Origin of the sequence: Roseibium limicola (assembly GCF_017313085.1) — a bacterium.
Classification (GTDB): Bacteria; Pseudomonadota; Alphaproteobacteria; order Rhizobiales; family Stappiaceae; genus Roseibium; species Roseibium limicola.
The window spans coordinates 1-112,760 of the sequence record NZ_JAFLNF010000005.1 but is presented as its reverse complement, the minus strand read 5'-3'; the positions used below and the strand labels follow the sequence as shown (position 1 = coordinate 112,760).

Here is a 112,760-nt window from a genome sequence, read left to right as displayed (position 1 = left end):
CTTTTGCCGAAAAACTGGCGAAAGCCGTGACCGAGCAGCTGAAGCCGGGCAACGGCCTGGACGACGGGGTTACCCAAGGTCCGCTGATCAACGAAGCTGCGGTAAAGAAGGTGCATGAGCATCTGGAAGACGCCAAGTCCAAGGGCGGCAAGGTGATTGTCGGCGGTACCGAGGTCGATGGCCCTGGCACCTTCTTCCAGCCGACCGTCGTAACCGGTGCGCATGCCGAAATGCGTGTGGCCCGCGAAGAGACCTTTGGTCCGCTCGCTGTACTCTTCAAATTCGAGACGGAAGCCGAGGCCATTGAGCGTGCAAATGACACCGAGTACGGCCTTGCCTGCTACTTCTACACCAACGATCTGGGCCGAAGCTTCCGGGTGATGGAAGCGCTTGAATACGGTCTGGTCGGCGTCAACGAAGGCGTTATCACGACCGAGGTCGCCCCGTTCGGCGGGGTCAAGGACAGTGGCATGGGCAACGAAGGCTCCAAGTACGGCCTCGATGACTATCTCAACATCAAATATGCCTGCTTTGGCGGTCTTGGCGCCTAAGCGCTGCGACACTCCTGAAAACGACAAAAGGCCCGCACATCGCGGGCCTTTTTTCTTGAGAGTAAGCTTTATACCTAGGCAGCAGAGCGGAGAAGCTCTTCGATATCATCGCCCAGCATAGGACGGCCATAGAGATATCCCTGACCAATATCACAGCCTAGTTTTCTCAAGACCTCTCCCTGAACTGCCTCTTCAATGCCCTCTGCAACCACCTTCATTCCAAAGCCCCTCGCGAGACCGACAACAGTTTCCACAATCGCCCGATGTGCAGCATCCGTATGAATGTCATCGACAAAGCATTTGTCGATCTTGATCTTTGAGAATGGAATACGAGGGATATAGCCCAGACTGGAATATCCGGTTCCGAAGTCATCGAGAGAAAGGCAGCAACCAAGTTTTCGCAGCTCGCGGATATTTTCTTCGACCTCTGAATGATCCTCTACGAACAGAGATTCCGTCAGTTCAAGATCCAGATATTCCGGTTTGAACCCGGTATCATTCAAAGCGCGCTTTACCACGTTGATAAAATCAGAGTCGCTGAACTGAACTGGAGAAACATTCACTGCAACCCGCAATGGTTTTGTCCATTGCACCGCTTGCTGCATGGCCTCGCGAAGGATGAATTCCCCAAGTGTCTTGATGCGGCCGTTCTGCTCGGAAATGGCAATGAATTCGACAGGCGAGATCGAGCCGAGGTCCTTGTGCGTCCACCGCATTAGGGTTTCAACACCGATCAACTCACCATCTTTCAAAGAAACAAGTGGTTGATAGACAGCTTGAATCTCATTGTGTTCAAGAGCTGTAGCCATCTCCATATCGAGTTGTCGGCGACGACGGAGCGTATTGGACATTTTCTCCCGGTACTTGACCGGGCCACGCTCTGAATGACCATGCGCCAAGGCAAGGGCATTGCCGGCCTCCCGCAACAACTCCTGGATCGAGCCGGCTTCGTACTGCCGGATAGAGTACCCCATATCGAAGCGCACAATTACCCGATTTCCGGCAAGATCGTACTCTCCGGAAATCGCCGATTTCATCTGCTCCAGAAAACTGCGTGCCTCGACATCTGAACTCACAGGGAACAGAAGCGCCAAGCGATCTCCTCCAATAGCCGACAAGGTGGTGCCTTGTATCGCCATTCCCCGCATTCGATCCGCCGTAGCCTGGGCCAAAAGATCCCCGTACTGAAACCCAAGAGATGCCACGAGCTGATCAAGTTGATCGACAGCCGTAAGCGCCAAGCACAGTTTCATCCCATTGGGAAGCCCATGACCGGTTGCCAGAGGACAGTTTTCAAGACCTGAGCGGTTCAGCAGGCCCGTTATTGCATCATGGCGCGCCATGTGCTGCAGTTTGTTTGTTGCTTCTCTCTGCGCTGTCACATCCCGACATGTCACGCTTGCCAGACAGACTTCCTGAGAAGCTTTTTTCGATCGTCCCAGGTCCAAATGGGTAGAAGCTGCGACCACGAACTCCACAACCCGTTGGTCTCCTTCCTCGAGGGGAATTATGACCTCGCGGATATCTGCGGCATTACGAGACCAGTTGAACTGACTGTCGAAGACTTCCCGAACAGCACCCATGAGCTCATCAGGCAGGACATTATCCGCACGAACACCAACGGACACCGAGGATGGAAGAATGCGGTAGGCAGCGCGGCTCATAGCCTGAATGCGCAGCTTTTGGTCAATGACCATGATTCCATCGAAACTGTCGTCGAAGACCCGGCCGAGGATATTGTTGGCATTATGTGTCTGAACCCGGGAAATGCGCAGAAGTATCTTGCCCAGGCCGATTTGACGAAACAGCAGGTGCAGGAACACCAGTGTCAGCGCGATCTGCGCCCCTGACGTCTCCAGCATGACCGGATACTTTGACTGGACGACAAGCCCAAGGGCCTCGAACAGTGCCATGCCTCCCAGAATCCCGGACGCACGCCACCACCAATCAAACCTTTTCCAGATTACCAATGGCAAGGCAAAGAGCAGGGCGGCGATCAAACATTCCAGCCAACCCTGAATAGTAAGTGCGCGCTGCTGAAGTATGCTTTCGGCTGCAAGGATCTGGACCACGGCGCCTGGTAGCACACCATGAACAGGTACAGAGAAGAGATCGCGAAGCTCCTGTGCACTTGCGCCGATGACAACCTTTCGCCCCTGAATTGCCGCAGGCGCAACATGGCCGTTGATCAAGTCAATGAAGGAGAAAATCGGCAACGACGTCGGATCTATACTGTAGTCGATATAAAACGCTTGACCCATAGCGGCTTCCCCTCCTCCGAGGAAGGCGGCTAGGGAGAGGGTCGGTTCTTCCGAAATTTCGTCGCCCCATATGGCCTGCCAAACGCGGCCATCCTCCGCTATCGGGACACTGACGACGACAGGCCAGCTGACACGTCTCAATGTCTCTATCGGACGGTTTACAAGGGCCTGTTTCCCACGCGCATTTCCCGATGAGGCGGGCTGCTGAAAAGTCGCAAGTCCGACGCTGCCGCCTGCCCGCTCCAAAGCTTGGGAGAAAATCAAATCGTTGGCTGAACTGGATTTAGAAGAGAAATCGATATCAAAAACGATATCAGAGGCGCCCATCTCGCGGAGCTTATCAAGCGCTTCTGCATACAGACGCCGAGGCCACGGCCAAATTCCCGCCTCTTGCAAGCTGCGCGCATCAATCTCCACAAAAACAATATCACCAGTCGGAGCTGAGTGCAGAAAACTGAATCGTGCCTCGGCCAGCGGGCGCGTCAGATAGGCAAGCCCACCAGAAACCTTTAGGCCGACCACGACCGCGCTAATGACAAGCGCCACAGCTGCAATCTTGATTGCCCTTCTAAGGATCCTTGCGAGCTGCAAGCTATACCTGTTTGATATCAAACGCCAAAATGACATAAGAACGTCCAACAGCTATGGCCTTGTCGAGACACATCAAGCTTCATTTGTTTTTTCCACCAGCGTTGGAGTTCCCGGAGTTTCCCGCGCCATTGGAGTTGCCACCGGCGTTCGAGTTGCCGGAGTTGCCATTGCCGTTGCCGCCGGCGTTCGAGTTGCCCGAGTTGCCATTGCCGTTGCCGCCGGCATTCGAGTTGCCCGAGTTGCCGTTGCCGTTTCCACCGGCGTTCGAGTTGCCCGAGTTGCCATTGCCGTTGCCACCGGCGTTCGAGTTGCCCGAGTTGCCATTGCCGTTGCCACCGGCGTTCGAGTTGCCCGAGTTGCCATTGCCGTTGCCGCCGGCATTCGAGTTGCCCGAGTTGCCATTGCCGTTGCCACCGGCGTTCGAGTTGCCCGAGTTGCCATTGCCGTTGCCACCGGCGTTCGAGTTACCGGAGTTACCATTGCCGTTGCCACCGGCGCTATTGTTTCCGGCACCAGAATTGCTGTTTCCGCTGCCATAGACATTGGTGGAATTAAAGATAGAGTTACCACCAAACGGCGAGTTCGAACTGCGTGAGGACGCCGCGTCGTTGGACGCATCAGAGACGGGATCTGAGGTCGGCACGTTCTCAACAGCAGGCGTTTCGAACACAGGAGCCCGCGGCCGACCGCGAGAAACAGTTGGCACGGTTGTCCCACCGACACTCAGCCCAACCGTTGACGCTGGAGATGTAGAAGCGAACTGACCGGCAGTCAGGTCAGTTCGGTCGCCGGACGCAAAGTCGCTGACGTTGACGACACCGCGGTCGACCGAAACTCTGGCATCTTTCGATCGTACAGAAACCGTAAACTTGGTGCCTTTTACGACAGCAGCAAAGAAAGGCGTCTCCACGGTAAAGTGCGGCCGACGCTGTTTCTCGACTTCAACCGTAAGAGCACCACTCTTCTGCAAAAGCGTCGTTTGCTGGTGGTCACTACGATAGGCAGACAGAGCGAAGGTGGTGTTCGGTGACACCATGACTGTTTCGCGCCCACGCGCCAGAAGCGCTCGGCCGTTCGAGCGGGTGGCAAGGGTGTAGCCACGCTTCAAAGGCATGCCTGTTTTGGCACGCAGTGCCTTGATACCAGGCGCCACCAGATAAACGGTTCCTGTCACGCGTTTCAGCACCCAGTCAGCGGCAAAAGAGCTGCCGGGACTTGATAGTGCGCAAAAGACACAAGCGACAACAACAAGCAGCACTCTCCGGAGAGCCGGAAAACACTGTACATTTTCGCCCCACACACTGTTTGTTACCAAACCGCGGTTCAAATCAAACGCGCCCTGCAATTTGCCACCTCGATAAATTTCCTGAGATGACCCTAGGTCCGAAGATTTAAATTTTCGAAAAACTGACCACGAACTTTTTCGCCAAATGCCTGTTTCTTGTCATTTGAGTTATCCGGAAACAGAGTTAATCTGCTGCTCCACCTGTCGGAAGAGATCCACTTCGTCGATATTCATCTGCTCGATCCCCGATCTGACTGCAGCTTCAAAAACGACAGGGTCGTTTCCGGCATAGAATATCTGGGTGACAAGGCCGACAGCACGCGCTTCGGCCGCAACTGCTTCCGTCAGATTTTCCGGATGAAACTCCAGAATTGCGGCCTCCAATTCCACGGCGCGCGCAACCGATCCAACATGCTTGTATAAAACCGAGCGACGGAAATCGGGGACACGGGCACGAGTTTCCGCCCGAATGGCCGGGTCGAAGGAGAAGGTCCAGGCATCTCTCAACAAACCGCGCCGGGCCAGCATGTCACGCACGTCGCCAGGGTCTGCTGCCTTGATTTCGGCATAAGGCACAATCCGCCCCACGCAGGCATCGAGAAACGCATCAAGGCGCGGGATTCGCTGGCCGGCGAATTCAGGCGCAAACCAGCTTCCGGCATCCAGTGCGTCCAACTCAGATGAGGTCATTTCGGCAACGAGCCCGGTGCCGTTGGTCGTGCGGTCCACAGCTTCATCGTGAATGACATACAATACGCCATCCCGGCTGGTGTGAATATCAAACTCCACGACTTCCGCGCCCAATGCCACGGCCCCTTCAAGGGACGCAAATGTGTTTTCCGGGGCACGTATACTATCGCCACGATGGCAAATAATGCGGGCTTTTTTCACGAGTTTTCTCCTTTTGGCGACACCGGTGCCGCAATGAGCGAAACGCAAAAAAGCTTCGTCCACGGCATCCAGCCCGCAGCTTGAAGTGGAGACTGATCGATTCGAATGATGCTGGCATGACAGCGCGCCAAGCCATGGTGCTAGCGTTCGCAAGCACCTGCTTGCGCCCTAGAGACGGTTTCACAATCGCGTCATTCAGTGCCTTTCCCATGGAGTAAGAGCCTTGAGGAAGCGCGGACCAGCGGGAAAACGGCTCAAAACAAGAGTATTTCAGCCCCCCTCGCAAACAGAGGCACTGTTCACCCCATATGGACAGTTCGTTAAATTGTTTAACTTGAGAACATTGCTATCTGTGTCGCAGTCGCGCTCCTCCCGAGCCGCCCCACACCGACTTCTGAGGTTTAGACATGATCCGCTTCGCATCGACCGCTTTTGCGCTGTCCCTTATGAGTGCATCGGCATTTGCCGAGCCCGTTGCCTACGACTTTGACGCTTCGCATTCCAACCTGGCGTTCTCCTACAATCACCTGGGTTACTCCACCACCGAAGGCCGCTTCGGGGCGTGGGACGGCACACTGATGATCGACGAAGCCGATCCGGCAGCCTCCTCGATTGAATTCACCATCGACATCTCGTCCCTCGACACATTCTGGGAAGAGCGAAACACGCATTTCCTCTCCCCTGACTTCTTCGATGTTGCCAACTTCCCGGAGGCAACTTTCAAGAGCACGTCTGTAGAGAAAACCGGCGATAGCACGCTTAAAGTCACCGGCGACCTGACCATCAAGGGCATCACCAAGCCGGCTGTTCTGGACGTGACGGTAACAACCATTGGTGACCACCCGATGGCCAAGGTTCCGGCTGCCGGCTTTGCCGTTTCTTCCGTCATCAAGCGCTCCGACTACGGTATGGACATGTTCGTGCCCTACGTCAGCGATGAGATCACCGTGACCTTCAACGCCGAGTCGATGAAAGCTGGTGCAGCAGCACAATAAGCCGAGTTCAGCTCGACCCTGTCACCTTGCCGACAGGGTTGAGCTGCTCTGACCACGCCAGGCTTTTCAGATGCAGGCCTTGCGATTTTCAGGAGCCATTCATGCTTCGCAATACGCCAAGGGGCTACGGTCTTGTTGCCATCAGCTTCCACTGGATCATGGCAACGCTGATTGTCGCCATGCTCGGGCTGGGTCTCTACATGACCAGCCTGCCGCAGAGCGCCCCCAACCTTTACCCATTGTATCAGCTGCACAAGTCGATCGGCTTTGTGGTTCTTACATTGACCACCCTGCGAATCGTGTGGCGCCTGGTGAACCCGAGCCCAGCACTTCCTGCTGCAATGCCGGCACTGGAAAAGCTCGCCGCCCATCTGGGGCATGCGGGGCTCTATGCCTTGATGTTCCTGCTGCCCATCTCCGGTTGGTTGATGGTGTCCGCCTCGCCCTGGGGGATTCCGACGATCGTGTTTGACGTGCTGCCCGTGCCACACCTGCCGATCCCGCCGGTGCTCGGAGACAAGGCGCAGGCCGAAAGCCTTTTGAAGGTTGTCCACGAGTATGCCGCCTGGGTGTTGGTCGCTTTGCTGGTCGCTCATATTGCTGCCGCGTTGAAGCACCACTTTATCGCACGGGATGACACCTTGCGCCGAATGGTCTCCGCCAAGCCGGCCAAATCCGCGTCCTGACACTGCTTTACAAGGACTTGAGACTGATGATGAAATCCCTGATTTGCGCTGTTGCCGCCCTGCCCCTCCTGGCTGGTGCCGCAGCCGCAGATACCTGGACTGTTGACCCGGCCACGAGCACGCTCGGGTTTCAGGTCAAGCAGGCCGACGGACAGGTGGATGGCAAGTTCGAGAGCTGGCAGGCCAGCATCGACTTCGACCCAGAAGCCCCGCAGGATGCTGTGATCTCGGCCAAGATCGAAACCGGCTCGGCCATCACTGGTAATGCCCAATATGACGATATGCTCGCACAGCCGGACTATTTCAACTCCGCCACCCTCGGCTCGGCAGAGTTCAAAACCACATCGGTGTCACCCGTTGACGACGAAACCTTCCAGGCTGAGGGCATTCTGACGATCAAAGGTGTCAGTCAGCCCGTGACACTGGACTTCACCCTCAAGATTGAAGGTGACACTGCGCACGCCGTTGGGGAAGCCAGCCTGAGTCGCACCACCTATGACATCGGCTCCAGCGTTGCCACCGCAACCCTCGCCGATGTGGTGACGGTCACGCTGGACCTGACTGCCAGCCGATAAGCTCCGGCGTGAAGCCCGGCTGAGCCAGCTTGGCGCTTCGAAAGCCGCACCTTATCGATACTTAACCGATTAAAGACAGCCGGGGGTGCATAGCGCTTCCGGCTGTTTTGGCTTAAATATCCGCTATCAGTCTGCCAGAGCGCAAAAATGCGCCGTTTGCGGACACCAACGCCAGAAACAGACGAGCCCTTCCCATGAATGCTCCCGTGACTCCACCCGATTACCATCACAGTTCCCTCTTTCCGCTCTCCGAAGACAAGACGCCCTACCGCAAGCTGTCGTCGGATCACGTCAAGACCGCTGAATTCAACGGCGAAGAACTGCTCATGGTGGAGCCTGAGGGCCTACGGCTTCTGGCCGATCAAGCCTTCAAGGACATCAACCACTTTTTGCGCCCGGGGCATCTGGAGCAGCTGAAGCGGATCATGGAAGATCCGGAAGCCACGCCGAACGACAAGTTCGTCGCCTTCGACCTTCTGAAGAACGCCAACATTGCCGCACACGGCGTCTTGCCCATGTGTCAGGACACCGGCACAGCCATCATCATGGGCAAGAAAGGCCGACGCGTCTGGACCAACGGATCAGATGAAGCAGCTCTGGGTGAAGGCGCCCGCGATGCCTATTTCAAGAAGAACTTGCGTTATTCCCAGCTGGCGCCGCTCTCGATGTTCGAGGAAAAGAACACCTCCAACAACATGCCGGCGCAAATCGAGCTCTATTCAGAAGGCGAGGACGCCTACAAGTTCTTGTTCATGGCCAAGGGGGGCGGGTCTGCCAACAAGACCTTCCTGTTCCAGGGCACGCCCTCCCTGCTGACCCATGACCGGATGATCGACTTCCTGAAGGAAAAGATACTGACGCTGGGCACTGCGGCCTGCCCGCCATATCACCTGGCGATTGTCATCGGTGGCACCTCGGCGGAAATGACCCTCAAGACTGCCAAATATGCCTCTGCGCGCTATCTCGACGGCCTGCCGACGCAAGGGTCGGAAGCCGGACACGCTTTCCGTGACCTGGAAATGGAAGCAGAAATTCACAAACTGACCCAGGCGACGGGCGTCGGGGCTCAGTTCGGCGGCAAGTATTTCTGCCACGACGTGCGCGTCATCCGTCTGCCACGCCATGGCGCCTCCCTGCCTATCGGTCTGGCCGTTTCCTGTTCAGCTGACCGTCAGGCTGTCGGCAAGATCACCAAGGACGGCATTTTTCTCGAGCAGCTGGAAATGCAGCCGGAAAAATACATGCCGGAGATCACCGACGATCACCTCTCCGATGATGTGGTCAAGGTCGACCTGACCCGGCCGATGTCGGAAATTCTAGGCGAGCTGACGCGGCATCCGATCAAGACGCGCCTGTCGTTGACCGGCACCTTGATCGTTGCTCGCGACGCGGCCCATTCCAAGCTGCGTGACCGCCTGGACGCCGGTGAGCCCCTGCCCGACTACATGAAGAACCACCCGGTCTATTACGCCGGTCCGGCCAAGACACCGGACGGCATGCCCTCCGGCTCTTTCGGTCCGACAACTGCCGGCCGCATGGATTCCTTCGTCGACCAGTTCCAGGCCGCCGGAGGCTCGATGGTGATGCTGGCCAAGGGCAACCGTTCTGCCCAGGTGCGCCGCGCTTGCCAGGCCCATGGAGGCTTCTACCTCGGATCTATCGGCGGCCCCGCCGCACGCCTTGCCCAGGACTGCATCAAATCAGTGGAAGTCGTTGAATACGAAGAACTCGGCATGGAAGCCGTGTGGAAGATCGAAGTCGAAGATTTTCCCGCCTTCATCGTCGTCGACGACAAGGGCAACGACTTTTTCAAGGAACTGAACCTAGGCTGATTTCTCAGATTGCGTTCGCAGTGTGAAGTGAAGAAATCCGCCGGTGGAAACACTGGCGGTTTTTTTGTTTAGAGAGCCATAAAACGCGTCCCTCACTCTTCACCTGAACAGACTGTTCAATCCGTTGCACTCTGCGCCTGACTGACCATCTGATAGGTAATATTCGAACATCAGGCCATTCCGGGCCAAAACCTGGAAATGGACACAGAGGTTACTTATGACCAAAAATATCGGATTTCTCTCTTTTGGGCACTGGTCGCCTTCACCGCATTCCGGCACGCGGTCGGCGCAGGAGACGTTGCTGCAATCGATTGATCTGGCAGTCGCCGCAGAAGAGCTGGGAGTGGACGGCGCCTATTTCCGGGTTCATCACTTCGCCAATCAGCTTGCATCTCCCTTTCCACTGCTGGCAGCTGTCGGTGCGAAGACCTCGAAAATCGAGATCGGTACCGGCGTCATCGACATGCGCTATGAAAACCCGTTCTACATGGTGGAGAATGCCGGCGCTGCCGATCTGATTTCTGGGGGGCGGCTGCAGCTTGGGCTGTCACGCGGCTCACCGGAACAGGTTATCGATGGTTGGAGGTATTTTGGCTATCAACCTCAGGACGGGCAGACCGACGCTGACATGGGACGACACCATGGTGAGGTCTTCCTGCAACTGCTGAATGGCAAGGGCTTTGCCGAGCCGAACCCGCGCCCGATGTTCCCCAATCCTCCCGGCCAGTTGCGGCTGGAACCCCATTCGGAAAGTCTGCGGGAGCGCATCTGGTGGGGCTCGGGCTCTGATGCGACAGCACGTTGGGCGGCAAAACTTGGCATGAACCTGCAGAGCTCGACCTTGAAGGACGATGAGACCGGCGAAGCGTTTCATGTTCAGCAGGGCAAGCAAATCCGCGCTTACCGGGAGGCATGGAAAGAGGCCGGTCACACGCGGACACCGCGGGTCTCGGTCAGTCGGTCGATCTTTGCGCTCGTCAACGAGACAGACCGCCAATACTTCGGACGGGGTGATGATCGGGATAGCGTTGGATTCATCCATGAAACGCGCTCGATCTTCGGTCGCTCCTATGCCGCGAAGCCAAAGCAGCTGATCAAACAGCTGCAACAGGACGAGGCAATCGCCGAAGCCGACACGCTGTTGCTGACCGTGCCGAACCAGTTAGGCGTCGATTACAACGTACATGTGCTGGAGACGATCCTGAAAGAGATCGCTCCGGAGCTTGGCTGGCGTTAACCCCCGCCCTGACATGCACTGACGCCCGCGCCTGTGGCCGCGGGCGTTTTTATTTGAGTCGCGTGCTGGACACCAACGCCAGACCAGCTTGGTCAAAGGGACCATTTGAATTAATAGACCGATCTGTCTAGAAAATAGATATGACAGATCTCGCCCAATCCATGTCGGCCACCTCCGCTGCAAAGCGGGGGCGACCCAAAAAAGACCCGGCCACTGCGCAAGCCCGCCAAAAGCTTATCCGCTCCGGCCTAATACACCTGACCGAACGGGGTTATTCCTCGGTCGGTGTGGACGAGGTCCTCACCCATGCCGGTGTGCCGAAGGGCAGCTTCTATCATTACTTCCGCAACAAGGAAGAATTCGGCGGCCAGCTGATCAGCGCCTATCACGCCTATTTCTCCGCCAAACTTCACATCTCGTTCTCCAACCCGAAGTTGCCGGCGCTGAAACGGCTGGCGGCTTTCGTCGAAGACGCAGAGGCAGGAATGGCGCGACATGGTTTTCGGCGTGGCTGCCTTGTCGGAAATCTTGGTCAGGAAATGGCAGCACTGCCCGAGAGCTTCCGGTCTCAGCTCATTTGCGTGCTTGAAGACTGGCAGGCCAGAACAGCCAAGTGCCTGCGGCTCGCACAGGACGAAGGCACGCTCTCTTCGACCCAGGATGCCAAGGCCCTGGCTGCCTTCTTCTGGATTGGTTGGGAAGGTGCCGTGCTGCGCTCCAAGCTTGAGCGTGACGCTGCTCCGCTTCGCATATTTTCCAACTCGTTCTTCACTCTCCTCACGGCATAGAAGGTTATCTTCCCATGTTTGACGCCATCTTGATCGAAAAACCCGAAGCCAACCAAACCGTCAGCCTCACTCAGGTCAACCCGGACCAGCTGCCAGAGGGTGATGTACGGGTCGATGTGGTCTATTCCACCCTCAACTACAAGGACGCGCTGGCGATCACCGGCATCTCGCCAGTCGTGCGCAGCTTTCCAATGGTACCGGGCATCGACTTTTCCGGCATCGTGCGTGAAAGCGCCCATCCCGAGTACAAACCAGGCGACCGGGTTATTCTGAATGGCTGGGGCGTGGGGGAAAAGCACTGGGGTGGACTGGCAAAGCAGGCCAGGGTGAAAGGCGATTGGCTGGTACCATTGCCCGATGGTCTTTCGTTGCGTCAGTCCATGGCAATAGGCACCGCCGGCTACACGGCGATGCTGTGTGTGCAGGCACTGGAGCGCCATGGATTACGCCCCGAGGACGGCGAGATCGTCGTGTCGGGTGCCGCAGGGGGCGTCGGCAGCGTCGCAACAGCTTTGCTGGCAGCACGCGGCTTTGAAGTCGCAGCCGTGACTGGGCGCATGAGTGAGGCGGCGTACCTGAAAAGCCTCGGCGCCGCGACCATCATTGAGCGTGAAGAGCTTTCGGGCAAGGGCAGGCCTCTGGCAAAGGAACGTTGGGCAGGTGGGATCGACGTGGCGGGAAGTCAGGTACTGGCGAATATGCTGTCTGCAATCAAGTACCAGGGTGCCGTGGCAGCCTGCGGTCTTGCTGCTGGCATGGATCTGCCTGCGACCGTCGCTCCGTTCATCTTGCGCGGTGTGTCGCTGATCGGTGTCGACAGCGTCATGTGCCCCCTGCCCGACCGGCAAGCGGCCTGGGCCGGGCTGGCCCGCGATCTGGACAAGTCCAAGCTGGATGCGATGACGGTGGAAGTGCCCTTCAGCAACGTGATCGAAACAGCGCCGAAATTTCTCAAAGGAAATGTCCGCGGGCGCATCGTTGTTCCGGTCGCAGCCGAACTCGCTTGAAGCCAGCTTCAGCAACCTCTTGTGTTGTATAATAACTGGGAGCTCAGCACTGAAGGGCTCCCAGACGGTGGCGGAATCAATCTCGTCCGGAAGCAGTCCGTCTCAAAGGACTAAACAAACAAAAAGGCCGGGCGTTGCCGCCCGGCCTTCTTAATCATCTCAACATCTCGTGCCAGTACATCCGTGGTCACAAGACGGAAATGCGGTATTAGGCAGCCTGCAGGTTGTCTGCAGCGGACTTGCCGGAACGACGGTCTTTAACAACGTCAAAAGAGACCTTGTCGCCTTCGTTCAGGCCGAACATGCCAGCGCGTTCAACAGCGGAGATGTGGACGAAAACGTCCGGTGCGCCGTCGTCAGGCTGAATGAAGCCGAAGCCTTTAGTGGAATTGAAGAACTTAACTGTACCAGTAGCCATAACGATTTCCTTTCAATCGAAGATGAGCGAATGCCCGCGTGACTGTGTGCCCAGCGATGCAAGAGTGTCGAAGTTGATAGGGAAGATCGTTCGGTGCGCGAATGAACGCGCGGTAACAAAGTTCGGCAAAGCAAAATCGATGAGCGCTTTATAGGCCGACTAATTCAGCAGCACAAGAAAAATCTAACGATCGAGCCGAAGATTTTTCAATCTCCAGACCAGCACATCGAAAAACCTCAAGAATTTCAAACTCTCCACGTTCGCAAGGCTCATACAAAAAAGCCGCCGGTCTAGCGACCGACGGCTGTCTTAAATTGCAAGGGAAGTTCGCTTACTTGGAGAAATCCAGTTGACGCTCGCCATTCTCATCGCGAATGCACGTCGGCAGGCCGATTTGGCCAAGGATATGCAGAAATGGCTTGGGTGGCAGCTCTTCGACATTTGCCATGGTTTTCACATCCCACTCGCCTGATGCCACGAGGATCGCCGCAGCAACCGGCGGAACACCGGCTGTGTAGGAGATGCCCTGAGACCCGACTTCCTCGTAGGCTTCCTTATGGTCGGCAACGTTATAGATGAAAACCTCGGCCGGATTGCCGTTCTTCGTTCCCTTGACGAAATCACCGATGCAGGTCTTGCCGGTGTAGTTCGGCGCCAAGGACGACGGATCCGGCAGACACGCCTTGACCACCTTCAGCGGCACCACTTCGTCGCCATTCGCCAGCTTCACCGGTTGCTCGGACAGAAGGCCGATATTCTTCAGCACGGTGAAGACGTTGATGTAGTGCTCACCGAAGCCCATCCAAAAGCGAACATTGGGCGAGCCCATGTTCTTGGCAAGCGAATGCACTTCGTCGTGGCCGGACATATAGGCCATCTGTTTGCCTACGACCGGCAGGTCGTACTCCTTGCCGACCTCGAACATCTCGTTTTCTTTCCACTGGCTGTCCTGCCAGGAATAGACGGTCCCGGTGAACTCGCGGAAATTGATCTCCGGATCGAAGTTGGTGGCGAAATACTTGCCGTGGCTGCCAGCGTTGATATCGACAATATCGATGTCAGTGATGTCATCGACATAATCGTCTTTGGCCAGACGGGCGAAGGCGTTGACCACGCCGGGATCAAAACCGGCCCCGAGAATGGCAGTCACACCGGCCTTTTCGCACTCGGCCTTGCGCGGCCACTCGTAGTTTGCGTACCACGGCGGCGTTTCGCAGATCTTGTCCTGCTCTTCATGAATAGCGGTATCGATATAGGCTGTGCCTGTTTCAATACAGGCACTCATCACCGACATGTTGAGGAAGGCTGTGCCGACATTGATGACGATCTGCGTATCGGTATGCTTGATCAGCGCGACCGTGGCCGCCACGTCCATCGCATCGAGCGCATGTGATTCCAAAAGGCCCTCAGCCTTCATGTTTCCCATTTCATGCACGCTGGCGACAATGGCCTCGCACTTGGACTTGGTGCGCGATGCAATGTGAATGTCGCCAAGAACGTCGTTGTTCTGGGCGCATTTATGAGCCACCACGCGGGCGACGCCGCCGGCGCCGATGATGAGCACGTTCTTCTTCATGGGAAGACAAACCTCCGGTTAGCGCGGGCAGAGGGCCAATTCCGGCCATCAGCTCCCCGCAGGAAACAGGAGCAATTCCCTTGTCGTGGCCTCAACTGGTCACACGCAGGCCCGGAATTGCGATGAATTTAGATCATCGAAGGCGGCTAACCGCCTTGATGCGATGGACAGGTGCTACTCTGCAATCAAGACAAGCTTGAGACATAGTCCTCATAGCCGAACGCGCGGACCAGTCGAATGGTGCCATCCTCTTCCTTGATGGCAATGCCCGGCATCTTCACGCCGTTGAACCAGTTCTTCTTGACCATTGTGTAACCCGCTGCATCCCGGATGGACAAGCGGTCGCCCGGCCGGACCGGCTTTTCGAAACTGAACTCGCCAAAAATATCGCCCGCCAAACAGCTTTTCCCACACACCATGACTTTGTGTGGACCGGTGTTTGGGGAAATCTTCGCAGGTTCACGGTAGATCAGCAGATCCAGCATATGGGCTTCAATAGAGCTGTCGACGATGGCCAGATCCTTGCCGTTGTTCAGCGTATCAAGCACAGTGACTTCCAGGGTCGCTGTTCCGGTGATCGCCGCTTCACCCGGTTCCAGATAGACCTGAACGCCAAACGTTTCGGAAAAGCGCTTCAGACGCGCGGCCAGCTGCGCCAGCGGGTAGCCCTCGCCAGTAAAGTGAATGCCGCCGCCAAGAGAGATCCAGTCCATCTTTTCAATAAGATGGCCAAATTTACTCTCAATCAGATTCAGCATCTCGTCGAAGCGACCAAAGTCGGAGTTCTCACAATTGTTGTGGAACATGAAGCCGGAGATCTTGTCTGCAACGGCCTCAATCAGAGCCGGATCGTGCTCGCCCAGTCGCGAGAACGGGCGCGCAGGATCTGCCAGATCAAACTCTGAGGTCGAGACGCCCGGATTGACCCGCAGTCCACGGACCTTGCCCGCTGACTGGGTGTCAAAGCGGCTCAGCTGGCCGATTGAGTTGAAGAGGATCTTGTCGCAGTTCTGCAAAACCTCGTCGATCTCATTGTCAGCATAGGCGACCGAATAGGCATGGGTCTCGCCACCGAACTTCTGATAGCCCAGTTTGACCTCATAGAGCGAAGACGATGTCGTACCGTCCATATACTCTCCCATCAGATCGAAGACCGACCAAGTGGCAAAGCACTTCAGCGCCAACAGGGATTTCGCGCCGGAATGCTCACGCAGCCAGGCAATCTTTTCCATGTTGGCCTTCAGCTTGGCCTTGTCGAGAAGGTAGTAGGGCGTTTCCATCCGTGCGGAGCCTTTCCAGGGTTGATTTCCTGATCCGAGGCGCTGCCATGAAGACGGCAGTTTGATCCCGGCGAGTATGGTGAGCGACTTCTATAGGGCAGATGTGCCGCGTCAAGAGGATAAGAAGATCTGCCTTCCACCTAAGCCACAATTCAGCGCGTTCAAGGGCCGACAGGTCGGCACTTCGGTGTTGATAGAATGCAGCCACTTGTCGCCCCTGCGCTGACACGTCAAGCTTCGACCTGCAGCTTCTCCGAGCCAGAAGGAATTTTCGATGAACTTTGCTAACTCCAGAATTCTTCTGTTTGCCCTCACCGCCAGCTTTACACCGCTATGCTTTGCCCACATGCCTGCATACGCTTACTCGAACGCGACGATTTATTTAATGGATCAGGAAATTTCGGCTGCCTGCGGAGATCGCGGCGGCAATTGGGATGCCACCAGCATCTTTGAGGCCGACTTGAACGGCGACGGACGGACCGATTTAATCCTCGATCACTCCGGCATCAGCTGCAATGGCGCCCCGGTTCTCAGTCCGGAATGTGGAATGCAGGTGTGCAGCATCAAAACCTATATCCGGCGGGACGGCCTGCTCAAGCCTGTCGGTGAGCGGCTTGGAAGCATCCTCAGAATGATCTCTGCCTCACCACCCACGTTCGAAGTAATGAACCATGGCGGCTCGACGACCACCTGGATACCTGGCCCGTAGAACGAAAAAAGCCCTTACGTCCCATGACTTCGGTCATAAGCGTTGACGGGCGGGGAGGACCACCCGTCAAGCGCATTGTTTGTCGGCTTGAAGACCTCCATCAGCAGCGGATAGCAAGCGGCAGCATCGGAGGTGTGCTCTGCACTGCAATCTCCGCCCGGACACGCACTCAACACGGCGAGCAGGTCTATCTCGGCGAACATTTCCAGATAGTCGCCCGGTCGCACCGGGCTGGCTTTCATGAAATATTGGCCGGTGTCGCGGGTAAATCCGGTGCACATGAAGACATTCAGCACGTCATGGACCTGAGCCTCAGCTTCCCACAGCGGCAGATTTCGTGCTTCAGCGACGGCTCGCGTCAGGTTGGAATGACAGCAATGGTGATAATCCTTGCCTGCCAGAACCTGCCCTGTGTAGGGGTCGCACCGGGTGCCGATCACATCGTGGACAGACCCGCCGAACTCATCAATCCCGTACCAGTTGAGCGTGTCGTCAACAACCGTTGCCATGGGGCGCAGTGTTGGGAAGTTCGACCAGAGCTGATCCCCGGTGGAGACGTGCGTTCCGTGCAGCGCGCGTGTTTTTCCAGAGTAGAATCGCTCCGTCAAATCTGCTGCGTTAAAGAGGTTCAAATCTCCGACCTGCGCTCCCTCGACGCTGCTGACGCGCAGAAAATGGCCGGCTGGCACCTCAATGCTGGCAGCATCCCTAGGAGCAACAACGACCTCCCCCACCTTTGCTGCGCCCGCACGAGCCGCCAGATATAGCGGCAAATCAGCATTGGGCAGTGTATCGGTCGGATAGCAGATGACGGGCTCAACGGAGCGGCGTGCATCGGCATCGTCAGGAAGCAAATGGGGAGATGGCATGCAGGACCTTAACTGTTTCGGGACGACAAGTACCCTCACACCCGTAAGGAATAAGGACCTTTCAGGGCAGCAAGATAATCGACCGCCGCTCCCAACACGATGACGGCAAATGCCTGATGCCACAAGGCGAGATGCAGTGGCACATGCATGACCAGCGTGCCGATGCCGAAAACGACCTGCAGAAACACAAAGCCAACAAGATGGCGTGCCGGCATCATCACCAGCTTGCGCCCAGATACTTTTTTCGACTGAATCATCAGGAGCACAGCGACCGCCACAAGCAGATAGGCTGTCACGCGATGCTGGAACTGTACGGTCAGAACATTTTCAAAGAAGTTCTTCCAGGCAGGATCCATGATGAGCAGACCTGCGGGAATGATCTGCCCATCCATCAGTGGCCAGGTGTTGTAGGTAAATCCGGCGTTCAACCCGGCCACCAGACCCCCAAGGAAGATCTGCAAAAACACGAGGGCGAGAAACGCAGTGCCGATGCCGCGCAGGCCGTGCATTTCAGCCTCAGTCGCCGCTTGGCGCGGGGCAAGCCGGCGGGCAATCCAGAAAAGATAAGCAAAGATCACGCAGGCAAGTGTCAGGTGGGCAGCCAGCCTGTACTGGCTGACATCAATCCGGTCGACCAGCCCGGAGGCGACCATATACCAGCCGAGCCCGCCTTGCAGGCCGCCCAGAACCAGCCCGATGACCAGACGCGGCTTCAGCCAGGGCTCAATCATGCCTTTGGCCCAGAACCCGACCAGCGGAATGAAGAAGGCAACGCCAATGAACCGGCCGAGCAGACGGTGTCCCCACTCCCACCAGAAGATGAACTTGAATTCGTCCAGGGACATCCCCTTGTTGACGACTTCATACTGGGGGATCTGCTGGTACTTGGCGAATTCTTCTTCCCACTCGCCAACGCTCAACGGCGGAATGGCGCCGTGGATCGGCTTCCATTCGGTGATCGACAGGCCGGATTCCGTCAGGCGGGTCGCCCCCCCAACGACAACCATCGCCAGCACCAGCAGGCAAATGCCGTAGAGCCACCAACGGATGAATTTTCGGTTTCGTTCGATAGCTGGACCGGGTGCGGCTGATGCCGATATGGGAGCGGAGGAAACTGTCATGGATTATCCCGAATTTGACCTTCACCGCAGGGAGATATAGGTGCATAGACAAGGCGGCAAGCTGCCACTTGCCAATTGCGACACTTCGGCGCTGAAGGCCTCGTCGGGCGGTAACGTCAACGGGCAGCACGAAACCGGCGCTTATCTGCGCGGGCAAGACGTTTCAGGATTTTTTGATGGTACCTTCGTTCCGCAAATTCATCGGCATGGTCGTTCTGGTGACATTCGTCATCACCTATGCGCTCGTGGCCATGGTGATTGGCGACATGAGCCTGCAGACCGCGGGAACCGGCATGCGTCTGGCCTATTATGCGGTGGCCGGCCTGGTGTGGGTCATCCCCGCAGGCGCTATTATTTGGTGGATGGAAAAAGGCGGGAAAGCCCGTCCTTGATTCCAAATCCCGACTTGGCCCATTTTGCCGTGTCGTAAAGCGCAAAGGGCGCCCCGCTCAGGTATTGGTCGATCATGTAATCGTCCTGAAATTCACCATTGAGCGACACGCGCGGCAGCTGCATCAACTCTGAGGCGTGATTGGCGCGCAACACGCCCGGCGTCGTGGTAACGCAGGCGCGGAACCCCAGTTTGGCAGCAATCTCGCCGTCTCGCGGGCTGACCGCACTCGGATATCCGTAGGGATAAGCAAAGAGTTTCGGACGGCGACCCAGCTCCTTTTCCATCCTCTGAACGCCCAGAGCCATATCAGCTTCCGCCGCATCAGCCTCCAGACGCGCGACTGCGAAGTGACTGTGGGTATGACCGCCAAGTGTCACCAGAGGGTCCTGCGCCAGCTCACGCGCATCATCCCAGGTCATCATCAGCTCGTCCGCCAGAGCCGGAAGGTCGAGATCGTATCGCGCAGCCAACGCGCGGATGATCTCGCGCTGCTCTGTCTCACTGACAACCTGTGTCAGCCATTGAACGATCGTGCTGAAGGCGGCGACTTTGTCCTCCAGGGTGGCACAGGCAATTGTGTCGGACGGAGCCTGCGGCTGCCCTGATAGATCGAGGCAAGACTGGTTTGCAACCAACTGCTCCAGAGCCACCCACCACAACTCAGTGGTGCGATCGAGAAGCCCGGAGCCCAGGAAAATCGTGAACGGCGCCTGCAAGCGTTTCAGAATCGGATAGGCAATCTCGAAGTTGTCGCGAAAGCCGTCGTCGAACGTCAGCACCGCATAGCGCGCCCTGCCATGATCAATGCCATGTCCCAACTTCAACAAATCGATGGCTTCTCCCAGAGAAATGATCTGATAGCCGTTCTCGCGAATGCGCTCGACGGTGTGTTCCAGAAACTCAGGCGTGATCTCCAGGTGTTTGTTCGGCTGAAACGCAGCATCTGAAACGGGCAAGACGCGATGCAGCATGAAGATAGCCCCCACCCCTTGCGTCACAGGGGCTACAGCCTTGCTCACTCCCGTTTTATGGAGGACCGCCAGTGCCTGCTTGAATACTTCCCGCCGTGCTGTCATGAAATCCCCACACCTCGGCAACCCACGCGTTACCAAACACCCATTTCTTTAAGAATTATTGGCAATAATCCGGATCAAATCCTGCCGGACGGACTTATGTTTCACTTTCATCCAGACGGCCCAAACGCCCAGATAATTGTTCAACAATCTCAATTTCCGCCCTGATCAGCCCCACCGCAAAACAGCGAGTAGTAGCTACCGGCAATGGCCTCCAATTTCCCAAATGATTTCAGAGCCGAAGTTCTTTCCGACCTGAACGCCTACCGCGCGCTCTACCAGAGCATGCGGGGTGAAAACCACGCCATGCCCAGCACACTTGATTTTGTGTATCAGTCTCCCGGCTGGATTTCGAGTTGGCTTGATACATTTGGTTACAAACTCGATGCTCGTCCACTTTTTATTGCTATTTTTACGGGTAATAAGCCCGTCCTGCTGCTTCCGCTAAGTCTCACGACGCAGATGGGTATGCAGATCGCCGAATTCTATAGCCAGAGCAATGCCAACCAAAACACCGGCGTGTGGGACAAAGAGCTGCTTGAAAAGTTCTCTTCGGAAGACATTCGCCGGGCCATCCAGCCGTTGATCCTGAATGTTCTCAAGGCGGCAAATGTCGACCTGATGTACCTGCGCAATGTTCCGCCAGTCAGTGAAGGCACAGCGCTTCCCCTGCCCTACACATCACGGCAAAAGAGTATGAATCCGACGTTCCGAGGGGAACTGTCTCAAGGGTTTGAGGTGATGTATGAAAACTCTATGGGCAAGACTTCCCGCCGCTCGCTGCGGCGCAAGGAAAAGGCCCTGAACGAGAGTGGAGATTTCCGTGTTTACTGTGCCGAGACACCGGAAGAAATCAACGAAGGTCTCGCAGTCTTTTTCGAGCAACGACAAACACGCGCTGAACTGACTGGCATCCCGAATGCCTTCGAGAGTGAGACAGCCCAGGCCTTTGTACGCAATTTGACACGACAAAGCGCTCTGGGAACGGCCGCAGAAAGCACAAGCCCCTTGCTCACGGTTTGGTGCCTCCATGCCGCAGACAAGATTCGCGCAACCTATCTGTGCCTGCGCCATGACGCCTGCGTCGTCGGCTACACCAATTCGATCGCCCATGACGACCTGACGAACAAGAGCCCCGGTGTCGTGCTTCTCAAGGACCTAATTCGCAATATCTGCGAAGAAGGCCACGCCACAGTATTTGATCTGGGTCTTGGCGAGGAACGCTACAAACATGGGTGGACCGACCCCTTGCTGCTGAGCGACCTCTTTCTTCCAGTGAGCTTCAAGGGACGGCTGGGTTTTGCAGTGCAATCGGCTGTCACCGCGGCAAAGACGATGATCAGATCCAACCCGAAGCTTTGGAGCATGGTTCGCAAAGCACGCAGCTGGCGGGCAAAGGCGAGCTGATCCCCCACGCCCTTTTTCGCTCGACATCAAACAGCCAGGAACAAAAAAACACCGCGATTGCTTGCGGTGTTTTTTTTCAAGATAGCCAGAGCCTAGCTCAAGCAGCGTGATGAGCGCCCCGACCGACTGCCTCAGGCAGATCGCCTTCAACAAAGACTTCGACGTGCGCACGGCTGTTGCGGCGAAGCAGCTTGGCCGCACCTTCCAACTCAGGCCCCAGGTCCTCGTCCTCGGTCATCAGCAGCACCCGCTGCGCCTGCCGCAGCACCTGCACGCTGGCCAGAGATCCGTCAATGGCTCCAAGGTCGATCACCACCGTCTTGTACATTCCCGAGATTACCTCAAGGGTCTGCGCAAACCGCGGCGCACGGGCAAGCTCGTCGGTCACGCCCTGGGAACCCGCTTCGATGATATGCGCCGAAGAATTCGCATCGCCATAGATCACCTTGGCGAAGGAGGTTTCTCCGGCAACGAGATCGGCAAAGCCTTTGGCCGCCTGCGGTACATTCTGCTCGGGAAAAACTTCCAGCATCAAGGAAGTCTGCCCCTGGTCCGCAGCACATCGGGCCAGATGGAAGGCGCAGCGATGGGACAAGCCCGGACTATCGACGGAAAGTACGACAATGAGCCCCTGCAGATCTCCAATCAAAGCCTCTTGGCGAGAGCCCTCATCGGCCTCCCAGTCTGCAATGTCAGCAGCTCCCGCTCCTGCCGCAACCCCGGCCAGTTCGGCAACCGATACAAGCGTCTGCTCAGGCGAAGCCTCGTCTGCCTCCGCAGCCTCTTCTATCTCAGCGACAAAGTCGGACAGAGCATCGTGGCTTTCGTCAAGACCGGCACGCAGGCCATAGCCGAGATCAGAAAGCTCGGCTTCCACATCGTCGTAAACCGCGAGCGTCTCGGCTGGAACGTCAGTGCCATTGTCATCTTCAACAGTGTCTTCGCTCAAAAGAACAAGCGGATCAGTGTCTGCATCGGGCACAGTCTCATCAACGCTCTCACCCAAGGTCCAATGCGTCTCTTCCCTGATGGCAAGATCCAAATCTTCCTTGGCGCTATCGCCGAGCTCTGCCTCGATCACCCCGACTTCCGCCTCATCAAGATCGTCCTCAAGACGCTCGTCCTGCGGAATGACGACCGTCGGTTGCGGAGTAAGACCGGAATAGGCATAGCCTGCAGCCGAGGGAGCGAATGCCTCAGCATACCCTTCTGGCGCCTGTGTCGATTGCGTTTGCGTCGGCACTGTTTGGGTATGCCGCGTCTCAACAACATACAGCGCATTGCCGGACAGAAATGCACCTGCAATCACAATGGCACAGCCGAAGACGAATGTGGCGACAGCAGCAAGGATGGTGGAGGCGACAATCTTGGGCGCATAAGGCTCGAGCGGTACGGTCGCGCGCGATATAATCCGCGCATCAGCCGGCAAAACCTGAGATTTCAGCCGGGAATCGGCTTCTCTGTAGCTTGAAACCAAAATGTCGAGCTGACGCTCCTTGGCTGCAGCTTCCCGTGAAAGTTCATCCAGACGTACCTGATCGGCGTTAGATCGGGTGACTTTCTGCTTCAGCTCATCCAGGCGCGCGCCCAATGTTTCGGCCTGTTGTTCGGCAACACGCGCGTCACTCTCAAGGCCGGCAAGGATCTTCCGTGCTTCACCGCGAATAAGCCGGTCGTAGTCTGCCAGCTGGGATTTCAAGGCCTTGAGCTGCGGATGGTTCGGCAGCAAGGTGATCGATTGCTCAGACACATTGGCCTGAAGTTCGGCCTGCCGCTCGCGCAGGCGCTGGATCAATTGTGAATTGAGCACATCTGTGGCGGTTTCCAATGCGCCACCGGAGGTCAGAAGTCCGCGCACCTGACTGGCTTTCGCCTGAGCTTCATCTCGCGCAGCAAGTGCAGAATTATAAGATGTGCCAAGCTCTACCAGCCGTTGCTGGCTGAGGGTCTGATCACCGGCGCCCAGAAGAAGATCGGCATTGGACCGGAAGTCAGCCACAGCCTGTCGTGCCATCTGCACGTCCTTGCGCAATTCAACGATCTGCGGCTGAAGAGATAATGTCGCGACTTCCGTACTCTGGCGCTTGGCTGCGGACTGAAGAGCGAGATACTCATCAAGGATGGTGTTTGCCACCTTGGCCGACAGCTTGGCATTCTCGGCGCTGAACTCCACCGTGATGACCCGTGAACCCTCGACCCGGTAGACGTTGAGCTTCTTGAAGTAGGACTTCAGAACCCGTTCTTCCTGCGTATCCACCTGCGCTTCGCTGCCCAGACCAACCATCGACAGGATGCCGTTGAAGACCCCCCCGGAGCCAGCGGCCTTGAACTCGGGAATGGCCGCAAGTTCCAGACGCTCGGAAACCCGCTGCGCCAGATCCGCGGACATCAGCAGCTGCACCTGACTGGCGACGCCCTGCATATCCAGCATGGCGCGTTCTTCCTCTGCGCCACGCGCCCGACCAGGCAGCCCATAGTCTGTGCTCTCGATCAGCACACGGGCCGTGCCACGATATTTCTTCGGACTGAGCAGAAGCATGACGCAGACGGAGACCGCCACGACGACGACGAGCGGCAAAAGCCAACTCATCGATCGTCCAATGCTCTTAAGAAGCCCCTTTAAATCCAGGGCCATATCTGTGGCAGAAGCTGCCCCGCGATCACTCGACATTTAATCACTCCACGATCTTCACCGTGAACTATGTCAAACTAGGGTAAGCGATGCGTTAAGCTCCGTAACGTTCCCGCAGATGCCTCGTTAATTTTTCCAAGCAGATTTTTTCCGATGTCTCTTTTCTCTTTCTACCGACTTTCACCAGCCATTAACCATGTCCTGAGATCTTGCCATAACTTGCAAGTGGAGTAGATGATGCCCTTTCGCTGGATCCTGATCGGCCTTCTCGCAGCAGCACTGTCTGGCTGTAGCGGTTATCGTCGGCCTCCCGCCGCGTTTCATGAGACCTTGACCCAGGCCTACCGGCTGGAATCAAGCGACCAACTGCGTGTGATTGTTTTCGGGCAGGACACACTTTCGAACAACTACATCGTTGATCAGTCGGGGATAATTTCATTCCCATTGATCGGCAACGTGGAGGCCCGCGGCAAGACCCAAGCCGAACTGGCAGCGGAAATCGGACGCAAGCTGCGGCAGGGTTATCTGCGTGACCCGGACGTCTCCGTAGAAGTGACTACCTACCGGCCATTCTTCATCATGGGCGAAGTGCAAAACCCGGGCCAGTATTCCTACGTAGCCGGCATGACCGCACAGAATGCCATCGCCACAGCTGGGGGCTTCTCCACTCGCGCACGTCAAAAAGACGTCGACATCACCCGTCAGACGAATGGTGAAATCCTAAACGGACGTGTTCCTATTTCGGACCCTATCCGCCCAGGAGACACCATTTATGTGCGCGAACGGTACTTCTGAAAATTGATGCGAGTTAACCGCAGACTCACCCACCGCAAGTAATGTGGCTCTCATCGGGTTCACGGACCACAAAAAGAAGTCCGGGACGCGCAACAGGGAGCCTGCACAATGACCAAAGATCCTTTGCGGATCGTCCACTGCGTGCGCTCGCCAATTGGCGGGATCTTCAGGCACATCAAGGACCTCGCACTCAGCCAGGCAGCGGCTGGACACGCAGTAGGCCTGATTTGCGACAGCGCCAGTGGCAGCGACTTTGACAACGCGAATGTCGATAGCCTGCGCGACAAGTTAAGCCTTGGCGTTGAGCGCTTTCCAATGCGTCGTCAATTGTCGCTGCAGGATATGGCCGCCACCCGTGACCTGTACCGCCATATCAAGGGGCTGAAGCCCGACGTTCTCCATGGTCATGGAGCCAAAGGCGGCGCTTACACCCGCTTCATTGGATCGCTTCTGCGTTCCCAGGGGCAAAAGATCGAGCGGATCTACTGCCCGCACGGCGGCAGCCTCCACTACAATCCGCATAGCCTCGAAGGTCGATTCTATCATGCCCTGGAGCGTGTGCTCCTGAGGATGACCGACGGCATCGTGTTTGTCTCCGACTATGAATATGCGGCGTTTGAAACCAAGGTGATTGAACCGACCTGCGCCACGCGAGTGGTCTACAACGGTTTGCAGCCGAGTGAATTTGCGCCGATTGAGGCGAACCCCGATGCTGCAGACTTCCTTTACATTGGCATGCTGCGCGATTTGAAGGGGCCGGACCTCTTCATCGATGCCTTGCACAATCTTCATCTTCACACTGGTACCGTTCCCACCGCCAGCATTGTCGGCGAAGGTCCAGACGAGCCGAAGTATCGCAAGATGGTCGAAGACTACGGCCTGAGCGACAAAATTTCTTTCCTCGGCGCCCTGCCCGCCCGCGAGGCTTTCAAGTTGGGGAAATGCGTTGTCGTTCCTTCACGCGCAGAGGCAATGCCCTACATCATTCTGGAAACAGTGGCCGCCGAGCGTCCTTTGATCGCAACGCGTGTCGGCGGTGTACCGGAGGTCTTTGGCCGATATGCCAAGCGGCTGATTGAACCGGGCAACGTCGACCATCTGACCCACGCCATGAAAACCGCCCTTGCAGACCCCGACGCCCTGAAGGATGCCGCCAAGTTGCTACGTACCTGCCTGGCCGATACGTTCAGCGTCGATCTGATGGCTGACCGCATCACCACTCTCTACCGTCATTCACGCGGCGAGGTTCTGCAGGGAGACACAGCCAACGGGCAGGTTCAAAGCTCAGCCCAGGACCCGGCTTCCGAAACGGTTTACGCACGGACGAGCAACCTTTCATGATCAATCCTGTGAACAAGACAAGCGCTACGAGCGAGGTCGGCACCACGCCAGGGACGCAGGATGGACTGCGTCAACGTCTGACGCGGGGATTGCACCGTGCGAATGAAATATCAGGCGTCTCAAACGTTTACGGCCCGATCGGCCCCGTCGGCATGGCCGGGCCTCATGCCAGCCAAAGCGCACAAACGCAGTCCGGTCTGTCTTCTGAAGCGCTGGAGATTGCCGAGCGGCTGCACGACAATGGTATTTCCGTACCGGTTCTCAGCGGGTCAGTCCGACTGACTGACTTGATGCTGATTTGCGGAACGGGAATTCTGTCCGCCTGGACAGACGCAGGCGCCACCGACTTCACGCTGACTCATATTATCGCTCTTGCCGGGGCAATGCTGTTCTCACTTGCATTCTTCCAGGCTGCGGACGCCTATCAGGTTTCCGTCATGCGACGCGGAATGTCACAGTTCGGCCGGATCGCCGCTGGCTGGACCCTGGTTTTCGGTATGTTTTTCCTGATCAAAACCATGACAGGATTCGGCCAAAGCCTGCCGCAACCCTGGCTTGGCGCCTGGTTTGTCATGGCCTTGGGCAGTCTGGTCTGTTTTCGGATGCTGATCTATCGGCGGGTCCGCCACTGGATGAAGATCGGGCGGCTGGAACGTCGTGCCATCATTGTAGGCGGCGGTACTGCAGCTGCCGAGTTGATCCACGAAATCGAAGGTCAGTCAGAGAACGACATCCGGATTTGCGGGATTTTCGATGACCGGGCCAGCGACCGCTCACCTTCCGTGGTGGCTGGATACCCGAAATTGGGCAACATCGCCGCTCTGGTCGAATTTGCCCGCCTCGCCCGGATCGACATGCTGATCGTCTGTATTCCGCTGCGAGCTGAAAAGCGGGTGCTGGAGCTGCTTCAGCGGCTCTGGATCCTGCCCGTCGACATTCGCCTGTCGGCCCATACGGACAAGGTGCGCTTCCGTGATCGCGGCACATCCTTTATCGGCACAGTGCCCTTTGTCGACGTATTGGAAAAGCCGATCACCGACTGGGACATGGTCGCCAAGCGGGTGTTTGACGTGGTTTTCGCGTCGCTGGCGCTGGTGCTTCTTTTGCCTGTAATCATTGGTGCAGCCATCGCAGTCAAGACGACCAGCAAGGGTCCTATTCTGTTTCGGCAGAAGCGCTACGGTTTTAACAACGAGATTGTTGAAGTACTCAAGTTCCGCTCGATGTTTACAGAAATGGCCGACCCTGACGCCAAGAAGGTCGTGACCAAGAACGATGCCCGCGTCACCCCGGTTGGCCGCTTCATCCGCAAGACCTCCATTGATGAGTTGCCTCAGCTGGTCAACGTTCTGGCCGGGAACCTGTCGCTGGTCGGCCCACGCCCCCACGCGGTGAACGCCCACACCGACAACACCACCTGGGACAATGTGGTCGATGGCTATTTCGCGCGTCACAAGGTGAAGCCGGGTGTCACCGGCTGGGCCCAGATCAATGGCTGGCGCGGTGAGGTCGACACCTCGGAAAAGATCCGCAAGCGGGTGGAATTCGACGTCTATTACATCGAAAACTGGTCGATCCTGTTCGATCTGAAGATCCTCTTCCTGACGCCCTTCCGGCTGATGAATACGGAGAACGCATATTGAGCGATGCGGCCATCAGATCCGCGCCAGTCGCCACACGGTCGATGCAGCCGGTCCTCACGACCAGCCGCATCGGCGATGGCGCATTGTGGCTGGCGGCGTTTCTCTCCGGCTTCGTCATCCGGGAACCGGCGCCCTATGAGCTGTATCTGGCGCTGATCACGGTCATCTGGCTTCTGTTCGGCCTCAAACTCCGCTCTGAGTTTGGACCGCTGGTAGTCTGTTTCCTTCTTTATTGCGCCGGCGGCATAGCCTCAGTGCCCCTAGCGACCAAGTTCGAAACCGCCTTCACCTATACGGCTGTGACCGTGTTTCTGACAGTCACCTCGATCTTCTACGCGGCTGTTTTGGCCGAAAAGCCCGGGCGCTTCAGGTTCATTGAACATGGCTATCTGGCCTGCTCCGTCATCGTCGCGATCACCGGCATTCTGGGATATTTTCACGCCTTCCCCGGAGCCGAGTTCTTTACCCGCTACGACCGGGCACGCGGCACGTTCGAGGACCCCAACGTCTACGGCCCCTTTCTCGCACTGCCGACGGTAATCCTGGTGCAGCGGCTGATGGTGCGGCCGCTGCGTGAGTGCCTGTTACTGCTGCCGATCCTCGGCATTCTGGTGCTAGGCATCTTCCTCAGTTTCTCGCGTGGTGCCTGGGGCGTTCTGCTTGCGGCCTCCCTTGTGGTTTATACGCTCGGCCTGATCACCGAGCAGAACAGCGCCAAGCGTTTGCGCCTGGTTCTTCTGGGTCTGGGTGGTGTTCTGGCCCTGGCCGCAATGCTGGCGGTGGCGCTGTCCTTCGACAGTGTCTGGGACATGTTTCAGCAGCGCGCCAAGCTGGAACAGCCTTATGACGTCGCCCGCCTTGGTCGCTTTGCCCGCTATTCCCTCGGTTTTGAAATGGTACTGGAACGGCCGCTCGGCCTCGGGGCCTTGGAGTTCAACCAGTATTTCCCCGAAGATGAGCACAACGTCTATTTGAAGGGCTTCACCACCTACGGTTGGCTGGGCGGCACGACTTACATCGTCTTCCTGGTGTGGACCTTTGCCCGCCTTGTGCCGCTTCTCTTCAAGCACCGTCCCTGGACGCCCTTCATCCACTGCATCTTCGGCGTGATGCTGGCGCATATGTTCCTGCAGATCATCATCGACACCGATCATTGGCGCCATGTCTACATGCTCTACGGGCTGGCTTGGGGGTTGATTGCGGCCGAGCGGATCCTGCAGAAGCAGAGCCTCAGCGCAATCCCGCTTCAGCGGCAAAGGCCCGCCTCCCCACGCTGTCACAGTCCTGTGGATCAAGGGGCATGAACCGGCTTGCCAACAATGCGCGAACCAGATAGGTAAGCCTGAAGTTCGGGCAGTAGCGCAGCCTGGTAGCGCACTTCACTGGGGGTGAAGGGGTCGTCGGTTCAAATCCGGCCTGCCCGACCAAACTTTTCAAGGGCTTATGCCCTATCGTTTCGAGACTCGCTGAGAAACGCGGCCTTATGCGCCTGCACCATGCAGAGCCAACTGTAGCGCGCAAGTTCGGATGGCATTTCGCGCAAGAACGAATGGCAACCGATTTGGATTGCGTTTCGCCTTCTTTATCTAGCCTCCCCCTTCCCTTACTAGATACCCAGCCCTGAGAGTTCGGTACGCATAAGCTGCTGCCAACGGGACCACCCCGTTACCGGCTGCCCTGGATCGCTCCACCCGATTGGCCAGCCCATCAGCCAGTCCGAAAAATTCGGGTTGAAGGTCCAGTCTCCGGGACAGGTGCGTGTCCCAGGCTTCAAGGTCACATGGAGCGGGCGCGAAGACGGGTAAATCGGGTCTTGAAGGGGCTTCAAACCCATCCCCTTCATCGTTAGCCAGAACGTCGTCCAGACCCGGGCCGCATTGCCGATCGCGTGCTGGTTGCCGTTCTGGTCGGTGGCGGTCCTGAACCGAAGGGCGCCCTCCTCGATCAGGATGTCGGTCCGGGAGCAGTAGAGGCTTGTTGTTGGCGTGGGCCAGTATGAAGAGCCTCTTCCGGATGTGGGCCGCGCCGACTTCAGCCGCCGAGAACAATCCCGCTTTGAGGCTGTAACCCATTGCCTGAAAGTCTCCGGCGACTTCCTCAAATCCACGGTCCAGATGTCCCTCGACGTTTTCGCAGAAGACCCATTCGGGTTCACTCTCTCCGATAATCCGGGCAACGTCCGGCCAGAGGTGACGCGGGTCCTCCCTGCCCCGCCGCTTACCGGAAGACGAGAACGGCTGACAGGGATAGCCGGCAGAGAGGATATGAACCTTTCCACGCCACGGGCGGCCGTCGAAGGACTTAACATCGTCCCACACAGGCGCGTGATCCAGGGCCTGGTCTTCCATCCGCGCCACGAGGGTGGCCGCTGCGCAGGCTTCTCGCTCAACATAACAAACAGTTCGATATCCGGGTTCTGCGACATGGAGTCCGAGCTCCAGTCCTCCAACGCCGGCGCAGAGGGAAAGTCCGTTAAGCCGCTGAGGCATTCTTTCGGGATGTAGAGCCACAAGAGCATTCTCCGGTTTCTGTTCGCTCGTGGCGATCGGAGAAGGGCTCTGTTGGTTCTATGACCAATGGCCTCAGGGAATTCATCGTGCCGCAACGCGGACACTTGATATCAACCGGACCGACTATCGCTCGGTCAGCGGACTTCAGCAAGAGCCTGCGGCAACCTGCACATCTGATTTCGTTCATTTCAACCTTGAAGAGAATCGCCGACACTGAACCTGCTCGCGCGAGCAGCGGGTGCGGCGGTTATCTTATAGCTACTGCTGGGCGGGCTGAATTTTGACCAAGGAGGCCCGCTGTCCGGATCATTTTCGGGTCCGGACCGCCCGTGTCTTTTATTCCTGCGGCACGACCGGCAAGAAGTAATGCAGCACTACCTTCACCGCCCCGCCGGTAAAGCTCCCACCATTGGCTGTCAGCCGGACTGCCGTGTCCGAGTAAAACGCCTGCGGCCCGATCACCCCTGCATTCGTTGACCCAGCAGCAATGCCAAGCGATCCGCCGAACTTGGATGTCTCACCGGATATCCCGCAATCGTAGGAGGTTGCCCCGGTGATGGCGGTAGTTGTCCGGGTTGAGACGCCAAAGACAATGGCCCGGTTTGGAATGACGATCGAGGTGTCTACGCTGGCTCCCGACAGGCCGGTCAATTCTTCCTCGACAGTACCGATCCGGCTTTCCGCGCCAGATGGGGATCTCGACACAGTCGCCACCTCAGACAACAACGCGCCATATTCTTTCCAGCCGCTGGCCGTGTAGACCGCCAGCGTTCCTTCGTCGGCGACATAGGCGAGCATTCCGAGCACCGGCGGATAGAACGCCCAGGCCCCGTCCGTATAGCTTGCGATCTGGCCATCTCGTCCGGCCCAGTCTCCACTGCCACCTGTCGCCACGAGATAACTGTCGCCCTCGCTGGCCGCCGGTGGGGCTGACAGGTCCCGATCAAGGATCACCAAGTGAGCAAGCGCATCGAGCCTCGCCAGTGCTTCATTATGCGTGACTTCCTTCTGCGCCTGACTGGCCGCAATAAAGGGTAAGTTCAGGCGTGCCGTACTGCTCATAGGATTGCCTCCGCTGGAATGCCGCGTCCGATGGCGTCTGAGATCTGGAAGACACGGACATGGATGGATGTTTGAACCGATCCGTAGTCGGCGACCTGATTGGCTGCTGTGTAAGTGCATGCAGGCGATGACAGGCCAGAGACCGTCCGGATCACCGATCCGCTACCCAGGATCTCCAGCTCATAGCGCTCGCTTGCCTCGACCAGCGGCACATCAGTGCCATCCAGCCAGCCGCCATTGCGCCGCGCCCTCCGGACCCAGCTGATCGCGAGATCCCCGGCAAGGTTCCTGCTTCCTGCCAGATGCGCCGGCGCAAGGGGCTTCAGAGCCACCGCTTCAAAGGTGTTTGAACGGGTTTTGAAACTGCTGTCCGTCGATGGAGCCGGCGCCGGCCCATAGCGCCAGATGCGCTCAATGCCCCGATCAGACAGAGGCACATCGGCCTGGGTCAGGGAACCATCCAGCAAAACCACCCGCGCGCCAGCTGCCACCGGATCCCGCATGGCGTGTTCCGTCCCGCGCCGCCCGCGCAACAGGCCGGACAGCTGCCATGTCTGCGCTGCGACCAGATCCGCCGTCGCGAACTGCAGGATCTCCCAGTCATCGTCGGCGTTCCGGATCGCCAGGGCGTTGTCGGTGCCTTCCAGAAGCCCATCCTCGGAAACAGAGGCCAACGTGCCATAGGCGAGCTTCACGGTCAGAGAGTTCGCCCGGTCGAAGCGGAAGCTGGTCCCGGAATGGAAGTCCGTGGTCGTTACCCCGAGCGTCGCCGGTGCAATCACGCTCCCAACGCTTCTCGACCCTTCCAGCACCTGAACACCCGCCCATGGACTGGAGGTCGCCGCCAGCCAGGGCCGGTGCTCGACCTGGGTCTCCTCGATCACCGGCAGATCCAGAACCTCCAGTACCGCCGGTCCGTAGCTCGGCACGGTGCCGGGGGAGACCGGCCGCGATGTGCCGCGCTGGATGGAATAGATCGACCGCTCGACGGCCACCGCCTCGCATTGTCGGGCTCCTGCATCGATGATGCGCGAGAGGCGCAAATCCCGGCTGCGGCCGCCCGCCTCGAGCGCCACCGTATCGGTCGGGTCCAGCCGGATCATCGAGGGCGGTAGAGCAAAGCTTGCCTGTTCGCGCCCGACCCAGCGTTCCAGCAGCCAGGCCTCGACCATGCCTTCGGCCTCGGCCGTCTCGATTATCGCAGGCGCGGAGACGCTTTCGATCCGCTCCGATGACCCGGTCAACCGTCCGGCATTGGAGCTGGTCTGGCGGTAATCATTCTCCGCGTCGAAATAGGCGAGTGACGCCCGGACCGGCAGGTCGGTCTCTTGCGCCCGGGTCATCGACCAGTCGGCGCTCTTGCGATCTGGGGCCGCCAGATCCTGTTCGAGGATGGTCGCCCTGGTCGCGCCGCCGCGCGGGACAAAGCGGATCAGGCCTTCGCTCTCGACCGCGTCGAACAGATAAAGCTGTGCCAGCGTTTGCAGCTGCGCCCGCGGTGTGGTGATCGACGCCCGCTGCCAGCCGGTGACGACGCCCTGAAGCTGCGAGACATCGATATCTGAAAAGCCGACGGACCCGCAGATGTAAGCCACCAGCTCAGCCAGATCGACTGCACCGAACTTGCCCTGGACCCAATGGCCCAGCGGCCAGTTGTCGCCGTCGCTCCAGACCTCCGATTGATAGGGCCACGCCGGATAGGGCCGCGCGTCCCAGGTCCAGAGGAACGAGCGTGAGAGATCCAGCATGCGCTCGCCATAGATGCCAGAGACCGGGTTGTTGCCTTCCTCCGGATCCCAGTAGCGCAGGACGGTCTCGATCCCCCGCCGCTGGATTGCGTCCGAGCGCTGGCGGTTGGAGAAATACGGCCAGGCGCTTTCCGACGACTTGGGATCGACAAAGACATTCGGCTGGTTGGTGGCCTTGTCGACCGAGGGGAAGCCGTATTCGGTGAACCAGATCGGCTTGGATTGCGGCACCCAGGATGTTGGTGAGCCGCTTTCGACACCGCCCGGCCGGTCATAGTGCTGGTTCAGCCACCAGTTACGGAAATCCTTGGCCCGGTAGACCCACGGCTTACCGCCGCCGTCCGTTATGTCTGTTCTAACCTGGTTGGTCCGGTCGGCCTCGCTGGCATAATACCAGTCATAGTCCTCGCCGCCTTCGACGTTGCTCTTGAGGTAGTCCGGATCATGGATCGAGGCCCAGCCGGCCAATGCGTCCAGATGTGTGGTGCCATCGCGCCAGTCGGAGAGCTTCATGTAGTTGTCGATCGCCACCGCATCGATGTCGGAGCTGGCCCAGAGCGGATCCAGATGAAAGTAGAAATCCCCGGAGCTATCGCCAGAAACATGACTGGCATCAAAGCCGCGATACTCCGACCAGTCGGCGGCATAGGTCAGCGCTACGTTCGACCCAAGAACCGACCTGCAGTCGCCTGCCAGGGCCACCAGTTGCGCAACTGCCGGGAAACCTGAGGCAGAACTGCGGACGCTCGTCAGACCGAGCAACTCCGAGGCCATGACGAAGCCGCTGACGGTGCCTGCCTCTTCCGCATTCAGTGCCGCGCAGAGCTTGGCGTAATGCAACACCATACGCCGGAGCGACCATTCGGATGGTCCGCTGTAGGAGGTGCTGACCGCGCCGCTGTCCGCATTGATCGAGACGCTGATCTGGGTCGCGCCAACAGTTCCGAAGAGCGTGTCGACCTGGGTACCCGCTGCAGCTGTCCTGTCGACGGTGCCTGGCTGTCCCGGCGCCGGATGACAGGTGATGCGCCCACGCCAGGGCCGCACGGCCTGCTCAGTTCCGCCATAGGGATCCGGCAGTCCATTGACTTCCGCAATGTCCATCAGGATGAAGGGATAAAGCACCACATCGATGCCGCGTGCCTTGAGGTCCCGGATGGCCTGAACCACCGACTGGTCCGAGGGCGTGCCGCCATAGGACGGCCGTTCTGCATCAGCTGCCTCACGCGAGACCACATAGGCGGTGTCTCTGGTCTCGCCATGGACGGACCAGCTCAGCGGCTCGTTGGTCTTCTCGCCGCCGAACTCGACACCCGGGCGGATCTGGCAAGAGCCACACCTCAGGTCCGTGCCGAACCAGGCCACCACCAGCAGAACCGATCTGGCATTCGGGCAGGTCCGTTCCAGATCATCGATCGCCACCGACCAGTCGGTGCCGCCGATCTGGTTGTTGACGTTCTCAGGCGTGGTGGCGCCCTCGGTCCCCCCATTCTGGTTGCGGACAGGCTCGGTGGCGTAGACCCATTCGCCGGCGCCCGGGATCACCACCATGCCCTGGATCTCGTCTTCGACGGATTGCCCGACCCGGCGAAAGACCTCGAACTCAAGCTGCGGAACGCGGTTGCCGAACACGTCCAGGGTCAGATCCTCAAAGACCACATAGGCCGTACCGCGATAGGCCGGCGCGCTGCCTTCCTTGGTCTCGATCAAGGGATCCGGCTGCTGATCCTCTGACCCGACATGGACGCGGGTGGTGATCCCGGTCAGATCCAGCAGTTTGCCATCCGCCCAGACCCGGCCAATGCCGATGATCGGTCCTTCGCAAAGGCCAACGGCAAAGTTGGCAAAATATCGGTATGTGGTCGTGCTGACCTTCTGACCACCGCTCATCCCCTTGCCCCCGACCGTCTCTGTCGAGGTGGAGGTCTCCATCCGAAGCCGTGTCGCCCAGATCACCTGGCCGGCAATCCTCACCCGGCCAAAGACGTCCGGAAGCGCGGACCCTTCTGTCGATGTCTGCAGGCGCAAGTCCGAGATCTTCGGGCCTTCCACCGACTGCCGCTGTGTCGGTGACAGGCTTGAAGCCAGAAGATTGTCCGCATAGGCTCCGGCAACAGTCGCCGCACCCGAGATCAAAGCCGAGGTAAAAGTGCCTGCACCAATCGCACCGGAGAAGGCTGTCGCGGCTGCGCCCAAAACCAACGTCGCCATCAGGCCGCTCCCGGAAAGCGGAAGGCAAAGCGGATTTTGCGCCGCCATCCCGGCACCAGCGCGACTTCCGCCACTGGCAGATGCTCATGGGCATGGATGATGCGGGGGGCCGGATCATCGATCGGTGTGGTCAGGATCGCGCAGTGTTTGGCCGGCAGCCCGGACCTGAAGGCAAACAGCAGCACGTCGCCCGGGCCCGCCCGATCGACCGGCACCGCCTCCATGTGCCGGGATGCGGCGTCCTTCAGGGTCTCCCGGCCTGACCGCTCGGCCCAGTCCCGCGTATAGGGTGGAGGTGTCTCTGGTTCGCTGCCCATGACCTCGCGCCAGACACCGCGCACCAGCCCGAGGCAGTCGCAGCCGGAACCCTTCGTTGCTGCCTGATGAACGTAAGGTGTGCCGATCCAGCTGCGCGCTTCCTTGATGATCTGACTGCGGAACCCATTTTCTTGTTTATGGGGGCTCATGTGAACAGGCTCCCGCCGTCGTTCAGATCGTCCTTGTCCGCATAGCCGATGACGAACTCGTTGCCGGGCATATGGGGAAAGCCGCCGAAGTTGTCGCTGTTGCCGAACCGGGCCTGACAGGTGGCCCAGGTCTTGTCGCACCCGGCCTGAACCGAGAAACTGTCCCCCACCTCAATGGCATCGGCCATCGGCAGAACCAGCTCGAGGGTCACCGTTCCATTGCTATTGGAATGTCGTTTAACCTCCATTTGAAGACCGGTATTGGCGCCGCTGGTCCAGGTCACCAGTCCGCGCTGGAACAGCCCGTCGTCTTTGCCGTCCAGGCCGGAGCCGGTGAAGCTGCGGAAATCAAAGGCCGCAACGACGACGCCAGCCGAGATCCAACCGGCCAGCGCCACCTTGCACTTGCCGTCGCCCAGCTCCCAGGAGCAGGTCCGGTCGAACTGGCGGCCCGTGGTCTGGCCAAGCCGGTGCGCCAACCCGCGCAGTTCGGCCATGAAGGCGGTCGGGCCTCTGGAGATCTCGCCAATGTTGCCTTTGCGCAGGAGCAGGCGGTTGACCGTCTCCGTCCAGTCTACCAGCCAGACCTCGATCGTTGCGTCGTCCCAAAGGCCTCGGGCGATATCGTCTTCGGTGATCGAGGCCGACGACAGGGCGCCTTCCACGTCGAGATTGTCGACCGCCAGGCCGAGGCTGGACTCGATGGATGTGGCGGTGAAGCCGGTCGCGGCCTCATAGGAAAGACCGTCGATGGTCAAAGCCCGATCATGATCGGTGAACCCGAATAGGGTGCCGTCGCGCCGCTCCACTTTCCAGCATCTGGCGTGGGTGGTGGCCCGGCCATCGAGCGCGGCCTGCATGGAAACCGGAACAGTCTTCATACCCGCACCTCCACAATCGGAATGGCGCGGATCTCGCCGAGACGATGGATGCGCAAGGTGGTCTGCAGCTGATCCGTGTCGAAGCGGCAGGGCACGTCGAACTCAAAACCCGCCGTGATAGTGCCGGAGGCCGGGGCGACGTCGAAGGTGATGAGGCCGGTTGTGGTATCGACCGACCAACCGGAGGACAGAGCCGCCCCACCAACAGCGATCACGACGGATCCAGCCACAGGCTTGGAGATCTCCCGTGTCCAGGTACGACCACCGGAGCTATAGGCCTTCACCAGCTGGAACCTTGTGGTGACGCCATCGGCTGCCCCGAGGAGCTGATCCTCATCGGAGATCGCTTCAGAAGGCTTGCAGGACTTGAAATCCGACCAGTCTTTGAACCGGAAGCCGCGCAGCCGTGCGGAGCGCGCCTCGAAAAACGCAACCACATCGGCCAGATCATCGGCGCTGCGAATACCGGAGCCCACATCATAGCTGCGCCGGCTGTCGGCCCAGGGCGTGTTGCGCTCCTCATGGCCGGAGGCCAGCTCGACGATCTCCGTGCGCCGCTCGGGGCCGCCGCTTGCCCCGCGCGCCACGATGACCGGGAATTGCACCTCATCAAAATCAGCCATTACATCCCCCGCTGCCCACGTGCGGTCAGGCGTGCGAACTCACCAGCGATCTGGGTGCGGGCGGCTCGGAAACTCTGGGCGTCCGGCGTGGTGATGTTGATGGTGACATTGCCGCTGCTGTCCGGTTGAAATTGGTGACGGACTTGCGGTGTTGTTCGGCCTGACTCGGTCCCTATCCCTGGTAGGTTCATCGGGTCTGTGGTGACCAGGCCTCCGGACTGATAGCCCTTGAGAGCTCCCTTGCGCATGGCCTCCAGTACCGGCACGCCGATGGCCCGGGTGGACCTGGCATCGAAGACATATTCGTTCCTATGGACAAACCCGGCGATGTCATTGTCGTTGCCGGCAGGCGTTGCCCCGCCGATGTCATAAAGACCGAAGGTTGCTGCACCGAGCGCAGACGACAGGCCACCAGAACCACCGCCAAACAATCCGGACAGCAGTCCTCCGGTTGACGACAGCGTCGGAAGGTTGCTGCCGAAGAGCGCGTTCTTCAAAGGATTGGCCGCGCCCAGCATCACGACCATTCGGGAGAGGTCAGAGGTGATTGCCTGGATGGCACCGGAAAGGTCGCCACTCGCCAGTCGATCCACCAGCGTGTCGATCGCACTTGTCCCGGCTGAGCGGACGGTGTCCCAGGCCTGTTGGTTCTGCTCAAGTGTGTCGATGCTGTCGGCAATCGCCAGGGCATTGGCCCGAATGGCTTCGGCCTCCGATCCGAGCGCATTGATGCCTAGGTCGCGGATCTGGATCTCTGCTTCGAGTGTCGCAAGGGCCTTGGCACGGGCCGCATCCGTGCTTCCAATCAAACGGGTCTCCAGCCGCAGACGAGCCAGTTCCTCATTCTGGTTGCGCAACAGGTCCTGCGTTCGTTCGACCCGGCGATCGGCGTCTGACGTTTTGCCCTTTGTTCGCGGCCTTAGCTGTGCTGCCAGACGTTCGCGTGCGGTCTGTTCGTCGAAGATCCCGAACGTGGCTCTGATCCTGTCGTTGGCCGCTGGTGAAAGCGCACCGATGGCACTGGCTGCGGCATCCACACCGCGCAGGGAGGCCTCTACCTCATTCAGCCGCTTGACCAGATCGAACAAGCCGGTGTCGGCCTGCCTGGCTTCCTTGATGATCTCCCGGATCGCCTGTTCGCTCTCCGTGTCCGGTGCGGTTCTGGCAAGTTCAATCAGCCGGGCAATGAGCTGATCGGCTCCTGCCTCTGCGTTGATGAATTGATCGGCCGTTGCCCGCAGCTCATCTTGGAAGTCGCGGAACAAGGCCGCATCTTCCGTCAGCGGTTCGGCCAGGGCCGTCAGCGCATTTGCTTCTAGCCTTAGGCTCCGCTGAACGCTGTCTTCAATCTCTGAGATCAAACCCTGAAGCAGATCGCGCTGCTGTTCCAGGTCATCCGTGTCGAGCGTGATGTTGGTCAGCGTCGGCGAGCGGTCGAGCTGATCAAGGGCTGCCTTAACATCCTTGTAGCGTTCGGCCATCTGCCGGATCAGTTCGTTCTGGGTCTCCAGAGCGTCCTCGGCCGTGTCGTCATTGGCGACTGCCTGATAAAGCGCGGATGCGGCAGCGGCGCCACTGGCCAGTCCGACCAGAGCCAGATTGATCGGGTTCAGAAAACCGATCAGACCTTGTTTGAGAATGCGGAGCGATCCGCCGATTGTATTGACGCCTTTGGATCCGAGCATGAACTGGACCTGGCTTCCCTGTTGCAGAATAGCCGTAAAGAGCGACTGGCCGGACGCAATCTGGACACCTGCATCGGCAAACTGCTGGCCCAGAATATTGACTTCGCTGGCAGCCAGCTTGGTGGAGGACCCGAACCTGCTCAGAACCTGGGATGATCCTGCGAGCGCTGCCCGTTGCGCCTTGTAGATGCCGGTTGCCTGCGCGGTGGCGTTTGCAGCCTCCTTGGCACTGATCGCACCAACCTTGTGGGCGTCGCTGATCTCCTTGACGCTCGCCTCGTAACGGCGTTGCAGGGCAAACAGAGGATTGAACCTGGCTCGCAGTTCATCCAGCTGAGCGCCATAGGCCTCGATGTCACGCGCCCGGTCCGCAGCAGGTGCGCCGCCAATGCCGAACTGCGCATCAAGCGCCTGAGAAAGCCGTGCGCCCGTCTTCGTTGCTTCGCTGCCGACAAGCCGCAGATGTCTCTGGGCCTCCTGCGCGCCGCGTTCCACCCCGGAAGCATCCAGACTGGCCAGCATCTTGAGCTGAAGGGTCATGCGGGTTCCCCGTTCAATATAGGCAGGGCTGCACGCTCCATGATCTGGAGATCCGCCAACAGGTTCTGCCAGGCGCGCCGGCTGCGGCCACTGAAGGCAGATTTGGCTGCTGTGTAATCCAGTCCCAGAAAGGCAAACCCAGCTGGCCCCGCAGCCACCCGCCACTGGGTCTCCAAAGACAGAAAGGCGGTCACGCTGCGCCAGTTGCAGCGCCAGACATCAAAGGCTTCAGGCTCACTGATCTCAGCAGCGGGAACGGCGACGCCCAGGGCCTCAAAGTCTGAGGCCGTGTCCTGGTCGAGACTTTGGCTCTGCTCCGGATCAATGAGGCCGCGCCGGGCGAAGGCCCAGGCCCGCGCGGCCGCCATCAGTTTTTTACCTTTGGTGCCTGAGTGTTTTGGCCCGTCTGCCCACTATGCGATGGCCGGCCACTGCTGGCTTCGAGGTAGGCGGTGTAAAGCGCCAGCCGCACATGGGCATAGTCGAGACAACGATCGCGGGCCTCATCCGAGAACTCGGCTTCGGATCCGTTCTCATCCTCGACCCCGCGCCAGTCCGTCCAGACCTCCTTCAGGACCGCGTGTTGGTCACCGCCTTCGCCATCGAGGGCGGCAAGGCGCTCGCTGCCGATCATCAGGAATTGGGCTTCAAAACTCTGGTCCAGAACCTTCCCGGGCTTATCCGGATCCGGCATCTTGACCGTCACCGGCCACCAGAAGGCGTATGTGTCTGACAGGCGGAATTGCATGATCATACCAATGCCCGGATAGAGGAATGGATTTGACCGCGCTTGGCGCGTCTGCCGGCTCGGAGGCGCGCGAAGGGCGATGCGGGGCATCGGTCGAGTGCGCCGACACAGTCCGGCGGACGCGAAAGCGCGGCCTGCGGTGGGCCAAATCGCCGCCCCGGTCCGCGTTGCCCCGCTTGCCCGGCCAACCAGGCCGCGCCGCGCGGCGCGCCTTGCCGGGTCGCCGATTTGGCACCATCAAATGCGTTCCTATATCCGGGCATTGGTATGTACCTCCTACTTCACAGTGATCACCAGCTCGTCGTCCCCGGCATCGGGCACGAACATCAGCGGCAGGGAATAGTTGAGGATGTTCTGGTTCTGGCTCTGGCCCTGGCTTGGCCGGCCGATCTGAACCTTCGGCGCATCCACCTGAACGATGTGACCGGCGGCGGTTCCATGCACCACCTGAAGCGCGTCCAGCGTCTTGGCCTGCGCCACGTCGAACCAGTTGATCGCCGCCATGGACTTGGCCTCGACCACCGCCGTGCCGATGCTTTGCCGGTCGGTCAGCTGCATGCGCTCATCGCCGATCAGAAAGCGCGGCTCGACCGCATTGCCCAGATCAATCGAGATGCTCTCGGCAATCCGGGGCGCGCCATGCAGTGACAGGCTGGTCTGTGCCTTGGAGACCGGGACCGGCTTCTGGAAGGCCGACAGATCCGCAGAAGGAAGTGCCTGATCGGTGACGGTTCCAAGCAGTCCCATGATGTTGAACCTGAAACGCGGGATCCGGCGCGGGGCAAACTCCACCTGAAAGGTTCCCCGGCACCCGAGGGCAACATGACGGACGCCGTCATGATGATAATAGATCGAGACCGCTTCCTCGCCGTCCGACACCGGTTCATAGACAACCGACACACCCGGATCGATGGTCTCGGACAGACCGCAGGCCCGCAGCAGTACCCCATAGCCTGGCACATCACCGGCGCTGCCTGCGCCGGCACATTCCACCGCGAACTCCAGCTGCATGTAATTCCCGGTCAGCTCGATGCCCTGGTGACCCAGATGGGGCAACAGCAGATCGCGGGAAACGTCTTCGCCCGCCAGCGGTGTCAGCGTCACATCGCTGAGCTGGATGGCATTCGCGGCAAGGGGAACACTGTCCGTGCCATAGACCGTCTCGATCTTCGCGAGACAGGCGAGCTTCTTGAACTTGCGCATGGATTAGGTCTCCTATGATGTCTTCACGGACGTGCCGCGCGTTGCGCTGTCCTCCAGACGGGGCGCGGCATTGACCGCGACGGCCGCTTGGCCTTGCGACGCCTTTGGCTTCGGGTTCTTTTTCCTTGATGGCTTTGGTTTGGGCGTAGCCGCGCCTAAAACTCCGCCGTCATCCCGGACCGCGTGTGGCGAAGCCGCATCGCGAGATCCGGAGCCTGCCCCGGACTTGATCCGGGGATCCAGCGCATCTGCTGCGGGCTCTGCCCGCTCCAAAAGCCGACCAGGCTTTTTTTCTTCCCGCACCCGCTCCCCCGTCTTCGGATCGCGGATGTAGCGGCCACCTGTTCGCGGCTCATAGGTCATGGCTGTTCCTCCAGGTAGGTCGGGACGGAATAGCGGTCCTCAAACCAGACCGCGCCGCCATGGGCCTTGATCAGATCCCCGGAAATGTGGCTGACGGGTTCAGCAGCATCAGAGGGTTCAAAACCGATCAGACGCGCGCGGACAAAGGCCTTCAGGCCCTCAATGTCATCGGCAGCCTGCCCCATCCGGGCACCGCTCAGATTGTCGGTGACGATGACGACAGCGATATCCGTCTCAAGGCGCTGCAGAATGCGCCCAGTGACGCGCTCGTTTTCACCGCTGGCCTCATCCGCCACCATCACATAGGCGGCAGGTGTTCCGGAGCGACGCTTTTCGATCAGAGAGAAATCCGCAGCTCCCCCGACCGTTTTAAAGACCGTTTGAAGCTCCAGTAACCGAGCGATTATATCGCGCACGAGGGTCATGAAAGACCCCCATCCGTGATGGCGCTGTAGTGGTTTTCGGCAATCACCAGGATCGTTGCCCGGTCCTCGTCGGAGAACCCCAGATAGGGCCTTGCCGGTATAACGATGGTCCGCTCACCAAAGGTCACCGGCTTCTCGAAGGCACGCTTATGGGCCTTTTTGGCAAAGAGTGTCTGCGTTCCGACTTTCCGGAACTTCACTTTCCGCGATTGGGGATACTGGGTGACCGTGCCGCCCGTCTGGTGGATCGCGGCATAGACGAGATTGGTTCCCACAGACGCCTCGGTCTTCGTGGCCTCGCCGCTGATCGACTTGTAGAGCCGGTTCGTCTCTCTCAGTAGTTTCGGTGTGATCGGGCCAGTGCCCCCTGAACGACCATGCGTTTTCCGTTTTGCCCTCGCCTTTGCAGTCCTTGGCGCATGGCGCTGCCAGGGCGTGCCATCGGGCGCGCTTTCTGTCTCAAATCGACGTTGCACGGAAAACAGCATTGCCGCCTGGATCTCGTTCATCAGCGCACCGGTCTCTCCTCCTGCCTCGGCAACGCGGCTCAGGGCCGCATTGATTTGGGCATCTTCAATGGTGATGAAGGGGGTGGTGTCAGCCATAACGATCCCTAAAATCCAATAAGCGTGTCACGGGAAAACACCCGATCCGGTGCAGACACCTGAACCTGACCGCCACTTGTCTGGCTGGATGCGGCTCCCTCGGCCTCAAGCTGCACCGTGCCTCTGGCCACATCCTTCAGCCAGGCAATCGCTAGGGCGTAGTCCCGCGTCACCGGGTCGTCCTTGTCGGTTCGCCGTCCATGCAGGAAATACCGGGCAATCTCGCAAATGATCCGGGTCAGAACAGCAGGCACCGGATCCAGCGGCAGCCGGTAGAGCTTGGCCAGATAACTGTCCGCCAGGTTCTCCGCATCCGCGATATGGGCTGCAACCATGTCCTCGTCGATGGTGGATGCAGGCAGGTTCACCCGGTCGGTGAGCTGGATTAGCTCGTCCTCGCCAAACCGATCAATCAGATCCTGCCGGGTTGCATAAGCCATGAGCAGCTTAATCCTCTGCAGCCTGAACAACACGCTGAACGACACCTTGGCCTTCAAGCTTCCGGAACTCGGCGTCCGGCAGTTCCACCGGATCACCGATCCCGTGAGACACCCCGTTGCGCCGGAGCGGCAGCATCACGATTGCCGGAACTGTAGTCGGCGCTTCGTCTTTGCTCGGTTGCTCAATTTGACCGCTTGTGTCCGGTTCTGTCGTCGTGGTCGCAGGATTAGTCTTGTCCTGGGCCGTTTCTAACGTCGTTTCTGGTGCTGCCGTTTCCGGCTTGGCAGGGGCTGTCTTGGGGGCCACTGTCGCTGTTGTTGCCGCTGTGGCGGTTTTGGGAGTGGCAGCTGTCTTGGGCGTGGTGGCTGTCTTGGGTTTACGGGCCATGGAAGTCTCCTCAACCAACTGCGTTCTGGATGAAGTAGCCAACGTCCTTGGCAACGATCAGCTCCTTGACCCGCTCGCCGGTGCGAATGCGCACACCGCCCTGAAGGCCGACATCCTTGTCCTAGATCCGGCCCGACAGTTTGCTGCCGTATTGGGCCGTAAAGCCGAAGGTGATGCCGCCGCCCTGCGGGTTGGCGATGGGGTTGAGATGCAACAGGGCAAGGTGATTGCCCCAGGCCCGGGCCAGGTTGACGTCTTGCCCCGGACGGGCCGTGTTGTACCAGGCATCCCCGACCAGGATTTTCGAGATCCCTTCACTGGAAAACAGATCCAGGAACTGCTGCCGGGTGACAATGCCCTCTTCGGTCAGATTGCCCTTCACCGCATTGACAATCTTCGGGTGGGACGACAGTTTCGACCAGACGCCCCGGCCCATCACCAGCGTGTTGGGCGCAAAGATCAGGGTGGATTCCAGCCCGGTTTTCAGAACCCCGATCGGATCCGAATTGGCATAGTCGGAAAACTGGTCCGTGCCCGCCAGGGTCACCTGCCGCGCAGGCGCATAATTGGCTGCATTGTGAACCATGCCCGCAACACGCACCTCGCGCACATTGGCCAGCGTGTCCGTCAGCATCATGGTCGCATGGCCTTCCGGATCAAATTTTGACACCTTCCGGCTGCGCGCTTCCGAGGCCGCATCGATGTCCGAATAGGGGATTGGCGACTCGAAGCCAAAGTCCTCGACCTCGTCGGTCTTTTCCGTGCCGCCGCACTCCAGCTGCTGGACCCGACCACGACGACCGACCCGGCCGTCCGGAATGTTGAAGGCCTCTTCCAGCGGATATTCGGTCCAGGCGAATTTTTCCGCACCGACCGGAACGCGCGGCAGAACATCGTCGGCGATCAGGGTCTGGGACGGGTTGCGGTAGCCGATCGCAATCGCGGTCAGGATCGGATCGACAGTAAAGGGACGGTTCGGTGCCATGGGAGCCTCGATCTGGAGAGAGTGTCGGGTTTAAAAAGCCCGCGTGATCCGCGTTAAGCCGGTTCGTGCAGAAGGCCGGGCGCGACAAAAAAGTCGATGACGTCTCCGGCAATGCCGGGCTGATCCGCAAAGCCGACAAAGCGCACGGTCTCGCCTGCAGCGGCCGCCGCCGCCACCGCCATGCCATTGGCATCGCTTGTCAGCGGATCCCCGGCACTGACCGCCTCGCCCAGTTCAACGGAGGCAAGACCGGCGCGGACCACATCACTCATCTGGCCCGCATCGCCGCCCATCTTGTCGGAAACGCCCATCAGCAAAGACGTCTCGCTGGTGCCTTGCGCAACCTTCTGGCTGGTCGCCGCATCGGAAAACGCCACAAGCCGGAACGGAGAAATATCGGCAGAGGCCTCATAGGACCGGATGAAGGACGGGATCATGTCTTGAGCTCCCCCTTGAGCTGGAGTGTTTGCACGGCAGCGACAGCAGCGGCGAAGTCGATCTCCTGACCGGCTTCCAGCAGCTTTTTCTGGTGAGCGGTGGCAGCAGCGGCAATCAGTGCCGGATCGGCATCGTCAGCATCATCGCCCTCGGCCTTTTTCTGACTGCCAAGCTGGGTCCCGGTCAGGACCGGCGCTCCGGCGGTGAAGGCCTCAAAGGCGGTCAGGTTGGACTTGGCCAGGGACAGGCCCCAGTCCTTCAGCGCCGGGGGCAGCTTGCCGGTCTCGATGGCAGTGGCAACCACCTCTTCGGCCTTGTCGGTCTCAACCGTATCGCGCAAGGAAGCGAGATCCGCCTGCAGGGCCGTGACCTGTTCAATCGGCACATATTTTGCCGGATCGGGCTTCACAGGATCAGACTGGGCCAGATTGGCTTTTGACGCCTTCGCCAGATCAGCCACCGAGGCCGCGATGATCTTCGCATCAGAACTCTTGTCGAGCCCGGCGGCCAAGGCAATGGCGCTGAGGCCAGTTGTCAGGGACGTGATGGAAGCCAGCGCCTCCCCGTCCCCCGCGCCCTTGGCCAGGCCAAGAGCTTCAAGGATCTCATCCATGTCGGGTCCTTTGGTTTGAAGAGAAAAAGCACGGGCGGCAATAGCCTCAAGATCCATCGCGGGCATGTTCAACAGCGCCGCATTGCGCAGGGCCGTGACCCGGCCCGCCGTGTCGCGGGTGAACAGCGGAGAAATGTAGCGATATTCCGAAGCTTCGATCGCGGCCCTGGCGGCAGCGGTCCAGTCCACCCGGCCATAAATACCGTCCTTGCGAACATCGAAGCCCTTGACCCAGCCAGCAGCCTTGGCCGTGCCGCCAACACCTGGAATAGCGCCAAAGGCCGACTGATGATCATAATCAATCATCATGTCCGTTCCGCCGAGATAATCCTTGGTCCGGGCAACGATCGCCTGCATGGCGGTCTGGTCGCCCGCGTCAAACGGCCCACGGCCATCGCGGGCCTTGAAACTGCCCGCCGGGATCAGCCGGATCCAGATGCCAGACTGATTTCCACCAGTCTTCCCAGCCGCCATCTCAGACGTCATCTCGGGCGTCAGGGCGACCGGGTCAGCGGCGCAGATCTCAAATGGGTGGGGTTGCTTGCTCATGGCGCAAGAGTGCCCGGGAGCGAGTAGGCAAAACACCCACGCGGGTGCGCGGGTGATGGGTCGGATCTATTGACGAAGTGATAGGTGGATCATGCCGGAAGCGGAAAGGAAGCGCAAATCGGTATCGGAATGATCGTAGGCAATTGTTACGTACTGGGCAGACGAGAGCCTGAAAGAGTAAGCCAAAGCAAGCCAGACAGTCGACTCGCCAAGAACTCCAAAAAAGAAATGGCCCGTTCCGGAGAACGAGCCATTCCGCATTTAGTGGACTAAATCCTTGTTAACGGAAAGCCCGACTTTTCCAGAGTGCTAAATGCTACTAATAATTAGCAGGCTGTCATCTGGCACGCAAGCAGGTCGTGCGTTGAAAGTTTATACAACAATGACGGTTTACAAGACTGCCCGGCACACTTTTAATCGGCTACCGACGGCGCAAAGAGGCTTCATTTGACCGTTCTGGGCACCCGTATTTTACCGAAAAGAGATTTTCATGGCATGGCGTCTTGGATTGGACCTTGGATCGAACTCACTCGGATGGGCAGCGCTGGAGCTGGCAGAAGACAGTGGTGTTCTGGTCCCCTGCGGACTTGTGGATTGCGGCGTCCGGATTTTTTCGGATGGACGTAATCCGAAAGACAAGCAGTCCAATGCTGCAAAACGGCGGGAACCTAGAGCGGCTAGGAAAAATCGTGACCGTACCGAGCGTCGTCAAGCGCGGCTAATACGCCAGTTGATTGCCCATGGCCTGTTTCCGGAAGATCCTGCGGCAAGAAAAGCTTTGGAGGGCGGAGCAAGCACGCCCTTGCAAGACAGCGATCCCTGGATCCTGCGTTGCCGGGCACTGGATTCCCCCCTCAATCCGCACCAGATCGGACGGGCGATATTCCATCTGCATCAACGCCGCGGCTTCAAATCAAACCGCAAAGCAGACCGAGGCATCTCCGACAGCGGTATGATTCATGAGGCAACAAAGCGGACTCTCGAGCGTTTGAAGGCTGAAGGCGCACGTACCCTCGGTGAGTTGTTCGGGCGCCCCCGCCTGGAGGCGCTTGAGCACAATTCCAAGGCTGAGCGTGGCAAGAGAAAGCCGCAACCACTGGCTCGTGTCCGGAAATCCGGTACCGGTTCCCAGGCCCAATACGATTATTACCCGACCCGGACATTGGTTCTGGAGGAATTTGATCGAATCTGGGGGGCGCAGAAAAGTCACAGTCCGGAAGCATTCGCGGACACTGCTTGGGCAGAACTGCGCGATACCATCGAATGGCAGCACCCCCTGAAACCTCAGCCTGTCGGCCGGTGCACTCTATTGCCCAACGAAGAACGGGCTCCAAAAGCGCTGCCGTCCTTTCAACGCGCGCGCATCTATCAAGAGGTAAATGCGCTGCGGACGGCCCCTGTCGGTGCGCCAAGTCAAGGTCTGACGACCAGCCAACGGAACAAGATCGCGGAGCGTCTGCTGCGGCCGAGCAACAAAACCGGCCGGGTGACATTCGACCAAATCCGCAAATTGAAAGGGATCGAGCTTTACGATCCTTTCAATACTGAAACAGATAAACGCAAACACCTTGACGGAGACCTGACGGCCGCCAGACTCATTCAGGGTGATCGCTGGGGGCCGAGCTGGCTTGATCTACCGCTCATCGAGCAGGACGAAATCGTGCTCAGGCTGCTTGAGGATGAAGACGAGAACATTCTCCTCGATTGGCTTTGCACGAGGCATGGAATCGAACGCGATAAGGCTATCCGTGTCGTTGACTGCCCTCTGCCCGACGGCCATGGTAACCTCAGCAAGGCGGCAATCGATCACATCCTACCGGAGCTTGAGCAAGCCGTAGTTCCCTATTCCGAAGCTGTCCAGTTGGCTGGTCTTGGGAGTCATAGTCAGCTGGGGACTGGAGAGGTCTTCGATGAGGGGCTGCCCTATTACGGCATGGCCCTGGAGCGGTCGGTCGCCTTCGGCTCAGGAAAGCCGGATGACCCGGACGAGATCCGCTATGGCAAGATCGCCAATCCGACAGTACATGTAGCACTCAACCAAGTGCGCGCTGTTGTCAACGATCTCATCCGCCGGTTCGGTGCACCTGATCAGGTGGTGCTGGAACTGGCCCGTGACCTGCCTCTGTCGGCCAAGGGCAAAACCGAGCTGGAGGCGCAACAGAAGAAGAATCAGGACGCCAACGACAGGCTGCGACACCGCTTGGCATCGGAATTTTCACCTCCGATCGAGGACAGCTACGAAAACAGATTGAGGCTTCGCCTTTATGACGAGCTGGACGCGCTCGGCAAGCGCTGCGTGTTCAGCGGGCGCCAGATCGGCCTCAGCGAGCTGTTCACCGACCAGATCGAAATCGAGCATATCCTGCCGTTTTCACGTACCCTCGACGACAGCTTGTCGAACAAAACCCTGTGTGTACGCCAAGCCAATCGCGACAAAGGAAACCGCACTCCCTTTGAGGCGTTTGGAACATCGCCAGCAGGATATGATTGGGAAGATCTCTCTGCTCGGGCAGCTGATCTTCCCCCGGGCAAAATTTGGCGTTTTTCTCCCGATGCCATGAACCGCTTTGAAGCTGAAGAAAGCGGTTTTCTGGCCCGACAACTTGGTGACACACGTTATATTTCCCGGATTGCCAAGGCCTATCTGGAGACACTTTACGGAGGCTCAGGCCACAAGGGTGGCGAAAATCACGTCTGGGTCGTGACAGGTCGGTTGACCGCAGACCTGCGCTGGACTTGGGGACTCGACAGTGTTCTGCGCGGCCACAATGACCAGGCCTCCGCCAACCAGAAAAAGAACCGCAATGACCATCGGCATCACGCCATCGATGCAATCGTCTGTGCCTGTACCGATCGTCGCATTCTGCAGGCCGCGTCCAGCGCAGCTGCCAAAAGCGAACAGGAACACACCCGCCGACTGCTGGCGGATACGCCGGACCCGTGGCCTGGTTTCAGAGACGAGGTTGCAGAAACGGTCCGAAAAATGATCGTTAGCCACAAGCCTGACCACGGCATTCAAGGCGCCATGCACAACGACACGGCCTATGGCCTGGTGCAAGGGCCGAATGGAGTTCCTGACAAAAAGGGCATTCGGCCAGTCGTGACCCGTAAGCCTCTTGATAGCGATGCATTCAAAACACCCGAAAGTCTGGAGAAGATCCGTGACCCGGCTTTGCGCTTAGCTTTGCTTGAGGCCACGGTCGGCCTGACCGGCGCAGAGTTCAAGGCCAGGCTTCTGGAGGTTTCGTCCGCAATGAAGCCTCCAGTCTACAAGGTCCGCATCGAAGAACGGATGAATGTCATTACGTTTTCAGACGACAGCGGAAAGCCCTACAAGGCCTATAAAGGGGATGGCAATTATTGTTACGACATCTGGGCCGACAGCAAAAGCAAGTGGACCGGAGAGGTGATTTCCACGTTTGAAGCCTATCAATTGGCGCGAACCGATCCGCAATGGTGGCGCACCAAAATCGGACGGAAGGGCCAGCCACTGATCCTGCGGCTGCGTAAAGGGGATTATCTAGAGTTTGAACATGAGGGGCGGCGCTTGATTGCTCAAGTGGCCAAGTTCACGACCGGAAAAATTAGCTTGGCTGAACACTTAGAAGCAAATGTAGATGCGCGCACGCGAGATGCAAAAGACGACCTTGCGTATATTACAAAGGCACCCGGAGTCTTGCAGAAGCTTAATACCCATCAAGTCACTGTCTCGCCTTCAGGAAGGGTAAAGATTCACAATTAATATGGAAACTGCTCGCAATTCGACTCGGTGCTGGCACTCTGACGCGAGGAGGAAGCCATGCACAACCGGATTGTCGAAATCGTATCAGATGGGGTCCATATCAGCGTGTCCCGCGGATTTCTGAAACTCAGCCTAAAAAGTAAAACGGTAGGACAAATTGCCATTGACGATATCGCCGGACTAGTCATTCGTGGTCACGGAGCCAGTCTCTCGGCAAATATCTGTTCCCGGCTGGCAGACGCCAACGTCCCGGTGATCATTTGTAATGACAGCCAGACACCGGCTGCGGTCATTTGGCCGGTTTCCGGACACTTTGCCCAAGGCTTGCGCATGCAAGCCCAGGCAGTCGCCAACAAACCTGTCTCGAAACGGCTTTGGGCACAGCTGGTCAAGACGAAAATCATGGCGCAGGCCTTTGTTCTGGAACAGGCGGGTCGAAATGCACACGATCTTCGGGAAATGTCTCTCCGGGTGAAGTCCGGGGATAGCGGAAATCTGGAAGCACAAGCTGCCAGACGCTACTGGCCCCGCCTTATGGGAGTTGACTTTCGCCGTGACCGGACCGCTGAGGGAATAAACGCAGCGCTCAATTACGGCTATGCAATTTTGCGGGCGGCGGCGGCACGTTCAATTCTGTCCGCCGGGTTGCATCCTTCCCTGTCCCTGAACCATCAAAGCCGTGGTGATGCCCTGCGACTGGCTGACGATCTGATGGAACCCTTCCGGCCATGGATCGACCTATGCATCGTTGAGTCGATAAATACCAGCAACAGGGATTCAGAGTTGGTACTTGATCCGGATCTGAAGGCCGATCTCGTCAATGTCCTGTCGCAGGACCTGCACAGCAACCATGGGGCCAGTCCCCTTCAGCTATGCATGGACCGACTGGCTCAATCTCTCGCCGGAGTGTTTCTTGGAGAGAACAAGGCGCTGGATCTTCCCGGAATACCCGTATTTTCAGGCAGTCCGACAATGCAGGCTGCGGGTTGATGGTGCCGGCAGCTACTCACTTCAGCGGATATCAGTTTATGTGGGTCATGGTATTATTCGATCTTCCAGTCATGAACCGAGCAGAACGCAGGGCCTATACGCAATTCAGAGACTTCCTGCTCGATACCGGTTTCGAGATGGCGCAATTTTCCGTTTATCTCCGCCACACTAGCGGCAAAGAAGCTGTAGATGCCTTGATTCGCAAAATTGAGGCCGCCATGCCAACAGAAGGAAAGGTCGACATTTTGCAGTTTACCGACAAGCAGTATGAAAATATCGTCTGCCTGCGCGGACGAAAACGAAATGCTGCCCAGAAAAATCCGAGCCAGCTGGTGATGTTTTGAAGGCCTTTGAAGCAGAAAACCCGGGCAATACGCCCGGATTTTCTTTGAAAAACATCCACTTGCGGATGAGCCGGTTGTAGCACTCTGGAAAAGTCAGGCCAACCGCAACCACCTTAGAGAAAGGGTCTGGATTGCTGCCGTTGTAGCACTCTGGAAAAGTCAGGCCAACCGCAACAAGCATCGCAAGATCACGGCGAAGATGCGGGTTGTAGCACTCTGGAAAAGTCAGGCCAACCGCAACTGGGCGCTTGACCGTTCATTGTCGGTTTCCGTTGTAGCACTCTGGAAAAGTCAGGCCAACCGCAACGACGGGCTGAAGACCCTTTCGAATGACATTGTTGTAGCACTCTGGAAAAGTCAGGCCAACCGCAACGTCAACGCCCCTCGTGCCGTGCCGAGTGCCGTTGTAGCACTCTGGAAAAGTCAGGCCAACCGCAACAAAGCACGCCGCCAATGCTCGGATCAATCAGTTGTAGCACTCTGGAAAAGTCAGGCCAACCGCAACCTAGGTAGTGTAGGGGGATGCTCATGCAGACGTTGTAGCACTCTGGAAAAGTCAGGCCAACCGCAACGGGGTTGATGAAGGTGTTCTTTGGGTCCAAGTTGTAGCACTCTGGAAAAGTCAGGCCAACCGCAACGGCAATCGTGATCTCCCCCAAGGCCGACGTGTTGTAGCACTCTGGAAAAGTCAGGCCAACCGCAACCTCTTGGGACGATGGCGTCTTTGAGTGGAAGTTGTAGCACTCTGGAAAAGTCAGGCCAACCGCAACTAAGTCCGTTCATTGCCCGGTCGGCTTTGGGTTGTAGCACTCTGGAAAAGTCAGGCCAACCGCAACACTACAACGAGTTTGACCCATACGCCGCGCAGTTGTAGCACTCTGGAAAAGTCAGGCCAACCGCAACTCGCTTCGATGCTGGGGCTCGTCGCCGTAGTTGTAGCACTCTGGAAAAGTCAGGCCAACCGCAACCTCGGCGGGCCTGACTTGTCAGCAGGCGTGGTTGTAGCACTCTGGAAAAGTCAGGCCAACCGCAACTGGGGCAAGCTCAAGGACAGCATCACGTATGTTGTAGCACTCTGGAAAAGTCAGGCCAACCGCAACTACGTTTTCAACTTGTCCTCGATCCTATGGGTTGTAGCACTCTGGAAAAGTCAGGCCAACCGCAACGCCACGCCAGGCGGGGGAAATATTGGCTGAGTTGTAGCACTCTGGAAAAGTCAGGCCAACCGCAACTGAGAAGCCACTAGGCTCCACCACTCCCCTGTTGTAGCACTCTGGAAAAGTCAGGCCAACCGCAACTAAATCTGACGCTGTTCTTCAATAGGCCTAGTTGTAGCACTCTGGAAAAGTCAGGCCAACCGCAACTCAATGCCCTCCGGTACAGTCGTTGAGGTAGTTGTAGCACTCTGGAAAAGTCAGGCCAACCGCAACTGGCTGGATAAGGGGAGGGCTGAGTGATGAGTTGTAGCACTCTGGAAAAGTCAGGCCAACCGCAACGATGTAAGAGGAGAGGCGCTGCGCGTTGGCGTTGTAGCACTCTGGAAAAGTCAGGCCAACCGCAACTGCCGTGACGAAGTGCGTGGGGACCGATGGGTTGTAGCACTCTGGAAAAGTCAGGCCAACCGCAACGATGGAGTTTGAGGGGGCAAGGCGCTGCACGTTGTAGCACTCTGGAAAAGTCAGGCCAACCGCAACGAACGGACGGGTATATTTACTACCACGACCGTTGTAGCACTCTGGAAAAGTCAGGCCAACCGCAACATAGTGAGCAACCGCAGCAGGAGACCACTGGGTTGTAGCACTCTGGAAAAGTCAGGCCAACCGCAACCTAGATACGTTCAACAAGCCTCAAGCCTGGCAGAATTGATCCCGGCTCGACTCCGTAATTTCCAGATGAAACACCTTCCCCCCCTCTCCGCCCCTTCTCCACTTCGCCGTTAAACACCCTTTAAACAGGCAGGAGCGCCTTCAGCCGTTTCTGGCCATCATGATGCATCCAGCGCCTTAAACCGAGCTCTACGGCCTTCCTGTCAAACATCCCGGAATTCCGGTTCACCCATCGCCAGAACCCGCTTCACGGTCTCAGTGTGCCCCACCTTGCCCGGATTGTAATCCCACCCTGGATCAATCCCGTCCGGGATCTGCCGGGTCTCGCCGGTCCGCTTGTTCGTCCAGGCTTGAAACGAGATTCGCGGTGCCTCAAACACCAGCGCCTCACCTGCCGCCAGCAGCCGGTCAATATCCCTCTGCGACAGGCTTTGCAGGGTGCAGCGGCAGTTCCAGCCATTGGGCGGTGCAAAGAGATCCCAGAAGGGATCATCAATGGGCAGCACCAGATTGTGCAGCCGCTGGTGCTGGGGCCGGGTCAGCCCGTCCTGAACGGCCACATAACGCAGAAAGGGGCGGCTGGATCTCGTGCGCTCAAACCCGGACCAATGTCCCGCTGCATACGACACATTCATATTGGCATCAAAGATCGTCCGCAAACGGCGCATAGAGCCAAGCCGAACCTTCACCTGCTCGCCCGTCAACGGATCCACTTCAATCGCCTCGCCCCACCAGCCCTTGCGGACCAGTTCCGGCTTGATCGTCCGGGCGAAGCTGTCGACGGTTTCTCCTTGTGCCAGGGCTTTGAGGAGTGCTTCCCAGATGTCGACCAGGATGTCGTGGCCGGTGGATTTGGCGACTGTGAACATGGCCCCATGATCCTGGGCATAGACATCTTGCCAGGCGAACGTCGGATCCAGCCGATAGCCCCGCGTCTGCAGCGACGCTATGGCAGCTCTTGGCGGCAGGGGCTTGAAGCTGGCCGCCATGGCTATTCCGTCCCCTCACCTGTCTCCCCGGAGATCCGGGCAGCAAAGCTGGCCTTGGCAAGTGTGTCGGCCAACGCCGTCACACCGAGCGTCTCAAGGCGGCGCTGGAAGATCGCCTTAGCTTCCTCGATCGTCGTGGCTGCCGCCAGGTCGTCCTCCAGCCCGGCAATCACCGGCTCCACCAGCGGCACCCAGACGTCATCAGCCAGAATGTCATCAATCGCCCGTTCAAACGCATCCGGCTTGGGGAGCTTTCCCGCCGAACTGATCCGCATGGCCTCTGCCCGCGTAGCTGTCCCTGTCTGATCCCGATCCAGCCCCGGCTTGGGCTCTGTCTTTAAAGTCGGCTCGGAGGCACGTGGCCCCATCAACAGGTCCTCTTTGGGATCCGGATCAGGCAACCCCAGATGATCGCGCATGGTCGACATGCCGACCTTCAGGCCGAGCGGCACCAGCGCCACCACATTCTTGACCAGCGCCTCAATGTCCACCTCGTCCGGGCGGCCAATCTTCAGCCTAGGATAGGCACGCCGTGGCCCGAAGTTGAGATCCACCAGAGGCCGCACCAGATCCCGGTTGAGCGTCGCGCCCAGCTGGCGCGCATCTGCCAGCTCGATATCATCGCGCACTCCATCATGGACTTTCGCAGTGGCATAGCCGCCAGCGGTCGCATCCGTGGTCTGGGTCTGGCCCAGCACCAGTTTGGAGACCTGCCGGTCGAGCCAGTCCGCGCGTTTTTCATAAAGATCATGCGATCCGGAGAGACTGGCCTCGATGAACTCGATGGCCATGCTTTCAGGAACAATGGCAGAAAAGTCCGCGCCGATGTTGGCGACAGCCTGATGCAGCTTGTCCTTGTCTTCATCGCTGGCACCGGGCCCGAACTTGCCCAGGCGCAAAGGCTGGCCATAGGCCTCGGAAAAGATCGCCCAGTCTTTCAGGGAAAACGACTTGAACAGGAACGCCCAGGCAGCGCCCCGTGCCAGACCGCCCCGGATCGGCAGGCCGGACTTGACCTTGCCAAAATGGGTGATCCAGCCAAAGGGCCGCAACGGCTCATCACCTCCCAGCCCCCTGAGCAGCAGCGTTTCGCCATCATCCTGGTCAAAGCGGAACCAGCGCGGATCACGCCACTTGAACGCCTTGGGTCGCCATTGGCCCTCGGATGTGTCCCACAGGATCTCGGTCGCCGAAAACCCCTTGCCGACAGCGTCCAGAACATCGAACAACTCATCCTTGAAGGCATCCCGTTCGGTGATCTCGCGCACCAGATCGGCCGCTTTGACATCTTCTGGGCTGTCGGTGGCCGCTTCCACCGTGATGTCCAGCGACGACACCTGCCGTTTGCGGGTGCCCAGCACCCCGGCATAATGCTCATTGCGCTCTTCCATATCCTCGGCCAGCGCCAGATAGCGCTCCGGATCCCCGTCAATGCTGGAGCGCAGGATGGCGGCCAGCCGCGTTGGCGTCAGGCCGCTGGACGGATGCATCGAGTGACTGCGGTTGATCTGGCGGATCTGGGGCCCGGCCTGTTCAACCTTCAAAGACCTGGACGAGACCGGACGGCCATAAGGATCGACAAGCTGCACCATCAGAATATCCCCCGTGATCGGCGCAGGGATCCCATCCGGAACGAACCGCCCCCATCCTGGCCAAAGCCATCCTGCTCATGATTGCCTTCATCAAACCGGCCGCGATTTGGGGTGACCGGCTCATAGTCAAACTCGCGCCACTGCATGCGGCTGGCGTAATAGGCCAAGGCAAGCGCGATGGCATAATCCCCGTGCCGCTTCTTGCCCTTCACCCCTTCCCTGAGCGGCGGCACACGCGGCACGCCCCGCACGGTCTTGACGGCCCTCAGATCAGACAGGTGGTCCGCGTCCGCACTGATTGCCAGCACATCGTCCTCGAAGGCAGCTTTCAGGGGAGGCATTTCCAGCCGGTACCAGGTTTCCGAGAAGTGGATTGGCATGACGATGCCGGCGCCTTTCGGGTCTTCGCGCAGGCCAAACAAACGGCCCATATCCTCGGCCACCGTCCAGCCCATGCCCGTGGCATCAAAAGCGGCCCCCACAAGCCGCGTTTGAACGGCCTTTAAAACCGTCCTTGTGATGGCCTTTTGTTCATCGCCCGGCACATTCCTCAGCTCAAAACACAGCGCCTCGCGCCGCTTCAGATCCTTCTCAATGGCCAGCAGGCTGCCGACCGTCAGATCCGAGACACGGGCAAAGTCAAAGCCGAAGGCATAAAGCACATCGAGCGGCAGCTGATCGAGGGCAGCCTTCAGCTCGGCCATGAACGGGGCCATCAGGATGGCCTGCTCCAGCTTGTTCTTGTGCAGATAGTCCGTCGGCAGTTCCAACCTGAGAATGGGCGCATTGGAGGTCATCCGCGCCTCGATCAGGGGAGCGGCCAGCCAGGTGCCCGATCCCATGGCGGGAATGCAGAACAATTCCTCATCCGCCCCATCACCGTAAAAATCAATGATGTCTTGCCGGAACCCGGCTTCGCCTTCCGGCGTCCAGGACTGACCCTGAACCAGACTGATCCGCTCGAATAGACCCTGTTTCAGGGCATCATCCAGATCGACCCGCATATGGGCGTATTTGGAGCGCCCGGCCAGAATGTCCTGGACCTGAATGTTGAACTCGTTCTCGCTGCCGTCATGGGTCGAACAGACCACCACCTGGCCGCCCCACATGAGGAAGGCCAGCGCGGCCTTCAGAAGTTCCTTCAGATTGTCAACGAACGCCGCCTCATCGATGATCACCAGCCCCTGTTTGCCGCGCAGGGATCTTGGCGCAGACGACAGGGCGACAATCTCAAAGCCGGAAGCAAAGCGAATGCGAAAGGCCTGAATGTGCCGGGTCTCGTCAGGCGCGTTCGGGTCTGTGTCTTCAAACAGGAACTCGTCCTGGGCGATGGCCGCCGTGGCATAGGCCCGGGCCCACATGGCACAGGCGTCGATGAACTCGCGGGTCATCTCCTGGCTGTAGGAGATATACATGGCGTCCATGCCGCCGGCACGCTTGTCCCGGGCGGCACGCAGAACCGAATAGGACGCAAGCCCCCATGTCATCCCTATCCGGCGTGATTTCTCGATGAAGAGGACCCGGATCGCGGTGGTTTCCAGAAGGCCGACTGCGTTCGACTGGTATTTGAGCAGGACATTCGGCAGACCGACCTGATCGGCGATGTCGTCGATCGCCGCCACGCTTTCACGGCGCAAGTCTTCCCATTGTTCCTTTGAGATCGGTGCGTTCATGTCTGGACGCCCAGGATTTGTGCCTTGATCGCTTCGGCCGTTTCAGCCGTAAGCCCCTTGACCCGTGCGACCGTCTCAACCGCTTCGGTGGCTTTGTCAGCAAAATCCTTTTCCACCTTCTGGCGTCTTTGGGTCGACACCCCCTGTGCCTGGGCAGCGGCCCGCAAGGCACCGGCGAGATTCAAGGCGCCCTTCGGGTCTATGCCGCTTTCACCCGCATCGGTCAGCAGCTCGAACACCAGTGTCTTGACCGCTTCTGCTGCAATCAGCGTCAGATCGTCGGACGCCTCGGCATCGAACTTGTCGGCGATCGATCCGGCAATCTCACGGGTTTCCTCGAGGCGACGGGTGAGCATCGCCAGTTTCAGGGAATAGCGATTGAAGGCTGAAAACGACGGGATCTTGAACTCGATCTCGCCGCGCTGTTCGCGCAGCACAGCTTCAAGCCGGCCGTGGAACTCCTGGTAGATGTCGGTCTGGGTACGCTCGCGCATGCGCAATTCATTGGCGGCCCAGGCGATCGTGTCATCGCACTCAGGTGGCAGTTGCTCAATTGCGGAGAGCCTGCCCCGGCCCTTGTGGCGCCTTGCCATCTCAGCCTCCGATCGAAGGTTTCAGCACACCTTCAAGAAAGCTACGCCGTTCAACGTGATCCAGACCGGCCCGCAAAAGTTCGGCAACCTTGATCGACCCAGCCTCGGTGATCTGGATCGCACTCAGCTCTTCAAGCCTGGTGAGTTGCTGGCGAATGTACTCTCGGCTTTTCGAGTGACCGAACGTCTCGAGCACATGGGACAGCATGGTTTCGTTGAGGCGATGGTCCGCCTCCTGCGCAAGGACCTTGAGGATGATCAGCCGGCAATCGGCTGCCGCGTGTTCCTTGTAGTTCACGACTTGCCTCCACCGTTGACCGTGTTCGTCAGAAGATAATCATCGATCCGGTTGGCGACCCGGCCGACCGCTTCCAGCTTCGTTGAAACCGTGTCGAGGTTTCCGCCCATTTCGCTGAGCTTGAGGTCAAGCGAATGGAAATCATCCTTGGTCGGAAGGTTCGCCGTGTGGGTTTCAAGCGACTTGATCCGGTCCGCCTGGGCGTCGTTGTCATCCTTCAGCTTCTGGATCTCCAGGGCATTGGCCCTCGAGCCCCGTGTCAGCCAGGCAATGATAAGGGCCATAAAGCCGAAGACCATGCCGGAAATGCTGAACACCGCTTCGAGGGTCTTTGCGTCGATCATGAGGATGGGCGGCCCTTACCGCAAAGCGCCGTCCATTTGGCGTTGTAAACTTTGATCTGCTCGATGGTTTCGCCAGTGTCCGCCATTGACCAGCGGATCGGCGAAACCGCGCCGCAATAGACCAGCGGCTTCCGGTCGCCCTTGGCCGCACCTGGCGTGCTGGCAGCAATAACGGTCGTGTTAGTCCCGCCGGAACCCGTCGTCATCGAGCAGGCGCTCAGGATGAGCGCGCAGCTCAGCGCGAACCCTCTCGCCAGCGTCCCTTGCGGTTTGAAGTGCCTTTGTCGCATCGCTCAGGATCTCCGCAACGGCCTCCGCCCGGCCCGCCTTCAAAAGACGCCGTTCCCGCACCGAGGTCGCAACTTCCGACAGGAAGGCGGTCAGGGCGCGAAGGACGGCGAGCCAGCTCATGCCCGGTTAGACGATTTTGCTCTTGGCCACGACGCGGCCATAGATGGCGAGAGCAACACCTGCGAGCGCGACGATGCGATCCCAGGCGGCAAAGGCTTCCTCGACGAGGCCGCCGAGCTCGGCCTGGTCGGCTGCTGTCAGGTCGATGCCGAAGAACCCGGCAATGATTGCAAGCCCGGCGATCAGCCCGCCCCAGATGCTCTTTGAGCGGACCGCGGATTTGACGTCATTCATGGGAATTCTCCTGTGCGTTGAGGCCTAGAGGGACTTGAGAGCAGCCTTGAGTTTTCTGGCAGTCTTCGGCCCGACAAGGCCGTCAGGAACAAGACCGGCCGTTTTCTGGAATGCCCTGACCGCCCGATAGGTCTGCGGCCCGAAATCACCGTCCGGATCGGCCTCATGGCCAAGACGCGACAGGCTGACCTGCAAGGCCCTCACCTCGTCGCCGTGGTCGCCGGCGCGCAGCAGGCTTGAGGCTGCTTTCTCCACCCGTTCAGAAATGACAGGCGCTGCTGCGGTGGCAGCCGGATTGCTGGTGCCGGGATAGGCTGGCCAAGGCAGTTGGAAATGCGGTCCGTCGAAGAACGAACGCCAGTCGCCGCCCCATTCGACAGGCACACCGAGTTCATCGGCTGCCTGCTTCATGGCATCGGCAATTGTGTAATAGAGCGGAACCTCCCAGGAGATACGGCTTCCGACCATGGCGACAAGATCTACCGCATGCCCGGACAGGTGCCGGGAGTTCATGGTTCGGGAGGCACCTTTGCGCACAAGCTGCCGCTGCCGGGAGAGCGTTCGCACGCCTTCGGTGACCTGGAACGGCTGAAGGGTGATTTCGGCTGCGCGCTCGATGATCCTGACCAGATCAGGATGGACGCCTTCAATGCGTTTCAAGCTTCGCTTGGTGAGGGTCATGATCGGCGATCCCGGTTCGGTTCGGGTCGCTCAGTGACCCGACTGTCGAAAACAGGATGCGCGCTTCAAAGCACGAAATTCACCCACGCGGATGCCGGGGTATAGGCCTAGACTTCAAAGAAGGAGAGCTGATTGCGATTGGCTTTTCTGGCAAACCACCGGCGCACGGTCGTCTGGTCCACATGGAGCTTTCGGGCGATTTCGGCCTTGTTCAGGCCACGCTCGATGAGCACTGCCGCAATCCACGGCTTTGGGATCGGAATGCGAATGAAACCGACGCCAAGTCGCTCGGTGAGCATGACCATTTTTTCTGCGCCGGTCAATTTGACGATCATGGATCTCGAGGGGCTGTTCCCGAAATACAGCTCCGTCCCACCGAAGGCCAAAAAGAACTCAACGGCGAGATCCTCACCAAGGATCTCCACATAGGCCTCGATATGGGCGGGGCATACCGTCATTACACTGATGCTCTCAGCAATCGGCCAAGGTCGTTCTGCACCTCGATCCATTCCTGGTCTGAAAAGTCTGCCGGCAACTCTTTGGCGGTTTTGCCCGCAAGATAGGACGTCATGGTGGCAGCTGGCGCGGCATCCTTCCTGATCAGCTCAGACCAGATGTGCAGGCAGATCTGGAACCGGAAGTCATTGTAGGCCGGCGGCAGGCTCTGATCCTTGCGAAAGAGCCCATCGTTTCCGGTCTCCCGCCGGAGGATTGCCTTGAGCGCATCAATTGCCTTGTCGGCATCGCCAGCGTCTTGCAGGAACCGAAAATGATCGAGGCCTGTCTGGCGTTTCAGAAAGGCGATCATTGCCTTGTCCGAACGGTTCTTGATTACGCCGAGGTTATAGCCGGCGATCCAGAGTGCCTGGAGTTTCCCGGCAAACTTGCCCGTAGCCCTGCCGTATGGATTTGCCGCAGGTTTGAGGCCTTCCAGAACGCTGATGACCTTGCGCCGCTCTGTTTCGCTCATGTCCGCCGACGAACGCTTTCCGGTTTCCCGGTGAAGGAGGTCGCGGTACGTGTCATCGTCGAGGCCGCAATCACGTTTCAGAACGTGTATCTTCGCAATGAAGGACATCTCTCAATCCTTGTAGAAACTAAAGCCGTTCTTCCCGTCTCCCACCGCCCCCGCGTCGCCAAGTGGCTCGGGGGCCGTTCTGGCAACCAGCTCTTGTTTCAAGAGCTCCGTGGTGACGGTCTTTAGCGCGCCGGTCAGTTCCGGCAATCGGCTCAGGCGATGGCGGCGCCGGTGCGCAAGACCCAGAAGTTCTTTGCGCCGCCGTCTTAGTTCAGCAGTCTCACTCAACTCGTACACACTCGGGTTGGTGAGGTGGGACATCTCAGCTGCGCTCGTCCATCTTGTCGATCAACTCAAGGACCAGTTCGACCCGCCCTTGCGCGACCAGTGCCGCCGGAGCCCTATTCCCAAGTTCGGGATGGGGCGTGCAGACCCATTCCATGGACTTTTCGGGCCGGAAATGAGCTTCTAGTCGGCGCCCAACAGCGCGAACATGGTTCCAGAAAAGATCGCTATCGGCTTGACTTGTCGTCATATTGGTTCCTCCAGATGTTCGCTTTCAGGCTTCTCATGCCGCTTTCGCCAGATCGATCGTGACCGGCTCCCAGGCCGCTTCCGGATCGTCCCGCCGGTAGAAGCGGACATAGCTCTTGGAGCCGGTCACCCGCATGGCATCGCGGATCGCCTCCATGGCTTTCAGCCAGCGTTCGTCCTCGATATCGAGCCGCAGCAGCATGAAGATTTCAGATCGGTTGATCTGCCCCTCCCGATCCGTGTTGAATGCGCGCGTGATAATGCCCCGAATTTCCGGCCGCGCATCTGCCGACCATTCGTTCAGGCATTCATCGACCAACCCCTTGGCCACTTGCAACTGCGGACCAAAGTCAATGAAATCCGCCACCTGCACCTGGACCTTCATACAGCCGTTCAGGCTCTGATAGGTCCGATTGCCTTTCTTGCCGCCTTTCGCCTGGCCGTACTCCTGGCGCAGGAGTGCGTCGAACTCTCCAAGATCCGTGAACGTATGCCCGCGGAAACGGGCAAGCTGCGCAGAAAGATCTTCGGCATAGCCCATCACCTTGCGGACCAATTCGTCCTCCAGCTTGGTCTGGGGCTTTATCAGCTCCAGAGGCACCAGGTTGTTCTTCGCATCGCGCATATAGGGCTTGCCCTCTACAAGCACGGTGCCGTCGTCCTTCGTGTCTTCCATGGGTCAAACCTCCTTTGAAGCAATGCGTGCTCGGCGATCGGGATCCGGATCACCCATCAGCTGCGCCGTGACATCGGGGCCTATGGAAGCCCGGATGTTGGAAGCCGACGATTTCGCGCGGTAGCGACGCGAGCCGATCGCTCCCCCCGCCATGGGATCGATCTGATCCGTTTCCTCGATCGGCGCAGCCATTCGGCGCCGAAGCAGGCTCGCCGGCCCCTGCCCGAGCTTTCGCACAGCGCGCCAGCTTTCGATCATTCCCATGGCTTCGCCGCGCGTGCAGTTCAGCTTGCGCGCAATAAACTCGAAGTCCTTACCCATCGCATAGAGACCGATCAGCAAGGCCAGATCGATTTCGGTCCAGGACTTGATGACATGCCCTCTCATGCTGCGCCCTCCGGCTTGCGGATCGGCACAGGACGCTTTGCCACCGGAAACAGCGCGATCTTTTCATCGCTCAAGTCGATCATGGTCGGGCGAACCGCTACGCTTGCTGCTTCCAGATGCGCAGCCTGGTCGGCGCCTGCCTGGATCCTCTCGGCAACCAACATGAGGCTGCGTTTCAAATCCTCGGTGCTGTCACTTTCCATGGACATAAAAGCCATCCTGGCCAGGGACGTGAGATCTTGGCTAAGCATGTTTGACCTCTTTCAGTCGTGAGTGAGGACAACCGGACCGACAGGCCCGGTGGAGTTTCGTGCGCATGGCATTGGTCACGGCACGGGGCTTTTTCTGCCAGGAGAGACAGGTATCGCGGCCGATCTCCCCGAGGATCGGGCAGTCGACAACGGCTCCCATGAGCGCACCGCGCACCTTGTCTTCCACCTTGGAAAGATCACCGGGATATTTCGCCGAGATCGTCTGGCTGATGACTGCCGCCGAATAGCCAAGCCGCCTGGCGCAGGCGTTCAGACCGTCACGGTCGGCGAGGTTTGCCAGTTCGCTGACCCACTCGGGCAGCTGGCCATTCCAGGCAGCGGCCGCTTTTTCGTGCATGGTGGGAGGGGTCAAGCTGCGCACTCCTGTGCCAGAGGCCGTCCCATGATCTCGCGACGGTTCGGGTCATAAACCATCTTTGATTTCAGGATCTTTGGGGCATCCGGCCCCGTGTTCATGGACGGCTTCAACCGCCAGATCCGGGCAACCGCCGCACCGCCGGGCCGCAGCACCTGCAGATACCCGGTCTTTTCCAGGAGCCCCGCATAGCTCTGCGCCGATTTGACGGTAACCAGCACGTCGTCGGTGCTCGATGTGACCGCCAGCTCCTGCTTGGTAAATTGCGGCAGGCTACGCATGGCCGTCCACATATTGAGCTGGCCAAGGCCGAGGACCCCGGCCGTTCCATCTTGGTTGAGGATTGGTGTTGCGCTCGGACGGCGCAGCAGCCGGTAAACCTCGCGCCGGATCTTGCCTTTGTGCGTCTCAAGACCGTAGGTGCCTTCAATGGTATCGACAGTCTCGATGTATCCGGCCTTTTTGAGCCGGCGCAGGAAGTCGTCGATCCCCTTGTCGAGCGGATCATTTGCACGCTTCGCAATCTCGGCCCGCGTGAAATGGTTCTCTTTGCCAAGATCGCGGATCACGCTCCAATAATAGTCCCGGCCACATTGCACAGGTGTCCCGGCGGTCACCCTTAGTTCCAGCTGGATCGGCATCAGGCAACCCTCACTGCTGAGTGACGGGCCATGCGGCGCGGTGGCTCGCCCGTATAGAACCAGCCGGCGTCAAAGCTGCCGGCATCGAAGGCCTGCTGGCGGGTGTTACGAGCCTGCTCCCCCATCTTGTTGAGGTTCACCACGATCCGCCGGGCCCGCCCCGCAGCCTTGTCGACCAGGAGATCCATCAGGTCATCGCTCAAGGTGAGGGTCGGACAGAAGAGGTCCGCCAGAGCGCGGGCGTCGTCCTGGTCGCAAGGCTCGGCCGGAACCCAATCCAGCACCCGATTGTGAACGCGCTCCACCTTCATGAGTTTTCCAGGCAACTGTTCTTCGCCGATCAGCAGAACCGGAACCTGAGAATGCTCCTGGATCTCGCGCACCAGTTCCAGCATGCCCTTGTCGGCCAGCTTGTCTGCCTCATCGATAATGAGCGGGCGCTCGAAATCATCGCCCAGAGCCATGATCGCTTCGGTGGTCAGATCCGCGATTGTCGAGCGCTGCGGCCTGACGTCTGCCTCGGCCAGAAGGTTCTCCAGGAACTTCTTGCGGGTCCAACTGTCGCCCACTTCAAGACGCAAGGCCCGGCGCTTGTTGGTGGCATAGATCGAGGCATAGGTCTTGCCATAACCGGAATACCCGTGGAACACCCCAATGCCGGGCAGATGCGGTCCCCGGTGGATCAGCGTCTCTACCAGTGCCAGGAACCGTGCCACATTCTTGAGTGCTGCAAGCCCGCCCGAATTCAAAGACGTATCTCTGTCCCCCATCGCTAACTCCATCTCAGGTTTGACTACGAGACCTCGAGGATTTTCCCTTGAGGCCCACTCCTTGCCCTGATTTACGCGGGCGACACGCCGTTTCTCTGCGGCTTCCGGTCCTCCCAGATCAGCCGGTGAGCTCGATATTCCGGACCCGCCTGATAGGCGGTCAGCCAGAGTGCATCGTCATCGGAAAGGGCCTGGCCCTGTGCCAGGCGGGCCTCAAACGCCAGTGCGCGCTTGAACCGGGCTTCGGGGGTTTCCATCGACTGCAGTTTGTGGACAGGCGCCGGTGCCTGTCCGGCATCGGCCTTCAGGCTCTCCATCATTTGCTGCTCAGCATCCGAGAGCGCCCGTGGTTCGGGGCGTTTTTTCACGTCCGCCGCAGCCAGGCTCTTGGGAGTGACATGCGGCTCGCGGCGCTGCGGAAAAGCCAGGACCGACGCACTCTGCGCATAGGCCGAGCGCTGCGCCTCCAGCACCGTGCGCGGTGTGATCTTGCGTTTTTCCTTGCGGATTTCGGCGAGTTTTTCGCTCTCATGCGCCTTCTGCAGAGCCTTGACCCGAGCTGCCACATGAACCGGATCGAGGCCGGCCAGATCCGGGTTGACCGCTTCGCCCAGATACATCTCGCCATCCGGCTCGAACAGCCAGAGCCGGCCAATGTCGGAGGGATCATGTCGGCAGAGCACCTCAGCGCCCGGCATCACCCCGCAGACCGGCAGATAATACTCGCGGTCAACTTTGACGCCTTGCTTGGTGACCTTTCGAAGGCCGTCCTTGCCCGGAACCGGTGCCAGAAGAACATCAAGGCATTCCGGGTCCTTGATCGCCCTGACGTCGCCGGTCCAGCTGTTTGCGATCTGGAAGGGCGTCCTGCGCTTCAAGCTCTCATGCGGGCTATGCGCGTATTGTTCGCGCGCCCACCTGTCCGCCTCTATCTGGAGGTCGCCAGCGGAGAGTTCCACCTGGAACATCTTGGCATCGTCCGTGCCAAGCCGATCGGAGAATTGCCGGCGCGCTTCAATCACCTTCCGATCGGCGACCGAATGGCCGACAAAACCGGGAAGCGGTGCGCAGCAGTCGCGCTGGAAGGTGCCGATGACGCGCTCGACCGTGCCCTTCTGCTGCGGCGTATAGGGCGCGGAGAACTCCTGTTCGATGCCAAGTGCATCCAGCAGACGCACGGTGGCACGGGCGGCAAAATCGGCGCCATTGTCGGTCTTGATCAATTCCGGAACGCCCCATTCAAGGAGGCACTTGCGGATCAGGAGCCCTACCGCCGATGCCCGGGCCGTGTCAGAGATCAGTAAAACGACCCGCCGGGAGTAAAGGTCGATCGCCATGTAGAGGTTCTTGCGACCATCCGTGGTCATGGCGTCCACCGGCGAAGCGTCGATTTCCCATTTCTGGTTCAGCCGCTCGACCCGGTGTGCTCCCGTCATGGCGAACTGCACATGGCTGCGATAGGCATCCGGGTCGGTGATCTTCAAAAGCTCGTTGCGATACTCGGATTTCCAGCCTTTAAGGGCATTTTGAAACGTCCTCAAAGGCGGCATTGGCACCCGTTTTTGTCCCCGCGTCGTCTCCACCAAAATGGTCTCGCCAAACTCCGCAAGCGCCGTGTGGCGGATATGCTTGGCGCTCAGGAACTGGTTGGAGGCATGCACAGCCAGGCAGTAGTTTTTCAGACGCCCGCCTTCTGCCCGCTCCAGCACGCCCGTGCCCTTGCGTGCCTTGGAGGCATCGGAACCAAGCCGGTTGATGTCCAGCCGCATCTGGCGCCGCCAACGGGCCAGTGTGCGGATCGACACGCGCTTGATCGCGTCAGTGACCCAGCCTGGAACCGGAACCTCACCCGCCAGATAGAGCTCTGAAAACAGGTGATCGGACGCGGTCGCTCCCATCCCGCAGGTCTTGCGGAACCGCTCGGCCACCTTCAGGACGATGACCTTGGCATCCCGCGCCGTCCTTTCCGCTGTTGTCAGGCTGACATCGGTCTCATTGAGGAAATCGCTTTGTTCGATGCGGACAAAGGAACCGGCATAGGCAAGACGTTGAGGCAGTGGCAGAAGGTCGATGTGAAATTCAAAGCCGCCGCCCCCTGCCCGGCCTTCACGCTTGCGCGCGAGGTCCGTCTCTCCCCAGCCCTCGCGCTCGATGACCTTGTGGACACCGCGTTTAGTTGCGGGAAATCCGTCCAGGCCAAGATCGGCGAGTTCCTGAGCGGTCAGCCAGAGTTTCATTTGGCGCTCCGGATCTGTGCCTGAAGGAACCTGGCTCTTCCCTCGATCTCGCGCCGGTGATCCTCGATCAGCGCCAGTTCGATGACGTTCTCGTAGCGCTTGGGAATAACCGCGAGTTCGAACTCATCTGCCAGGAACCCGAGAAGTGCTGTCTGCCCGGTTGCACGGACAAGAGCAACGAAGCGCTCCACCGTGATGTTGTGATCGACCTTCGCCTCGGAGGCATAGGCCTCCAGCATGGCAACAGAGACCGGCGCTGCGAGCTGTTCGCTCATGAGGCCGGCAATCGTAAGCCGGTCCTTGCCGCAGTCCTTCAAGGCCTTCGAAACCGCCCGGCTGATCCGCGAGGAAAGCCGCTTTCCGGGGATTGCGCCGGGCTCGAACCCCACGCTGACCCGCGGCGGCTTCCAGCCTGTGAACATGTCGATGGTGTAGGGATCACGGGACTTACGCATTGAACCACCCTTCCCGTCTTGCGAGATCAATGATCTCGTCCTTGTGGTTTCGGAACAGAACCGTTCGGCTTGCCTTGGGGAGCTTGACCAGACTGTCGGACACAGTGCGGAAGATCCGTTCCGCAGCCGTCAGCGGCTTCCGGCCATGCAGGATCACCAGGGCATCTGCAATCGAAGCGGCCCTGGGAACCGGACCGACAAGGATGTCCAGAACCTTTGACTGGGTGTCCTCGTCCAGGTCGGAGAGCGCCTTGAGATCGGATTGTCTGACGGCGAATGGCGTGCCCTTCAGCCGCTCGCGAGACGCCGGGGCCAAGCCTTCCCAGATTTGGACGGCGAGCCGGACCGAGCGGTCAGAAAGGCCAGTCGTTTCGGCGGCACTCTGGCAGAAGGCAAAGATTGCCATCTGCCTCTTTTGGCCACCGGTGTGCTGATTGCCACGCTTGCCCCCGTTCTTCGTTTGGGGATGCAACGCCTCATAGATCCGCTTCATCTCGAAAAAGGCTTCACAGCGCTCCAGGGCGTTGAAGTCTTTCCGTGCGATGTTCTCAAGGATCTCGTGCAGTCGCAGTTCGTCAGCGGCCTGCTCGCTCGCGGGGCTGAGGATCCGCGCGTCTATCTCTTTCCACTTTGCCAGCCTGGCTGCACACAGACGATGGGCGCCGGCAACAAGCGTGAACCGCTTTTCCGTGGCGATGACATCGATCGGCGTCTTCTGCCCGGTTTCCAGAAACATGCCGGAAAGGCAGTCAGCCCAATCCCCATCGATTTCCCGCAAGCGCCCTTTGGGAATGTCGATCAGCGAAACTCTGATGGATTGATACGCCGTCACTTCATTACCTCTTTTGAAGGATCAAAGGGAATGAGAATGTGCTGATCTGGTCCGAATGCCCTTGCATCCGGACGGATAACCTGTGTCAGGCCGCTTTTCTGTCCGGCGTGGGCCGGGTTTTCTGGCTAGCTTGCAGCTTGTCGTATCTGCTATGCAGGATACGTGAGGTCCTGATGGGATAACGGCCTGGCCAGAGTTCCTTGAGAGGAAGCTCGAGAAAGTCGCTGATGGCTTTCTCGGCTTTACGAACCGGACGGGTCCACACGTGGGAAAACGAGTTGGGGGTCATCCCCTCCAGCTCTGCGAGCTTGGCCAAGGTCATGCCCTGGCGGTGCAACTCGGCCTTGATCGAGTGTTTGTCCCATCCGTTCGGTGGAACCTGAAGCGGCTTCGCCATTGGGTGCCTCGCTTCCGAAAACGGTTTGTTGCAGCAAGCCGTTTTCGTGTGAGTTTGGTGTGATAACTCGGCGCGAACTATCGAGCCGATAAGAGAATGTTTAATCCGTATCCGGTATTTTGTAAATACCGGATACGGTATTTATTGGTGACGTATTGGCCAGACCTGAAAATGAGCCTAGTACGCCTTTGGCGAAGAGGTTGCGGGACGTAAGACGAGCGCTTGGCAACCCGGATCGAGCTGAGCTCGCCCGGAGGCTGGACATTAGTGCCAATAGCGTCTCCCGATATGAGCGAGGAGAGCAAGAACCGTCGTTCCCAGTCTTCTCAGCCTACGGATCCGCCTTGGGCGTCAACCTACATTGGCTTCTGACCGGCACCGGCAGTATGTTCGTCGGCGGCGATGTGAAGATCGAAAACACGACGCTGGCTGATATCCGCAAGATCCTCTGGAACATCACCGCCACGTTCTGGGAAACCGTCCCTCGCAAAACGAAGCCGGAAAGCGTCGCGGACCAGGCTGTCGAAATGCTGGATTACCTGGTCAGCCGAGAAGGTGTTAACGACGAAGCTGTCACCGAAGTGATCCAGTTCGAAGCCGAGCGCTTAAAGCGCGCTTCTGACACATCCGACTAAGGTCTCCCCCTCCCCGAGCTGAGAACGCCCTCGTCAAAATTGACTAGGTTGCACTTTGTCATATTATGCAACCCATAATAGAATTGGCGGGGCGGTATAATGCGGGACGAGCGGTTGGCGTCGGTGATCAGGCAACGGATCGACCAAAGCACAGAACACAATGGAAAACTCTACGCAGGCCTGACGTTCGGCCTTATCCTGGGCTTCGCCAGCAGTACGCTGTCCTGGACAGTATTAGCCAACACGGCTTCCCCTGCACGCGCCGCGGTCGTCGAGTGTTCGGGCGGATATTCGATGACAAGCATTTGGGACCGGGATTGAAAATACGTTTAAAAGTAGACAAAATTATCCCTCACAACCGACCCATCTCGGTTAATGCCGCTGCCTCAATATATTTTTGACTAGAAAATGTTATGACGATTTACTCCCAAGGAACCGCCCTTGTCCGCCATGCTGAAACCGGTGAAGTTCACCTAATTGAAGCAGACTTACTCGACTTTGGCGCAACCGGGCATGAGAAACGTGCCATGGGAACGGAGACCACACATTTAGCAGTCGTTGAACATCCACAACTTGGCGACCTTGTCTGGTCAATTTGGGAATACCCAACTGGCGTGGAAAGTGCCCGAAACACCAACGTAGGTCCTCATGAACTTTTGGTGAATATTGATTTTGGCATTGAACAAGAAGAAACAGATGAGGACGACGAGGATTATGAGAGCGCCGAAGAACAGGACCGTGATCATCGGGTTGAAGCCTTAATAGAATGGTTCTTTGGACATTATGAAGATCCGGCGATGCGCCTTCCATATGAAAGCGCTGAAGGTGGTTACCAGTGGATTTGGGGAGGCCCCTACGACGCGCGAGAAGTACTGGAAGACATTTTCCCGGGTGAAGATGAAGAAATTATCGATGCTGCGGTTGAAGTGATCGAAGCAGATGGGTTGACAGAGTGGGCGCCGGTCCCGAGTGACGATGATTTCGATGACTCTGCAATTGAACCTCTCGGAAATGACGACCTGACCGACATCGCACACGAGCTAGAAACTCTGATACGAGACCTACGTGATCCGGATTCAGAACCAGCGTTTCGTTTGGGCGAAGATGGCCTTATTCACTTGGCTCGGCCATCTGATGTGGCTGTTCCTACCGAGGGTTATCCGTTGCTCGACGAGTTGGGCGCAGCCACCGGCGACCTCTTAAATTCGATAGCGGGAACCAACGCGCATACTGACCTAAGGATAGCGGCACACCGATACGCGGATGCGATCAACGCCGAGGCGGTCTCGATTTCTCAGATCTATGCGCGAGGTGTGCGTCTCGCAAACTCCACGGAAGCAATGCAGCACGCCATTGCGAGGGATGACCTGCCACCACTTCCAAGCGATGCGGAAGCGCACCTATCCTCCGTGCTTGAGCTTCATGGAGCATATATCATGGCTCAGCCAGAAGGCCGCGAGCTCGCGGAGAGCTCCGAAGCATTTCGCAGGACGCCGGAAGAAACCGATGCGATGCAAAATGCAGCACGGCGATTTGCAGATGCGGTGCATGCAGCCCCCGAACTCTTCGGTAAAGATGTTATGAATCACGTGACGGAAGCGGCCGAAGGGATCGGTTACGGTCCGCAACCTGAACGCTCAAATCAAGCCGCGGCAGCTACATTCCGCAACCTAACACTGTCACTAATAAAGGGCGTTAGCGCGTTTACAGCTGCAACTATCGCCGGACAGGCAGTCATCGGCAGCATCCCAGGTGGAGCCTTGGTCGGCGCTAGTTCGGAGTCAATCAATGTGGCTTGGGCATTCCTCGTGGCCAACGCTCCGATATTTAAAGCGATCGGCGGCTCGTTCGGGGCAGATCTCACTTGGATTGCGCATGCCGCCAACCTTCTTGAACGGCTAAAGTGATAGAGGAACAACTAATCTAATATGGGCGGCTGTAAAACCTATTTTACAGACGTTCGCCCGCGACCGTTGCGCATAAGGCCGTTTATGAAACGCCTCTGATGGCTGGGAAGCCAAAGCTAACATTTGTTCTTTCTGTAGCTAATGCCCAGTCTGAGTCCCCTTCATTCCACTCCAGAAACTGCTATCGTTATTCTACTTAGTATCGCTATTTGAAATCGGGGTACGTACGATGAGCGCCAAAACACTTGAGAATAACCTAATGCACTCAAGAGCTGCATACCTACATGCGGTTCGCGCATTGCCTTCGTCTAATGCCCTTCAATTTGGATCAATCAAACATAATGGGATGGAGTTCTCCAACAAAAATCAAATTGAATCCCAACTGGTGGAGTTGGGTTGGGCGTTCTTCTGCCGTTATGAAGGCTGCCTTGAGAAATGGCTGAAAGATCAAAAAGTTAAGCTTTCTCGAAAATACACACTTAAAAATTGGCTGACGGATCATCAAGTTACGATACCAGAAGAGCTTTCGGCGGGGATTGACCTGTATCGAAGAATTCGTAACGCTCTACATCACGACGATGGCGCAACTTTTGACGGTAGTGGAGAGCCTGAATTTCATCTACTGCCGGAGCAAATGGAGAAATTCTTTCAGCTTTTTTGTTGGATTGGCCAGCAAGTAGAACAGGCCGAGACTCAGGAAACTGGACTAGAGGAATAGAGGAATAGAGGAATAGAGAACCACCACTCCGTCCTCACCACCACCAACTGTGCATGGAAAATCCGAAGTCTGCTTTGATCCTACATCCCGGATTCGCATAATGTGCAATATGGAACCGCGCGGCGAACCAGTTCCCCCCTGGTCAGGTGCCGCCAGATTGATGGCTGCGCCAGAATGCTGAAAGTCTGGACGTTTTTTGGTATGAGAACACGCAAGCTCACCCGGACCCCGGTTCCCAGCTTGAAATATCGCGATGGCTGAATTCACGAAGTATTTTTGGATGCCTTCAGCGACCAGGCCGGCTTTCCAGCCGGTGCATGCCATCCGAACTTGCGCGCCGTATTTCTCAAGTTGCGGCTTGATCGCCCCTTAAACGGCAGTAAATCGCCAATTGGCGTCAAATCCTGGCTATTCCCGCAATTCCCCTCAGTGCCATCCGTTCTTGCGCGTTACACCAACCCATTGTTTTTTGATGCATGGTCGGCCGGGCTCCAGTCAGTATTGCTTCAAGATACCTGAACACCCACCTTTCGATATCCAAAGCCAAGCACGGACTGATTTTTTTTCGTGACGCCCAAGGCTTTTGTGGCGGGTATTCAAGCGACTTCCACCAATTCCTCTGCCGGCTTTTTCTGCACCCAATCCGGGCAGACATCGCTGACTTCGAAGTCAATCGGCTTATATCGGAAGTTGTTGGACTGACCTGCCGAACAGGCGGTCATGGCGATGACAAGATCGCACTTTGCCTGAAACGCAATACGGTCACCCGGCTTACTCTTGGGTGGAAGAACCTTGATTTCCCCAGTTTCACTGTTCACCTCCACATGCATAAAAACATTGAAAGCTATGGGAATTTGATCTGACGTTATCCCATAAGGTGCCAGCGCCTGCTCGAGATTGCCTTGGCACCCATGATGCGGCGTCTGATCACCGTAAATGATCCGAAAGGTGTCGCAGGAACACGGTGTGAGGGTGAAATCATGCCGCCCCACGTCATCTCCGACAATCTCCAGCATCGGATTCGAACGATTGGAATAAAGCAGATCACCTGTTGTGAGAAACATGCGCGACGCGTAGTCGATGGTTCGGCCGGAGGAAATATACTCTTGCGTATCATACAGGCGGTAAGCCAAGAGATCAGAAACCTGTTCGCCTTCAGGGTCTATGACCGTCAGAAACTGTCCGGCCCTCAACTCGAAGGCCTGCCCACTCCGTGGTGAAATTCGACATTTCATAGGGAGATTTCCTTGTATTGAAATGGACATTTCCAGGAACTGTCGACCGCGCGTCCGCTGTACTGACGGGCTTCTGATGAATTCCCGTAGTCATCGAGCATGGGGTTGATATCTCCGGCCAAGGCCGTATCGCGAGCGCGGATGATCTCTTTCATCTTATCGAACCGGCCATCCGCTCGAAGCCCCTCGAATTGCCTGTGCGAATTGAAGACCATAACCGGGTGATCAAACCGTCGCGCCGGGCGCGAGGAATTCGGGTGAAGGCCGACAACAAAGAATGCCTCGCCAGCAAGACTGAGAGAAAAATGTTTGGCTTCCGGATCAGGGTCGACGCCCTTGTTCCAATTTTCACCAGCCGCCACATCAATATTGTGCAGACATTGAATGCGGTCCCACATCGCTTCCTCATAGGCCGCTTCGGATAGCGCATCGCGTTGGCGGAACAGAACGACCAAGGTCTGCAACACAGGCGAGTCCAGATCGAGCCTCTGCGCGAAGGAATGGACGGCTTTATAGATATCGAGGTCTGTGACGGCCGTATCGATTGCCTCGACGACCAGAAACTCCATCGTTCCGCGAGCGAGCGCGGACTTTGCACCTACGCAAGGAAATTCTTCTGATTTCACAAACTGTTCGAAATGTAACTTCAAGTCATCAACGGTCATTTGCAAACCCCGCCAAGGCGCTATTCCGCCATCGGCTCTCCTTGTTGATCCAGCAGGTCAATTTCTCACCACCCGCCTTAATCAAATTCCACCCCACGCTTTTCGTTCCACAGCCGCCCTCACTTTCGACAGGTGTCAGCCCGCGCGCATCAGCTTCTGGATGCAACGTCCGCCACTTGATTTGTGCTGGATAGCCATGACTGCTGACCTGCAAATTCTTGGTCTACCGCTTTAAATCGCCTAAGCTTGAAGCTGAATTCCACGCCACCCGCCAGCAGTGACCTCAGCCAGCCAGATGCAATTCAATCCGCTTTCCAAAGACTTCGCGCAGGACCCTTATGCGTCCTACGCCACGCTGCGTGCCCAACCGGGCCTGACGTATTTCGAGGATTTCGACATCTGGCTGGCAGCGCGGTTTGGGGATGTGCAGGCCATCACCATGGACAGCTCCATGGTGCGCTCGCTGGAGCACGTGGCGACGGCAGAAGACATCGCGGCAGAAAAACGCGCCGGCAACTGGCATGACATGCCGCATCATTCCAGGTTTGTGCAATTTTCGTTGCTCGATAGCGACGGCGCAGTGCATGACAGGCTGCGCAAGCAGGTGTTCAAGCTCTTCACCCCCGTGATGGTGGGGCGGCTGAGAGACGAGATACAGACCTACGTCGACAGGTTGTTCGACAGCCTCGCAGAGACACGCGAGATCGACTTCATCGATGATCTAGCAGCCCATGTGCCGGGCCACATCATCGGTCGGATCCTCGGCGTGCCGGATGAGGACTGCCCGCAGCTACGTGTCTGGTCTGAAAACATCGTGCAGTTCTTCGACATCGACCGATCCGATGACCGCAAGGAGCTGGCCGAGCGCAACACCACCGAATTCTACGAATACCTGAAAGGCCTGAAGGCCAAGCGTCTTGCCAAACCTGAAGATGATCTGCTGTCGCTGATGATCGAGGCCGAGCAGGCCGGACACATGAATGAGGACGAGTTCTTCTCCACTGCGATGCTGATCCTGATGGCCGGGCATGGCTCAACCATCGATGTGCTCGGCAGTGGCCTGCACGCTCTGTTGCGCTTTCCCGATGAAATGCAGCGCCTGCGCGCAGACCCGGGCCTGATGAAGACGGCGGTGCAGGAAATGTTCCGGTTCGAGAGCCCCCTGCCCTTCTTTCATCGGTATTCCACCACTCCGGTCGAGATCGCCGGGCAGACCTTCCCGCAAGGTACAAAATTCGGTGTGCTTTACGGCGCTGCCAACCGTGATCCTGCGCAATTTTCAGAGCCGGACCGCTTCGATGTGGGTCGCATGTCCAACTGGCATACGGCCTTCGGTCGCGGCGCTCATTTCTGCCTCGGCAATCACCTGGCGCGGCTCAACATGGATATCATCTTCTCCACCCTGCTGCGGCGCTTTTCCAAGGTCGAGCTGATCACAGCACCGGAGTACAAGCGCGGGCTTTCTGTTCGTGGGCCCAAGGCCCTGGGCATCCGGTGGACGCCTGCCTGACACCACCCATGCACATCGCGAGACGATTGAGTCTGCATTTCAACAATCTTAACAGGCACTTTACACCTCAAGGTCATCATCACCGTAACTGTTCCCCGTTTCGGTCTTGAGCCACATGAAAACGCATCCCGCAGAAACCTTCGATTGCGATGTCTTGCATTGCGACATCGCCCCTATTCCGACCCAGGCACTGGCGGAAATGGTCGCGAGGGTGTGCGAGAAATTCGACATCCCGCCGCAAGCCTGCACTCTTCTGGATCCCTCAACGGAAGTGGACGGGTATTTTCTGTGTGGCGACTACCGGGTTCTGATCACTCAGAGTGATCCGTTGATCGACAAAACCCGCTTCAACGCAGCAATTCCCGCCCAGGCGCCAAACGCGCTGTTGCCTGATGCCACCCGTATGGTGGCCGAGGCGAATGCCCTGACCAGCGTCTCCGTCGGCAAGGGGCTTATCGGTCAATCGATGTTGCCCGATGCAATGCAAGCTGATCTGGGCGACGAGTTTGGCGTCATCTCGCAGGCGGAGGAAGCACGCTTCACTTTGAGCTTGCTGGCCGAGCTGGTGATGGAACTCTTGAAGCTGCGCCCCGCCAATGCGGTTTTCTGGTGTCCGAACTCCTACATCCTGTCGCCGACAACCTTCAGCCAGCTAGCGGAGCCGAAAGACAAGCTGGCCCTTTTTATCCGGCCGCACCTCTTTGAGGTACATGCAGACAAAACCCTGGATGGACATTCAGTCGGCGTCACCGCCTCTGGCTCCCAGTGGTTGCTTGGGCGCATGGTTTCTTTCCGACCGAGTATTGCACCGGAGGCCTTCATGGTCGCGCGGTTGCTGCAGTTCGTCTCGTTCTGCCTGCTGCGCAATCAGCTGCTGCCGGACGGCGATGTTTTCGGCAAGGACGCAAACGAGAAGATCCGCATCCATTATCAAAACGGGTCCGGGGAAGGTCCGGACAAGATCTGGCTGGAACTGGAAAAGAGCGCCGAACTGGGCATCAATTCAGTGTCCCCCCCGACTATTGTAAAGCAATATGACGGCACCGGCGTGATGGTGGCACAAAGTATCGATGGCATTGACGAGGACAGTCTCGATCCGAATGATCCAATTGATGCCGCCATCCTCGACCGTCTTTCTCAGCTGCGGTCACCTGAGGGAGCCAAAGCCTCGACAACCTTGATGCAGACGGCTCCACAAGCCGCCTCAGAGACAGCGCCGAGCGCGCACGCCACGCGGCCAGAAACCCCTGCCGAGCAGCCGGCGATAATGACTGATGTAGACGAAACGCCAAAAGGGGAAGAAGTAGAACCGCTGCGACCCTTTGGCCGGGCACGTCCGTCTGAACGCATGTCGATTGAGGAATTGCGCCGTATCGGCCAGATGCACCAGACAGCTTCTCTGCCTGTCAAAGCCCCGAATTTTTTGCAAAAATTGGCTGGCCGCTTCAAATCTGGCCAGTCTTGATCCTTTAGTCGGGATCCGAGCGGCTGGTTAGCGCACCTGATCGAGGAGACGCTTGCATTCCAGCAGATCGAACATTGTCGACTGAAGCGATTTGACTTCTTCCTGGCTCAAGGACCTGGCCGCGACCTGCTGCGGTCCAGCCACCTTTTCGCCGCGTAGCCGACCAATAAAACTGCTGCGCGTGGGTGTCTCCTTGATCGAACCGGGTGCATCTTCGGCAATCAGCCCACCCGGCAAGACGTCAGGTTCAGCCACCTCGGGCGCAGCCTGCATGGCATCAGACTGAGGGGCAGCCTTTGGCTGCAGGGCCTCCTCGGAGGCCTCCGGTTGATCTGGCGTAAAAACAACGTTTGCGGACATCTGGTGGCCAACAGGAACGGCGACTGCATCTTCCCGCCAAATCTGCATGACGAAACGCGGGCCCTGCTCTTTCAGGATCCGCTGCACGCCTTTGATCGTGTAGCCTTCGCCGTACAACAGGTGGCGGATGCCACAAAGCAACTCGACATCGTCAGGACGATAGTAGCGACGGCCACCGCCGCGCTTCAGCGGCTTGATCTGCGAGAACCTGGTCTCCCAGAAACGCAAGACATGTTGCGGCAGGTCGAGTTCTTCGGCCACTTCGCTAATCGTGCGAAACGCATCAGCAGCCTTTTCTTGAGAGCTCATGGAAGGTTCTCCTGGGCAGCGTCAGACCATGACCCCATGCAGCAGGGTCATCTTCAGCGGGCAAAGCCCGGCACGGCTTGAAAACAGTCACCAACCTGGTCGCAAAGGTGGTTCCGCATCCAGGTCAAAATCTATAAAAACCAGACGTTCCTCAACCTTGCCCGGTCAGGGCGTCATTGATGCGCTGCTTCAGCACATTGCTGGGCTTGAACACCATGACACGACGTGGGGAAATAGGGACTTCTTCACCAGTCTTGGGATTGCGACCAATGCGTTCGCCCTTGGCACGAACCACAAATGAGCCGAAGCTGGACAGCTTCACCGACTCCCCCGTCAGCAAACATTCGGAAATTTCCGAAAGAACCCGCTCAACCAGCTCCGATGATTCCGTGCGCGACAGGCCAACCTTTTTGTAAACCGCCTCACAAAGATCTGCGCGCGTAACAGTTCTATTGCCCATAGGCTTCTCCCGGCAGTGCCAACGATCTGGCTGATTTTGCTGTAGAACTTTCCAGTCCCTGAACGGTATTGCCTGAAGGGCAACCGGTCAACAGGAAGTCTTAACAGCGCGCAATTTTATCGGGATGCGTGCGAATAAGGGAGCTTACCACCGGAGGATTACCGAGCCCCAGGTAAATCCGCCACCCATGGCTTCGAGCAGGATCAGGTCACCGCGCTGCACACGGCCATCCGTCACCGCCTGGCACAAAGCCAACGGAATGGAGGCAGCCGACGTATTGCCGTGCTTATCGACGGTGGTCACCACCTTGGTCGGATCAATTCCCAGCTTCTTGGCGCTGGCGTCAATGATGCGACGGTTTGCCTGATGGGGAATAAACCACGACAGATCCTCGGAGCTATAACCGGTCGCCGCGTAGGCGTCCTCGATCACATCGGTGATCATGCCAACCGCATGCTTGAAGACTTCGCGACCTTCCATGCGCAAAAATCCGGAGGTCTGCGTCGTCGAGGGGCCGCCGTCCACATAGAGCTTTTCCTTGTGGCGCCCATCGGAGCGCAGGTGGCTGGTCAGAATACCCTGATCAGCTGTTGTTCCTTCACCTTCATAGGCTTCAAGTACAACGGCGCCGGCTCCATCGCCGAACAGAACGCAGGTGGTCCGATCGGTCCAGTCTAGGATGCGAGAGAAGGTCTCGGCGCCAATCACCAGCGCCTTCTTCGCCAAACCGGCCTTCAGATAGGCGTCGGCTGTGGTCAAAGCGTAGACAAAACCAGAGCACACGGCCTGAACATCGAATGCAAAGCCATGGTGGATACCCAGCTTGGCCTGAACGCTCACGGCGCTTGCAGGAAACGTGTTGTCAGGGGTCGCGGTGGCGAGAATGATCAGATCAATCTCCTGCGCGTCCACACCTGCATTTGCAAGCGCTGCTTTCGCTGCCTCCAGCGCCAGGTCCGACGTAAACTCGCCATCGGCTGCCACATGTCGCTGAGTAATGCCCGTCCGTTGGACAATCCACTCATCTGACGTATCGACCAGTTTTTCCAGGTCGCTGTTGGTCAGACACTTGGCCGGGAGATAACTGCCGCAGCCGAGAATTCTTGAACGTGTGACGCTCACTTGTCACCTTTAGAATTTGCAGCCGCCTCACCGAAGCCACCGCGATGATAATGCACAAGATCCTGGGAGATCTTGTCGGTCAGTTGATTTTTCACCATGTCGTAGGCCAGGTCGATTGCCGCCGCATAACCTTCTGCGTCAGCACCGCCGTGGCTCTTGATGACAATCCCGTTCAGGCCGAGGAACACGCCGCCATTCACCTTGTTCGGATCAAGCTTTTCACGCAGGACGCCAAACGCGCCCTTGGCAAACATATAGCCGATCTTCGACATCAAGGTGCGGCCCATGGCCTCACGCAGGTACCCGCCGATTTGTTTGGCAGTGCCTTCTGCAGTCTTCAACGCGATGTTACCGGCAAACCCTTCGGTCACCACCACATCCACCGCGCCTTGACCAATGTCATCGCCTTCAACGAAGCCTTTATAGGTGAGGTTGGGAAGCGACATGTCACGCAGAAGACGACCTGCGGTTCGCACATCCTCAAGGCCCTTCACTTCTTCCACACCAATGTTCAACAGGCCAACAGACGGCTTTTCGATACCAAACAGCGCGCGCGCCATCGCGCCACCAAGTATGGCAAAATCAATGAGCTGCTGGGCGTCTGCGCCGATCGTCGCTCCGACATCGAGGACGATGGATTCACCTCGCGACGTCGGCCAGATGGCCGCGATCGCCGGCCGGTCGATGTTGGCCATCGTCCGGAGGCAGAATTTCGACATCGCCATCAACGCACCGGTGTTGCCGGCAGAAACCGCGACGGCGGCATTGCCGCCTTTTACCGCTTCGATTGCCTGCCACATGCTGGAGCGTCGCCGACCCTGACGCAGGGCCTGGCTCGGCTTGGCATCCATGGCGACCGAGACATCGCAGTGATGAAATTCGCTGGCGTCGCGAACGCGCGGATAGGCTTCCAACAAAGGCCGGACGCGGGCTTCCTCACCGTAAATAAGGAAACGAATGTCCGGATGCCGGACGAGCGCAATCTCGGCGCCGGGGATAACAACCTCCGGACCGACGTCGCCGCCCATCGCGTCAAGGGAAATAGGAATGCTAGTCGCCATCTACAATCTTTTGCGGTTTTCAAAGGCCCAAAGGCCGGTTGAGCGGGGCTGTACAGCCGAGGAACCCGGCGCCAGCCGTCCGATCAGACAGGTCGGGACCATAACGTTTTTCAGATGTGAAACAACAATTTTCCTGCATGTTCCCCGTCCAAGCCCCCCCCCGACGCGATCTCGCGCGCCATCCTCACTCTTTCGGCGATTCCTTCAATTTCGCCAAAGCCGCGAAGGCACTTGGCGCTGCTTCGTCAGCCATGTCCTCGGCTTCGCCCGCGCTCTGTGGCGGTGTAAAAGCCACACCTGGCTTGCGGGGAAACGGGTCGATGTTCAGCGCCAGCTGTTCACAGATCAAGGCGCCCAGATCCAGCACTCCGTCCATCATCACATCGGGCGGATCGATAGAATCGAGATCAATCTCGATCTCCCCTGCGTCATTCAGATCGCGCGGGCGGCGCGGCTTGCTGGAGGCGGGCAGGAAAGTCCGGTCAACTTCGTCCTTCATGGTCGACACAAAGGGCTCCAGCGTGACAACACAAACCTGCCTGATATCTGTCTTGAACGTCCCGGTCACACGCACCCCGCGCTTGCCCCATGGCTTGAGCACCAGATCAGCCTTCAGCTTTTCGATCGCCTCCAGATCATAGGCATCGGCGATCTGCTTGAGCGAAGCGGCATCAGGCTCAAGACAGATCTTGATATTCTGATCTCCAACCCGTTCGCCATCAACCTTATGACTGTACGGAAATTTCTCATTGGCCATTGGTGTTGTCTCCTTGCACGTCCGGCAGCTCCTGCGGTGCGAAAGCCTCGGCATCGGCGAAACCCAAATTCGCAGCGAGAATAGCCTGGGTTTCCAATGCATCCATGGAGCCAGCCGAAGCAATCATATATCGGGCCAGGGCCAGGGCCCCATCCGGCGCGTTATCCAGATCCGGAAAAACGTTGCGGGCGATCGCCGCACCGAGCGCTTCCACGTCAGATGCCTCGATGGCTGTCATATAAGAATCGGCACGGCCATAAAAAGCCTCGCCCATCGCCTTGATCTTTTTGGGGACCCGCACATCGGACACGCCAAGCTCCCGCAAGCTCGCGTCCATATCCTTGAAGAACAGGTCAAAGACGTTCTGCGCAAAGTAGGCGACCTTCTCGCCCTCGCCGCGCAAACGGCGGAAAAGCAGCACTGAATGCAGCACGATCATATCGAACCGACCGTCCAACGTATCCGGCACCCCATAGTCCTGATAAAAGACGGGTTGCCGCGCTTGAGCCACGATCTCGCAATAGACCTTGTGCTCCGCTTCTCGCGATTTGCGGCGAAAAAGCCCAAAGAGCATGGTGATCTCCGTGTTAACTGGTGTTGCCATGTGCCCTATCCCACGCTAGGGACTTTGCCAAGCACCGAAACGTTGATGGCAGACTTGGCTGCCGCCCTACAGGAAGACCAGCATGAATATCAAGGCTTCTGCCGTTATTATCCCGCTTCTTGCCACTCTCCCGCTGGGCGGATGCTTTTCCCAGAACTATACCCACGGCCATGTTATCAGTAATGACATGCTGTCCCAGGTCACCGTGGGCTCGAGCCGGGAGCAGGTCGAACTTGTTTTCGGAACGCCTTCGACAACCTCCGACCTCAATGGCGAGGCGTATTATTACATCTCGCAAAAAACCCGGACGACCGCGTTTCTCACGCCCGACATCGTCGATCAGCGCGTCGTTGCCGTCTACTTTGACGATGATGGGTACGTACGCGACCTTGCCAACTACGGCATGGAAGACGGCAAAGTTGTCGACTTCATCAGCCGCAAGACCCGTACCGGTGGCTCGGACTATGGCTTCCTGACCCAAATCCTGCGTGGCGCGGCCAGCCCATCCATCGGCCTCTAGTCTCGTTACCGTCAAGAGCAAACCAATAACTACAACGTCAAAAGCCCCGGTCATTGACCGGGGCTTTCTTGTTTCGAGTTGGCTCTTTCAGATCAGTGCGCCAGCACTGCGATAAGCAACAAGGCCATGATGTTGGTGATCTTGATCATCGGGTTGACTGCCGGACCGGCGGTGTCCTTGTATGGATCACCCACGGTATCGCCAGTGACCGAAGCTTTGTGCGCCTCACTGCCCTTGTGGTGGACGACGCCGTCACGGTCGGTAAACCCGTCCTCGAACAGCTTCTTGGCGTTGTCCCAGGCTCCGCCGCCCGCTGTCATGGAGATGGCAACGAAGAGGCCATTCACGATAACGCCCAGAAGCATGGCCCCTAGCGCTGCAAAGGCATCGACAGATGTTGCCACTCCACGCACCACGAAGAATACGACCAGAGGCGACAAGACCGGCAGCAAGGAAGGAAGAATCATTTCCTTGATCGCGGCCTTGGTCAGCATGTCCACGGCACGCCCATAGTCGGGGCGCTCGGTCCCTGCCATGATGCCCGGCTTGGCCTTGAACTGAGCCCGAACCTCCTCAACCACAGCACCAGCTGCCCGCCCGACGGCGGTCATCGAGATGCCGCCGAAGAGATAAGGCAGCAGGCCACCGAAGAGCAGTCCGGCCACCACATAGGGGTTGGACAGGGTAAAGAGCGTATCGACGTCTATGCCGTAGAAAACGCTTCCCTCGACCGCCTGAGCGGAAAAGAACCGCAGGTCCTCCATATAGGCCCCGAAGAGCACCAGCGCCCCCAGACCGGCTGAGCCAATGGCGTAGCCCTTGGTCACAGCCTTGGTGGTGTTGCCGACAGCATCCAGCGCATCCGTCGTGCTGCGCACTTCAGCCGGAAGCTCCGCCATTTCAGCAATGCCGCCGGCATTGTCAGTGACGGGACCGAAGGCATCCAACGCCACGACCATTCCGGCCAGGGCCAGCATGGTCGTCACCGCGATAGCAATGCCGAACAGGCCTGCAAGGGAATGGGCCACCAGGATCCCGACGATGATGACAATCGCCGGAAGTGCTGTCGCCTCCAGCGAAACTGCCAGACCCTGAATAACGTTTGTGCCATGCCCTGTGACAGACGCCTGAGCAATGGAGCGCACCGGGCGGTATTGCGTCCCTGTGTAATATTCCGTCACCCAGATGATCAGGCCCGTCACGATAAAGCCGACCACGCCGCAGCCAAACAGGCTGGCACCCGTCATTTCAACGCCAGAGGTGGAAACGAAGGTTGTCGACCCACCAAGCCAACCGAAGATGACCAGTGCCAAGGCAACCACAGAAAGAAGTGCTGTAACGATGAAGCCCCGATAGAGAGCGCCCATGATGGAGTTGCTCGGGCCTAGTTTGACGAAGAAGGTACCGATGATCGAGGTCACCACACAAACCGCGCAGATCATCATCGGCAAAAGCATCAAGGTGACCGCCTGATCTCCTGTGAAGAAGATCGAGGCAAGAACCATGGTCGCAACCACTGTGACTGCGTAGGTCTCGAAAAGGTCTGCCGCCATGCCGGCGCAATCGCCGACGTTGTCCCCGACATTATCGGCAATGGTTGCAGGGTTGCGCGGGTCATCTTCCGGGATCCCGGCTTCTACCTTGCCAACCAGATCGCCACCGACATCAGCACCTTTGGTGAAAATGCCGCCACCAAGACGGGCAAAGATGGAAATCAGCGAAGCGCCGAACCCGAGGGCGACAAGCCCGTCAATGACAGCGCGGTCGGAAGGCGCATAGCCCAAACCGCCTGTCAGTACTGCGTAGTAGATGGCAACGCCAAGCAAGGCGAGCCCCGCCACCAGCATGCCAGTCACGGCTCCCGACTTGAAGGCAATTTCAAGCCCGGCTGCGAGGCTCTGGCTTGCCGCTTGCGCTGTACGAACGTTGGCCCGCACCGAAACCATCATGCCGATGAAGCCGGCAAGGGCAGAGAGCACCGCACCGATCAGAAACCCGATCGCCGCGATGCCCGAAAGCAGGACCCAGGCAAGGACAAAGACCACGACGCCTACAAGGGCAATCGTGGTGTACTGACGGGTAAGATAGGCATGCGCTCCCTCTTGAATGGCTCCTGCAATTTCACGCATGCGTTCATTTCCGGCGTCCGCAGCCATTACTGACTGAATAGCCCAACCGCCATAGGCTAAAGATAGCAGCCCACAGACGATGATGACGATCAACTCGCTCATGTTTCCTCCCAGATTCAACGCGAGTCAGTCGTGTTTTTATTGTCTTATTTTGTTGGGAATGACCCGCCCCGACGCCTTTGAATATCTGGCGCAATTGCAGCAGATCCCCGGAAGACGCCTTCCACTCAACACGATAGCAGCAAAACCACGGAGAAGGTCAAGATAACCTTACGGCCTATCTATGTATTACCCTGCGGTAATTTTGAATGCGACGCATCATTTTATTATCTTATATTTGCAGTGCAGCAGTCCTTTATAGGTCAGCATTGCTTTCCTATCTTCTCATTCCGCAGCAACCAGGCAAGAAGAGCAAGGCTGGTCAGAACGAAGGGGAAGACGATCCAGTTGACAGTCGCCCAACCGAAGGTCTCCAGCAGCTGACCCGAGGCAAAGGACGCAGACGCCACAAAACCGAAGACCAGAAAATCATTGGTCGCCTGCACCATGTTGCGCTCCTCGGGCCGACACGTGTCTGCCAGCATGGCGGTCGCGCCGATGAAACCGAAGTTCCAGCCCAAGCCAAGCAGGACCAGCGCGCCCCAGAAATGAGCCAGATCGATGCCACTCAGAGCCACGGTTGAACAGGCAGCCAGTAACGCCAACCCCGTTGCAACGATTCTCTCCTTGCCGAACCGGGCAATCAGAGAACCCGTGAAGAAGCTTGGCCCGAACATCGCCAACACATGCCACTGGATTCCAAGTGCGGCGTCCGTTTCCGTCAGCCCGCACCCAATCATCGCCAGTGGCGTTGCGGTCATGACGAGGCTCATCAGGGCGTAAGACGTCACACCGCAGGCAACCGAGACAATGAAACGGGGCTGAGCCATGATCTGGCGCATCGGGCGCCCACTTGCCCCTGCCTTGACGGCGGCAGGACGCGGAATACGCAGGAAAGCCACCAGACCAAGGGCGATCATTCCAAGACCCGCCTGCGCCACATAGGTTCCGGCAAACAGCATCGGGGAAAATATGTCCTTCGTGGCAATGACAGTTTGCGGGCCCACCACCCCGGCCAGAACACCGCCCGCCATCACCCAGGAAATTGCCTTGGGGCGAAACCCCTCGCTCGCGGTATCAGCGGCTGCAAAGCGATACTGCTGAACGAATGCGGCCGAGAAGCCGGAAAAACAGCAAGCAAGCGTAAAGAGCCAGAAGGATCCCTGGAAAATGGCAGCTGCTGCCAGAAGTCCGCCGAAAATCGATAAGAGCGCTGCGCCCATAAACCCCAGACGGCGCCCGAAACGTCGGGAGATCATACCGGCAGGCAAGGTGCCGATGGCTGTACCCAACACCATGGCCGACACAGGCAAGGTCGCAAGGGACCTGGATCCAGCCAGCATCATGGTGCCGACCAGAGGTCCCGTTGCAATGACGATAGAGGCCGTCGCGCCTCCGAGAGACTGGGCAAATGCCAGAAGCAGCGCGTTGCGCTTGGCCAAGCTGTCGTCATAGTCTGATGGGCTGGAAGTGTTTGTCTCGGAGACCTGGGTCATTCGCATACCGGGGTTCACCATCGACGGAAGCCACTTACTCAGGCCGACGCCAATGCTGGGAAGAAGGAAAGCACAATGGCTTAACCTCTACACCAGCGCCCCGTGCAGCGCAGCCCTCGGGAACCGAAATTGCGTCTCAGATGACTAAGCAGGCACAGGGCCTAGAAGTGGCGAAACCCGTGCAGCTGGCCCACACCCAAAGGCTGGCCATCCTGAAGCAGACGCACAGCGCCCTCACCTGCCACTGCAGTTCCAACGCGACTGACAGCTATCGAGGCGTCTGCAGCCGAAGCTTCGAATGCCTCTGTTGCGTCGGATGGAACAAGACAGAGGATCTCATAGTCATCACCGCCACCGAGGCAGACCATCGCCAAATCCTTGTCCGCACCTTGAATCTTCCGCAGTGCCGGCGAAAGTGGCAACGCCCCGATCTCGATCTCCAGATCGACACCCGAAGCCTTGGCCAGGTGCCGCGCATCAGCAAAGATTCCATCCGAGATATCCATCGATGCAGAAGCAAAACTTCGGATGCTCCCGGTCAAGGCTACGCGCGGCTGAGGCAACAAATAACGATGCAGAAGGTGTTTTTGATCATCGTCAGTGAGACCCAGGTTATTCAAAAAGCCAGGATCGAGCCTTTCCTTCAGCCCAGCGGCGGCATCGCCCAATGTCCCGGACACATAAAGCACATGCCCGGCCGCACCACCGGACCGACGCACTGCGGTCCCGTCCGGCACTTCGCCGATCGCCGTGATGGAAATCTGCAGGCCGGAGCCGGAGCGTATGGTATCGCCTCCGACCAGGGTCACATCAAAGGCCGCCTGATCTCCAGAAAGACCGCAGGCAAAGCGCTCCAGCCACTGCGCCGTCCAGTCGTCGGAGAGCCCCAGACCGAGCAGATAGGCACGTGGAACAGCGCCTTTGGCAGCCAGATCCGACAGGTTGACGCGCAAAGCCTTGGCCGCGATGGCTTCCGGCGGATCGTCAGAGAAGAAATGGACATTCGCGGCCAGCATGTCCTTCGTCAGGACAAGCTCATACCCGGGGCGCGGATGATAGACGCTGGCGTCATCAGTCAGACCGAGACTGCCAGGATCCGACGCCAGAGGCGCAAAATAAGTCCGGATGAGATCAAACTCACCCGGACGCTCATGTTCCAGACCCTTGGCGGTGCCCGGGCGTTCTTCGCCCATGGTTACGCCTCGTCTGTCCCGGCCTCACTTAGGCCAGCTGTATCGGAGCCAGCGCCATCGACAGCTGCCGGTTCGGTCTCGAACTCAGCATTGCGCAGATCGTGAGCAAGCCGGTCGAGCACGCCATTGACGAGCCCCGGTTCATCCCCCTCGAAGAAGGCTTTGGTCACATCGATATATTCGGAAATGATGACCTTTGGCGGCACGTCCTTGCGACGCAGAAGCTCAAAGCCACCGGCCCGCATGATCGCGCGCAGCAGACTGTCGATGCGCTTCAGCGGCCAGTCTTCCTTCAGCGCCGTATGGATGAATGGATCAATGAACTTCTGATCCGCGACCACACCCTTGACTATGTCCGAAAACCATTGCGCATCCGCATCCCGGTACTGCTCGCCGTCGAGCTCCTTACCAAGGCGGAACGCCGTAAATTCGGTGATCACATCGGAGGCCGGAGCTTCACTCACGTCCATCTGGTAAAGCGCCTGCACGGCAGCCAAACGGGCTGTCCCGCGTTTGTTTGCGGGACGGACTTCACTCTTGTTCGTCTGTTTCGGATCGACCTTACCGGTCATGGCCGTCACACTCCAAGTCGTTCTTTCAGGGCGATCATCGCCAATGCAGCCTGAGCTGCGGCGCCACCCTTGTCTTTGTCTTCCTTGCGCGCACGCGCCCAAGCCTGATCGTCATTCTCTACCGTCAGGATGCCGTTACCGACCGCTAGGTCAGCGTCGACAATCAGGTCCAGAATGACGCGGGCGGATTCGTTGGCGACGATGTCGTAATGGGAGGTTTCTCCGCGGATGACACAGCCGAGCAAAACGAACCCGTCATAAATTTCGCCGTCGTTTTCCATGGCAGTCAGTGCCATCGACAAAGCTGCGGGAATCTCCAGAACGCCTGGCACTTCGATGCGATCGAAGCTGGCACCGGCCTTTTCCAGAGCGGCGATCGCGCCTTCCGCCAGTGCATCGGCAAGGTCAGCGTAGAATCGGGCTTCGATGATCAAAAGCTTCGGGGCAGAGCTCATGGGATCCAATTACCTGTTTTGGGGGTCGCGACAAGAACCACGCCGCGCCCCGGTTTGTCCACCCCCGAATGTCATCTTCGGCTTCCGCCTGAGGACAACTTTCGGGTTCGGTAAACAACGGGTCGTCAAATGGCTCCTGCCGACCCGCTATCTCTCATAGTAAAAACTCTTGCGCTCTCCGTTACGCCTCGCGAGAGAATTCCGCAAGTCTGGCGGCATAGCGGGCCATCATATCGACTTCCAAATTAACCCGGTCGCCTTCGTGGCGCTCACCCCAAGACGTGACGGCCAGCGTATGAGGGATGAGAAAGACGGAAAAAAGGCATCCATCCGCCTCATTGACGGTCAGCGATGTGCCATCAAGACAGACAGAGCCTTTCTTAGCGATGAACGGCGCCACTTCACGCGGTGCCTCGAATTGGAAATAGACGCTGTCCGCGTGGTCGACACGCTTAGTGATCCGCGCCATACCATCGACATGACCCAACACAAGATGCCCGCCGAGCTCTGCCCCCATACTCAGGGAGCGCTCCAGATTAAGCTTCTGCCCGGCAGCCCACTGAACGACAGTGGTCAGTTTTAGAGTTTCAGCCCCCGACTCCACATCGAACCAGGCCTGGCCATTCTCATCGCGTCCCTTGGCAACTACCGTGTGACACGGTCCGCCACAGGCGATGGAGGCGCCCAGGTCAATGCTGTCGGGCTCATAGACCGTGGCAATGCGCGTGCGCAAGCCTGCCGGAATTTCTTCCACGCTGACGATCTGTCCGAGATCCGTGACAATTCCGGTGAACATGGCAGTAAAACCCTTATATTCGGCGTCTCTATTCGCCCCCGAGAGTGAGATGGTTCCCTCAGATGCGACGGTAAATTTCAAAGCGATCCGAACCCCATTGGCCTTCGCCGTGTCGAGCATAACTGGGATCGTTCAGAACAGATTCAAGCGAAATCTCGTCGAATGGCCCGAGTCTCCCCTCTCCGATCACCTTTGCCGAGCGGATCAGATGAAGACGATCCAACAGCCCTGCCTGCTCAAAAGAAGCCGCAACTTTAGCCCCACCCTCGACCAGAACGCTGGTGATGCCGCGCGCACTCAAGGCTGCGAGAGCGACGCCCGGATCAATGTTGCCAACGGCATCTTGCGGAACCTTGATCACCAGCACACCGGCGGCAATCAGCTGTTCAAGATAGTTCGGATCGGATTGTGGTGTCGTGACGAGCCAGACAGGCACATCAGCTGCGGTTTTGACCAAGTTTGAGATCAACGGCAAGCGCCCCTTGCTATCCAGCACAACACGGATCGGAGAGCGCCCCTTCATTCCCGGCAGCCGGCAGGTCAGGCTTGGATCATCGGCAAGAGCGGTGCCGACGCCAATCAAGATGGCATCAGAACCAGCTCGCATTGCGTGAACATGGGCATTGGTCATAGCTCCAGTCAGGTGAATTTGTTCTTGCCCGGGCTCAGCGCCACGGCGTCCGATCCCCCCATCAGCCGACACAGCCATCTTCAGCGACACCAGTGGGCGATGGCGACTGATGCGACTGACAAAACCGGCGTGCAGATCTTCGCAAACGTCACGGCCAACGCCGACAACCACTTCAATCCCCGCCTCACGCAAAATAGTGATCCCACGGCCAGATACGCGCGGGTTGGGGTCCGCGATGCCGATCACCACCCGGCCGACTCCGGCCTCAACCAGCGCCAGCGAACACGGCGGAGTGCGCCCGAAGTGGGAGCATGGCTCCAGCGTGACATAGCATGTGGCGCCGCGGGCCAGTTCCCCTGCCTGAGCCAGAGCCCGAGCCTCTGCATGGCCGGTGCCCGGCAGCCCAGTCACGCCGCGCCCGACAACAATCGACTTTGCGCCGCCCTCCTGCCTCACGACAAGGGCGCCGACAGATGGGTTGGGCCAGACACGACCAAGCCCCCGCCGGGCGAGACGGGCCGCCGCCAGCATGAAGCGTCGATCGTCAGCACGGTAGGTCATGAGCGGATCCGTGGGGGTGCAGGAGGTTCAACGCGAAAACCAAGTGGAGAGCAGAAATATCCAGGACTTCAGGACCGCCTGTTGGGGTCGTCAGGTTTCAGGATCGTTGTCGGAGTGCGCCTTCAGCGTAGCAAGCGCGTCCTGACCGTCGGGACCGCTCAACTCCCCAAGCAAGGCCTCGAAGTCTTTCGCTTCACGGAAGTTCTTATAGACCGAAGCAAACCGCACATAAGCCACGTCATCGACGCCCTTCAGGCCTTCCATGACGTGATTGCCGATGGTCGCTGCTGTTATATCGCTCTCGCCCGAGCTTTCCAGCTGACGGACGATCCCAGACACCATGCGTTCGATACGTTCCGGCTCGACCGGCCGCTTGCGCACGGCGATGGAGACCGAGCGCATCAGCTTTTCACGATCAAAAGGAACGCGTCGGCCACTACGCTTGAGTACCATCAGCTCGCGCAGCTGCACGCGCTCGAAGGTGGTGAAGCGACCGGCGCAGGTGTTGCACACCCTGCGCCGGCGTATCGCCGTGTTGTCCTCAGTGGGACGGGAGTCCTTGACCTGGGTTTCCTCACCGCCGCAATAGGGACACCGCATGGCAAAAACTCCGTTTTGTGAGCCTTAAAGGGTCGGATAAATCGGGAAGCGCGCGGTCAAGGCCTCAACCTTGGCCTTCACCGCAGCTTCGACAGCCGCGTTGCCTTCTTCTGAATTGGACGCCTTCAGACCATCCAGAACTTCGGTGATCAGCATGCCAATCTCGCGGAATTCGGCAACACCGAAGCCACGTGCTGTGCCGGCCGGCGTGCCGAGACGAACACCTGAAGTCACGAAAGGCTTTTCCGGATCAAACGGAATGCCGTTCTTGTTGCAGGTGATGTTGGCGCGACCCAAGGACTTTTCAGCCGCCTTGCCGGTCGCATTCTTGGGACGCAGATCGACCAGCATCAGGTGGTTGTCAGTACCGCCAGAGACGATATCCAGGCCCTGTTCCTTCAGCGACTCGGCAAGTGCCTTAGCGTTATCGGCGACCGATTGCGCGTAGACCTTGAACTCAGGCTGCAGCGCTTCCTTGAAGGCCACGGCCTTGGCGGCGATAACATGCATCAGCGGTCCGCCCTGAAGGCCTGGGAAAATCGCAGAGTTGATCTTCTTGGCAATCACTTCGTCGTTGGTCAGCACCATCCCGCCGCGTGGGCCGCGAAGCGACTTGTGCGTGGTTGTGGTGCAGACATGGGCATGCGGGATCGGCGAAGGATGCACGCCGCCAGCCACGAGACCCGCAATGTGCGCCATATCGACCATCAGATAGGCGCCGACGCTGTCGGCGATCTCGCGGAAGCGCTTCCAGTCCCAAATGCGGGAATAAGCGGTGCCACCAGCAATAATCAACTTCGGCTTGGTTTCGGCAGCCTTGGCGGCGATCGCATCCATGTCGAGAAGATGATCTTCCTCACGCACGCCATAGGACACGACGTTGAACCACTTGCCGGACATGTTGACCGGAGACCCGTGGGTCAGGTGACCGCCGGAGTTCAGGTCAAGACCCATAAAGGTGTCACCCGGCTGCAGCAGCGCCAGGAACACGGCCTGGTTCATCTGGGAGCCCGAATTCGGCTGAACATTGGCGAAGTCGCAACCAAAAAGCTCTTTCGCCCGGTCAATTGCCAGCTGCTCCACCACGTCAGCATATTCACAGCCGCCGTAGTAGCGCTTACCCGGATAGCCTTCAGCATACTTGTTGGTAAAGATGGAGCCCTGAGCTTCGAGAACAGCCCGGGACACGATGTTTTCGGACGCGATCAACTCGATCTCGTGCTGCTGGCGACCAAGCTCATTGCCGATCGCCTTAAAGACATCCAAATCACTGTCTTCAAGCGGCTTGTTGAAGAAATCGGAGATGGAAGAATTGGGAGCTGAATCCGTCAAAGACATCACGCCTTCCTTTCGCTGAACCGGGTCGGAGCCATAGGCTTTCTGGCGCTATCGGAGCGCCTTGCGGGGCTTGATCCTGCCACGGTTGGACTACAGTAAACTTTAGCGACACGAACTATCACAGTGCTTCCCCTGAACCAAGTGGCGTACGGTCGCGGCTGCGAAGATTGCGCTACTTTTCAGGAAGCGAAAGAGGCCCAACCTCCGAAGGTACGGAACTGTCGCAATTCTGCACGCGCAATGACGGAATTTTACGGGAACGCAGCTTATCGCCACCGGGGGTCTAGACACCGTCCCGTCGGGCTCAAGCGAGAATGCCTCGCCCTTTGCCTGCTGGCGACGCATTTTCGCGTTCCAATCGACGCTTAAGCTTGCGCACCGCGAGCTTTTGCAGATCGGATTTCGCGGCATTGAGCGGGCCAACGACAAACACTTCGATTCCAGTCGAAGCATCCATCGCGGTGACCCGCACCTGTGAGCCAAAGGCTTGAAACTCAAGATAGACTTCACCCAAAGCGGCTTCGTCTGAAGGGAAGTTGCGCGTCATGTCCGATCAATCCAGGTCGTCAAACAAAAAGTCTGACGCCATATCCGATTCCAATCCGGATTATGGAAAGCGTTGGGCCAGACAGCAAGCCTATCGAGCTCTGCCTGGCCATTCTATCACACTTATCGGCTTCAGATTTTTATGTGCGACGCCGCACCCGCCTCGATTTCGAGGCGGGTCGAAGCGTAAACGCCTCGTTTAAAGTCGAGCCTGGGTTTCCGTCACGCCATCCTGAACGCCCTGGGCATAGAGACCGTCGCGGTCGTAGATGTCATCACGGAAATGCACCACGCCGTCAGCATTGGCCCAGGCGGTCACATATGTCATGTAGATCGGGATGGAGCTTTTCAGTTTCACATCTTCACGCTCACCAGTGCGGATCACGCTATCAACGCGAGAGCGATCCCAGTCCGGCGTTGTCGACTGCAGCAACCAGGTGACAAGCTCACGAACATTCTGCACGCGGACACAGCCCGAAGAGTGGAAGCGGTAATCGCTGCCGAACAGGGTCTTCGATGGCGTGTCATGCAAATACACCTGATGGGTATTGTGGAAGTTGATACGGACTGTTCCGAGAGAATTTTCGTCGCCCGGATCCTGACGAAACTGATATTTCGTCGCATCATTGGTGTTCCAGTCGATCTGCTGCCAGTTGAGCTCATTGCCCTTCCAGTCAAAGATCCGGATATGGTTGCGCGCCAGATATTCCGGGTCGTCCTTCATCTTCGGGATCAGATCCTTGCGGATGATCGAGACCGGCACCGTCCAGTACGGATTGAAGTTCAGCTCATAGATCTTTGAATTGAGAATCGGTGACTGGCGGTCGATCTTGCCAACAACTGCCGTGTGGCGTGAGCGAACACGGCCGTTCTCGACAGCCTCGATCTGTGCCGCTGGAATGTTCACCATCACATAGCGGTCCCCAAGGAAACCCGACATGGAGCGCAGACGGACAAGGTTTGTCTCAAGCTGCCGCAGCCGAACTTCGGCGGTCACATTCAGGGCCTTGATTGTGTTATCGCCGAGCAAACCATCGGCCTGCAGGCCGTGACGCAGCTGGAAACGACGCAAGCCAGCGTCGACGTAGCTGTCAAAGGTATCCGACAGGCCCGCACGCTGCTCAAGATCGCCTGAAGCCATCAGCCGACGACGCAGTTCAACGATACGCTGATCGCGCGCGCCGATCCGCAGAGCCTTGCCATTGGCCGAAGACACGGTGCCCCACCCCCCCAGCTGGACAATGCGGGAATAGCGATCAATTGCGCTGGCGATATAATCGGGCGTTTCAGCGGAAAGCGTCGGCGTGACGCTCTCGACGGCTTTCAAGCCTTCAGTGCTTGTGTCGAAACGGTCCTGCCATTCAACCGGCTGATTGGTCGCGCGCAGACTTTGCAAGGCAGCGGACTGAGCATGAGCCGGCGCTGACGCACCGATGTTCGCAGCAACCAGGCCCAGCGCCGAAGCAACCAAAGCCAGTTTTCCGGCCTGACCGCGCAGGGCGTGCCAGGCCGTCGCTACCGAAAATCTCACCGATACTGTCATTGCACTTTTCACCTTAACGTTCTGATTGCTCGTGCCATGCGCCTTGAAGCAATTTTAAAACGGTTCATGTCCACATGCGAAGCAGAGACCAAGAGCCTCCAGACATCATCAGATTGGACACTAGCCAAACATACTTAACAATTTCAACGGCTGCACAGACATGGGCTCCGGGATTTTGTTGCAACGTCCCATCCGAATTCTCATGCAGTCGGAAATCTTGCGGCAAAGACCTGTTTTGCAAAACACAGTGCCGGCGCTCCATGTTTCGAACCAGATACCTAACAGGCTCTTCAAAGTGAAACATCCGGAACTTCCCGGAGTTCTGCCAATTCAATCAAGACAAAGCCATTAATTTGTGTCCAGATCATGTCTGCAACCGACCTCCCCGGCAGGATGACTGCAACCCAAGCTGAAATACACAAAAAGCCCGCTGTTTCGACGAAACAGCGGGCTTTTTGTGTCTCCAGGTCGGCGCCAACGAGATGCAAGCGCCTGGGGACCTTAGAGGCGATACAGGATCTGATCGGTCCAGAAGCGTTCAAGACGGCGCAGAGACTTGTTCAGAACCAGGAAGTCTTCGGCTGCGATTTCACCAACCTGCTCTACGGAGAGAATGTGACGCTCGTAGAGTTCATTGACGATCTTCGCGACGGTCTGACCCTTTTCAGTCAGACTGACGCGAACAGACCGGCGGTCCATGCGTGAGCGCTGATGATGAATATAGCCAGTTTCAACCAGTTTCTTCAGATTGTAGGATACATTGGAACCGAGGTAGTAGCCACGTGTGCGTAGCTCGCCGGCCGTCAGTTCCGCATCGCCAATGTTGAACAGCAGCAAGGCCTGCACGCTGTTCACGTCGGAGCGACCCATACGATCGAATTCGTCTTTAATAACGTCCAACAGACGGCGGTGTAGCCGTTCAACCAGGGTCAGCGCTTCCAGATAAAGCGGTTTGAGTTCCGCTTCGCCTTCACCCTGAACCACTGCGTCGACTGCCCTTGTTGCGGTGATCATTGTTTGCGCCTCATGTTTGCCTGTCATAGCGGTGGATGTTCTTTTTTGTTCCACCTTGATTCAAACAATACAGAGCCGTTTCTAAGATCCGCTTAAGAGACAAGATGAATCATTGATTAAAAACGATAATCCGCTTGAATACTTAGGTTAAAGACTTTGTTCATCATACCGACTTCAGCCATCTCACCATTGCGGAGAAGTCTTCAGTGGCCCCGCCAGCATCACAAAAGGCCTGATAAAGCGCCTCAGCCTTGGCGCCCATAGGTGTTTTTGCGCCGTTATCTTCAGCCGCCAACTGAGCCAGCTTCAGATCCTTCAGCATCATCGCTCCGGCAAACCCAGGACGGTACTCATTATTGGCCGGGGATGTTTCGACGGGGCCCGGGACTGGACAATAGGAGGTCAAGGACCAGCATTGGCCGGAGGATTTAGAGGCAATGTCGAACAGCGACTGCGCTTCGAGCCCTAAAGATTCCGCAAGATTGAAAGCCTCGCAGACGCCGATCATGGAAATGCCAAGGAGCATGTTGTTGCAGATCTTGGCGGCCTGACCGGTTCCAGGCCCACCGGCATGGACAATCGTCTGCCCCATGACCTCCAGAAGTGGCTTGGCGCGGTTGAAGGCTTCTTCAGGTCCGCCGACCATGAACGTCAGCTTTCCGCCCTGGGCCCCGGCAACGCCGCCCGAGACAGGTGCGTCGACCATGAAATGCCCGCGCTCGGCTGCGGCGTTGGCAACAACGCGGGCACTTGCCACATCAATGGTGGAACAATCGATCAGCAGAGTTCCGGGGGGAACATCATCGAGAATGCCGCCCTCTTCCATATAGACCTGACGCACATGAGGTCCGGCCGGCAGCATGGTGACGACCGCAAAAGCGCCCTCGACCACATCCTTCAAATCCGAAGTGGCAACCCCACCGGCTTTGTCGTGAGCGGCGAGCGCGTTCGGATCCAGATCGAAGCCAGCAACTTCGTAGCCAGCCTTCAACAGATTGGCTGCCATCGGGCCGCCCATGTTGCCGAGACCGATGAAACCGATCTTCTTGAGCATGTGATTCTCCTCCCAAATTTGGCTTTACGCCTTGTCTGACACCCTAAAGGCGCGGCTACGCCCCAGCGGCAGAACTCCCTCACCCGCGCCAAGCTTGATGCCACGGACCCTCCAAAGGGAATTCAGCGTCGCCAGGTTAACCGGTCCGGTTTTCCCGCTCCATCAGGTATGTCAGGATCAAATATACTGCGATTGTGAGAACATAAAATGCGATCTCATAGGGTCTGCGGCCATAGACCTCAGAAAACAGGGTGTGCATGACGATCTGACTGATCGCCCTGAACAACCACATGACGGTTCCCCAAGAAACAGCCAGCCACAGGCCAATCGCCGCCACCAGATCGAGGACGGCGAAAAACACGATGGCCGCCTGCCACTCGGTCGGCATGTCCCAGAACATCACCCCGCGCCAAGGTGTCAGACCGATAATCCGGGCCCAGTGTATCACACCGCCACCGATCAAAAGCACCGCCATGCAGCGCAGATAGAGCACCAGTATCACGCTCCAGGGCGGCCGGGCTCTGGCGAGTTCCTGCTGGCCTGTCATTCCATATTCCCCACTTCAACCGTCGAAGGTCAGATCGCCCCCGTCCGGCACTTCGAAATACGATGCGACCACAGCACTGTCCACTTCTTCAAGGACCGGCGGTGACCATTTCGGTGAATGATCCTTGTCGACGAGAACCGCGCGGACCCCTTCATAAAAATCATCAGCCTGCAGGATGCGGTTGAGAATGCGGAATTCCATCACCAGGCAATTGCGTAGATCCTGACCCCGACCTCGCCGCATTTGTTCAAGCGTCACATGCAGACTGGTCGGGGACTTTTCAATCAAGGTCTCGGCCATGATCTTGGCGACAGTGGCTTCACGTCCGGTTTTGCCCGCCGTCTTTTCCAGGTCCTTAAGGATCTTTTCCATCGATTTGGCAGAAAACGCCTTGTCGACCAGTGACTGACGGGCCAGCAGGCCGGAGGCAAGCGGCTCATGATGAAAGGCCGCCAGCGTCTCGGCCACGTCCTGCGTGGTTTCCAGCGCCGTCAGAATGTCGTCGAAAGCCTCGCGCTTTACAGCGTGTGTCAAAAGCCCCGCACCATAGGCATCAACCTGCATCAGCCGCGCCGATGACAATGCACAATAGAGTCCCAATTCCCCTGGAAGCCGATTGAGAAAGGCCGTTGCTCCGACATCCGGGAAGAAGCCAATGCCGGTCTCCGGCATGGAAAAAAGGGTGCGTTCTGCGCCGACCCGGTAGGCCCCATGCATGGAGAGACCTGCCCCGCCCCCCATGACGATGCCGTCAATCAACGCGACATAGGGTTTGGAATAGCGCGCGATCTGGTCATTCAAACGATATTCGTCCCGGAAGAACTCGGTCGGTATCGGGTCGCCGTTCTGGCGCGCATCATAGATGGCGCGGATATCGCCGCCGGCGCAAAAGGCCTTGCCCCCACTCCCCATCAGGCAGACCACCCGGATCTCCGGATCTTTTTCCCAAAGGTCAAGCTGCGCACTGAAGCTGAGAACCATGTGATGGTTCAGGGCGTTCAATGCCTTAGGCCGGTTCAGGACAGCAAGCCCCAGCCCGCCGCGTTTCTCATAAAGAATGTCGTCAGTCGATGTCATCGTGGTCAAGGCCCCCAATAGCTCCCGTACCTTCCACTTGTTATTTGAAAGCGACCATAGCCAGTCCATTGCCCGTGGGTCAAAGTCCAACTTGCCGGTTTTCGCGCTTTCATTGCGACGCTTTCACACGGCCTTCCCGCTTGACTGCCCCCCGTTGCATGATAAAGCCCTTGAACTTATCCGCCGACACCATTGCCGCGCATCACCCTGAACCTGGCCACGGGAGCCCGCCATGCCCTCTTCCAACCGCCCGCCTGTCGTCACTCCGGAAATGATGGATGAGATCCTGGGTGGACGCCGGATGCGCCGAAATCGACACAGCGACTGGTCTCGCCGATTGGTTCGGGAGACTTCTCTGAGCGTCAATGATTTGATCTGGCCGATCTTTCTGGTCGATGGCGAGAAACGCCGTGACCCGGTGCCCTCCATGCCTGGCGTGCTGAGATTGTCCGTTGACGAAGCCGTACGCGAGGCCGTGCGGGCCGAAAGCCTCGGCATTCCGGCTCTGGCTCTCTTTCCTTATACGGATCCGGACCTGCGCGATGCGACGGGCTCAGAATCACTCAATGCCCAGAACCTCACTTGTCGTGCCTGCCGTGCAATCAAGGCAGAAAACCTCAACATCGGCCTGGTTACCGACGTGGCGCTCGACCCCTATACCAGCCACGGTCATGACGGTGTGATGGACGGGCCTGTTGTACTGAATGACGAGACCGTGTCCCAGCTTTGTCATCAAGCGCTGGTTCAGGCGGAGGCCGGCGCAGATATCATTGCACCTTCAGACATGATGGACGGTCGTATCGGCGCCTTACGCCAGGCGCTCGACGGCAACGGCTTCCGCAACAAGCAGATCATGGCCTATTCGGCCAAATACGCCTCGGCTTTCTACGGCCCGTTCCGCGATGCGGTCGGCACCAATGCCACGCTGATCGGCGACAAGCGTACCTATCAGATGGACTATGGCAACACCGACGAAGCCATTCGCGAAGTCGAGCTGGATCTGGCTGAAGGCGCCGACATGGTGATGGTCAAACCGGGCATGCCTTATCTCGACATCATCCGCCGGGTGAAAGACACTTTCGCCGTGCCGACATATGCCTATCAAGTTTCCGGCGAATACGCGATGATCGCTGCTGCCGACGGCAATGGTTGGCTCGACGGCGACCGCGCCATGATGGAAAGCCTGATGGCTTTCAAGCGCGCTGGCGCCGATGGCATCCTGACCTATTTCGCCCCGAAAGTGGCAGAAATCCTGGCTCGCGCATAAACTGGATAGCCGACAGATTTTCCGCCAGGACTTGAGGGAGGTCTGGCACCTATAGGCGGGCCGCAGGACGTGAGGCCGTGCCCCCGCAGGAAGCAACCGAAATGACCGACACCGAGCAAACCTCTCACCAGGCCTCACAGGCCCAGGCAACTGAAGCACAAGTATCCGAGGCGCAGGCGCTTGCCGATCTTGTCATCTATGAGAGCATTCTGGCCGCCGCCCAAAAAATCGAGGGTGCTGTACTGGGCACTCCCTGCCTGCCAGCCCCGCGTCTGTCGGAACTGACTGGCGCCGAGGTTTTCGTCAAATACGAAAACATGCAAGTCACCGGCGCATTCAAGGAGCGTGGCGCGCTCGTCAAGCTTTTGAGTCTGTCGGAGAAAGAACGGGCGCGTGGCGTCATTGCGGTTTCGGCCGGCAACCACGCTCAAGGCGTTGCCTATCACGCCAGCCGTCTGGGCATCAAAGCCACGATCGTCATGCCCGCGCTGACGCCGTTTGTGAAAATTTCGGCCACACGCGGCTTTGGGGCCGAAGTCGTGCTGGTGGGCGACACCCTGGCGGAGGCCAAGGCAGAAGCCGACCGTCTGGCAGAGGCACATGGTTACGTCTGGGTTCATCCTTATGATGATGTCGAGGTGATCCGCGGACAGGGCACCATCGCCCTGGAAATGCTGGCAGCACAGCCCGACCTCGACATGCTTGTCGTTCCCGTCGGTGGCGGTGGGCTGATCGCCGGCATGGCAGTCGCCGCCAAGGCGATCAAGCCGCAGATCGAAGTGATTGGCGTGGAAACTGTGCTTTATCCCGGTATGTGGGGCGCGCTTTACAACAAGGAGGTGCGTTGTGAAGGCGCGACCATCGCAGAAGGCATCGCCGTTAGAGACATTGGCCTCATCACGCAGGAAGTAATCAAACGCACTGTCGATGACATTCTTCTGGTCAAGGAAAGCACGCTGGAACAGGCAATCAACGCTTATCTGACCTTACAGCGGACCATTGCTGAAGGCGCCGGTGCGGCCGGTCTGGCGGCAATGCTGAGCGACCGGGAGCGATTCGTCGGCAAGCGGGTCGGGCTGGTTTTATGCGGTGGCAACATTGACCCGCGGCTTCTGTCGAAAATTGTGGTGCGCGAGCTGGCCCGTGACGGGCGTGTCGTTTCCATCCGGATCGACACGCCGGACAAACCGGGTGTTTTGGGCGAGATCGCCATGACCATCGGCAACATGCAGGGCAATGTGGTCGATGTCGCCCACCACCGCTTGTTCCTCAACGTGCCGGCGAAGGGTGCCACACTCGATGTGACGTTCGAGGCCTTTACCGCCCAGCACGGTACCGACATTGTCCAGGCCCTGCGTGAAAAGGGCTATACAGTGAAGCATCTGGACGTTGCACAAGCCGTTGGCTGACCTGGGCATGGGCCCTAAGCTGCCCTTGCATTGCGAAAACCTCGGCTTGCCCCCATATATTCAACAGATCCATTTGCCGATTACACGAGAGATTTGATGTCGCCCGATAGCGCTACTCCGCCCGTCCAACGGGATGTATTTGATCCGATGATCCAGCCTGCTCTTTTTGAGGGTGTGCGGACACGGAGGATCATGGCGTTCTTCATTGATGCAATCGCCGTCCTGCTACTGACTTTTGCAGCCGGTATTCTGGTGTTTTTTCTCGGCATCTTCACGCTCGGCCTTGCCTGGATCTTTTATGCGTTTTTGTGGCAGGCCGTTGCATTGCTCTACACTGCCTTCACGCTTGGCGGCCCTTCAGCCTCTACTCCGGGAATGCGGGCAATGGGCTTGGAGATGCGTCTCTGGCACGGCGCCCGCCCCTATCCGCTGCTTTCCGCCATGCATGTGCTTCTGTTCTGGTTCTCGGTTTCGCTCCTGACGCCGTTGGTGCTGTTGGTCGCCCTGTTCACAGAACGCAAGCGTCTGCTGCATGATATTGTGCTGGGAACCGTTGTGATGAATGCCGAGCCGCTGCGTCAGGAAGGTCTTTAAGCCCTTCGCCTGTGGCGCGGTATCAAGGCACCCGCACTGTCGGCCTTCTGATAGCTCTTTCTTTTTCAAGGTTGTCTGTCATAGACTGACACCAGTAGTGCCATGTGTCCGGGCAAGAGGCCAAAGCCCGGGAACCACTGGTCGAGTTGCAGCAGGCGGGGTGAATGCACTCACTTGATCTTCCGATGGCGCTGACCTTCATGGTCGTCGCTGCGACAATCGTTCTCTACGCCTTGGAGCGTATTGCGATCGAAACGGTTGCGGTCGGGGCCGTTGTTGCCCTGATGGTCATCTTTTCCATCTTTCCCAATGAGGCTGTCACCCCGGCCGGCTTGCTGTCCGGGTTTGCAAACCCGGCCCTCATCACAGTCATTTGCCTTCTGATCATCGGTCAGGGGCTGTTTCAGACGGATGCGCTGGAAAAGACTGCCAAGATCATCGTCCAATGGACACGCGGTCGCTCGCTGCTGGCAACGGCTCCCGTGTTGCTGATCGTCGGTGTCTTGAGCGCCTTTTTGAACAACACCCCGGTTGTGGTGATGTTCTTGCCGATCCTGAGCGCCGTGGCGGCGACCATGGGGCGGTCCCCGGCTCGCGTTCTGATGCCTTTGTCGTTCATCGCTATTCTGGGGGGCATGACCACGCTGATCGGCTCGTCCACCAACTTGCTGGTCGCCAATGTTGCCAATCAGGCCACAGATGTCCGGCTCACATTCTTTTCGTTCACACCCATCGGCGTTCTTTTGGCCGGGGTCGGCGCCATCTACGTGCTGTTCGTGATGCCACGGATACTGACCGCACGCAAAACCATGGCCGAGGAGATGCAGGGCTCGTCGGGCAAGCAGTTCATTGCGCAAATCAACATTACCTACGAGCACCCGCTGGTCGGCACCGAATCTGTCTCCGGCATGTTCCCAACCCTGAAAGACATGACCGTCCGTCTGGTGCAACGTGGTGAAAAGCCAATCCTCCCCCCGTTTGAGAATGTTATTCTGCAGCCTGGCGACACGGTGATCGTCGCGGCCACCAGAACCGCCTTGGCAAATGCGCTTTCGGCCAAGAAGCCGCTTCTAGATGGTGAAGGCGGGACGCCTTCCGAGACGCCCAATGATGCACCTCCTCCGTCCAGCGGTCAGATGACCCTGGCGGAAGTGGTGGTCGCCCCAGCGTCCCGGCTGATGGGCAGGACACTGCTTCAATCGGGCTTCCATGCCGAAACTGGCTGTATGGTGATGGGCATACAACGGCGGAGCCGCATGCCTCGCATGGCGATGAATGATATCCGGCTAGAAGCTGGAGATGTGCTTCTGGTGGCTGGCAGTGCTGCTCAAATCGCCCGGCTGCGCGGAAACCGAGATGTGTTGTTGCTCGACTGGTCTCAAGCGGAAGTGCCCCGCAAGCGCTATGCGCCACGTGCCCTCATCATTTTCCTGACAGTCCTTGGTCTTGCTGCCACGGGCCTCGTGCCGATCGTCGTGGCAGCGGTCTCGGGCACATTTGCAATGATTATCAGCGGCTGTCTGAACAGCCGTCAGGCCCTGCGGGCCATCGACAGCCGTATCTTCATGTTGATCGGCTCATCCATGGCAGGCGCTCTCGCTCTGGAAGCCTCGGGCGGAGCCGAATATCTCGCCACCTCACTTGTCATTCTGCTGGAGGGAAGCCCCCCTGGCGTCATGCTCTCGGCGATTTATCTTATCGTCGCCATCCTGACGAACTTTCTGTCCAACAACGCAGCGGCAGTTTTGTTCACCCCGATTGTCATCGGCATTGCCAATCAGGTCGGCGCATCTCCCGAAGCCTTCCTCGTCTGCCTGATCTTTGCGGCCAACTCTTCCTTTGCCACACCGATTGGATATCAGACCAACCTGATCGTCATGGGTCCGGGCCATTACCGCTTCTCCGACTTCCTGAAAGCCGGAACACCTTTGGTCATTATTTTGTGGTTGACCTTCTCACTTGTGGCCCCATGGTATTATTCTCTGTAGCAGGGAAGCTTCGGCTTCGGCGATCAATGAGTGGACTTTCGTGACGCGGCACCCAACAGATCATCCGCAGTTTTACCTTACGGCGCCTGCGCCTTGTCCCTATCTGGAAGGTCGCCAAGAGCGCAAGGTCTTCACGCATCTGGTTGGTTCTCAAGCGCCTGCGCTGAATGATGTCCTGACCCAGGGCGGGTTTCGTCGCAGTCAAAACATTGCCTATCGGCCGGCCTGCGAAAACTGCCGCGCCTGCATCTCGGTTCGTATTCGCGTCGCAGACTTTCTCTGGACCAAGAGCTTTCGACGTCAATGGAAGCAGGGCGAAAAGATCATTGGCGCCAGACTGCCGGCGGCGCCTTCCGCCGAGCAATACGACCTGTTCCAAAGCTACCTACGTGCCCGCCACGACAATGGCGGGATGAGCGACATGAGCGTTCTCGACTATGCCATGATGGTGGAAGACACCCATGTCGAGACCATGGTCATCGAATACCGACGCAAAGGACCGGACAGTTTCATCACCGGCACTGGGGAAGGTCCGCTGCTTGGCGTCGCGCTCAGCGACCAACTCAGCGACGGGCTTTCGATGGTCTATTCGTTTTTTGATCCGCAGCACATGGATCTGGGTCTCGGCACCCTTATGATCCTGGATCACGTTCATCAGGCGCAGCGTCTTGGACTGCCCTATGTCTATCTTGGCTATTGGGTGAACGGCTCATCGAAGATGGCCTACAAGGCGCGTTTCAGACCGCAGGAACAGCTGACCCCGGATGGGTGGGTCGAAGTTGAAGAAACGCCGTAAGGCCGCAGCACATCAGTACCTCCCGCACATCACAGCAATGTCGACCATTCAGGCAGACAGTTCCTGACGCATGTCCGCAAACACCGACTGGAACATCTCAGGTGTAAGACGGCCTGTGTTCGTATTGTAGCGGGAGCAGTGATAACTGTCGTAAAGGACCAGATCCGTGCCCTCAAGAGGGTGCCGTGCTCCATGAGCGAACTTGTAGGCGGCCCGACGCAAACCGAGTGCCGACAAGAAGGTGTCATGCGCAATACGACCCAAGGCCAGAACCATTTTCAGACTTGGAGCTTCGGCTTCAAGGGTCGACAGCAAAAACGGTCGGCATGTCCGGATTTCAGGGCCGGTGGGCTTGTTTTCAGGAGGAAGGCAGCGAACAGCATTGGTGATCATGGCCCCGCGCAGCTGCAATCCGTCCTGAGGATCAGCGCGATAGGAGCCCTCGGCAAAGCCGTACTCGATCATCGTTTCGTAGAGGAGGTCACCCGCATAATCGCCGGTGAAAGGCCGCCCGGTCCGGTTGGCTCCTCGCAGCCCCGGCGCCAGTCCGACAATCAGCAACTCGGCGTCATCGCCTGATCGAAAGGTCGGAACTGGTGCGTTGAACCAATCCGGATGCGCGGTTTGCAGCTCCTGCCGCAGTGCCACAAGGCGCGGGCAGAAACTGCAATCCAAGGGTGGGTCGACGGGGGCCGGAGACTGGCCTTCAGCTGACACGGCAGTCATTCCGGCTGATCTCAATAGTCGTCGTCGTCAAGATCGTCTTCAACCGGAGCCCGAACAGGACGTTCCGATGGATCACGGCCGATCTTGTTGGCCAGATTCGCTAGATCAATGAAATGATCCGCCTGACGGCGCAAATCATCGGCAATCATCGGCGGCTGGGTCTTCAGGGTCGAAACCACGGAAACCTTGCGCCCTTTGCGCTGGAGTGCTTCCACCAAAGAGCGGAAGTCGCCATCGCCAGAGAACAGAACGATATGGTCGACATGCTCAACGAGCTGCATGGCATCGACAGCAAGTTCGATGTCCATGTTGCCCTTGACCTTGCGGCGCCCGGACGAGTCGACAAATTCCTTAACTGGCTTGGTAATGACCTTATAGCCATTATAGTCCAGCCAATCGATAAGAGGACGAATGGAAGAGTATTCCTGATCCTCGATCAACGCGGTATAATAGTACGCGCGAAGAAGATAAGCTTGGCCTTGAAATTCTTTAAGCAACCGCTTGTAGTCAATATCAAAACCGATGGCTTTAGCTGTGGAATAAAGGTTGGCACCATCAATAAACAGCGCTACCTTTTCACGTGCATCAAACATTCCTTAGGGAACCTTTCTTATTTTCCACTTCCCCCAAAAGAACGACCGGGTCTTCCTTGTTATGCAATAAGTTTAGATCGATCGCCACAATTGGCAGATTGTAGAAAGTCTGGGCCTTATGACGACCCTTATAGAAGTGCCTTGTTATATACCCGCACGGCCAAATTATTTTTTTATGAGCTGACCGTTGCTTCAGGGCCTACACCAAAGAAGCTAAGCCCTGCAATGGGAAACACGTCGGAAAACCATATCTCCCCCCGTTTTTGAGCGGCGAACGACAGGTGCTTTCGAGTATCCCAACATCAGAATCTGAATAAGATTCGATTATCGATTTCAGGGTTAGACTCTTTGTAAGGTGGAAATAGGGCACCTGCGGCCCTCAACCAGGGTAAAATCACAGGCACCTGCGCTTTTTTGAAAGGCCTATGGGTTGCTTTCATTCTGCGGGATCTTTATACGCAGGAAATTCAGGTTCCCTAATTTATGGAGACGTCTTATGGCGCGCGTGACCGTCGAGGACTGCATCGACAAGGTCGAAAACCGTTTTGAGCTGATCCTTTTGGCAGCCCATCGCGCTCGTATGATTTCGAGCGGCTCCCCCCTTACGGTGGATCGGGATAACGACAAAAATCCGGTTGTGGCTCTTCGCGAAATCGCGGACGAGAACGTCAGCCCGGAAGACCTCAAAGAAGACCTTATCCACTCGCTGCAGAAGTTTGTGGAAGTGGACGAGCCGGAAGCTGAATCTGTACCATTGGTACAGACAAGTGGCGGACAGCAGTCGACCCAAGTCAATCAGGTTGATGATTCCGCCGTGGAATTCGACCGAATCACGGAAGAAGATCTGTTGCGCGGGCTGGAAGGCCTGGTGCCGCCGGAGCGTTCCGACGACGTCTGATCCTCTTCTGGATCACAGAGTTTGCTGTAACCGGCGTCTACGCGTGCCGGTTACGCCTCTTTCCCGGTTCCGGGCCCTTGGCCAGGTTCCTTTGCGGGTTTCAGCGCTATAATGCGGCTGACCGGCCGCCTCTGCCCCTGAACGCAATCTCATCTCTGCGCGGGGGGCTCATGGCTCCGGAAATCTGTCGGGTCTGATTGCCCTCATGATGCGCCAATACGAGCTCGTTGAACGAGTCACCAGATACAATCCCAATATCGATGAGGCCTTGCTCAACAAGGCCTATGTCTACGCTATGCAAAAGCACGGCGAGCAAAAACGCGCGTCTGGCGATCCCTATTTCTCACATCCCCTCGAAGTAGCAGCCATCCTCACCAACATGAAGGTGGATGATGCGACCATCGCGGTTGCGCTGCTGCACGACACGATTGAGGATACCGATGCGACCCGCACCGAGATCGACACGGTCTTCGGCGAGGAAATCGGCAAACTCGTCGATGGCCTGACCAAGATCAAACGGCTTGATCTTGTATCTCGCAAGGCCAAGCAGGCCGAGAACTTCCGCAAGCTCCTGTTGGCGATTGCAGACGATGTGCGGGTTCTTCTGGTGAAACTGGCTGACCGGCTGCACAATATGCGCACTCTGCAGCACATGCCGGAGCACAAGCGTGCACGCATTGCCGAAGAGACGATGGACATTTACGCCCCCTTGGCGGGTCGCATGGGCATGCATGACATGCGCGAGGAACTTGAGGACATTTCCTTCAAGACCCTCAACCCGGATGCCTATGAGACCATCGCCGAGCGACTACGTGAACAGCGTGAAAGCAATGCAAACCTGATCGAAGAGATCGAAGAGGTTCTGACAAACCGCCTGCAGGAACGCGGCATGGCTGCCCTGGTCAAGGGGCGCGAGAAGCGGCCGTATTCCATTTTCCGCAAGATGCAGAATAAGTCGCTGGGCTTCGAACAGCTTTCAGACATCTACGGCTTCCGCGTGACAGTGGGTACAGTCGAGGCCTGCTACCGTGTCCTAGGAATTATTCACACGGAATGGCCGACTGTTCCCGGACGGTTCAAGGACTACATCTCGACGCCCAAGTCGAATGACTATCAGTCCATCCACACCACCATCGTCGGTCCATCGCGTCAGCGCGTCGAGCTACAGATCCGAACTATCGCGATGGACCAGTTGGCGGAATACGGCATTGCCGCGCATGCACTTTACAAAGAGGGCGACATCGAGCGCGGTGGTCGCAACATTGCCCAGCTGAGCGAGGAGAGCAAAGCCTACGAGTGGCTGCGCCGGACCATCGACCTGCTAGCCGAAGGCGACACGCCGGAAGAGTTCCTGGAAAACACCAAGCTGGAATTGTTCCACGACCAGGTTTTCTGCTTCACGCCGAAGGGCCGTCTGATCGCCCTGCCCCGTGGCGCAACGCCTATCGACTTTGCCTATGCCGTGCACACCGGGATCGGCAACACCTGTGTCGGCTGCAAGATCGACGGCAAGATCATGCCGTTGGTGACCGAACTGAGAAATGGCGACGAGGTGGAGATTATCCGCTCCCAGGCGCAGACACCGCCCCCCGCCTGGGAAAGCATCGCCGTGACCGGCAAGGCCCGGGCCGCCATTCGCCGCGCAACGCGCGAATCCATTCGCAAGCAGTATGGTGCACTTGGCGAGCATATTCTGAAGCGCGCCTTCTCGCGGGCAGACAAGCCCTATTCGGAAGATATTCTCGTGCCCGCACTGGAGGATCACAGTCAGGCAAGCGTTGCCGACCTGTTGGCCTCTGTCGGTCGGGGCGATATCTCGGCCCAGTCAATCCTCAAGAGTGCCCACCCGGACTATCAGGACGACCGAGTTGCCCACCTGCCGCCAGCGCAGGATGAAGGCTGGTTCGATCTGGAAAAGGGGGCCGGGCTGAAGTTCCGCATTCCCGTTGCCGCGTTCACCACCTCCGACCAACCTGATGATGTTATCGACGGACTGGCGATTGCTCTGCCTATCCGAGGTTTGTCAGGCGACATCCCTGTCGCTTTCGCTCCGAATGGCGGCGCAGTACCTGGTGATCGTATTGTTGGTATTCTGACCCCCTTGGAAGGTCTGACAATTTACCCCATCCAGTCGCCGGCGCTGAAAGAGTTTGACGATCAGGGGGAGCGCTGGGTCGATGTCCGCTGGGACATTGATGTCGATAATCCGGAACGCTTCCCGGCACGGCTGACTGTGTCGGCAGCCAATGAGCCAGGCTCCCTCGCAGCCATTGCCCAGATCATCGGCGACAACGGCGGAAACATCGATAATTTGAAAATGATGCGGAAAGCGCCGGACTTTCATCAGATGCTCATTGATCTCGAGGTATGGGATCTGAAACACCTGAACCGGATCATCAATCAGCTCAGAGCGAAATCGAACGTGTCCAATGTGGTTCGTGTAAACGGATAACCCCGGACCGAAACTTTAAGGAAGATGCCCCCATGACCCGTGATGAAGTGCTTGAGGTATTTCGCGAGGCAGGTGCCATTCTGGAAGGACACTTCATTCTATCGTCCGGTTTGCGGAGCCCGATCTTCCTGCAAAAGGCCCGGGTCTTCATGTATCCGGAAAAGACAGAGCGTCTATGCAAGGCGCTGGCGGCGAAGATCCGCGCTGCCGGTCTAGGCGACATCGACTTCGTGGTTGGCCCTGCTATGGGCGGTCTGATCCCTGGTTACGAGACAGCACGCCACCTTGGTGTCCGGTCGATGTGGGTGGAACGTGAGGATGGAGAGTTTCGTCTGCGCCGCTTCGAAATGCCGAAAGGCGCGCGGGTGGTGATTGTCGAGGACATCGTCACGACGGGGCTTTCCAGCCGGGAAACTGTGGACGCCTTAAAAAAAACAGGGGCGGAGGTTCTTGCTGTTGCGTGCCTGATCGACCGCTCAGGCGGAGAAGCGGACACAGGAGTCCCGCTGGTTGCCCTAACGGATTACAAGGTTCCAGCCTATCCGGCAGACCAGCTGCCGCCAGAACTGGCAGCTCTCCCGGCTGTCAAGCCGGGGAGCCGAGGGCTGGCGTAATTTGATGAAGCCTGTAGCATCCATTCGCATGAGACCTGAAGTCCGGTGAAATAGTCGGCCTCTCCAGAACAAGAGAAAACGCGTTTAAATGCTGTTCCGTCGCAGAAACAGGCCAACCCGATTGGAACGGGTGCGTGTCGCCGTCTGGCCACGCCACAGCTGGGTGCGTTCGACCCGGTATTATGGAAAGCGCGTTCTGCGACTGACGGCGACGCCTCATGCTATCGCTCTCGGGTTCGCGGCAGGTGCGTTTGCCTCTTTCACACCTTTGATCGGATTTCACTTCCTGATCGCATTGGGCGTGGCCTATCTTCTCGGTGGAAACCTCATTGCCTCCGCCCTCGGAACATCTGTCGGCAACCCTCTCACATTTCCTCTCATCTGGGCTTCGACCTTCAAGATCGGCAGCTGGATCCTGCCCGGTCGGCAAGCTCCTCCGCCTCATGAGATCCACGCCCAGTTTCAGGAGCGCCTCCTCAGCAAGTCGCTCGATGTCCTGCTGCCGATGCTCAAGCCGATGTTTGTCGGTGCCATTCCTCTTGGCCTGACGACTGGCATCATCAGCTATGTTATCGTCTACAAGAGCGTCGAGCTCTACCAGACGCGGCGCCGAAAAGTCCTGGAAGGCAAACGCAGCGCCTTTATTCTCAAGCGCAAGCGTAGTGACAAGTAGGGCCGGAGAGTAAACTTCTTCGCCGAACCTATGTTTCAATGCCCTCATTGGCCTTGCCGAACGGACGCGGCTCTTACAGCCAGATTCTCAACCGCTCAGCGGAAAGCTCCAGTGGGGCATCAGGGCGCATTGCCACTGCGCAGACAAGGCGCTATGAGTTCTTGGAATCGGCCTGGTCCGGCTTGGCTTTTACAGTCAGCTCGCCAGATCCCACATCCTGGACCCGCTCCGGGCCATCCGACACATTCAAGGACGACATTCGCGTGAAATCACAAGAGAAGGACAAGGACGGCGGTTTTTACGAGACCGTGAAAATCATCGTTCAGGCCCTGGTTTTGGCCCTGATTGTGCGCACATTCCTGTTTCAGCCGTTCAACATCCCCTCCGGCTCGATGAAGGACACCTTGCTGATCGGCGACTATCTATTTGTCTCCAAGTTCAGCTACGGATATTCGCGCTATTCATTCCCGTTCGGCCTTGGCCCGTTTTCCGGTCGCCTCCTCGGCAGTGAGCCTGAGCGCGGCGATGTCGCCGTTTTCAAGCTGCCCACCGATACGTCGGTCGACTACATCAAGCGTGTGATCGGTTTGCCTGGTGACAAGATCCAGATGATCGATGGTGTGCTACACATCAACGGAAAAGCTGTAGAGCGGGAGCAGATCGACGACTACATCGAGAAGACCGACTACGGCATTGAGCGTGTTGCACGCTACCGCGAGACCCTTCCCAACGGTGTCTCCTATGACACACTGGATCTGACGGCCAGGGGCAACCTGGACAACACCCGCGTCTATGAAGTGCCGGAAGGCCATTACTTCATGATGGGCGACAACAGGGATAATTCCTCCGACAGCCGCGTGCTTAGCCACGTTGGCTATGTTCCCTATGAAAACTTCGTGGGCCGGGCGGAGATCCTGTTCTTCTCCATGTCCGGCGAACAGCCCGCCTGGGCTATCTGGACCTGGCCATGGTCCGTACGCTGGGATCGTCTTCTCAAGACGCTTTGACAAACGCCGAACCGGGCTGCCGGTCAGGCAAATGAGGACGCCGAACAATGGCGCGTGACGACACCACTGCTGCTATCAAAGCCCTAAAGTCCAAACTTGGGCACACATTTTCTGACGAGGGCCTGCTCGATACAGCCCTCACCCATGCCAGCGCGTTGGACCCTGCTGACAGCGGTCGCGGGAGTTATCAACGCCTGGAGTTTCTCGGCGACCGGGTTCTTGGTCTTGTCGTCGCCGGCATGCTTCATCGGCAGTTTCCGCGCGCCGATGAAGGGGAACTCGCCCGCCGCTACAATCAGCTAGTGAAGCGTGAAACCTGTGCGGAGATCGCAACTGATCTGAACATTGGCGCAGCAATGTGCATCGGCCAGAGCGAAGCGCAGACCGGAGGGCGGATGAAGTCGGCCCTGCTGGCCGATATGTGCGAAGCTGTTATTGCCGCGATTTACCTGGATGGCGGATTTGACGCTGCGGAAGCTTTTGTGTTGCGCATCTGGAAACCGCGTATGCTATCCTTCCGCGGCCCGCTGCGCGATGCCAAGACCACCCTGCAGGAGTGGGCCCAATCTCGCGGCCTCCCCACACCCAAATACGATGTGGTCAGTCGGGAAGGTCCCGACCACGCTCCGGTCTTCGTGGTCGGCGTTTCCGTGCAGGGCGTAGCCCAGGGCGAAGGCAAGGGCGGATCCAAGCGTATTGCCGAACAAGCGGCCGCCGAGGCTGTGCTGCGCCGTGAAGGCGTCTGGAACGAATAGGACATGAACGACGTGAACGAAACGCCTGAAGACGACTTTCCTGAAGACGACGAGCTGCCGACACCGGCGCCGCGCTTCGACATCCCCCTGCCGGAACCAGCAGCGCCGCTTCCGGAGAATACACGCGCAGGCTTCATCGCCCTGATCGGTGCTCCGAATGCCGGAAAGTCCACGCTGATCAACCAGCTCGTGGGGACCAAGGTTTCTATCGTCACCCACAAGGTTCAGACGACACGCACCATCGTGCGCGGCATTGCCATGCATGATGCCTCTCAGCTGATATTCGTCGATACGCCAGGCATTTTCCAACCGAAGCGACGGCTGGACCGGGCCATGGTCGATACCGCCTGGGGCGGTGCACGCGATGCGGATCTGATTGCCCTGCTGATTGATGCCCGCAAAGGCATTGATGAAGAAGTCGAGAAAATCCTCAGCCGCCTGAAGGACATCAAGACACCCAAAGTGCTGATCCTCAACAAGATCGATGTGGCAAAGCGCGAGCAGCTTTTGAAGCTTGCGCAACAGGCCAACGAGCTTGTTTCCTTCGATGAGACCTTCATGGTCTCCGCACTGAACGGCAATGGCACCGACGCAATCCTGTCTTATTTCGCAGAGCGGGTGCCGGAAAGTCCCTGGCTCTATCCGGAAGATCAACCGTCGGACTTGCCGTTGCGCATTCTGGCTTCCGAGATCACTCGCGAAAAACTGTTTGAGCGCTTGCACCAGGAGCTGCCTTACATCTCTACAGTCGAGACGGAAAATTGGGAGACCCGCAAGGATGGATCGGCCCGCGTCGAGCAGACGATCTACGTCGAGCGCGACAGCCAGAAAAGCATTGTCCTGGGCAAGCGCGGCGCGACCATCAAGGCAATTTCTCAGGCCTCCCGTGCCGAAATTGCCGAGATCATCGAGACCCCCGTTCACCTCTTCCTGTTCGTGAAGGTGCGTGAGAACTGGGGCGATGATCCGGAGCGCTACCGTGAAATGGGACTGGAATTTCCACGATAAGGTTATGGAGGCGCCCCTTGGGCGCCTCTCAGACTGCTGACAAACCCGTCGATTTCGGCGGGTTTGTTTTTTGAGCTTTTGCTTTGTGGGGATTGTCCGCGTTTATCAGTTTGTTTTTTTTACGGGCTTGCTTGTGTCACGCGGGCGCTTGTTCGTGGGCTTTGGTGAGGGCCATAGCGATCTTCTTGATGTTTTGGGCGGCGGCAGCGAGCAGGCACTGGGTTTTGACACGGACCAGGCCCCGGAACCTGGCATAGCGATGGCCATGC

115 protein-coding genes, 1 tRNA gene and 1 CRISPR repeat array (1 of these 117 running past the window's edge) are annotated in these 112,760 nt (G+C 58.1%); of the genes, 37 read left to right on the top strand and 79 right to left on the bottom strand.

Going from position 1 to position 112,760, the window contains the following annotated elements:
- Positions 1–551, top strand: partial view of an NAD-dependent succinate-semialdehyde dehydrogenase gene (locus J0X15_RS12670; protein WP_206941260.1) — the end only. It extends 907 nt beyond the left edge of the window; only the last 551 of its 1,458 coding nucleotides appear in the window; its start codon lies off the left edge, out of view; it ends in the stop codon at positions 549–551.
- Between the two features lie 74 nt (positions 552–625).
- Here the strand turns inward: J0X15_RS12670 and J0X15_RS12665 are convergent, their stop codons facing one another.
- The 3 genes from J0X15_RS12665 to J0X15_RS12655 all read right to left on the bottom strand — a co-directional run bounded on the left by J0X15_RS12665 (position 626) and on the right by J0X15_RS12655 (position 5,579).
- Positions 626–3,439, bottom strand: a complete 2,814-nt coding sequence (locus tag J0X15_RS12665) for an EAL domain-containing protein (RefSeq protein ID WP_206941258.1) — start codon at positions 3,437–3,439, stop codon at positions 626–628.
- A 43-nt stretch (positions 3,440–3,482) separates the two neighbouring features.
- Positions 3,483–4,577, bottom strand: coding sequence for a FecR domain-containing protein (locus J0X15_RS12660; protein WP_209015311.1), 1,095 nt, complete (start codon positions 4,575–4,577; stop codon positions 3,483–3,485).
- Between the two features lie 279 nt (positions 4,578–4,856).
- Entirely contained in the window at positions 4,857–5,579 is a 723-nt protein-coding gene (locus tag J0X15_RS12655) for a glycerophosphodiester phosphodiesterase (protein ID WP_206941256.1), read from the bottom strand.
- Between the two features lie 407 nt (positions 5,580–5,986).
- Here J0X15_RS12655 and J0X15_RS12650 point away from each other — a divergent pair, with 407 nt between their 5' ends.
- From J0X15_RS12650 to acuI, 7 genes are all read left to right on the top strand, one after another.
- The gene (locus tag J0X15_RS12650; RefSeq protein ID WP_206941254.1) at positions 5,987–6,574 is read left to right on the top strand and encodes a YceI family protein; all 588 of its coding nucleotides are present in this window, start codon (positions 5,987–5,989) and stop codon (positions 6,572–6,574) included.
- Between the two features lie 101 nt (positions 6,575–6,675).
- Positions 6,676–7,260: a cytochrome b gene (locus J0X15_RS12645; protein ID WP_206941252.1), complete on the top strand. Its 585-nt coding sequence runs from the start codon at positions 6,676–6,678 to the stop codon at positions 7,258–7,260.
- Positions 7,261–7,286: 26 nt separating this feature from the next.
- Positions 7,287–7,835, top strand: coding sequence for a YceI family protein (locus J0X15_RS12640; protein ID WP_206941250.1), 549 nt, complete (start codon positions 7,287–7,289; stop codon positions 7,833–7,835).
- Positions 7,836–8,029: 194 nt separating this feature from the next.
- Positions 8,030–9,667 carry a fumarate hydratase gene (locus J0X15_RS12635; RefSeq protein ID WP_209015310.1) on the top strand — a complete coding sequence of 546 codons (1,638 nt, stop codon included), beginning with the start codon at positions 8,030–8,032 and terminating at the stop codon, positions 9,665–9,667.
- A 217-nt stretch (positions 9,668–9,884) separates the two neighbouring features.
- Entirely contained in the window at positions 9,885–10,904 is a 1,020-nt protein-coding gene (locus J0X15_RS12630; protein ID WP_206941248.1) for an LLM class flavin-dependent oxidoreductase, read from the top strand.
- A gap of 140 nt (positions 10,905–11,044) precedes the next feature.
- Positions 11,045–11,692 (top strand): acrylate utilization transcriptional regulator AcuR, encoded by a 648-nt coding sequence (acuR, locus tag J0X15_RS12625; RefSeq protein WP_206941246.1) that lies wholly within the window; start codon positions 11,045–11,047, stop codon positions 11,690–11,692.
- Between the two features lie 14 nt (positions 11,693–11,706).
- Positions 11,707–12,699 (top strand): acrylyl-CoA reductase (NADPH), encoded by a 993-nt coding sequence (gene acuI / locus J0X15_RS12620; protein ID WP_206941244.1) that lies wholly within the window; start codon positions 11,707–11,709, stop codon positions 12,697–12,699.
- 208 nt (positions 12,700–12,907) lie between these two features.
- On the opposite strand, the gene J0X15_RS12615 is transcribed toward acuI, so the two are convergent.
- The 3 genes from J0X15_RS12615 to nspC form a co-directional block, all read right to left on the bottom strand.
- Positions 12,908–13,117, bottom strand: coding sequence for a cold-shock protein (locus J0X15_RS12615; RefSeq protein WP_206941242.1), 210 nt, complete (start codon positions 13,115–13,117; stop codon positions 12,908–12,910).
- Positions 13,118–13,448: 331 nt separating this feature from the next.
- Entirely contained in the window at positions 13,449–14,693 is a 1,245-nt protein-coding gene (locus J0X15_RS12610; RefSeq protein WP_206941240.1) for a saccharopine dehydrogenase family protein, read from the bottom strand.
- A 185-nt stretch (positions 14,694–14,878) separates the two neighbouring features.
- Positions 14,879–15,973: a carboxynorspermidine decarboxylase gene (gene nspC / locus J0X15_RS12605; protein ID WP_206941238.1), complete on the bottom strand. Its 1,095-nt coding sequence runs from the start codon at positions 15,971–15,973 to the stop codon at positions 14,879–14,881.
- A 274-nt stretch (positions 15,974–16,247) separates the two neighbouring features.
- Between nspC and J0X15_RS12600 the strand changes: the two genes are divergently transcribed.
- Positions 16,248–16,682: a hypothetical protein gene (locus J0X15_RS12600; protein WP_206941236.1), complete on the top strand. Its 435-nt coding sequence runs from the start codon at positions 16,248–16,250 to the stop codon at positions 16,680–16,682.
- Between the two features lie 14 nt (positions 16,683–16,696).
- Here J0X15_RS12600 and J0X15_RS12595 read toward each other — a convergent pair whose 3' ends face one another.
- Positions 16,697–17,551 (bottom strand): urea carboxylase-associated family protein, encoded by an 855-nt coding sequence (locus tag J0X15_RS12595; protein WP_206941234.1) that lies wholly within the window; start codon positions 17,549–17,551, stop codon positions 16,697–16,699.
- Positions 17,552–17,586: 35 nt separating this feature from the next.
- On the bottom strand, positions 17,587–18,672 hold the full coding sequence (locus J0X15_RS12590; protein ID WP_206941232.1) for a COX15/CtaA family protein: 1,086 nt from the start codon (positions 18,670–18,672) through the stop codon (positions 17,587–17,589).
- A gap of 176 nt (positions 18,673–18,848) precedes the next feature.
- Here J0X15_RS12590 and J0X15_RS12585 point away from each other — a divergent pair, with 176 nt between their 5' ends.
- Positions 18,849–19,064: a DUF2842 domain-containing protein gene (locus tag J0X15_RS12585; RefSeq protein ID WP_206941230.1), complete on the top strand. Its 216-nt coding sequence runs from the start codon at positions 18,849–18,851 to the stop codon at positions 19,062–19,064.
- Here the strand turns inward: J0X15_RS12585 and J0X15_RS12580 are convergent.
- Entirely contained in the window at positions 19,024–20,085 is a 1,062-nt protein-coding gene (locus J0X15_RS12580) for a polysaccharide deacetylase family protein (RefSeq protein WP_209015309.1), read from the bottom strand. The genes J0X15_RS12585 and J0X15_RS12580 overlap by 41 nt on opposite strands.
- A gap of 261 nt (positions 20,086–20,346) precedes the next feature.
- On the opposite strand from J0X15_RS12580, the gene J0X15_RS12575 reads away from it, so the two are divergent.
- Entirely contained in the window at positions 20,347–21,546 is a 1,200-nt protein-coding gene (locus J0X15_RS12575) for a GNAT family N-acetyltransferase (protein WP_206941226.1), read from the top strand.
- Positions 21,547–21,643: 97 nt separating this feature from the next.
- Here J0X15_RS12575 and J0X15_RS12570 read toward each other — a convergent pair whose 3' ends face one another.
- Positions 21,644–24,136, bottom strand: coding sequence for a GumC family protein (locus J0X15_RS12570; RefSeq protein ID WP_209015308.1), 2,493 nt, complete (start codon positions 24,134–24,136; stop codon positions 21,644–21,646).
- A 279-nt stretch (positions 24,137–24,415) separates the two neighbouring features.
- On the opposite strand from J0X15_RS12570, the gene J0X15_RS12565 reads away from it, so the two are divergent.
- The 5 genes from J0X15_RS12565 (at position 24,416) to J0X15_RS12545 (ending at position 29,384) form a co-directional block, all read left to right on the top strand.
- Positions 24,416–24,973, top strand: a complete 558-nt coding sequence (locus J0X15_RS12565; protein ID WP_206941222.1) for a polysaccharide biosynthesis/export family protein — start codon at positions 24,416–24,418, stop codon at positions 24,971–24,973.
- 108 nt (positions 24,974–25,081) lie between these two features.
- Positions 25,082–26,314 (top strand): glycosyltransferase family 4 protein, encoded by a 1,233-nt coding sequence (locus tag J0X15_RS12560; RefSeq protein WP_206941220.1) that lies wholly within the window; start codon positions 25,082–25,084, stop codon positions 26,312–26,314.
- Positions 26,311–27,957 (top strand): undecaprenyl-phosphate glucose phosphotransferase, encoded by a 1,647-nt coding sequence (locus tag J0X15_RS12555; protein ID WP_408015344.1) that lies wholly within the window; start codon positions 26,311–26,313, stop codon positions 27,955–27,957. Before J0X15_RS12560 ends, J0X15_RS12555 begins: the two co-directional genes overlap by 4 nt.
- A complete protein-coding gene (locus J0X15_RS12550) occupies positions 27,954–29,261 on the top strand; it encodes an O-antigen ligase family protein (RefSeq protein ID WP_209015306.1) in 1,308 nt (435 codons plus the stop codon). Before J0X15_RS12555 ends, J0X15_RS12550 begins: the two co-directional genes overlap by 4 nt.
- 46 nt (positions 29,262–29,307) lie before the next feature.
- A tRNA-Pro gene (locus tag J0X15_RS12545) sits at positions 29,308–29,384 on the top strand.
- A 159-nt stretch (positions 29,385–29,543) separates the two neighbouring features.
- Here J0X15_RS12545 and J0X15_RS20195 read toward each other — a convergent pair.
- From J0X15_RS20195 to J0X15_RS12450, 19 genes are all read right to left on the bottom strand, one after another.
- Complete coding sequence (locus J0X15_RS20195; RefSeq protein WP_206941218.1) at positions 29,544–30,446, bottom strand: DNA cytosine methyltransferase; 903 nt, start codon at positions 30,444–30,446, stop codon at positions 29,544–29,546.
- Positions 30,430–30,654 carry a Com family DNA-binding transcriptional regulator gene (locus J0X15_RS20435; RefSeq protein ID WP_408015345.1) on the bottom strand — a complete coding sequence of 75 codons (225 nt, stop codon included), beginning with the start codon at positions 30,652–30,654 and terminating at the stop codon, positions 30,430–30,432. Before J0X15_RS20435 ends, J0X15_RS20195 begins: the two co-directional genes overlap by 17 nt.
- Positions 30,655–30,803: 149 nt before the next feature.
- On the bottom strand, positions 30,804–31,529 hold the full coding sequence (locus tag J0X15_RS12530) for a DUF2793 domain-containing protein (protein ID WP_206941216.1): 726 nt from the start codon (positions 31,527–31,529) through the stop codon (positions 30,804–30,806).
- Positions 31,526–35,488 (bottom strand): baseplate multidomain protein megatron, encoded by a 3,963-nt coding sequence (locus J0X15_RS12525; protein ID WP_206941214.1) that lies wholly within the window; start codon positions 35,486–35,488, stop codon positions 31,526–31,528. Before J0X15_RS12525 ends, J0X15_RS12530 begins: the two co-directional genes overlap by 4 nt.
- Positions 35,488–35,955: an NlpC/P60 family protein gene (locus tag J0X15_RS12520; protein WP_206941212.1), complete on the bottom strand. Its 468-nt coding sequence runs from the start codon at positions 35,953–35,955 to the stop codon at positions 35,488–35,490. Before J0X15_RS12520 ends, J0X15_RS12525 begins: the two co-directional genes overlap by 1 nt.
- On the bottom strand, positions 35,952–36,836 hold the full coding sequence (locus tag J0X15_RS12515; protein ID WP_206941210.1) for a DUF2163 domain-containing protein: 885 nt from the start codon (positions 36,834–36,836) through the stop codon (positions 35,952–35,954). Before J0X15_RS12515 ends, J0X15_RS12520 begins: the two co-directional genes overlap by 4 nt.
- Entirely contained in the window at positions 36,833–37,459 is a 627-nt protein-coding gene (locus J0X15_RS12510) for a DUF2460 domain-containing protein (RefSeq protein ID WP_206941208.1), read from the bottom strand. Before J0X15_RS12510 ends, J0X15_RS12515 begins: the two co-directional genes overlap by 4 nt.
- Complete coding sequence (locus J0X15_RS12505; RefSeq protein ID WP_206941206.1) at positions 37,459–39,684, bottom strand: phage tail length tape measure family protein; 2,226 nt, start codon at positions 39,682–39,684, stop codon at positions 37,459–37,461. The genes J0X15_RS12510 and J0X15_RS12505 overlap by 1 nt, the downstream gene beginning before the upstream one ends.
- Positions 39,681–40,052: a DUF1799 domain-containing protein gene (locus J0X15_RS12500; RefSeq protein WP_206941204.1), complete on the bottom strand. Its 372-nt coding sequence runs from the start codon at positions 40,050–40,052 to the stop codon at positions 39,681–39,683. The genes J0X15_RS12505 and J0X15_RS12500 overlap by 4 nt, the downstream gene beginning before the upstream one ends.
- Positions 40,052–40,438 (bottom strand): hypothetical protein, encoded by a 387-nt coding sequence (locus J0X15_RS12495; protein ID WP_206941202.1) that lies wholly within the window; start codon positions 40,436–40,438, stop codon positions 40,052–40,054. The genes J0X15_RS12500 and J0X15_RS12495 overlap by 1 nt, the downstream gene beginning before the upstream one ends.
- Positions 40,439–40,708: 270 nt before the next feature.
- Positions 40,709–41,635: a phage tail tube protein gene (locus J0X15_RS12490; protein ID WP_206941200.1), complete on the bottom strand. Its 927-nt coding sequence runs from the start codon at positions 41,633–41,635 to the stop codon at positions 40,709–40,711.
- A 12-nt stretch (positions 41,636–41,647) separates the two neighbouring features.
- Positions 41,648–41,998 (bottom strand): hypothetical protein, encoded by a 351-nt coding sequence (locus J0X15_RS12485; RefSeq protein ID WP_206941198.1) that lies wholly within the window; start codon positions 41,996–41,998, stop codon positions 41,648–41,650.
- Positions 41,995–42,423, bottom strand: a complete 429-nt coding sequence (locus J0X15_RS12480) for a phage tail terminator protein (RefSeq protein ID WP_206941196.1) — start codon at positions 42,421–42,423, stop codon at positions 41,995–41,997. Before J0X15_RS12480 ends, J0X15_RS12485 begins: the two co-directional genes overlap by 4 nt.
- Positions 42,420–43,028 (bottom strand): phage virion morphogenesis protein, encoded by a 609-nt coding sequence (locus tag J0X15_RS12475; protein ID WP_206941194.1) that lies wholly within the window; start codon positions 43,026–43,028, stop codon positions 42,420–42,422. Before J0X15_RS12475 ends, J0X15_RS12480 begins: the two co-directional genes overlap by 4 nt.
- Positions 43,029–43,036: 8 nt before the next feature.
- Positions 43,037–43,468, bottom strand: coding sequence for a gp436 family protein (locus tag J0X15_RS12470; RefSeq protein ID WP_206941192.1), 432 nt, complete (start codon positions 43,466–43,468; stop codon positions 43,037–43,039).
- Between the two features lie 7 nt (positions 43,469–43,475).
- The gene (locus tag J0X15_RS12465; RefSeq protein WP_206941190.1) at positions 43,476–43,856 is read right to left on the bottom strand and encodes a hypothetical protein; all 381 of its coding nucleotides are present in this window, start codon (positions 43,854–43,856) and stop codon (positions 43,476–43,478) included.
- A gap of 121 nt (positions 43,857–43,977) precedes the next feature.
- On the bottom strand, positions 43,978–44,841 hold the full coding sequence (locus J0X15_RS12460) for a major capsid protein (protein WP_331461915.1): 864 nt from the start codon (positions 44,839–44,841) through the stop codon (positions 43,978–43,980).
- A 53-nt stretch (positions 44,842–44,894) separates the two neighbouring features.
- Positions 44,895–45,278: a capsid cement protein gene (locus tag J0X15_RS12455; RefSeq protein WP_206941188.1), complete on the bottom strand. Its 384-nt coding sequence runs from the start codon at positions 45,276–45,278 to the stop codon at positions 44,895–44,897.
- Positions 45,275–46,441 (bottom strand): phage protease, encoded by a 1,167-nt coding sequence (locus J0X15_RS12450; RefSeq protein WP_206941186.1) that lies wholly within the window; start codon positions 46,439–46,441, stop codon positions 45,275–45,277. The genes J0X15_RS12455 and J0X15_RS12450 overlap by 4 nt, the downstream gene beginning before the upstream one ends.
- Before the next feature lie 490 nt (positions 46,442–46,931).
- On the opposite strand from J0X15_RS12450, the gene cas9 reads away from it, so the two are divergent.
- From cas9 to cas2, 3 genes are read left to right on the top strand one after another with little or no spacing between them, the layout of a single operon-like run.
- A complete protein-coding gene (cas9, locus tag J0X15_RS12445) occupies positions 46,932–50,183 on the top strand; it encodes a type II CRISPR RNA-guided endonuclease Cas9 (RefSeq protein ID WP_206941184.1) in 3,252 nt (1,083 codons plus the stop codon).
- 57 nt (positions 50,184–50,240) lie between these two features.
- On the top strand, positions 50,241–51,173 hold the full coding sequence (gene cas1, locus J0X15_RS12440) for a type II CRISPR-associated endonuclease Cas1 (RefSeq protein ID WP_206941182.1): 933 nt from the start codon (positions 50,241–50,243) through the stop codon (positions 51,171–51,173).
- Positions 51,173–51,517 (top strand): CRISPR-associated endonuclease Cas2, encoded by a 345-nt coding sequence (gene cas2 / locus J0X15_RS12435; RefSeq protein ID WP_231710403.1) that lies wholly within the window; start codon positions 51,173–51,175, stop codon positions 51,515–51,517. The genes cas1 and cas2 overlap by 1 nt, the downstream gene beginning before the upstream one ends.
- A gap of 73 nt (positions 51,518–51,590) precedes the next feature.
- A CRISPR array of direct repeats spans positions 51,591–53,344; the repeat unit is 36 nt; unit sequence GTTGTAGCACTCTGGAAAAGTCAGGCCAACCGCAAC.
- Between the two features lie 202 nt (positions 53,345–53,546).
- Here cas2 and J0X15_RS12430 read toward each other — a convergent pair.
- The 24 genes from J0X15_RS12430 to J0X15_RS12315 all read right to left on the bottom strand — a co-directional run bounded on the left by J0X15_RS12430 (position 53,547) and on the right by J0X15_RS12315 (position 68,732).
- Positions 53,547–54,332, bottom strand: a complete 786-nt coding sequence (locus tag J0X15_RS12430) for a phage head morphogenesis protein (protein ID WP_206941180.1) — start codon at positions 54,330–54,332, stop codon at positions 53,547–53,549.
- A 2-nt stretch (positions 54,333–54,334) separates the two neighbouring features.
- Positions 54,335–55,924, bottom strand: coding sequence for a DUF935 domain-containing protein (locus J0X15_RS12425; RefSeq protein ID WP_206941178.1), 1,590 nt, complete (start codon positions 55,922–55,924; stop codon positions 54,335–54,337).
- Positions 55,924–57,597, bottom strand: a complete 1,674-nt coding sequence (locus J0X15_RS12420) for a terminase large subunit domain-containing protein (RefSeq protein ID WP_206941176.1) — start codon at positions 57,595–57,597, stop codon at positions 55,924–55,926. The genes J0X15_RS12425 and J0X15_RS12420 overlap by 1 nt, the downstream gene beginning before the upstream one ends.
- Positions 57,594–58,190 carry a DUF3486 family protein gene (locus tag J0X15_RS12415; protein WP_206941174.1) on the bottom strand — a complete coding sequence of 199 codons (597 nt, stop codon included), beginning with the start codon at positions 58,188–58,190 and terminating at the stop codon, positions 57,594–57,596. The genes J0X15_RS12420 and J0X15_RS12415 overlap by 4 nt, the downstream gene beginning before the upstream one ends.
- A 1-nt stretch (position 58,191) precedes the next feature.
- Entirely contained in the window at positions 58,192–58,488 is a 297-nt protein-coding gene (locus J0X15_RS12410; protein WP_206941172.1) for a VpaChn25_0724 family phage protein, read from the bottom strand.
- A complete protein-coding gene (locus tag J0X15_RS12405) occupies positions 58,485–58,832 on the bottom strand; it encodes a DUF2730 family protein (RefSeq protein ID WP_206941171.1) in 348 nt (115 codons plus the stop codon). The genes J0X15_RS12410 and J0X15_RS12405 overlap by 4 nt, the downstream gene beginning before the upstream one ends.
- Positions 58,829–59,038: a hypothetical protein gene (locus J0X15_RS12400; RefSeq protein ID WP_206941170.1), complete on the bottom strand. Its 210-nt coding sequence runs from the start codon at positions 59,036–59,038 to the stop codon at positions 58,829–58,831. Before J0X15_RS12400 ends, J0X15_RS12405 begins: the two co-directional genes overlap by 4 nt.
- Positions 59,013–59,243: a hypothetical protein gene (locus J0X15_RS12395; protein WP_206941169.1), complete on the bottom strand. Its 231-nt coding sequence runs from the start codon at positions 59,241–59,243 to the stop codon at positions 59,013–59,015. The genes J0X15_RS12400 and J0X15_RS12395 overlap by 26 nt, the downstream gene beginning before the upstream one ends.
- Before the next feature lie 6 nt (positions 59,244–59,249).
- Positions 59,250–59,477: a hypothetical protein gene (locus J0X15_RS12390; RefSeq protein ID WP_206941168.1), complete on the bottom strand. Its 228-nt coding sequence runs from the start codon at positions 59,475–59,477 to the stop codon at positions 59,250–59,252.
- A 24-nt stretch (positions 59,478–59,501) separates the two neighbouring features.
- Positions 59,502–60,158: a peptidoglycan-binding protein gene (locus tag J0X15_RS20190; RefSeq protein ID WP_231710402.1), complete on the bottom strand. Its 657-nt coding sequence runs from the start codon at positions 60,156–60,158 to the stop codon at positions 59,502–59,504.
- A gap of 107 nt (positions 60,159–60,265) precedes the next feature.
- Positions 60,266–60,616: a helix-turn-helix domain-containing protein gene (locus J0X15_RS12380; protein ID WP_206941167.1), complete on the bottom strand. Its 351-nt coding sequence runs from the start codon at positions 60,614–60,616 to the stop codon at positions 60,266–60,268.
- Positions 60,616–61,236: a regulatory protein GemA gene (locus J0X15_RS12375; RefSeq protein ID WP_206941166.1), complete on the bottom strand. Its 621-nt coding sequence runs from the start codon at positions 61,234–61,236 to the stop codon at positions 60,616–60,618. Before J0X15_RS12375 ends, J0X15_RS12380 begins: the two co-directional genes overlap by 1 nt.
- Positions 61,237–61,239: 3 nt before the next feature.
- Positions 61,240–61,497: a gas vesicle protein V gene (locus J0X15_RS12370; RefSeq protein ID WP_206941165.1), complete on the bottom strand. Its 258-nt coding sequence runs from the start codon at positions 61,495–61,497 to the stop codon at positions 61,240–61,242.
- 1 nt (position 61,498) lies between these two features.
- Positions 61,499–61,711, bottom strand: a complete 213-nt coding sequence (locus J0X15_RS12365) for an antitoxin Xre/MbcA/ParS toxin-binding domain-containing protein (protein ID WP_206941163.1) — start codon at positions 61,709–61,711, stop codon at positions 61,499–61,501.
- A 33-nt stretch (positions 61,712–61,744) separates the two neighbouring features.
- Entirely contained in the window at positions 61,745–62,386 is a 642-nt protein-coding gene (locus J0X15_RS12360) for a DUF3164 family protein (protein ID WP_206941161.1), read from the bottom strand.
- A 3-nt stretch (positions 62,387–62,389) separates the two neighbouring features.
- On the bottom strand, positions 62,390–62,773 hold the full coding sequence (locus tag J0X15_RS12355) for a hypothetical protein (protein WP_206941159.1): 384 nt from the start codon (positions 62,771–62,773) through the stop codon (positions 62,390–62,392).
- On the bottom strand, positions 62,770–62,982 hold the full coding sequence (locus J0X15_RS12350) for a hypothetical protein (RefSeq protein ID WP_206941157.1): 213 nt from the start codon (positions 62,980–62,982) through the stop codon (positions 62,770–62,772). Before J0X15_RS12350 ends, J0X15_RS12355 begins: the two co-directional genes overlap by 4 nt.
- Before the next feature lie 34 nt (positions 62,983–63,016).
- Complete coding sequence (locus J0X15_RS12345) at positions 63,017–63,397, bottom strand: transcriptional regulator (protein WP_231710401.1); 381 nt, start codon at positions 63,395–63,397, stop codon at positions 63,017–63,019.
- Entirely contained in the window at positions 63,394–64,041 is a 648-nt protein-coding gene (locus tag J0X15_RS12340; RefSeq protein ID WP_206941156.1) for a hypothetical protein, read from the bottom strand. Before J0X15_RS12340 ends, J0X15_RS12345 begins: the two co-directional genes overlap by 4 nt.
- Positions 64,041–64,811, bottom strand: a complete 771-nt coding sequence (locus tag J0X15_RS12335; protein ID WP_206941154.1) for an AAA family ATPase — start codon at positions 64,809–64,811, stop codon at positions 64,041–64,043. The genes J0X15_RS12340 and J0X15_RS12335 overlap by 1 nt, the downstream gene beginning before the upstream one ends.
- Positions 64,812–64,882: 71 nt before the next feature.
- Complete coding sequence (locus J0X15_RS12330) at positions 64,883–67,048, bottom strand: DDE-type integrase/transposase/recombinase (RefSeq protein WP_206941152.1); 2,166 nt, start codon at positions 67,046–67,048, stop codon at positions 64,883–64,885.
- On the bottom strand, positions 67,045–67,503 hold the full coding sequence (locus tag J0X15_RS12325; protein WP_206941151.1) for a hypothetical protein: 459 nt from the start codon (positions 67,501–67,503) through the stop codon (positions 67,045–67,047). The genes J0X15_RS12330 and J0X15_RS12325 overlap by 4 nt, the downstream gene beginning before the upstream one ends.
- Positions 67,496–68,335 carry a ParB N-terminal domain-containing protein gene (locus J0X15_RS12320; protein WP_206941149.1) on the bottom strand — a complete coding sequence of 280 codons (840 nt, stop codon included), beginning with the start codon at positions 68,333–68,335 and terminating at the stop codon, positions 67,496–67,498. Before J0X15_RS12320 ends, J0X15_RS12325 begins: the two co-directional genes overlap by 8 nt.
- Before the next feature lie 85 nt (positions 68,336–68,420).
- Positions 68,421–68,732 (bottom strand): helix-turn-helix domain-containing protein, encoded by a 312-nt coding sequence (locus J0X15_RS12315; protein WP_206941147.1) that lies wholly within the window; start codon positions 68,730–68,732, stop codon positions 68,421–68,423.
- A 155-nt stretch (positions 68,733–68,887) separates the two neighbouring features.
- On the opposite strand from J0X15_RS12315, the gene J0X15_RS12310 reads away from it, so the two are divergent.
- From J0X15_RS12310 to J0X15_RS12300, 3 genes are all read left to right on the top strand, one after another.
- On the top strand, positions 68,888–69,367 hold the full coding sequence (locus J0X15_RS12310) for a helix-turn-helix domain-containing protein (protein WP_331461914.1): 480 nt from the start codon (positions 68,888–68,890) through the stop codon (positions 69,365–69,367).
- Between the two features lie 413 nt (positions 69,368–69,780).
- Entirely contained in the window at positions 69,781–71,274 is a 1,494-nt protein-coding gene (locus J0X15_RS12305) for a hypothetical protein (RefSeq protein ID WP_206941143.1), read from the top strand.
- Between the two features lie 229 nt (positions 71,275–71,503).
- The gene (locus J0X15_RS12300; RefSeq protein ID WP_206941142.1) at positions 71,504–71,992 is read left to right on the top strand and encodes a hypothetical protein; all 489 of its coding nucleotides are present in this window, start codon (positions 71,504–71,506) and stop codon (positions 71,990–71,992) included.
- A 596-nt stretch (positions 71,993–72,588) separates the two neighbouring features.
- Here J0X15_RS12300 and J0X15_RS12295 read toward each other — a convergent pair.
- Both J0X15_RS12295 and gntA read right to left on the bottom strand, forming a co-directional pair.
- Positions 72,589–73,257: a DUF1989 domain-containing protein gene (locus tag J0X15_RS12295; protein ID WP_206941139.1), complete on the bottom strand. Its 669-nt coding sequence runs from the start codon at positions 73,255–73,257 to the stop codon at positions 72,589–72,591.
- Entirely contained in the window at positions 73,224–73,892 is a 669-nt protein-coding gene (gene gntA, locus J0X15_RS12290; protein ID WP_206941137.1) for a guanitoxin biosynthesis heme-dependent pre-guanitoxin N-hydroxylase GntA, read from the bottom strand. Before gntA ends, J0X15_RS12295 begins: the two co-directional genes overlap by 34 nt.
- A gap of 295 nt (positions 73,893–74,187) precedes the next feature.
- On the opposite strand from gntA, the gene J0X15_RS12285 reads away from it, so the two are divergent.
- Both J0X15_RS12285 and J0X15_RS12280 read left to right on the top strand, forming a co-directional pair.
- Positions 74,188–75,402 (top strand): cytochrome P450, encoded by a 1,215-nt coding sequence (locus J0X15_RS12285; protein ID WP_209015305.1) that lies wholly within the window; start codon positions 74,188–74,190, stop codon positions 75,400–75,402.
- Positions 75,403–75,517: 115 nt separating this feature from the next.
- A complete protein-coding gene (locus J0X15_RS12280) occupies positions 75,518–76,867 on the top strand; it encodes a hypothetical protein (RefSeq protein WP_206941134.1) in 1,350 nt (449 codons plus the stop codon).
- A 27-nt stretch (positions 76,868–76,894) separates the two neighbouring features.
- Here the strand turns inward: J0X15_RS12280 and J0X15_RS12275 are convergent, their stop codons facing one another.
- The 6 genes from J0X15_RS12275 to J0X15_RS12250 form a co-directional block, all read right to left on the bottom strand.
- On the bottom strand, positions 76,895–77,536 hold the full coding sequence (locus J0X15_RS12275; protein WP_206941132.1) for a MerR family transcriptional regulator: 642 nt from the start codon (positions 77,534–77,536) through the stop codon (positions 76,895–76,897).
- 151 nt (positions 77,537–77,687) lie between these two features.
- Entirely contained in the window at positions 77,688–77,996 is a 309-nt protein-coding gene (locus J0X15_RS12270; protein WP_206941130.1) for an integration host factor subunit alpha, read from the bottom strand.
- Between the two features lie 144 nt (positions 77,997–78,140).
- Positions 78,141–79,118 carry a beta-ketoacyl-ACP synthase III gene (locus tag J0X15_RS12265; protein ID WP_206941128.1) on the bottom strand — a complete coding sequence of 326 codons (978 nt, stop codon included), beginning with the start codon at positions 79,116–79,118 and terminating at the stop codon, positions 78,141–78,143.
- Positions 79,115–80,179: a phosphate acyltransferase PlsX gene (plsX, locus tag J0X15_RS12260; RefSeq protein ID WP_206941126.1), complete on the bottom strand. Its 1,065-nt coding sequence runs from the start codon at positions 80,177–80,179 to the stop codon at positions 79,115–79,117. Before plsX ends, J0X15_RS12265 begins: the two co-directional genes overlap by 4 nt.
- 184 nt (positions 80,180–80,363) lie before the next feature.
- Positions 80,364–80,936 (bottom strand): YceD family protein, encoded by a 573-nt coding sequence (locus J0X15_RS12255; protein ID WP_206941124.1) that lies wholly within the window; start codon positions 80,934–80,936, stop codon positions 80,364–80,366.
- Positions 80,926–81,540 carry a ubiquinol-cytochrome C chaperone family protein gene (locus J0X15_RS12250; protein ID WP_209015304.1) on the bottom strand — a complete coding sequence of 205 codons (615 nt, stop codon included), beginning with the start codon at positions 81,538–81,540 and terminating at the stop codon, positions 80,926–80,928. Before J0X15_RS12250 ends, J0X15_RS12255 begins: the two co-directional genes overlap by 11 nt.
- A gap of 82 nt (positions 81,541–81,622) precedes the next feature.
- On the opposite strand from J0X15_RS12250, the gene J0X15_RS12245 reads away from it, so the two are divergent.
- The gene (locus tag J0X15_RS12245) at positions 81,623–82,060 is read left to right on the top strand and encodes an outer membrane protein assembly factor BamE (RefSeq protein ID WP_206941123.1); all 438 of its coding nucleotides are present in this window, start codon (positions 81,623–81,625) and stop codon (positions 82,058–82,060) included.
- Positions 82,061–82,152: 92 nt separating this feature from the next.
- Here J0X15_RS12245 and J0X15_RS12240 read toward each other — a convergent pair whose 3' ends face one another.
- From J0X15_RS12240 to J0X15_RS12170, 15 genes are all read right to left on the bottom strand, one after another.
- Entirely contained in the window at positions 82,153–84,291 is a 2,139-nt protein-coding gene (locus tag J0X15_RS12240) for a sodium-translocating pyrophosphatase (protein WP_206941121.1), read from the bottom strand.
- Positions 84,292–84,551: 260 nt separating this feature from the next.
- Positions 84,552–85,784 carry an MFS transporter gene (locus J0X15_RS12235; RefSeq protein ID WP_206941119.1) on the bottom strand — a complete coding sequence of 411 codons (1,233 nt, stop codon included), beginning with the start codon at positions 85,782–85,784 and terminating at the stop codon, positions 84,552–84,554.
- Positions 85,785–85,945: 161 nt separating this feature from the next.
- Positions 85,946–86,977 (bottom strand): thiamine-phosphate kinase, encoded by a 1,032-nt coding sequence (thiL, locus tag J0X15_RS12230; RefSeq protein ID WP_209015303.1) that lies wholly within the window; start codon positions 86,975–86,977, stop codon positions 85,946–85,948.
- Positions 86,978–86,979: 2 nt separating this feature from the next.
- The gene (gene nusB, locus J0X15_RS12225) at positions 86,980–87,549 is read right to left on the bottom strand and encodes a transcription antitermination factor NusB (RefSeq protein WP_206941117.1); all 570 of its coding nucleotides are present in this window, start codon (positions 87,547–87,549) and stop codon (positions 86,980–86,982) included.
- Positions 87,550–87,554: 5 nt separating this feature from the next.
- Complete coding sequence (ribH, locus tag J0X15_RS12220; protein WP_206941115.1) at positions 87,555–88,004, bottom strand: 6,7-dimethyl-8-ribityllumazine synthase; 450 nt, start codon at positions 88,002–88,004, stop codon at positions 87,555–87,557.
- 181 nt (positions 88,005–88,185) lie between these two features.
- Positions 88,186–88,800 carry a riboflavin synthase gene (locus J0X15_RS12215; RefSeq protein ID WP_206941113.1) on the bottom strand — a complete coding sequence of 205 codons (615 nt, stop codon included), beginning with the start codon at positions 88,798–88,800 and terminating at the stop codon, positions 88,186–88,188.
- A gap of 58 nt (positions 88,801–88,858) precedes the next feature.
- Positions 88,859–89,992: a bifunctional diaminohydroxyphosphoribosylaminopyrimidine deaminase/5-amino-6-(5-phosphoribosylamino)uracil reductase RibD gene (gene ribD, locus J0X15_RS12210; protein WP_206941111.1), complete on the bottom strand. Its 1,134-nt coding sequence runs from the start codon at positions 89,990–89,992 to the stop codon at positions 88,859–88,861.
- Positions 89,993–90,082: 90 nt separating this feature from the next.
- The gene (gene nrdR / locus J0X15_RS12205; RefSeq protein WP_206941110.1) at positions 90,083–90,592 is read right to left on the bottom strand and encodes a transcriptional regulator NrdR; all 510 of its coding nucleotides are present in this window, start codon (positions 90,590–90,592) and stop codon (positions 90,083–90,085) included.
- A gap of 24 nt (positions 90,593–90,616) precedes the next feature.
- Entirely contained in the window at positions 90,617–91,930 is a 1,314-nt protein-coding gene (gene glyA / locus J0X15_RS12200) for a serine hydroxymethyltransferase (protein ID WP_206941109.1), read from the bottom strand.
- Positions 91,931–92,234: 304 nt separating this feature from the next.
- On the bottom strand, positions 92,235–92,477 hold the full coding sequence (locus tag J0X15_RS12195; RefSeq protein WP_206941108.1) for a DUF6898 family protein: 243 nt from the start codon (positions 92,475–92,477) through the stop codon (positions 92,235–92,237).
- Between the two features lie 198 nt (positions 92,478–92,675).
- Positions 92,676–94,019, bottom strand: a complete 1,344-nt coding sequence (locus J0X15_RS12190) for a L,D-transpeptidase family protein (RefSeq protein WP_206941107.1) — start codon at positions 94,017–94,019, stop codon at positions 92,676–92,678.
- Positions 94,020–94,520: 501 nt separating this feature from the next.
- Entirely contained in the window at positions 94,521–95,033 is a 513-nt protein-coding gene (gene ldtR, locus J0X15_RS12185; protein WP_206941106.1) for a transcriptional regulator LdtR, read from the bottom strand.
- Between the two features lie 163 nt (positions 95,034–95,196).
- On the bottom strand, positions 95,197–96,087 hold the full coding sequence (gene mmsB, locus J0X15_RS12180; protein ID WP_206941105.1) for a 3-hydroxyisobutyrate dehydrogenase: 891 nt from the start codon (positions 96,085–96,087) through the stop codon (positions 95,197–95,199).
- A gap of 136 nt (positions 96,088–96,223) precedes the next feature.
- Positions 96,224–96,634 (bottom strand): DUF6163 family protein, encoded by a 411-nt coding sequence (locus J0X15_RS12175; RefSeq protein WP_206941104.1) that lies wholly within the window; start codon positions 96,632–96,634, stop codon positions 96,224–96,226.
- Between the two features lie 15 nt (positions 96,635–96,649).
- A complete protein-coding gene (locus tag J0X15_RS12170) occupies positions 96,650–97,711 on the bottom strand; it encodes an enoyl-CoA hydratase/isomerase family protein (protein ID WP_206941758.1) in 1,062 nt (353 codons plus the stop codon).
- A 274-nt stretch (positions 97,712–97,985) separates the two neighbouring features.
- On the opposite strand from J0X15_RS12170, the gene hemB reads away from it, so the two are divergent.
- The 5 genes from hemB to J0X15_RS12145 all read left to right on the top strand — a co-directional run bounded on the left by hemB (position 97,986) and on the right by J0X15_RS12145 (position 103,765).
- Entirely contained in the window at positions 97,986–98,978 is a 993-nt protein-coding gene (hemB, locus tag J0X15_RS12165; RefSeq protein ID WP_231710409.1) for a porphobilinogen synthase, read from the top strand.
- 101 nt (positions 98,979–99,079) lie between these two features.
- Positions 99,080–100,387 (top strand): threonine ammonia-lyase, encoded by a 1,308-nt coding sequence (locus tag J0X15_RS12160; RefSeq protein ID WP_206941100.1) that lies wholly within the window; start codon positions 99,080–99,082, stop codon positions 100,385–100,387.
- Positions 100,388–100,579: 192 nt separating this feature from the next.
- Entirely contained in the window at positions 100,580–100,981 is a 402-nt protein-coding gene (locus J0X15_RS12155; RefSeq protein ID WP_331461913.1) for an RDD family protein, read from the top strand.
- Between the two features lie 164 nt (positions 100,982–101,145).
- Positions 101,146–102,969, top strand: a complete 1,824-nt coding sequence (locus J0X15_RS12150; protein WP_206941096.1) for an SLC13 family permease — start codon at positions 101,146–101,148, stop codon at positions 102,967–102,969.
- Positions 102,970–103,009: 40 nt separating this feature from the next.
- Positions 103,010–103,765 carry an arginyltransferase gene (locus J0X15_RS12145; RefSeq protein ID WP_206941094.1) on the top strand — a complete coding sequence of 252 codons (756 nt, stop codon included), beginning with the start codon at positions 103,010–103,012 and terminating at the stop codon, positions 103,763–103,765.
- A gap of 48 nt (positions 103,766–103,813) precedes the next feature.
- Here J0X15_RS12145 and J0X15_RS12140 read toward each other — a convergent pair whose 3' ends face one another.
- Both J0X15_RS12140 and J0X15_RS12135 read right to left on the bottom strand, forming a co-directional pair.
- On the bottom strand, positions 103,814–104,491 hold the full coding sequence (locus tag J0X15_RS12140) for a uracil-DNA glycosylase (protein WP_206941091.1): 678 nt from the start codon (positions 104,489–104,491) through the stop codon (positions 103,814–103,816).
- Between the two features lie 11 nt (positions 104,492–104,502).
- The gene (locus tag J0X15_RS12135) at positions 104,503–105,084 is read right to left on the bottom strand and encodes a LabA-like NYN domain-containing protein (protein WP_206941089.1); all 582 of its coding nucleotides are present in this window, start codon (positions 105,082–105,084) and stop codon (positions 104,503–104,505) included.
- Between the two features lie 496 nt (positions 105,085–105,580).
- Between J0X15_RS12135 and rpoZ the strand changes: the two genes are divergently transcribed.
- From rpoZ to era, 7 genes are all read left to right on the top strand, one after another.
- A complete protein-coding gene (gene rpoZ, locus J0X15_RS12130; protein ID WP_206941087.1) occupies positions 105,581–105,982 on the top strand; it encodes a DNA-directed RNA polymerase subunit omega in 402 nt (133 codons plus the stop codon).
- A 205-nt stretch (positions 105,983–106,187) separates the two neighbouring features.
- Positions 106,188–108,434 carry a RelA/SpoT family protein gene (locus tag J0X15_RS12125; protein ID WP_206941085.1) on the top strand — a complete coding sequence of 749 codons (2,247 nt, stop codon included), beginning with the start codon at positions 106,188–106,190 and terminating at the stop codon, positions 108,432–108,434.
- 32 nt (positions 108,435–108,466) lie between these two features.
- Positions 108,467–109,048 (top strand): orotate phosphoribosyltransferase, encoded by a 582-nt coding sequence (gene pyrE / locus J0X15_RS12120; protein ID WP_206941084.1) that lies wholly within the window; start codon positions 108,467–108,469, stop codon positions 109,046–109,048.
- Between the two features lie 130 nt (positions 109,049–109,178).
- Positions 109,179–109,721, top strand: a complete 543-nt coding sequence (locus J0X15_RS12115; RefSeq protein WP_331461918.1) for a DUF2062 domain-containing protein — start codon at positions 109,179–109,181, stop codon at positions 109,719–109,721.
- A gap of 257 nt (positions 109,722–109,978) precedes the next feature.
- Positions 109,979–110,728, top strand: coding sequence for a signal peptidase I (gene lepB / locus J0X15_RS12110; RefSeq protein WP_331461917.1), 750 nt, complete (start codon positions 109,979–109,981; stop codon positions 110,726–110,728).
- A 47-nt stretch (positions 110,729–110,775) separates the two neighbouring features.
- Positions 110,776–111,483: a ribonuclease III gene (gene rnc, locus J0X15_RS12105; RefSeq protein ID WP_206941078.1), complete on the top strand. Its 708-nt coding sequence runs from the start codon at positions 110,776–110,778 to the stop codon at positions 111,481–111,483.
- A gap of 3 nt (positions 111,484–111,486) precedes the next feature.
- Positions 111,487–112,491 carry a GTPase Era gene (era, locus tag J0X15_RS12100; protein ID WP_206941076.1) on the top strand — a complete coding sequence of 335 codons (1,005 nt, stop codon included), beginning with the start codon at positions 111,487–111,489 and terminating at the stop codon, positions 112,489–112,491.
- 136 nt (positions 112,492–112,627) lie between these two features.
- On the opposite strand, the gene J0X15_RS20380 is transcribed toward era, so the two are convergent.
- On the bottom strand, positions 112,628–112,760 hold a 133-nt coding region (locus tag J0X15_RS20380; protein ID WP_331461916.1), incomplete at its 5' end, for a transposase.

What these genes read in the sequence shown, in the direction of transcription:
- cas1 (WP_206941182.1), top strand. Translation starts at nt 50,241, where the DNA reads ATGCACAACCGGATTGTCGAAATCGTATCAGATGGGGTCCATATCAGC.
- acuR (WP_206941246.1), top strand. Translation starts at nt 11,045, where the DNA reads ATGACAGATCTCGCCCAATCCATGTCGGCCACCTCCGCTGCAAAGCGG.
- J0X15_RS12470 (WP_206941192.1), bottom strand. Translation starts at nt 43,468, where the DNA reads ATGGCTTATGCAACCCGGCAGGATCTGATTGATCGGTTTGGCGAGGAC.
- J0X15_RS12425 (WP_206941178.1), bottom strand. Translation starts at nt 55,924, where the DNA reads ATGGTGCAGCTTGTCGATCCTTATGGCCGTCCGGTCTCGTCCAGGTCT.
- J0X15_RS12135 (WP_206941089.1), bottom strand. Translation starts at nt 105,084, where the DNA reads ATGTTTGATGCACGTGAAAAGGTAGCGCTGTTTATTGATGGTGCCAAC.
- J0X15_RS12355 (WP_206941159.1), bottom strand. Translation starts at nt 62,773, where the DNA reads ATGAGAGGGCATGTCATCAAGTCCTGGACCGAAATCGATCTGGCCTTG.
- J0X15_RS12480 (WP_206941196.1), bottom strand. Translation starts at nt 42,423, where the DNA reads ATGACCCTCGTGCGCGATATAATCGCTCGGTTACTGGAGCTTCAAACG.
- cas9 (WP_206941184.1), top strand. Translation starts at nt 46,932, where the DNA reads ATGGCATGGCGTCTTGGATTGGACCTTGGATCGAACTCACTCGGATGG.
- glyA (WP_206941109.1), bottom strand. Translation starts at nt 91,930, where the DNA reads ATGTCTTTGACGGATTCAGCTCCCAATTCTTCCATCTCCGATTTCTTC.
- J0X15_RS12565 (WP_206941222.1), top strand. Translation starts at nt 24,416, where the DNA reads ATGCCCTTTCGCTGGATCCTGATCGGCCTTCTCGCAGCAGCACTGTCT.
- J0X15_RS12460 (WP_331461915.1), bottom strand. Translation starts at nt 44,841, where the DNA reads ATGGCACCGAACCGTCCCTTTACTGTCGATCCGATCCTGACCGCGATT.
- J0X15_RS12650 (WP_206941254.1), top strand. Translation starts at nt 5,987, where the DNA reads ATGATCCGCTTCGCATCGACCGCTTTTGCGCTGTCCCTTATGAGTGCA.
- J0X15_RS12495 (WP_206941202.1), bottom strand. Translation starts at nt 40,438, where the DNA reads ATGATCATGCAATTCCGCCTGTCAGACACATACGCCTTCTGGTGGCCG.
- ldtR (WP_206941106.1), bottom strand. Translation starts at nt 95,033, where the DNA reads ATGATCACCGCAACAAGGGCAGTCGACGCAGTGGTTCAGGGTGAAGGC.
- plsX (WP_206941126.1), bottom strand. Translation starts at nt 80,179, where the DNA reads ATGGCGACTAGCATTCCTATTTCCCTTGACGCGATGGGCGGCGACGTC.
- J0X15_RS12370 (WP_206941165.1), bottom strand. Translation starts at nt 61,497, where the DNA reads ATGTCCCACCTCACCAACCCGAGTGTGTACGAGTTGAGTGAGACTGCT.
- nspC (WP_206941238.1), bottom strand. Translation starts at nt 15,973, where the DNA reads ATGGAAACGCCCTACTACCTTCTCGACAAGGCCAAGCTGAAGGCCAAC.
- J0X15_RS12215 (WP_206941113.1), bottom strand. Translation starts at nt 88,800, where the DNA reads ATGTTCACCGGAATTGTCACGGATCTCGGACAGATCGTCAGCGTGGAA.
- J0X15_RS12415 (WP_206941174.1), bottom strand. Translation starts at nt 58,190, where the DNA reads ATGGCAAGGCGCCACAAGGGCCGGGGCAGGCTCTCCGCAATTGAGCAA.
- J0X15_RS12150 (WP_206941096.1), top strand. Translation starts at nt 101,146, where the DNA reads ATGCACTCACTTGATCTTCCGATGGCGCTGACCTTCATGGTCGTCGCT.
- J0X15_RS12240 (WP_206941121.1), bottom strand. Translation starts at nt 84,291, where the DNA reads ATGAGCGAGTTGATCGTCATCATCGTCTGTGGGCTGCTATCTTTAGCC.
- J0X15_RS12475 (WP_206941194.1), bottom strand. Translation starts at nt 43,028, where the DNA reads ATGGCTGACACCACCCCCTTCATCACCATTGAAGATGCCCAAATCAAT.
- J0X15_RS12360 (WP_206941161.1), bottom strand. Translation starts at nt 62,386, where the DNA reads ATGGAAGACACGAAGGACGACGGCACCGTGCTTGTAGAGGGCAAGCCC.
- J0X15_RS12390 (WP_206941168.1), bottom strand. Translation starts at nt 59,477, where the DNA reads ATGAATGACGTCAAATCCGCGGTCCGCTCAAAGAGCATCTGGGGCGGG.
- J0X15_RS12270 (WP_206941130.1), bottom strand. Translation starts at nt 77,996, where the DNA reads ATGGGCAATAGAACTGTTACGCGCGCAGATCTTTGTGAGGCGGTTTAC.
- J0X15_RS12285 (WP_209015305.1), top strand. Translation starts at nt 74,188, where the DNA reads ATGCAATTCAATCCGCTTTCCAAAGACTTCGCGCAGGACCCTTATGCG.
- J0X15_RS12515 (WP_206941210.1), bottom strand. Translation starts at nt 36,836, where the DNA reads ATGAAGACTGTTCCGGTTTCCATGCAGGCCGCGCTCGATGGCCGGGCC.
- J0X15_RS12245 (WP_206941123.1), top strand. Translation starts at nt 81,623, where the DNA reads ATGAATATCAAGGCTTCTGCCGTTATTATCCCGCTTCTTGCCACTCTC.
- J0X15_RS12645 (WP_206941252.1), top strand. Translation starts at nt 6,676, where the DNA reads ATGCTTCGCAATACGCCAAGGGGCTACGGTCTTGTTGCCATCAGCTTC.
- J0X15_RS12600 (WP_206941236.1), top strand. Translation starts at nt 16,248, where the DNA reads ATGAACTTTGCTAACTCCAGAATTCTTCTGTTTGCCCTCACCGCCAGC.
- nrdR (WP_206941110.1), bottom strand. Translation starts at nt 90,592, where the DNA reads ATGCGGTGTCCCTATTGCGGCGGTGAGGAAACCCAGGTCAAGGACTCC.
- J0X15_RS12375 (WP_206941166.1), bottom strand. Translation starts at nt 61,236, where the DNA reads ATGTCCTTCATTGCGAAGATACACGTTCTGAAACGTGATTGCGGCCTC.
- J0X15_RS12250 (WP_209015304.1), bottom strand. Translation starts at nt 81,540, where the DNA reads ATGGCAACACCAGTTAACACGGAGATCACCATGCTCTTTGGGCTTTTT.
- J0X15_RS12455 (WP_206941188.1), bottom strand. Translation starts at nt 45,278, where the DNA reads ATGATCCCGTCCTTCATCCGGTCCTATGAGGCCTCTGCCGATATTTCT.
- J0X15_RS12305 (WP_206941143.1), top strand. Translation starts at nt 69,781, where the DNA reads ATGACGATTTACTCCCAAGGAACCGCCCTTGTCCGCCATGCTGAAACC.
- thiL (WP_209015303.1), bottom strand. Translation starts at nt 86,977, where the DNA reads ATGGGCGAAGAACGCCCGGGCACCGCCAAGGGTCTGGAACATGAGCGT.
- J0X15_RS12610 (WP_206941240.1), bottom strand. Translation starts at nt 14,693, where the DNA reads ATGAAGAAGAACGTGCTCATCATCGGCGCCGGCGGCGTCGCCCGCGTG.
- J0X15_RS12490 (WP_206941200.1), bottom strand. Translation starts at nt 41,635, where the DNA reads ATGCGCAAGTTCAAGAAGCTCGCCTGTCTCGCGAAGATCGAGACGGTC.
- J0X15_RS20195 (WP_206941218.1), bottom strand. Translation starts at nt 30,446, where the DNA reads ATGCCTCAGCGGCTTAACGGACTTTCCCTCTGCGCCGGCGTTGGAGGA.
- J0X15_RS12300 (WP_206941142.1), top strand. Translation starts at nt 71,504, where the DNA reads ATGAGCGCCAAAACACTTGAGAATAACCTAATGCACTCAAGAGCTGCA.
- J0X15_RS12400 (WP_206941170.1), bottom strand. Translation starts at nt 59,038, where the DNA reads ATGACGACGGGTTCCGGCGGGACTAACACGACCGTTATTGCTGCCAGC.
- mmsB (WP_206941105.1), bottom strand. Translation starts at nt 96,087, where the DNA reads ATGCTCAAGAAGATCGGTTTCATCGGTCTCGGCAACATGGGCGGCCCG.
- J0X15_RS12450 (WP_206941186.1), bottom strand. Translation starts at nt 46,441, where the DNA reads ATGAGCAAGCAACCCCACCCATTTGAGATCTGCGCCGCTGACCCGGTC.
- J0X15_RS12555 (WP_408015344.1), top strand. Translation starts at nt 26,311, where the DNA reads ATGATCAATCCTGTGAACAAGACAAGCGCTACGAGCGAGGTCGGCACC.
- rpoZ (WP_206941087.1), top strand. Translation starts at nt 105,581, where the DNA reads ATGGCGCGCGTGACCGTCGAGGACTGCATCGACAAGGTCGAAAACCGT.
- J0X15_RS12405 (WP_206941171.1), bottom strand. Translation starts at nt 58,832, where the DNA reads ATGATCGACGCAAAGACCCTCGAAGCGGTGTTCAGCATTTCCGGCATG.
- ribD (WP_206941111.1), bottom strand. Translation starts at nt 89,992, where the DNA reads ATGACCTACCGTGCTGACGATCGACGCTTCATGCTGGCGGCGGCCCGT.
- era (WP_206941076.1), top strand. Translation starts at nt 111,487, where the DNA reads ATGAACGACGTGAACGAAACGCCTGAAGACGACTTTCCTGAAGACGAC.
- J0X15_RS12505 (WP_206941206.1), bottom strand. Translation starts at nt 39,684, where the DNA reads ATGACCCTTCAGCTCAAGATGCTGGCCAGTCTGGATGCTTCCGGGGTG.
- J0X15_RS12430 (WP_206941180.1), bottom strand. Translation starts at nt 54,332, where the DNA reads ATGGCGGCCAGCTTCAAGCCCCTGCCGCCAAGAGCTGCCATAGCGTCG.
- J0X15_RS12530 (WP_206941216.1), bottom strand. Translation starts at nt 31,529, where the DNA reads ATGAGCAGTACGGCACGCCTGAACTTACCCTTTATTGCGGCCAGTCAG.
- J0X15_RS12510 (WP_206941208.1), bottom strand. Translation starts at nt 37,459, where the DNA reads ATGGCTGATTTTGATGAGGTGCAATTCCCGGTCATCGTGGCGCGCGGG.
- J0X15_RS12595 (WP_206941234.1), bottom strand. Translation starts at nt 17,551, where the DNA reads ATGCCATCTCCCCATTTGCTTCCTGACGATGCCGATGCACGCCGCTCC.
- J0X15_RS12255 (WP_206941124.1), bottom strand. Translation starts at nt 80,936, where the DNA reads ATGGCCAATGAGAAATTTCCGTACAGTCATAAGGTTGATGGCGAACGG.
- J0X15_RS12315 (WP_206941147.1), bottom strand. Translation starts at nt 68,732, where the DNA reads ATGGCGAAGCCGCTTCAGGTTCCACCGAACGGATGGGACAAACACTCG.
- J0X15_RS12195 (WP_206941108.1), bottom strand. Translation starts at nt 92,477, where the DNA reads ATGACGCGCAACTTCCCTTCAGACGAAGCCGCTTTGGGTGAAGTCTAT.
- acuI (WP_206941244.1), top strand. Translation starts at nt 11,707, where the DNA reads ATGTTTGACGCCATCTTGATCGAAAAACCCGAAGCCAACCAAACCGTC.
- J0X15_RS12295 (WP_206941139.1), bottom strand. Translation starts at nt 73,257, where the DNA reads ATGTCCATTTCAATACAAGGAAATCTCCCTATGAAATGTCGAATTTCA.
- J0X15_RS12155 (WP_331461913.1), top strand. Translation starts at nt 100,580, where the DNA reads ATGGCGTTCTTCATTGATGCAATCGCCGTCCTGCTACTGACTTTTGCA.
- J0X15_RS12485 (WP_206941198.1), bottom strand. Translation starts at nt 41,998, where the DNA reads ATGACCTATGAGCCGCGAACAGGTGGCCGCTACATCCGCGATCCGAAG.
- rnc (WP_206941078.1), top strand. Translation starts at nt 110,776, where the DNA reads ATGGCGCGTGACGACACCACTGCTGCTATCAAAGCCCTAAAGTCCAAA.
- J0X15_RS12525 (WP_206941214.1), bottom strand. Translation starts at nt 35,488, where the DNA reads ATGGCGACGTTGGTTTTGGGCGCAGCCGCGACAGCCTTCTCCGGTGCG.
- J0X15_RS12395 (WP_206941169.1), bottom strand. Translation starts at nt 59,243, where the DNA reads ATGAGCTGGCTCGCCGTCCTTCGCGCCCTGACCGCCTTCCTGTCGGAA.
- J0X15_RS12325 (WP_206941151.1), bottom strand. Translation starts at nt 67,503, where the DNA reads ATGCGTAAGTCCCGTGATCCCTACACCATCGACATGTTCACAGGCTGG.
- pyrE (WP_206941084.1), top strand. Translation starts at nt 108,467, where the DNA reads ATGACCCGTGATGAAGTGCTTGAGGTATTTCGCGAGGCAGGTGCCATT.
- cas2 (WP_231710403.1), top strand. Translation starts at nt 51,173, where the DNA reads ATGGTGCCGGCAGCTACTCACTTCAGCGGATATCAGTTTATGTGGGTC.
- J0X15_RS12520 (WP_206941212.1), bottom strand. Translation starts at nt 35,955, where the DNA reads ATGAGCCCCCATAAACAAGAAAATGGGTTCCGCAGTCAGATCATCAAG.
- J0X15_RS12665 (WP_206941258.1), bottom strand. Translation starts at nt 3,439, where the DNA reads ATGTCATTTTGGCGTTTGATATCAAACAGGTATAGCTTGCAGCTCGCA.
- J0X15_RS12640 (WP_206941250.1), top strand. Translation starts at nt 7,287, where the DNA reads ATGATGAAATCCCTGATTTGCGCTGTTGCCGCCCTGCCCCTCCTGGCT.
- J0X15_RS12420 (WP_206941176.1), bottom strand. Translation starts at nt 57,597, where the DNA reads ATGAACGCACCGATCTCAAAGGAACAATGGGAAGACTTGCGCCGTGAA.
- J0X15_RS12365 (WP_206941163.1), bottom strand. Translation starts at nt 61,711, where the DNA reads ATGACGACAAGTCAAGCCGATAGCGATCTTTTCTGGAACCATGTTCGC.
- J0X15_RS12635 (WP_209015310.1), top strand. Translation starts at nt 8,030, where the DNA reads ATGAATGCTCCCGTGACTCCACCCGATTACCATCACAGTTCCCTCTTT.
- hemB (WP_231710409.1), top strand. Translation starts at nt 97,986, where the DNA reads ATGGATGAGATCCTGGGTGGACGCCGGATGCGCCGAAATCGACACAGC.
- J0X15_RS12170 (WP_206941758.1), bottom strand. Translation starts at nt 97,711, where the DNA reads ATGACATCGACTGACGACATTCTTTATGAGAAACGCGGCGGGCTGGGG.
- J0X15_RS12140 (WP_206941091.1), bottom strand. Translation starts at nt 104,491, where the DNA reads ATGACTGCCGTGTCAGCTGAAGGCCAGTCTCCGGCCCCCGTCGACCCA.
- J0X15_RS12235 (WP_206941119.1), bottom strand. Translation starts at nt 85,784, where the DNA reads ATGACCCAGGTCTCCGAGACAAACACTTCCAGCCCATCAGACTATGAC.
- J0X15_RS12190 (WP_206941107.1), bottom strand. Translation starts at nt 94,019, where the DNA reads ATGACAGTATCGGTGAGATTTTCGGTAGCGACGGCCTGGCACGCCCTG.
- J0X15_RS20190 (WP_231710402.1), bottom strand. Translation starts at nt 60,158, where the DNA reads ATGACCCTCACCAAGCGAAGCTTGAAACGCATTGAAGGCGTCCATCCT.
- J0X15_RS12590 (WP_206941232.1), bottom strand. Translation starts at nt 18,672, where the DNA reads ATGACAGTTTCCTCCGCTCCCATATCGGCATCAGCCGCACCCGGTCCA.
- ribH (WP_206941115.1), bottom strand. Translation starts at nt 88,004, where the DNA reads ATGAGCTCTGCCCCGAAGCTTTTGATCATCGAAGCCCGATTCTACGCT.
- J0X15_RS12160 (WP_206941100.1), top strand. Translation starts at nt 99,080, where the DNA reads ATGACCGACACCGAGCAAACCTCTCACCAGGCCTCACAGGCCCAGGCA.
- J0X15_RS12280 (WP_206941134.1), top strand. Translation starts at nt 75,518, where the DNA reads ATGAAAACGCATCCCGCAGAAACCTTCGATTGCGATGTCTTGCATTGC.
- J0X15_RS12575 (WP_206941226.1), top strand. Translation starts at nt 20,347, where the DNA reads ATGGCCTCCAATTTCCCAAATGATTTCAGAGCCGAAGTTCTTTCCGAC.
- J0X15_RS12615 (WP_206941242.1), bottom strand. Translation starts at nt 13,117, where the DNA reads ATGGCTACTGGTACAGTTAAGTTCTTCAATTCCACTAAAGGCTTCGGC.
- gntA (WP_206941137.1), bottom strand. Translation starts at nt 73,892, where the DNA reads ATGACCGTTGATGACTTGAAGTTACATTTCGAACAGTTTGTGAAATCA.
- J0X15_RS12125 (WP_206941085.1), top strand. Translation starts at nt 106,188, where the DNA reads ATGATGCGCCAATACGAGCTCGTTGAACGAGTCACCAGATACAATCCC.
- J0X15_RS12275 (WP_206941132.1), bottom strand. Translation starts at nt 77,536, where the DNA reads ATGAGCTCTCAAGAAAAGGCTGCTGATGCGTTTCGCACGATTAGCGAA.
- J0X15_RS12335 (WP_206941154.1), bottom strand. Translation starts at nt 64,811, where the DNA reads ATGGGGGACAGAGATACGTCTTTGAATTCGGGCGGGCTTGCAGCACTC.
- J0X15_RS12570 (WP_209015308.1), bottom strand. Translation starts at nt 24,136, where the DNA reads ATGAGTTGGCTTTTGCCGCTCGTCGTCGTCGTGGCGGTCTCCGTCTGC.
- J0X15_RS12340 (WP_206941156.1), bottom strand. Translation starts at nt 64,041, where the DNA reads ATGCCGATCCAGCTGGAACTAAGGGTGACCGCCGGGACACCTGTGCAA.
- J0X15_RS12560 (WP_206941220.1), top strand. Translation starts at nt 25,082, where the DNA reads ATGACCAAAGATCCTTTGCGGATCGTCCACTGCGTGCGCTCGCCAATT.
- J0X15_RS12175 (WP_206941104.1), bottom strand. Translation starts at nt 96,634, where the DNA reads ATGACAGGCCAGCAGGAACTCGCCAGAGCCCGGCCGCCCTGGAGCGTG.
- J0X15_RS12350 (WP_206941157.1), bottom strand. Translation starts at nt 62,982, where the DNA reads ATGTCCATGGAAAGTGACAGCACCGAGGATTTGAAACGCAGCCTCATG.
- J0X15_RS12380 (WP_206941167.1), bottom strand. Translation starts at nt 60,616, where the DNA reads ATGACGGTATGCCCCGCCCATATCGAGGCCTATGTGGAGATCCTTGGT.
- J0X15_RS12630 (WP_206941248.1), top strand. Translation starts at nt 9,885, where the DNA reads ATGACCAAAAATATCGGATTTCTCTCTTTTGGGCACTGGTCGCCTTCA.
- J0X15_RS12465 (WP_206941190.1), bottom strand. Translation starts at nt 43,856, where the DNA reads ATGGCCCGTAAACCCAAGACAGCCACCACGCCCAAGACAGCTGCCACT.
- J0X15_RS12500 (WP_206941204.1), bottom strand. Translation starts at nt 40,052, where the DNA reads ATGGCGGCCGCGCGGGCCTGGGCCTTCGCCCGGCGCGGCCTCATTGAT.
- J0X15_RS12330 (WP_206941152.1), bottom strand. Translation starts at nt 67,048, where the DNA reads ATGAAACTCTGGCTGACCGCTCAGGAACTCGCCGATCTTGGCCTGGAC.
- nusB (WP_206941117.1), bottom strand. Translation starts at nt 87,549, where the DNA reads ATGACCGGTAAGGTCGATCCGAAACAGACGAACAAGAGTGAAGTCCGT.
- J0X15_RS12585 (WP_206941230.1), top strand. Translation starts at nt 18,849, where the DNA reads ATGGTACCTTCGTTCCGCAAATTCATCGGCATGGTCGTTCTGGTGACA.
- J0X15_RS20435 (WP_408015345.1), bottom strand. Translation starts at nt 30,654, where the DNA reads ATGAACGAAATCAGATGTGCAGGTTGCCGCAGGCTCTTGCTGAAGTCC.